This is a genomic window from Nocardiopsis deserti (assembly GCF_008638355.1).
Taxonomy (GTDB): Bacteria; Actinomycetota; Actinomycetes; order Streptosporangiales; family Streptosporangiaceae; genus Nocardiopsis; species Nocardiopsis alborubida.
In genome coordinates this window covers 115,344-230,686 of sequence record NZ_VWVS01000015.1, presented here as the reverse complement: position 1 = coordinate 230,686, position 115,343 = coordinate 115,344, and the positions used below count along the sequence as shown (strand labels likewise).

Sequence of the window (115,343 nt, the reverse complement as noted above, 5' to 3'; positions counted from 1 at the left end):
GCAGCCACAGGGGCGGACGGCCCTGGCCACGGACCGCGGGGCGACGCGCAGGGCCGTGGTGGCCGCGGCGGTCGGCAACGCGACCGAGTGGTACGACTTCGGCGTCTACAGCTACCTGGCCGTCACGATCGGCCTGGTGTTCTACCCGGAGCAGACCCAGGGCACCCAGCTCATCGCCACCTTCACCACCTTCGCCGCCGCCTTCCTGGTGCGGCCCCTGGGCGGCCTGTTCTTCGGTCCCCTCGGCGACCGGATCGGCCGCAAGCGCGTCCTGGCCTTCACGATGCTGCTCATGGCGGTGAGCACGTTCTCGATCGGGCTCATCCCCTCGGCCGCGAGCATCGGCTTCGCCGCACCCGTGCTCCTGCTCGTCGCGCGGATGCTCCAGGGCTTCTCCACCGGCGGCGAGTACGGCGGCGCCACGACCTTCATCGCCGAGTACGCGCCGGACCGGCGGCGCGGTTTCCTGGCCTCCTGGCTGGAGTTCGGCACGGTCAGCGGTTACGTCGGCGGCGCCAGCGTCGTCACGGTGATGACCCTCCTGCTCGGCCAGGACACCATGCAGGACTGGGGATGGCGCATCCCCTTCCTGATCGCCCTGCCGCTGGGCGCCGTCGGCCTGTACCTGCGGGTGAAGCTGGAGGACACCCCGGTCTTCGAGCAGAACACCGAGGGCTTCGCCAAGGACTCCCACGGCGGGCACCGCGAGGGCCAGCTGCGCGCGACGGTCGTGGACCAGTGGCGCCACATCCTGCTGTGCGTGGGCCTGGTGCTGGTCTTCAACGTCAACAACTACGTCCTGACCGCGTACATGCCCACCTACCTGGAGGCCGAACTGGGGTACGGCCCCACCACGGCCCTGGTGCTGACCCTGGCGGCGATGGTGCTGATGCTGTTCGCGGTGACCGGGTTCGGGCACCTGAGCGACCTCGTGGGGCGCAGGCCCGTACTGTTCTCGGGCAGCCTGCTCTCGATCGTGCTGGCCCTGCCCGCGTTCTGGCTGCTGCAACGGGGCGGTCTGTGGGCGGTGGCCCTGGGCATGGTGGTGCTGGCGGTGACCCTGGTGCACTTCTCCGGCGGCGCGCCCGCGGCGCTCCCGGCGTTCTTCCCCACCAGCGTGCGCTACGGCGCGCTGGCCATCAGCTTCAACGTGTCGGTGGCGCTGTTCGGCGGCACCACCCCGTTGATCGCCGAGGCGCTGGTGCAGTCCACCGGGAACCTGTACGCACCGGCGTGGCTGCTCATGGCCGCGGGCGTGGTGGGGCTGGTGGTGGTGTGGCGGATGAAGGAGAGCGCGAACCGCCCGCTGCCCGGCGCCCCCGCGATCCCGGTCCCCGGGAAGGAGACGGGCCGACCGCCCCGCGCCCGCAGGGGCGGACCAGCGGGAAGCCACCCGACGCAGGGCAACGTACGCCGCCTGCCCGGGGAGTCCTGACCCGGGCACGGGGAAGGCGTCGGCCGGATCGCCGCCGGGGCCGCGCCCACCGCTCAGGCCGCGCCCGCGGGCATGAGGCCGTTCCGGAGCAGGCTCAGGTAGGCGTCGGTGGCGGCGGAGCGCCGGTCGGCCGGGTGCTCGCTGACCGCGTGGATCAGGCCGCACAGCAGTTTCAGCAGGTTCTCACCGGTCAGCGGCGGCTGCGGGTGGACGCGTCCGAGCAGGCGCGAGGTCTCCCCGACCAGTTCGGCCTTGGCCTGCCGCAGGGACTCCCTCTCATCGTCGAGGGTGATCAGGACGGTGAACAGGCCGGGGCGGGCGAGCGCCTCGTCCAACGCGGCCCGGAGAAAGCCGTCGAGGGCGCCGCGCGGTTCCGGTTCGCGTTCGGCCTCGGCGGCCAGGCTGCGGAGTTCGACCACCGCGTCCTCCACCACGGCCTCCAGCATCGCCCGCTGGGTGGGGAAGAGGCGGTAGACCGTCCCCACGCCGACACCCGCGCGCCGGGCGAGCGCGTTGAGCGTGAGGTCGGTCTCCCCGGCGGCGACCGCCTGTCGCGCCTCCTCGAAGATCCTGCGGTTGTTGCGCGCGGCGTCCGCCCGCATGGGGCCTCCTCGGTCCATGAAGTGGATAACTTATCGACTTACCGTGCTACGTTGATGTGGATAGCTTATCAACTTCCTCCTCAGGAGTAGGCATGACCATCGTGTTCGTCCACGGAGTCCCCGAGACGCCCTCGGTCTGGAACCCCGTCCGCGCGCTCCTCCCCGAGGCCAGCGTGGCGCTGCGACTGCCCGGCTTCGGCAGCCCCCGGCCGGCCCACATGCGCGGCAAGGAGGACTACGCGACCTGGCTGGCCGAGGAGCTGCGCGCCGTCGACGGGCCGATCGACCTCGTCGGCCACGACTGGGGCGCCCACCTGGCCATGCGCGTGGTCTCCGCCCACGACGTCCCCGTCCGCAGCTGGGTCTCCGACGTCGCCCACGGCTGGCACCCCGACTACCGGTGGCACGACGCGGCCACGCTCTGGCAGAGCAGTCCCGAGGGCGAGGAGTCCCTGGCCAGGCTGCGCGAGGCCGCCCCCGGCAGCGGGGGCACCTTCGGAGACCTCCTCCAGCCCCGCGGCATGAGCCCCGAGCTGGCCCGGGAGGTCGACGACGTCCACGACGAGGAGATGAGCGCGGCCGTTCTGACGCTCTACCGTTCGGCGTGGCCCAACTTCCACGCCGACTGGGGCCAGGACTTCGACGGTCCCGCCAAGGCGCCCGGGCTCCTGCTCGTCCCGACCGGGGACCCGATGGCGCGCCCGGAGCAGGACAGGGAGGTGGCCCGCCGCCTGGGCGCCCGGTTCCAGGAGCTGGACGGGCTCACCCACTACTGGATGCTCCAGGACCCCGAGCGGGGCGCCCGCGTGCTGCGCGACTTCTGGGCCTCCCTGGACGCCTGAGCGCCGGACGCGACGGCTGACACGCGCGACGGCCACGGGTGCGGGAACGCCGACAGCCGGGCACGGAAGCCGCCGGGGCGGGCGACCCGCGCGCCGCCGGGCCCCGAACGCCCCGGGCGCACGGCGAAGGGGGCTCCCCCACCGGGGAGCCCCCTTCCTCATGCCGTGGCCGGAGCGGTACGGCTACCGGCGGCGGTGCTTGCGGTCCGGACGCACGCTGCCCTTGGAGGCGCGTCCCTGGAGCCCGCCCTTCTTCTCACGGATGCGCATGCTGATGTGCACCGGGGAGCCCTCGAAGCCGAAGTCCTCCCGCAGGCGCCGCTCGATGAAGCGGCGGTAGTTGTCCTCCAGGAACCCGGTGGTGAACAGGATGAAGTGCGGCGGGCGCGAGCCCGCCTGCGTCGCGAACAGGATCTTGGGCTGCTTGCCGCCGCGCACCGGAGGCGGGGTGGCGGCCACCAGCTCCTTGAGCCAGTTGTTGAGCTGCCCGGTCGGGATGCGCTGGTTCCACCCGCTCAGGCTGGTCTCGATCGCCGGGACCAGCTTCTCCATGTGGCGGCCGGTCTTCGCCGAGACGTTCACGCGCGGCGCCCAGGAGACCCGCGCCAGCTGGCGGTCGATCTCCTTCTCCAGGTAGGTCCGGCGGTCCTCGTCCAGGATGTCCCACTTGTTGAAGGCCAGGACCAGGCCGCGGCCCGCCTCCACGACCTGCTCGACGACCCGGATGTCCTGCTCGGCGAGGGGCTCGCTGACGTCCATGAGCACCACGGCGACCTCGGCCCGCTCCAGGGCGGTGCCGGTGCGCATGGTGGCGTAGTAGTCGGCGCCCTGGAGGGCACGGAACCGGCGGCGGATACCGGCGGTGTCGATGAACTTCCAGGTCCGCCCGCCCAGCTCGATCAGCTCGTCCACCGCGTCGCGGGTCGTGCCCGCCACCGCGTCGACGACCACCCGGTCCTCACCGGCGAGCCGGTTGAGCAGGCTGGACTTGCCCACGTTGGGACGGCCCAGCAGCGCGATGCGGGGCGGGCCGTCCTCGCCCTCGTCCTCCTCGCCCAGGGGCTGCTCGGGGAACTCGGCCACGAGCGCGTCCAGCAGGTCGCCGGTGCCGCGGCCGTGCAGGGCGCTGATGGGGAAGGGCTGGCCCACGCCCAGCTGCCACAGGTCGAGGGCGTCGGCCTCCTGCCTGCTGCCGTCGACCTTGTTCGCGGCCACCACCACGGGGCGCTTGGTCGAGCGCAGCACGCGGGTGACGGCGGCGTCGGCGTCGGTGACGCCCACCGTCGCGTCGACCACGAACAGGATGACGTCCGCGGTCTGCGCGGCGTACTCGGCCTGGCGGGCGACCATGGCGGCCAGGCCGCTGACGCTGGTCTCCCAGCCGCCGGTGTCGACCAGGGTGAACCTGGTGTTCTGCCACTCGGCGTCGTAGGCGACCCGGTCGCGGGTCACGCCCGGCACGTCCTCCACCACGGCCTCACGGCGGCCGATGATGCGGTTGACCAGGCTGGACTTGCCCACGTTGGGACGCCCGACCACCGCCACCACGGGGAGGGCGGCGGGCTCTTCGGCGTCCGCTCCCCCGTGGACGACGTCGGAGATGTCGAAGTCACTCATGTACTGCTCCCGGTTCTGGATCCTCGCGCGCCCAGGATGCGTGCCGCGAGGATGCGAAGGGCCGACCCGACCCGGTGTCCCGGATCGCGCGGGTCGACGCGGGCGCCGACGGCGCCCGTGTACTGGCCACGGGGAGGAACCCCCGCGGATGTCGTTGTGTTCCCCCGAAGGGGCTGTTGGGGACGGATGTGTCCGGTGTTACGGCCGAGGAGTGTCCCCGTCCACCGCAGAGCGGCGGTGCCCGACCGCGCGGGTCAGCGGTCGCGGGCCTCGTCGGCCAGCTTGACCACCAGGGCGACGACCTCGTCCAGGGTCAACCCGCTGGTGTCGAGTTCGGTGGCGTCCTCGGTCTGGCGCAGGGGCGAGTGCGCCCGGCTGGAGTCCAGTGCGTCGCGCCGGGCCAGGTCGGCCTGGGTGGCGGCGACGTCGACGCTGCGCACCTCCCGGCTGCGGCGCTGGGCGCGGGCCTCGGGACTGGCGGTCAGGAAGAGCTTGACCGGGGCGTCGGGGGCGACGACGGTCGTGATGTCGCGTCCCTCGACCACGATGCCCGCGCTCTCGGCCCTGGCGGCGGCGATGATCTCGCGCTGGGTGCGCACGAGGCGCTCGCGCGCCGCGGGCACGGCCGAGACCGCGCTGACGTTGGTGGTGACGTCCCTGCCGCGGATCTCGGCGGCCACGTCGCGGCCGTCCACCGCCACGGAGGGCGCGCCCGGGTCGGTGCCCATGGTGATGACGGGGGTGTCGACGAGGGCGGTCACGGCGTCGGCGTCGTTGACGTTCACACCCTGGGAGAGCATCCACCAGGTCAGCGCGCGGTACATGGCGCCGGTGTCGAGGTACCGCAGCTCCCGCGCCTTGGCCACACCCCGGGAGGTGCTCGACTTGCCCGACCCGGAGGGACCGTCGATCGCGATGACGATGCCCTCGGTGCTGCCCTGCGCGCTCACTGCCGTTGACTCCCGCGTGCGTTCACTGTTGCCGACGCCCAACCCTACCCGTGGCCCGTGCGTGCGCGGGACCGCGCGGACCCTGCCGGATGTGGACGGGCCGGAACCGGCGCTGGTGTGACACGAGTACCCTGACCTGCGGTGCTCTTGTACTTGTAGCGAGTTTGGGGCGCCGAACCTCGCTACAAGTACAAGATCACGGCGAAGGGGGCTCACAGGCCGGGGTGGACCGACCAGCCGTCGGCGGCCAGCGCCCGCGCGAGCGTGTCCACCGCGCCGGGCAGCACGTACAGCTGGGCCACACCCAGCGGCAGGCCCGGCGTGTGCTCGATGCGCACGTCCTCGATGTTGACCCCGGCCTCCGCCGCGGCGGCGAACAGGCGGCCCAGCGCGCCGGGCTCGTCGGGGATGACCACCGGCATGACCGTGTAGTCGGGCAGCCGTACCGTGCCGTGCTTGCCGGGGATGCGGCCGTGACCGGACCTGCCCCGCTCCAGCAGGTCGTGCACCGGCGCGAGGTCCGACGCCTCCCCCGCTCCCGGCCGGTCCGCCAGCGCGCGCAGGGCGTCGGCGGTCGCCGCGAGGTCGGCGGCCACCGCGTGCAGGACCTCCGCGACCGGGGCGGCGTTGTGCGTGAGGATCTCGGACCACATGGCGGGGTCGCCGCCCGCCACCCGGGTGACGTCGCGCACGCCCTGCCCCGCCAGGGCCAGGGCGGCGTCGTCGCCCGAGAGCAGCCGCGCCGCCACCGCCGACGACGCCACGTGGGGCGCGTGCGAGACCAGCGCCACCGCCCGGTCGTGCGCCGCCGCGTCCAGCACCATGGGGTCCGCGCCGCACATGCGGGCGACCTCGGCGACGACGGCGACGGCCTGCGCGTCGGCCTTGCCGGTGGGGCACAGCGCCCACGAGCGGCCCAGGAACAGGTCGGCGCGCGCGGCGCCGGGGCCCTGCTTCTCCCGGCCGCCCATGGGGTGCCCGGCCACGAACGTGGCCATGTCGCAGCCCAGCCGCTCGGCCTCGGCCAGCACGCTCGCCTTCACGCTGGCCACGTCGGTGTAGACGTGGGCCAGCCCCCGGTCCTGCGCCCGGCGCAGCACGGAGGGGATGACGGCGGGCGGCGCGGCGATGACCGCGAGGTCGGCCGGGGCCGAGGTCGGGTCGGCGGACTCCTCCAGGGGGTGTCCCGCGCCCAGGTCGCAGGCCAGGCGCAGGGAGGCGGCGTCGGGGTCGGAGAGGGCGACGTCGACGCCGCGCGAGCGCAGGGCGAGCGCCACCGACGTGCCGATGAGCCCCGTCCCCACCACCGTGACCCGGCGCACCGGGAGCCGCTGCTCCCCGTCCCCCCGCGCACCGCTGCTGTCGCCCACTGTTCTCCCGCCTCCGACGCGTACCCGTTCCCCCAAGCCTACGACCTGCCGGGAGGCCGATGGGGGAACTACTGGGCGATGTCCAGCCGAAGGGCCTGGGCCCCGCGCAGGTAGACGTGCTGGAGCTCCGAGCGCGACCGGTCCGTCTCCACGTGCGCCATGAGGCGCACCACACGCGGCAGGGCGTGGGGGACGGCGATCTCGGTCGCGCACATCAGCGGGACGTCGGAGAAGCCGAGCTTGCGCGCGGCCAGCGCGGGGAACTCGCTGTTCAGGTCGGGGGTGGCGGTGAACAGCACGCTGATCACGTCGTCGGTCTCCAGGGCGTTGCGCCGCATCACCTCCGAGACCAGCTCGGCCGTGGCCTCCAGCACCTGCTCGCGTTCGTCCGCGTCGACCTGCACCGCACCGCGGATGGCCCGTACCGCCACGTTCGATCCCGCCTCGTCCTCGTTCGCCGTGCCGTACCCCGGAGAAGGGGAACGGCGGCCGCCGCCCGGTGTCCGGGCAGGCGACCGCCGTCAACTGTATCTACAGGCCCGCCGCCTCGTAGAGTTCGCTCACCTCACGCGAGGTGAGCGCCCGCATCGTGCCCAGTTTGAGGGCGTTCAGGTCGATCGGGCCGACCTGGGTGCGGGCGAGGTCGGCGACCGGGTGGCCGACGGCCTCCATCAGGCGGCGCACGATGTGCTTGCGGCCCTCGTGCAGCCGGATCTCGACGAGCGACTTGGGCGGGTCGTTGTCGACCACACGGAAGGAGTCGACCTCGACCGGGCCGTCCTCCAACTCCACGCCCTTCTGGATCTCGCGGACGACGCGGTGCGGAACCGGGCCGGGCACCTTGGCGATGTAGGTCTTGACGACCTTGTAGCGCGGGTGGGTGAGCCGGTTGGCCAGCTCGCCGTCGTTGGTCAGCAGGATGAGGCCCTCGGTCTCGGTGTCGAGCCGGCCGACGTGGAAGATCCGCTCCTCGGTCTGACCGGTGTAGTCGGCCAGGGTGGGGCGGCCCTCCGGGTCCCACATGGTGCTGACGACGCCGCGCGGCTTGTTGAGCGCGAAGTACAGCTTGTCCGGGGCGGTGACCACGCGCATGTTGTCGACGCGGATCTCGGAGGACTCCGGGTCGACCCGGGCGCCGAACCGGCGCACGACCTGGCCGTCCACGCTGACGCGTCCGGCCGCGATCATCTCCTCGCTGGCCCGGCGGCTGGCGACCCCGGCCGCGGCGAGCGCCTTCTGGAGGCGGATGCCGTTCTCGACGTCGGTGTAGGTGTCGCGCGCCTCGTCGGCGCGGTCCTCGTCCTTGGGGTCGTAGTCGGCGCGCAGGGCGCTGAGCCGCTCACGGGCCGCCTTGGAGAGCTGGCTCTCACTCGTGACGCGCTTGGCGCCGGAGCGGTCGCCGCCGGGACGGCCGTCGCGGTCCTCGCGGGGCTCGCGGTCGCGGAAGTCGCGCCCGCCGCGCTCGTCACGGTCCTGGAAACGGCCGCCCGGACCGCGGTTGTCCCGGTCGCCGTGGGAACGGCGGTCGTCGCGGCCGCCGCCGAAGGAACGGCCCTCGGTGCGCTGGCCGTCACGGCCACCGCGGAAGTCACGTCCGCCGCGGTTGTCGCGGTCGCCCCGGAAACCACCACGGTCACGGTCGTCACGTCCGCCGCCGGGGCCGCGTCCGCCACGGTCGTCACGACCGTAGGAGCGAGCGCCCGGACCGCGGTTGTCCCGGTCGCCGAAGGAACGGCGGTTGTCACGGTCACCGCCGAAGGAACGGCCCTCACCGCGCTGACCGTCACGCCCGCCACGGTTGTCCCGGTTGTCGAAGGAGCGGCGGTTGTCGCGGTCGCCACGGAAGCCACCGCGGTCGTCACGACCACCGCCAGGACCACGGCCGCCACGGTTGTCGCGGTCGCCGAAGGAACGGCCCTCACCGCGCTGACCGTCACGGCCACCGCGGTTGTCCCGGTTGTCGAAGGAGCGGCGGTTGTCGCGGTCGCCACGGAAGCCACCGCGGTCGTCACGACCACCGCCAGGACCACGGCCGCCGCGCTCGTCCCGGCCACCCGAGAACGAACGGCGGTCCCCGCCGTCACGGAAATCACGTCCGCCACGGTTGTCCCGGTCACCGTAGGAACGGCGGTTGTCGCGGTCACCGCCGAAGGAACGGCGGTCGTCGCGCTGGCCGTCGCGGCCACCGCGGAAGTCACGTCCGCCACGGTTGTCGCGGTCGCCACGGAAACCACCACGGTCACGGTCGTCACGACCGCCCCGGAAGTCCCGTCCGCCACGGTCATCACGACCGCCCGAGAACGAACGGCGGTCCCCGCCGTCACGGAAATCACGTCCGCCACGGTTGTCCCGGTCACCGTAGGAACGGCGGTTGTCGCGGTCACCGCCGAAGGAACGGCGGTCGTCGCGCTGGCCGTCACGGCCACCGCGGAAGTCACGTCCGCCGCGGCTGTCCCGGTCACCGCGGACGCTACCGCGGTCACGGTCGTCGCGGCCCCGGGGGCCGCGGTCGTCCCGGTAACCGCCGCGGGGACGGTCGTCCCGGCGGTCCCGGCTGTCGCCGCGGCCCTGTCCGCCGCGCTTGTCGTAGTCGCCGCGCTCACCGCGCGGGGCGTCGTCCCGCGCACCGCGGGAACTGTTGTTAGGTGTGCTCACCGGTGTCGTCTAGACCTTCGATGTCGTCGGGGAGGAACGGCGCCAGATCAGGCAGCTCGTCGAGGCCTCGCAGGCCCAACCGTTCCAGGAAATAGGAGGTGGTCCGATACAGCAGCGCACCGGACTCGGAGTCGTGTCCGGCCTCTTCGATCAGGCCCCTCAGTACGAGGGTACGCATAACCCCGTCGCAGTTGACACCACGCACGGCGGAGACCCTGCCCCGGGAGACCGGCTGTCGGTAGGCCACCACCGCCATCGTCTCCAGTGCGGCCTGGGTGAGCCGCACCTCCTGCCCCTCCTGGAGGAAGTGCTCGACGACGTCGGCGCATTCGGGCCGCGTGTACACACGCCACCCGTCGGCCACCGCCCTCAGGTCGAAACCCCGGCCCTGCTCGGTGTATTCCCGCGACAGCGACTCCAGCACCCCGACCACCACCGTGACGGGCACGTCCATGGCCCGTGCCAGGTCGTACTCCGACACCGGCTGGTCCACCACCATCAGCACGGCCTCCAGGTCGCGGCGCAGGGTGGCCGGGGCGTCCCCGGCGGCCTCCCCTCCGACCGCTCCGGCCGCTCCGACCGCCTCCCGCTCCGCCGTGTCCCCCGCCGTCGTGTCCCGGACGCTCATGGGCGCTCCTCCGTCTCCCCCGGCCCGCTCCCGCCGCCGGTGTCCCCGGCGCCGTCGGCCTCGTCGTACTCGCTCTCCAGCTCGACCTCGCCCTCGCCGCCGGTCCAGGAGACGAGCAGCTCCCCCAGCGGTTCGGGCTGGTCGAAGCCCACGTTGGAGGCCCGGTACAGCTCCAGCAGGGCGAGGAAGCGGGCGATGACCTCGAAGGTACCGGTGCAGGCGGCCGTGAGCTGGGCGAAGGTCAGCCGCCCGTGCTCGCGCAGCTCCGCGACCATCAGTTCGCCCTGCTCCTTGACCGACGTCTTGGCCTGGTGGATGTGGGTGACCGGAACGCTGGGCGGCTCCTTGGGCGTGAAGACCATCCCCGCCAGGGCGGCGAACTCCTGGGGGCCCAGCTTGAACAGCACGTCCGGCCGCAGCCCCGCGAAGCGCTCCTCCAGCGGGACGGCGCGCGCGTAGCGGCGCCCCTGCGAGGCCAAGCGCACCCGCATGAAGGAGGCGACCTCCTTGTAGGCGCGGTACTGCAACAGCCGGGCGAACAGCAGGTCGCGGGCCTCCAGCAGGGCCAGGTCGGCCTCGTCCTCGACGTCGCCGCGCGGCAGCAGGCGCGCCGCCTTCAGATCCAGCAGGGTCGCCGCGACCAGCAGGAAGTTGCTGGCCTGGTCCAGGTCCCAGTCGTCGCCGTGCGCTCGGATGTGCGCGATGAACTCGTCGGTGACCTTGGACAGCGACACCTCGGTGATGTCGAGCTTGTGCTTGGAGATCAACCCGAGCAGCAGGTCGAAGGGCCCCTCGAAGTTGTCGAGGTGCACCTGGAAGGCGTTGTCGTCCACCTCCGCGCCGGTGTCCGCCGACGTCCCCTCAGCCCCCATGGCACCGGCCCCGCGTCGTCTTCCTCATGAGACAAGGGTGTCACCGGCCAGAACCCGCCGGTGACACCCGTGCCCCTCCGTCATCGAACCGGCACCCCCTCCGGCACCGGTGCGCGTGCTTCAGTCCTCGGTCAGCCTGCGTACCAGCATGCTGGCCGGTCCGTGCTCCTCGAAGTCCGCCAGCAGCACGGCGACGGCCTCGCGGACGAGGCGGCCCCTGTCGGCGGACAGCCCGTGCTCGGCGCGCAGCGAGAGCCGGGTCTGTTCCAGTGCCAGCAGTTCGGGCCCGGAGATGTAGACGGTGATCTTCTCGTCGTGGCGTTGGCGCCCGCTCGGTTTGGGCGCGCGTCCGGCCTTCGCGGCGGACGTGCCCCTGCGGCCCTGTTCCGGTGCCTTGTGCTGGCGGTCGGTCTCTTCCGGCACCTCCTCGGTGCCGCTGGGACGGAAGAACAGTTCGTCCGCCCCGGGTAGGGTCACACGCCGTGACCGCTGAGAGGCCACCTCGCCAGCACCTCCTTGGCCAGCTCCCGGTAGGCGTTGGCCCCGGCCGAGGACGAGTCGAACCTGGTGATGGGTTCGCCCGCCACGGTGGCGTCGGGGAAGCGCACGGTGCGGTTGATGACCGTGCCGTAGACCTTGTCCCCGAACCCGTCGATGATGGTGGACAGCACCTCGCGCGCGTGGAGCGTGCGCGGGTCGTACATGGTGCCCAGGAAGCCGTCGATGACCAGGTCCTCGTTGAGACGCTCCTGGACCTTCTGGATGGTGTCCATCAGCAGCGCCACACCGCGCAGCGCGAAGAACTCGCACTCCAGCGGCACGATGACGCCGTCCGCGGCGGTGAGCGCGTTGACGGTGAGCAGGCCCAGCGAGGGCTGGCAGTCGATCAGGACGACGTCGTAGTCGTTGATGACCGGTCTCAGCGCGCGGCCCAGCATCTGCTCGCGCGCCACCTCGCCGACCAGCTGCACCTCGGCGGCTGACAGGTCGATGTTGCTCGGGATCAGGTCCAGGCCGTCGATGTCGGTCTTGAGCAGGACGTCCTCGACCGCCACGTCCCGCTGCATGAGCAGGTTGTAGACGGTCAGGTCCAGTTCGCGCGGATCGAGGCGGCCCAGGCCGACGGAGAGCGCGCCCTGCGGGTCGAAGTCGACCAGCAGCACCCGTCTTCCGTACTCGGCGATGGCGGCCCCGAGGTTGATCGTCGTGGTGGTCTTGCCGACCCCACCCTTCTGGTTACAGAGTGCTACAATCCGTGCCGGGCCGTGTTCATCGACGGGCCCGGGCTCCGGATAGGCTCGCTCGGGTCTTGAGGTGTGCAGATCAGCCCCCGTGTTGCGTGTCGTCCCCCACGGGTTGGTCACCGGGTCGGCGAGCTCCCCCTCGCCGACAGGTGCGGTGTTCGCAGCCTCGTTGTCCCAGTTCACAACCCTTGACCTCCCCTACGGATCGGCCACGGCTAGGGATGCCGCGCGCCCCTGCTCCCTGGCCGCCGTCGGAAACTCAATATGTCGACAGCAACGTACCTCCGCGCGGCGACTCTAGAACGCCGACACGACGCACTTCAACAAAACGTACGGGTAGAATCCCACGCCTGCGCCCCTGGGGGAAATCGGAACCTCGAACCGGGTTGTTCCGCTTCGCCCCCCGCACGCGGGCCCCGCGCGGTCGCGTCCCCGCTCAGCGCCGTGCCCTGGGATGGCTCGACGCGTACACCTCGCGCAGGTGCTCGACCGTCACCAGCGTGTAGATCTGTGTGGTGGTGACCGAACTGTGTCCCAGCAGCTCCTGGACGACCCTGATATCGGCTCCGCCGTCGAGCAGGTGGGTGGCGAAGGAGTGGCGCAGGGTGTGCGGTGAGACGCCCTCGACCCCGGCGCGCTCGGCCACGGCCGCCAGGATCCCCCAGCCGCCCTGCCGGGTGAGCCTGCCCCCGCGCGCGTTGAGGAACAGCGCCGGGCCGCCCCGGCCGGAGGCCGCCAGACCCGGCCGGGCCCGCACCAGGTAGCCCGAGAGCGCACGGCGGGCGTGGGAACCCAGCGGCACCACGCGTTCCCTGCCGCCCTTGCCGCGGAAGCGCACCAGGCCCACGGCGTCGTCGCCCTCCACCGCGTCGGCGACGTCGTCCACGTCCAGCCCCACCGCCTCGGAGACGCGCGCGCCCGTGCCGTAGAGCACCTCCAGCAGCGCCCGGTCGCGCAGGGCCAGCAGTCCGGCGCGGTCGCCGGAGGCCGGGGACCCGACCGGTCCGGCGGCGTCCAGGAGGCGCTCCACCGACGCCAGCGGCACCGCCTTGGGCAGGCGCATCGGCGGCGCGGGCGGGGAGACGTCGGCCGCCGGGTCGACGTTCGTCCAGCCCTCCCGGGCCGCGAAGCGGTGCAGGCCGCGCACGGCGGCCAGGGCCCGCCCGGCCGAGGCGGCGCCGAGCGGCGGGTGGTCCGCGTCGCCCTCGCGCAGAGCCCGCAGGAAGTCGCCCACCTGGGCGGGACCCACCCGGTCGGGCGAGAGGACACCGTGCTCCGCCAGGTACCCGCGGTAGCGCTTCAGATCGCGCCGGTAGGCCGCGAGGGTGTTGTCGGCCAGGGCGCGCTCCGCGCTGAGGTGGTCCAGGAAGGCGGCGCACACCCGTGCCAGCGGATCCTCCCCCTCGCCTGCCCGGTCGGCCACGGGTCAGTCCTCCGCGGGCTCGCGCAGGGAGGCGAACCCGTCCGCGGCGGCGGCCTGGGCGGCCAGGACGCCGATGACGGTGGCGCCGTTGTGCAGCCTGCCCGCCATGACCAGGGCGACCGCCTCCTCCAGGGGGACCCACTCGGCGACCAGGTCGGCCTCCTCGTGCTCGCGTTCGAAGCCGATCTCCTCGGGCGGCACCACCGACAGGTCCCGGGCCAGGTACACGTGGATGCGCTCGTCGGAGAACCCGGGCGAGGGGAAGAAGTAGGCCAGCTCGTGCCAGCGCCCGGCGCGCAGCCCCGCCTCCTCGACCAGCTCGCGCTGGGCGGTGCGCAGCGGCCCCTCGCCCTCCTCGTCGATGAGCCCGGCGGGCAGCTCCCACAGGGTGTGCCGGGTGGCGTGGCGGTACTGGCGCTGGAGCAGCACCCGGCCGTCGGCGTCCAGGGCCAGGGCCGCGGCGGCGCCGGGGTGCTCCATGTAGTCGCGGGTGGCCACGGCCGTGCCCTCGCCGTCGCTGCCGACCATGCGCACCCAGTCCGTGCGCATGCCGCACTTGACGCCGCGGAAGCGTTCCTCGGACCGCTCCACCGGCCATGACTCGGGGGCGTCCGCGACCTTCGCGTCCGCCCCCGTGGGAAAGGCCGGGTGGGTGTCACCGGGCATGGGTTCCGCCTCTCAGGACTCGTGCCCCGCCCGCCCGGCCCCCGGTTCAGGAGTTGTGGTACTCCAGGGCCGCCGAGACCAGACCGCGGAAGAGCGGGTTGGCCTTGGTCGGGCGGGAGCGCAGCTCCGGGTGCGCCTGCGTCGCCACGAAGAAGGGGTGGGCGTCCCGGGGCAGTTCGACGTACTCCACCAGCTTGCCATCCGGGGAGAGCCCGGAGAACACCAGACCCGCCTCCTCCAGCTGGGCGCGGTAGGCGTTGTTGACCTCGAAGCGGTGGCGGTGCCGCTCGGAGGCCTCGGCGCCGTCGTAGAGCTCGCGCACCACGGTGCCCTCGCCCAGCGCGGCCGGATACATGCCCAGGCGCATGGTGCCGCCCATGTCGCGCTCCCCGGCCACGACGTCGGTCTGGTCGGCCATGGTGGCGATGACCGGGTCGACGGCCTTGTCGTCGAACTCGGTGCTGTTGGCGCCCTCCAGGCCGAGCACGTCGCGGGCGTACTCGATGACGACGGCCTGGAGTCCCAGGCAGATGCCCAGCAGCGGCACCCCGTTCTCACGGGCGTAGCGGATGGCGCCGATCTTGCCCTCGATACCGCGCACCCCGAAGCCGCCGGGGATGAGGATGCCGTCCGCGCCGTCCAGCTCGGAGGCGGCGCCGGAGGGGCTGGCGCAGTTGTCGCTGGCCACCCAGCGGATGTTGACGCGGGTGTCGGTGGCGAAGCCGCCCGCGCGCAGCGCCTCGCTGACCGACAGGTAGGCGTCGGGCAGGTCGATGTACTTGCCGACCAGGGCGATGGTGACCTCGTGGTCGGGCTGGTGCACGCGGCGCAGCAGCTCGTCCCACTCGGTCCAGTCCACGTCCCGGAAGGGCATGCCCAGGCGGCGCACGACGTAGGCGTCCAGGCCCTCGCGGTGCAGGACCTTGGGGATGTCGTAGATCGAGGGGGCGTCGGGGGTGGAGACCACCCCGGCCTCGTCCACGTCGCACATGAGGCTGATCTTGGACTTCAGGCTCTGCGTGATGGGGCGGTCCGAGCGGCACACGATGGCGTCGGGCTGGATGCCGATGCTGCGCAGGGCGGCCACGGAGTGCTGGGTGGGCTTGGTCTTCATCTCGCCGGACGGGCCGAGGAAGGGGATGAGGGACACGTGCAGGAAGAAGCAGTTGTCCCGGCCGATCTCGTGGCGGATCTGGCGGACCGCCTCCAGGAAGGGCTGCGACTCGATGTCGCCGACCGTGCCGCCGATCTCGGTGATGACGATGTCGACGTCGGGGGCGTCCATCGCGTAGATGCGCGCCTTGATCTCGTTGGTGATGTGCGGGATGACCTGCACGGTGTCGCCGAGGTAGGCGCCCTGGCGCTCCTTGGCGATGACGCTGGAGTAGATCTGGCCGGTGGTGACGTTGGCCGTCGCGGACAGCTCGGTGTCCAGGAAGCGCTCGTAGTGGCCGACGTCCAGGTCGGTCTCGGCCCCGTCGTCGGTGACGAAGACCTCGCCGTGCTGGAAGGGATTCATCGTCCCCGGGTCGACGTTGAGGTAGGGGTCGAGCTTTTGCATGGTGACCCGCAGGCCGCGCGACTTCAGGAGTCGTCCCAGGCTGGAAGCGGTCAGGCCTTTACCGAGACTGGAGGCGACGCCGCCGGTAACGAAAAGGTGCTTGGTACTCGCGGCGGATGCCAAAGTGGTGCTCCCGTGGGTTGAGTGGCTACGGCGGGCTCGGGTCGGGCTGAGCGGCCGTGCGGCGGTCCGGTTGCGGGCGGTTGAATCGTCGCTCCGGCCGCCGGACTCCACGGGGCACCAGGATAACAGGCACCCCGGATGTCCACACCCGGGGACACCGCCGTACACCCCCGTGTTCCCTCCCGCCACCAGCGCGATCGCCTTCTCCGCAGCGTTTCGGGCCGCGGCGCGGCGCGCGGAAACCGTTTGTGGCGCCCCGGGAGCCGGGGCCCGTGGAGCCGACAGGGGACGGGGGCCGGGCGACGAACGCCACAGGGGCGCCTCAGGCGGGGAACGCCCCGGCGCGGCCCAGGTAGGCGGGCGGCCGCTTGTCCAGGCGCTGGCCCATCCACTCACCCAGGGCGGCGGCCCCGGAGAGGCTGATCCCGGTGTGCAGGCCGCTGCGGTGCAGCGCGTACAGCAGGTCCTCGGTGGCGATGTTTCCGGTGGCGGCGGGCGCGAACGGGCAGCCGCCGAAGCCGCCCAGGCTGGAGTCGAGCACCCGCACGCCCGCGTCCACGGCCGCGAGCGCGTTCGCGTAACCGGTGTTGCGGGTGTTGTGGAAGTGGCAGCGCAGCGCACGTCCGCCAGCGACCTCGTCGACCGCGGCCACGAGTCCGGTCACCTGGCGGGGCACGCCCACGCCGATCGTGTCGGCCAGGGCGATCTCCACCGCGCCGGTGTCGGCGACGCGGCGGACCACCTCCACCACGCGCTCGGGCGCCACCTCGCCGTCGAAGGGGCAGCCGAACGCGGTGGAGACGGTGACGCTCAGCGGGATGCCCGTCCCCTCCAGCGCGGCGTCGATGTCGGCCAGGGCGGCGAGCATCTCCTCGACGGTGCACCCCTGGTTGCGGACGCAGAACCCGTCGGTGGCGGGCACCGCGACGTTGACCTCGGACACCCGCGCGGCCACCGCGCGGTCCAGGCCGCGCCGGTTGAGGACCAGTCCGATGTGGGAAACCCCCGGCGCGCGCGTGACGCCCGCCATGATCTCCTCGGCCCCGGCCATCTGGGGGACGCGTTTGGGGTGGACGAAACTGACCGCCTCGATCCGGCGCGCCCCTGCGGCCGCCGCGCGGTCGATCAGCTCGATCCGGTCCTCGACCGAGAGGGTCCTCGCCTCGTTCTGGAGGCCGTCGCGCGGCCCCACCTCGACGATCTCGACGTGCTCCGCGCCCTCGGGCCCGCTGTCGCTGGCGGCCATCGTCCGTCCCCTTCCACGCGCCGTTGCGTCAGCGCACAGGGTAGTGGAGCCCCGGGGAGCGGGCCCGCACCGGGCGCCGCCTCCCGTTGTCCACAGACACGGGAACGGGCTGGCGCGGGACGGGGGGAGCGCGGTGTACTGGATACTGGGGGGCCATCCCCAGCTCCCGGCTTCGTGCTGCCCGGATCCGGGCGCCGCCGCTTACCGCCGCGGCCCCGGCGCCCGGCCCACCGCGCGCGTCCCCCGGCGCCGTTGCGCCTCCGAGCCGGATCAGCGCAGAGCGAGCGCGGGGCGGACCTCCCAGGTCGTCCACACCGGGCGGTACCCCATCCGGTGCCAGAACGGCCCCGACAGCGGGTTCATCGCCGCGTAGTTGAGCACCGAGACCCCCACGCCATGGCTGTCCAGCGCCTGGTGCGCCTGGCCCACCAGCGCGGTACCGATCCCGCTGCCGCGCTCCGCCGCGGTCACCACGCCGTAGCCGATGTGCGCGATCGGGCGCGCGTTGACCAGCGACTTGGCCCAACGGGAGCGCTCCGGCGGGGACACCCACAGCAGGCCCACGGCGCGGCCGCGCCGCTCGGCCAGCCAGATCCAGGACCGCGAGCGGTTCAGCGCCCTGGCGGCCACCTCACGGGTCTGCTCGGCGGTGTCGGGTTGCAGGAACACCCCGCCGAAGTGCTGTTCGTAGCGGTGCTCCTCCATCAGCAGACCGACCACCTGGGTCAGGTCGCTGCGGTCGGCCAGCCGGATGGTCACGTCGCGCGGCGGCAGCGACGGGGGCACGCCGCGGCGGCGCTGGCGGGCGGCCAGCACGGTGTAGGGCTGCAGGCCGTGGCGCTGGAGCGGAATGATGCCGCACACGTCGCGGGCGGGCCAGCTCACCAGGGCCGCCGACTCCGAGCCGGTGCCGGTCGGCAGGTCCTCCAGCTGGTCGCGCCAGCTGGTCAGCAGCGAGTCCAGGGCGCGGCCGGGGTCGGGTCCGCCCACGATGGGGGTGAGCCAGTGCTGGTCGGGCACGCCCCATATCCGGCCGACCTCGCCCGGCTGGTACCAGGTGTAGTGCATGGTGCCAGCGGCGACGGCGCGGCCGTCCTCGTCGCTGACGGTCAGGAGGGGATAGGAGCCCGGAGCGAAGTTGATCGGCTCGGGCAACAGCGAATCCACGGCCGCCCAGCGCTGGGCGGCCGAGCTCACCAACGGGTCCAGGCCGACGTCGCCCCCGGGCGACTCATCATGCCGCACCCGTGCGACATAACCGCTCATCCACCCCTCCCCTAGCGGGTCCTCACGTCGAACGCGCGCCCTCGGAACGACTCCGGCAGGGCGCGTGCGCCGCACCTGGGCCGTCGTGTCACCCCGGCGGGATCGTGCCGCCCCGGCGGGAACAAGCCGCACCGCAGGCGGGATTAAACGACCGTACCGCCTCAGAGCCGGCCAGGAGGACGAAACAGCCAACTGCAACCAAGAATTCACTGCGCGTCGCCACGCCCGCTCGGCCTCGGCGTCCCCGCGTCGCCAGTTCCTGCGCGCGCACGGACGCGCACCACGGTAACGGATCGAAGGTCACTCTCGGGTGCCGGGGCGGTCAACGGCCCGACACGGATTCCCCGACGCGGCCTTCCCGGCACCCGGCACCAGCGGCGGCGGGATCACCGCAGTGCGGTTCTCCCGACCCGCACCTCCCGGCACGCGCGTCCGCGTCCGCGGGATCACCGCTGGGCGGTGCCGCCCTCGGCCACGGTGGTGTTGCGCCCGTGGTTGATCACCTCGGGCTCACCGGAGGCGAAGGAGATCCTGTTGTCCACTCCGACCAGCACGATCTTGTCCGCCGAGCCCACGTCGACGGTGGACCCGCGACCGGTGGCGCGCACCAGCCCGCAGTCGCCGTGCAGTACGACGACGGCGTCGTCCGCGGTCACGACGACCTCGCGTTCGCCGCAGTCCTCGCTCACCTCGGCACCGTCGTCGACGACGATGAGCACGTCCTCGGTGCTGACGTTGTCCTTGGGCATGTCGGGCCCGTCCTCGTCGGAGGCGTTCTCGGTGCCCGGGGCGCCGTTGGGCGGCTCGACGTCCTCGTGCCCGAAGGCCAGACCACAGCCGGGAAGGAGGCCGGTGATCACCAGGCCGCCGCCCGCGGCCACGAGAAGCCGAACTCTCATGTTCTCCCCCACAACCGGATAACCGGCAATTGCGACATACGGCTTGCGCGAAGCCAAGAGTATGTCACGCGGAGGTAACTGCGCGACCTCACCGTTCTCAAAAAGTTTCTGTTTCGAGATGTGAGTATCGACCTGGTCCCGGTGTCCCCAGAGCTGGAAACGCTACCCCATGGGCGCTGGCGTCACTTCACCCCGGCCGCGTCCATGCCGCGAAGCTCACGTTTGAGTTCGCCGATCTCGTCGCGCAACCGGGCCGCCAGCTCGAACTGGAGGTCGGTGGCCGCCTGGTGCATCTGCTCGCTCAGCTGCTCGATGAGCCCGGCCAGTTCCGCGCGCGGCATGTTCGACACGTCCGCCGAACGCTCGCCCAGGGCGGGCACCGGCGCCCGGCCGCCCCTGCTCCCCGGGCTGCGGTACCCGGTGGACATGAGCTCCTCGGTGTCCACGTCCTCGCGGTTGAGCGTGTCCAGGATGTCGGCGATCTGCTTGCGCAGCGGCGTGGGGTCGATCCCGTGCTCGGCGTTGTAGGCCAGCTGCTTGTCCCGGCGCCGGTTGGTCTCGTCGATGGCCGCCCGCATGGAGTCGGTGACGTTGTCGGCGTACATGTGCACCTGGCCCGCGACGTTGCGCGCCGCGCGCCCGATCGTCTGGATCAGCGAGGTCTCCGAGCGCAGGAAGCCCTCCTTGTCCGCGTCCAGGATCGCCACCAGCGACACCTCGGGCAGGTCCAGGCCCTCGCGCAGCAGGTTGATGCCCACCAGCACGTCGAACTCGCCCACGCGCAGCTCGCGCAGCAGCTCCACGCGGCGCAGCGTGTCCACCTCGCTGTGCAGGTAGCGGACCCGGATGCCGAGTTCGGTGAAGTAGTCGGTGAGGTCCTCGGACATCTTCTTGGTGAGCGTGGTGACCAGTACCCGCTCGTCGCGCTCGGCGCGCACCCGGATCTCGTGGACCAGGTCGTCGATCTGCCCGTCTGTCTGCTTGACCAGCACCTCGGGGTCGACCAGCCCGGTGGGGCGGATGACCTGCTCGACCACCTCGCCGCCGCCCTGGCGCAGCTCGTAGCGGCCCGGCGTCGCCGACAGGTAGATGCTCTGTCCGATGCGCTCGGTGAACTCCTCCCACCTCAGCGGCCGGTTGTCCATCGCCGAGGGCAGTCGGAACCCGTGCTCCACCAGGGTCCGCTTGCGCGCGGCGTCGCCCTCGTACATCGCGCCGATCTGCGGGACGGTCACGTGGGACTCGTCCAGCACCAGCAGGAAGTCCTCGGGGAAGTAGTCCAGGAGCGTGTTGGGCGGGCTGCCCGGCTCGCGGCCGTCGAAGTGCCGCGAGTAGTTCTCGATGCCCGAGCAGGTGCCCAGCTGGCGCATCATCTCCAGGTCGTGGGTGGTGCGCATGCGCAGCCGCTGGGCCTCCAGCAGCCTGCCCTGGCCCTCCAGTTCGGCCAGCCGCTCGCCCAGCTCCGCCTCGATGCTGGCGATCGCCCGCTCGGTGCGCTCCTCACCGGCCACGTAGTGCGAGGCGGGAAAGATGAACATCTCCTGGCTCTCGCCCAGCACCTCGCCGGTGAGCGGGTGCAGGGTCAGCAGGCGCTCGACCTCGTCACCGAACATCTCGATGCGGATCGCCAGCTCCTCGTAGACCGGGATGATCTCGATGGTGTCGCCCCGCACCCGGAACGTGCCGCGCGTGAACGCGGTGTCGTTGCGGGAGTACTGCATCTCCACCAGGCGGCGCAGCAGGTCGTCGCGGTCGACCTCCATGCCCACCGCCAGCTGCGCCATCCGGTCCACGTACTCCTGCGGGGTGCCCAGGCCGTAGATGCACGAGACCGAGGCGACCACGATCGTGTCCCGGCGCGTGAGCAGCGAGTTGGTGGCCGAGTGGCGCAGCCGCTCGACCTCGTCGTTGATCGAGGAGTCCTTCTCGATGAAGGTGTCGCTCTGCGGGACGTAGGCCTCGGGCTGGTAGTAGTCGTAGTACGACACGAAGTACTCGACCGCGTTGCCCGGCAGCATCTGGCGCAGCTCGTTGGCGAACTGCGCCGCCAGGGTCTTGTTGGGCTGCATCACCAGGGTGGGCCGCTGGAGCTGCTCCACCGTCCACGCCACGGTCGCCGTCTTGCCGGTACCGGTCGCGCCGAGCAGCACCGTGTGCGGCTCCCCGTCCCGCACCCTCCTGCTGATCTCGGCGATCGCGCCCGGCTGGTCTCCCGCCGGGGTCATCTCCGAGACCACCTCGAAGGGCGCCTCGCTGCGTTTGATGTCGCTGACCGGTCGCACGTCGCCTCTTCTCCCATCGAGCGGCGGGCCGCCCCCGCCGCCCGCGTGTCCCTCACCCCCAACGCTACCCACCGCCTACGACATCCCTTCCCGGTCGAGGGCGCGGAGTTACCATCGAGACCAGCGCTCTGCGTCCGAAGCGAGGTGACAGTCGTGTCACACCCCTCCAGACCGACCTTCGACCCGGACCTACCCCCACGCGCGGTCGCGCGTATGAGGGCCCATCCCGAGAAGCTGCTCCCGGCCGCGGCCCGCCCGCGGCGCGGGCCCACCTGGCGCCAGGGCGCCGCGATCACGGTCGCGGGGTGCACCTCACTGGCCGCCGTCGCCCTGCTCTCCCCGGCAGCGGGGGCCGTCCTGGTGGCCCTGCTCTGCCTGGGGACGACCGCGGCCGTCCTCGGCCTGGCCTCGCTCAGGGGCTCCTTCACCGACGACTGGGCCGACCTGGTCATGCACGCCTTCTGGGCGCTGCCCGCCTCCACCGTGGGCGTCCTGGGCGCCCGGATGCTGCTCGACCAGGCACTCGGGCCGGTCGGCGCCGCCGTTCCCGGGGACCCCGCGACCGCCGCCCTCTACCTGACCGCCGCCGCGGGCGGTGCCGGGGCCATCCTGCGGCCCGGCATGGTCCCCCGCCTGGCCTCGGAGTACGCCGACCGGTACGTGCTGCCCCAGGACTTCGGCCGCGCCCACGGCTACGCCTCCCGCAACGAGGAGCCCGAGGCCCACCTGTTCGCCGCGCTCCAGCAGGCCACCGACCGGGTGGAGGAGGGCGTCCGGGTGCTCGGCGACTCCTTCGACGCCGCCCAGACCCTGCCCCTGCTGCGCGAGGAGGAGTGGCGGCTGTCCCAGGAGCTGCTGCGGCTGCGCTCCCTGCGCAGGGAGCTGGTGGCGCGCCGGCGCGAGGCCGTGTCCGAGCAGGTCACCCGGGCGCTCCAGCCTCAGGAGGAGGCGGTGGCCCGCGCCCACGAGGCGCTCACCGAACGGGTCGGGGTGCTGACCGGTTACGGCGGGCGGGTGCACGCGGCGGTGACCGCGCACCGCGAGTGGGAGCAGTGCCAGGAGATCGCCGACCGCGCCGGGGACTACGCCGACCTGGCGCTGTCCTCGTCACAGGAGCCGGTACGCCCCCAGGAGATCGACGACAGCCTGCTCAGCGTGGAGGCCGCTCACTCGGTCCGCGAGGAGCTGGTGCGCGAGGCCGTGGCCGCCGGGTCGTCCCTGTCCGAGGTCCTGCACCGCGACCGCGGACGGGAGTGACCGGAAGCAGGGACGGTGGCGGAGACGGTGCACGCGGTAGGTGGCGGCCCGGGGGGAGGCGTCCATGCTCGCCCCCTCCGTCCCCGGACGGGTGCCCGCGGGTTAGCCTTCTCCTCCACCCGGCCGAACTCCGCTCCCCCACGAGGCCCCATGCACGCCCGCGCCACCCTGCGCCCCGACCTGCCCCTCGAACTCGCCGAGCACCTGCCCGCGCACACGGCCGCCCCCCGCGGCGGCCCCGCCAGCCGAACGGCGCAGGGGCCGCCCCTACACGATCCCCTGCACTCCTGGCTGGCCGCGGTCTGCGCGGGCGCCGCCGTGCTGCTCCTGTTCTCCGGCGAACCCCTCGTCGGAGCGGTGGCGACCCTGATCCTGGGCGTCGGCGGGTGGGTCTACCTGTTCACGGGCCTGGGGTACGGGTACCCGGGGTTCAGCACCCGGCAGTTCGCCCTCCTGGCCGCGGTGTCCAGCCCCGTCACCGTCGAACCGCCGCTGCTGAACTCCCTCCTGGCGCGGGCGCTCGCGTTCCTCATGCCCGGGGCGGTGCCGAACACCGCCGCGGCCCTGCTGTTCGCCGTCACCGCCCTCGTGCTGTTGGCCACCGCCCGCCCCGGCTCCGCCCGCCAGGGGGACGGCACGCTCGTCCACGGAGTGGACTACCTGCTGCCGCACGTGGGCGGCGGCCTGGGCCGGTCGGAAGAGCCCTGGCCCGAGCACCGCCTCCTGCTCGACCTCCAGGAGGCGACCGACCGCGTCGTCGAGGCCCACCACGTGCTGGGGCCCGACAGCAGGACCGCCGAGGCGGTCGCCCTCGCGCGGCGGGAGGAGTGGGCGGCGTTCGTACGCGTGAACCTGCGGCACCGGCGCGGTTTCCCGCGCCGGGGCGCTCCCGGGTGGCCGGAGCTGTCGGAGGGGGACATCCGCCGCCCGCTCCGGCTCGGTCTCGCGGCGCACAGGGCGGTCGCGGCGCACCGGCGCTGGAGGCGGCTGGCGGAGTCCGGGCCGGGAACGGTCCCCGCGGTCGAGCTGTGGAGGTCCCGCCGTACGTCGGAGCGGCTGGAGAGGGAGTTCCTGGGACGGGCGGCCGAACTCGGCGGTCCCGGCGCCGGGTTGTGGGCTCCGGACCCCTCCGCCACGGGCCTGCGGGAGGCGGTCCGCCGCCCCGGCAGGGCGCGTCCCCGGTCCCGGGTGGTGACGGCCCTGGCCGGCCTCGTGTTCGTGGGCGGCGCGGCCCTCGCACTGACCTGGTACGACGCGTTCCATCTGCTGCTGGTCCTGGGCTGGACCGCGGTCGGCGTCCTGGTCGTGTGGGCCAGGCTGCGGCGGGGGGAGTGGATTCCCTGGGGCGAGGCCGCGGCCTACGCCGTGGTGGCGGCCGTGGCCTGTGTCGGACTGCTGCCGTTCCTGCGCGACGTCGTGGTGTACCTGGTCTGGGAGCTGGCCCCGGACCTGTTCCTGCACCCGGGCGACGTCGCGACGGCGCTGCTGTACCTGGCGGCCGCGCTGACCTGCTGGGGCGTCGCGGCCCTCGGCGTAGGCGGGGTGGGCGGGGAGGGGACCGCTACCGCGCCCGCCTGAGGAGTTCGCGCCAGAGCTCGGCGACCCGTTCAGCCAGCTCCTCGCGGGTGCCGGAGTTGTCCACCACCAGGTCGGCGGCGGCCAGGCGGGTTTCCCGGTCGGCCTGCGCGCGGATGCGGGCCTCCACCTGCTCGCGCGGCATGCCGCGGTCGGTCGCGACCCGCTCCACCCGCACCGCGTCGGGGGCGTCCACCACGACCACCACGTCGTAGAGCGGCCCCAGGCCGTTCTCCACCAGCAGCGGGACGTCGTAGACCACCACCTCCACGCCGGAGGCGACGGCCTCCTCCATGAGCTGGGCGCTGCGCTCGCCCACCAGGGGGTGCACGATGGCGTTGAGCCTGTTCAGGCTGTCCTCGTCGGCGAAGACGATCTCCCCGAGCCGGGGCCGGTCCAGCCGCCCGTCCGGGGTGAGCACCCGCTCACCGAACTCGGCGACGACCGCCTCCAGCCCCGGTGTGCCGGGTTCGACGACCTCCCGGGCGATGGCGTCGGCGTCGACCACGGTGGCGCCGTTGGCAGCCAGTCCGGCCGCGACCGCGCTCTTGCCCGAGCCGATCCCACCGGTGAGTCCCACTTTGAGCATGTCCGAAACCCTAGACGGCCGCTTCGGTCCGGTTCACGGCGCCCCGCCTACCGCGCGGCCCGGGCGGCGCCGTCCGCGCGCTCTCCGGCCGGTGTGAGCTCCTTGCGCATGTGCACCATGACCAGGTGCTCGGCGACGCGCTCGCGGGAGGTCTCGGCGTACCCCAGACCGCGGTAGAGCCGCTGCTGCCCGGTGTCCTGGGCCCCCGCGGACAGGGTGAGCGAGGCCAGGTCGGGATAGCGTTCGCGCAGGCGGCCTTCGAGGTCGGCGAGCAGCGCCCGCGCGATCCCCCGGCGGCGCAGGTCGGGCACGACCGCCAGGCGGGAGAGCACCGCGCCGGCGCCCATCACCCTCGCCCGCACCGCGCCGACCAGGCGGGTTCCGGCGACCGCCTTGAGCACGAGGGTGTCCTCCTGCCCCAGAAGTCTCTCCACTCTCTCCAGGCTCTCGGTCAGCGCCAGCACGAACGGGTCGCCGAAGGCCTGGGCCTCGTCGACGAACGCCGCCCGCTGGAGGGTGAAGACCTCGCCCGCGTCGGCGGGGGCGGCCGGGTGGATGTCGAACACGTCTCCTCCTGAGGGGCCCCTCCGTCGGGGGACACACCAAGAGCCTAGCCCCCGGCCCCGGCGGCGCCGCGAGACCCGCCGGGGCCGGGCACGGCGAAGGGCCGCCCCCTCCGGAGAGGGAACGGCCCCAGGCTGCTTCTCAGTACTGCCTCAGAGGCTGTTTAGGCCTCGCCACCCGCGAGCTTCTCGCGCAGGGCGGCCAGGGCCTCGTCGGAGGCCAGGGCGCCGCTGGAGGACTCGGAGCCGGACGAGCTGGCGCTCTGTCCGCCGCCGGTGTACTCGTCCTCCTCCGCCGGGGCAGGAGCGTTGGCGGCGTCGGCCTCGGCCGCACGCGCCTCCTCGACCTGCTTGCGGTGCGCCTCGAACCGGGCCTGGGCCTCGGCGTAGCTGCGCTCCCACTCGTCGCGCTGGGCCTCGAAGCCCTCGAGCCACTCGCCGCTGTCCGCGTCGAAGCCCTCGGGGTACTTGTAGTTGCCCTGCTCGTCGTACTCCGCGGCCATGCCGTAGAGGGTGGGGTCGAAGTCCACCTGGTCCGGCGAGACGCTCTCGTTGGCCTGCTTCAGCGAGAGGCTGATGCGGCGGCGGTCGAGGTCGATGTCGATGATCTTGACGAAGATCTCGGTGCCGACCTGGACGACCTGCTCGGGCACCTCGACGTGGCGCTCGGCCAGCTCGGAGATGTGGACCAGGCCCTCGATGCCCTCCTCGACGCGCACGAACGCACCGAACGGAACCAGCTTGGTGACCTTGCCGGGAACGACCTGGCCGATCTGGTGGGTCCGGGCGAACTGCTGCCACGGGTCTTCCTGGGTCGCCTTGAGCGACAGGGAGACGCGCTCGCGCTCCATGTCCACGTCGAGAACCTCGACGGTGACCTCCTGGCCGACCTCGACGACCTCGCTCGGGTGGTCGATGTGCTTCCAGGACAGCTCGGAGACGTGCACCAGGCCGTCGACGCCGCCCAGGTCCACGAACGCACCGAAGTTGACGATCGAGGAGACCACACCCTTGCGGATCTGGCCCTTCTGGAGGGTGTTGAGGAAGGTCTGGCGGACCTCCGACTGGGTCTGCTCGAGCCAGGCGCGGCGGGACAGGACCACGTTGTTGCGGTTCTTGTCCAGCTCGATGATCTTCGCCTCGAGCTCGCGGCCGACGTAGGGCTGGAGGTCGCGCACACGGCGCATCTCGACCAGGGAGGCGGGCAGGAAGCCGCGCAGACCGATGTCGAGGATGAGGCCGCCCTTGACGACCTCGATGACGGTGCCGGTGACGACGCCGTCCTCCTCCTTGATCTTCTCGATCGTGCCCCAGGCGCGCTCGTACTGGGCGCGCTTCTTGGACAGGATCAGGCGGCCTTCCTTGTCCTCCTTCTGGAGGACGAGGGCCTCGACCTGGTCACCGACGGCAACAACCTCGCCGGGGTCGACGTCGTGCTTGATCGAGAGTTCCCGTGAGGGAATCACACCCTCGGTCTTGTAGCCGATGTCGAGCAAGACCTCGTCTCGATCGACCTTCACGATGGTGCCCTCGACAATGTCACCGTCGTTGAAGTACTTGATGGTCTCGTCGATCGCCGCGAGGAAGGCTTCCTCGGACCCGATGTCGTTGACCGCTACCTGGGGTGTCGAGGTGGCCTCGGTGCTGCTCGTCATGTGTGGGTGGACTCCGGATACGGACAGATTCAGAAAGATGGTCACATCGCGGGTTCGAACCCGTCGATCCGTCGTCCGAGGAGCGGAGCCGAGGCGGCGATGAACCGCCTGGACACCAATCGCCAGGTGCAGGGTGTCGACCGGAGCGGCGCGACCCCGCCGACCCTCATCGGAGACAGCGGACGCACGCAAGAACCCACAACGCTCCCGCCAGAATATGAGACAAGGGCGTCCTGGTCAATCGGAACCCAGGGCAGCCAACCTGACGTAGGTCGCAATGGCGGCAATTTACCCGAGCATGGCGGTCAAGATCAACTGGGGGGTAGACCCACGTCCGAACGGGGTTTTCGTCCCCGTGGGACGGCCGCGCGCCGGTGGCTGGGGCACCGGCGCGGGCCCGGAAGAAAAAGTACGAAGAGCCGGTTACGGTCAGTCCGCGGAGGGCTTGGAGCGTGACCGTTTGACCGCGCTCCGCTGTTTCTTGGCGTCCAGACGGCGCTGCTTGGCCCTGCGGCTCGGACGGGTCGCACGGCGCTCGCGGGCGGGCGGCGCGATCGCCTCCTCCAGCAGGGCGGCCATCCGCTCCCGGGCCTCGGCCCGGTTGCGCGACTGCGAGCGGTGGGTCTGCACCGTGACCGTGAGCACGTCCCCGACCAGGCGCCCCCGGAGCCGCTCCAGCGCGCGCTGGCGCCGCGTGCCGCCCAGGCCGGGGCAGGCCGCCACGTCCAACGACAGCGACACCCGGGTGTCGGAGGTGTTGACGTGCTGGCCGCCGGGCCCCGAGGAGCGTGAGAACCGCCACGTGAGGGCGTCGGCGGGAACGGTCACCGGACCCGCGCTCAGCCCCTCGTCAGCCGTGCCCCGTGTCGTCACCGTCCCCGCCCTCCCGTCGTACGCGGGCCGCGGACCCTGTCAGTGCGCGGCGTCGTGCCAGTTCTGGCCGCTGCCGACCGAGACGGCCAGCGGCACACGCAGATCATAGGCGGAGCTCATCTCGCGCGCCACGATGTTTTCGACCTCCCCGCGCTCGCCGGGGGCGACCTCCACCACGAGTTCGTCGTGCACCTGGAGCAGGACCCGCGAGGTGAACCCGCCCTCGGTGAGGGCCGCGTCCACCCGGAGCATGGCCACCTTGATGATGTCGGCGGCCGACCCCTGGATCGGCGCGTTGAGCGCCATCCGCTCGGCCATCTCCCGGCGCTGGCGGTTGTCGCTGGTCAGGTCGGGCAGGTAGCGGCGCCTGCCCAGGATGGTCTCGGTGTAGCCGACCCGGCGGGCCTCCTCCACCACGGCGTTGAGGTAGTCGCGCACCCCGCCGAACTCGGCGAAGTAGTCCTCCATCAGGCGCTTGGACTCCTCCGGCGTGATCCCCAGCTGCTGGGACAGGCCGTAGGCGCTCAGCCCGTAGGCCAGGCCGTAGCTCATGGCCTTGATCCTGGACCGCGCCTCGCCGTCCACCCGCTCGACCTCGACGTCGAAGATCTGCGCGGCCATCTGCGCGTGGAAGTCGTAGCCGCTGTTGAAGGCGTCGATCAGCGCCTGCTCGCCCGACAGGTGAGCCATGATGCGCAGCTCGATCTGGCTGTAGTCGGCGGTGAGCAGCTCCTCGTAGCCCTCCCCCACCACGAACGCGCGCCGGATGCGCCGCCCCACGTCGGTGCGCACCGGGATGTTCTGGAGGTTGGGATCGGTGGAGCTGAGGCGCCCGGTCGCCGCCACCGTCTGGTTGAAGGTGGTGTGGATGCGGCCGTCGTCGGCGACGGTCTTGATCAGCCCCTCGACCGTGGTGCGCAGCTTGGTCTGGTCGCGGTGGTGCAGCAGGACCGCGGGCAGCTCGTTGTCGGTCTGGGCGGCCAGCCACGCCAGCGCGTCGGCGTCGGTGGTGTAGCCCGTCTTGATCTTCTTGGTCCTGGGCAGGCCCAGGTCCTCGAACAGGACCTGCTGGAGCTGCTTGGGCGAGCCGAGGTTGAACTCGCGGCCCACGATCTCGTGCGCGCGCTCCACCGCGCCGCGGCCCGCCGCGGCGAACTCGCCCTGGAGCTCCTCCAGGTAGGCGCGGTCGGCGGCGATCCCCGCCCGCTCCAGGCGTGCCAGCACGTCCACCAGCGGCAGCTCGACCTCGTGCAGCAGATGGGTGCCGCCGCGCTTGTCGAGTTCGGCGGAGAGGACCCCGGCCAGGTCGCGGGTGGCGCTCGCGCGCACGGCCAGCAGGTGCTGGCGGCCGGAGCCCGCCCCGCCCTCGTCGCCCAGGTCCAGGGTCAGCTGGTCGCCGGAGGAGTCCTCCTCCAGCTCCCGGCCCAGGTACCTGCGGCACAGGTCGGCCAGGTCGAAACGGCGCTGGCCCGGCTGGACCAGGTAGGCGGCCAGGGCGGTGTCGCTGACCACCCCGCCCAGCTCCCACCCGTGCGCGCCCAGGGCCAGCAGGGCGCCCTTGTACTCGTGCACCGCCTTGGGGCGGCGGGGGTCGGCCAGGAAGTCCGCCAGCGCCTCGGTGTCGGCCGGGTCCAGGGCGGTGGGGTCGACGAACACGGCGTCGCCGGAGGGCACGCTGATCGCCAGCGCGTCCACCCGGCCGGTGCCCTGCCCCCAGGTTCCGTCCAGGGCGAGACCGGCGGGCGCGGTGGGTGTGAGGGTGTCGGAGACCGCGTCGTCGGGGGCCGCGTGCGCGGCCAGCCAGGCGGCCAGCTCGCCGGTCCCGGCCACGGTCAGCTCCACGCGGAAGCCCTCGACCGCCTCGGAGCCCGCCTCCCCGGAGCCGTCCTCGGGCAGCCGGATGACGGCGTAGAGGCGCTCGCGCAGGTTGGAGGCGAACTCCAGGTTGTCGAAGAGCGCGTCGATCCCGGTGCGGTCGGCCTCGCCCAGGGCCAGGGCGGTGACCTCCGCCTCCAGCTCCACGTCCGTGGCCAGCCGGTTGAGCCGCTGGTTGCGCAGGACGTCGTCCAGGTGGTCGCGGAAGCTCTGCCCCGCCTTGCCGCCGAGCTCGTCGGCGTGGGCGACCAGCTCGTCCAGGGACCCGTACTTGGTGATCCACTTGGCGGCGGTCTTGGGGCCCACTCCGGGCACGCCGGGCAGGTTGTCGGCCTTCTCCCCCACCAGGGCGGCCAGGTCGCGGTAGCGCTCGGGGGTGACCCCGTACTTGTCCTCGACCGCGGCGGGGTCCATCCGCCGCAGGTCCGACAGGCTCTTGCCCGGGTACAGGACCGTGCAGGAGTCGGTGACCAGCTGGAAGGCGTCGCGGTCGCCGGAGGCGATGAGCACCTCCATCCCGGCCTCGCCGCCCTGGTGGGCCAGGGTGGCGATGACGTCGTCGGCCTCGAACCCCGGTGCGGACAGGTTGGCGACGCCGATCAGCCGCATCAGGTCCTGGGTGAGCGGCACCTGGGAGGGGAACTCCGGCGGGGTGTCGGAGCGGCCGTCCTTGTACTCGGCGTACTCCTCGTGCCGGAAGGTGGGGCCGGACAGGTCCCAGGCCACCGCGACGTGGGTGGGCTCCTCGTCGCGCAGCAGCTTGACCAGCATCGACGCGAAGCCGTACACGGCGTTGGTCGACTGCCCGGTACTCGTGCCGAACTTGTCCACCGGGAGCGCGTAGAACGCGCGGAAGGCCATCGAGTGGCCGTCCAGGAGGAGGAGCCGGGGGCGCCTGCCGCCGTCGCCGGTCCGGGATGTCTGTTCGGGGGTCTCTCGCTTGGTCACCACAGACGAATCCTAGGATGCGGAGGAGACACTTCGCGGCCATACCCGCGGGGGCAGTGACACGACGGCGGGGACGCCGCCCCCGGTCCGGCGCGGCCCGGGCCCGGCCGCGGCGGGGTCCCGAGGAGGCGGAGGGCACATGACGACGGACTCCGAGGCGATGCGGCGGATGCTCGACACGGGCGCTTTGGCGGGCGGCCTGGGCGAGCGCATGGGCATCGAGGTGACGGAGGCGTCCGCCGAGCGGGTGGTGGGCCGGATGCCGGTGGAGGGCAACGTCCAGCCGTTCGGTCTGCTGCACGGCGGCGCTTCGTGCGTGTTGGCCGAGTCCCTGGGGTCGATCGGCGCCACGGCCCACGCGTCCCGGTTCGGCAAGGTCGCGGTCGGCATCGAGATCAACGCCACGCACCACCGCTCGGCCACCGAGGGGTACGTGACCGGTGTGGCCACCCCGGTGCACCTGGGCCGGACGCTGGCCACGTGGGACATCACCATCACCGACGACGGGGGCCGGAAGGTGTGCACCTCCCGGCTCACGTGCATGCTGCGCGAACTGCCGGAGGCGTAGCGGGCCCCGGAGGCGCCCGGCGGGCCCACCAGGCGCGGACCCGCTCTGCCGCCCCGTCCCGGACCCGCCGACGGCTGCTCCGGGACAGGTCGGGGGCTGCTCCGGGACAGGACTGGGGGGCGGGCCCTCCGATGTGGTCGCGCCTCCCGTGTCGCGTATAGCGGTCAAGGGTTTTCTCGTTTTCAGGAAGGACCGCTTCACACCCGTGTACAGCCCGCCTGTGGCTTTCCTCCAGCCCGGCCGCCGCCCTTGACGGTCGGGCTTGGTCATGCCTGCTCACCGCGACAGTTCGCTACCCCGTGAGCACGGAAAGCTGTGATCTGTACAGAGACGAAACGCCGGATGTCAATGATGACTACAGAGCCATAACAGCCTGACGGCGAGTCGGCACCAACGCCCGTTCCGTCCTTTCCGCGCCAGAACTTTCATGATTAAGCTCCGCTAACGCTCCTGATTAAGTCATGCCACACATCACGGACATTCAGGACGCGCATGCTCATGGCACGGCTGCTCCGCGCAGCGCGTGCTTCGCCGGTTGAACGGAGTGACCACGATCATGGCTAGCAAGAAGGTCCTAGGCCTCACTGCCGCAACCGCGGCCCTCGTCCTCGGCCTGACCGCGTGTGGCAGCGACGGGGGCGAAGGAGGCGGCGGCGGTGAGGGCGGTGAGGAGTTCACCTACGGCATCCTCTACCCGCAGACCGGCAACCTCGCCTTCCTCGGCCCGCCGCAGCTCCGCGCCGCCGAGTACGCGATCTCCGAGATCAACGGGGCCGGCGGCATTCTCGGCACCGACGTCCCCGACCTGGTCGAGGGCGACGAGGCCGGCGACAACGCCCAGGCCAACGAGGCCGCCAACAACCTCGTCTCCGACCAGGTGAACGCCGTCATCGGCGCCGCCGCCTCCGGTATGACGCAGGCGACCTACGACACCATCACCGGTGCCGAGATCGTCCAGTGCTCGGGCTCCAACACCGCCGCCGAGCTGAGCGAGATCGAGGACAACGGCTACTACTTCCGCACCGCGCCGAGCGACCTGCTCTCCGCCGTCGTGATGGCCCGCACGATGGTCGAGAACGGCAACCAGAACATCGCCATCGTCGCGCGCGCCGACGACTACGGCGGCGGCTACGCGGGCGCCCTCCAGGCCGAACTGGAGAGCCTGGGCGCCCAGGTCGTGGTCAACGAGACCTACGACCCGCTGGCCACCACCTTCGACTCGGTCGTCACCAGCGTCACCAGCGAGGAGCCGGACGCCGTCGCGCTCATCGCCTTCGAGGAGGGCGCGCAGGTCATCGCCCAGCTCCTGGAGAGCGACGTCGAGGGCGAGCAGCTCTACGTCACCGACGGCCTCAACGACCCGAACCTGGGCGAGACCGTCAGCGCCGACAACCCCGAGAGCGTCACCGGCATCACCGGTATCGCCCCCAGCGCCGACAACCCCGAGTTCACGGAGGGCCTGACCAGCTTCGCCGAGGACCTTGAGGTCTTCCAGTTCGCCCCGCAGGTCTACGACTGCGTCACCGTGATCGCCCTGGCCGCCGAGGCCGCGGGCAGCGTGAACCCGTCCGAGTACGTCGCCGAGCTGCCCAACGTCAGCCGCCCCGAGGGCACCGAGTGCGGCACCTTCGCCGAGTGCCGCGACCTGCTGGCCGACGGTGAGGAGATCAACTACCAGGGCGTCAGCGGCAACATCGACTTCAACGACAACGGCGACCCGACCGCCGCCACCTTCGAGATCTTCCACTACGGGGAGGACGGCCACGAGATCCTGGCCTACGAGGAGCACGCCCTGGAGGAGTAACGGCCCGCAGCGGCCCGCGCCGCACACGGCCTGATCCGTCACGGCACGGAGCGGCGCTCCGGGAGGACCTCCTCCCGGGGCGCCGCTTCCTCTTGTGCGCGCCCCGCGCCGGGCGGCTGCACGCCGCGGCACGGAAGGCGCCGGGGACGCGGGAAGACGAGAGGCGGGGGCGGGTCGGCCCGGAGCCGTCCCCGCCCCCGCCGTGTTCTACGGGGTCCAGCGCCAGCCGAGGCCCGGCGTCAGCCGAGACCCGGGTTGCCCGAGACCCAGCGTCAGCCGAGGCCCGGGGTCACCCGGAACCAGGCCTCACCCGGGGCTCAGCGGGCCCAGCGGCGGGCGATGTCGGCGGCCAGGGCGCGCAGCTCGTCCGCGGAGCGGGTCATGGCGGCCTCGACCGAGCCCGAGGACTCCACGAGGGAGTAGGTCTCGGTGATCCCGGCGGCGGCCGCCTCGGCGCGGCCGACCTTGACCGCGCCCGCGGTGACGACGCAGGGGACGCCGTGCTTGTTGGCGGCCTGGGCGACGCCGTGGGGCAGCTTGCCGCGCAGGGACTGGGAGTCGAAGGAGCCCTCGCCGGTGATGACCAGGTCGGCCCCCGAGAGGCGCTCGGCCAGGCGCACGGAGTCCAGGACGCGGCTGATGCCCGACTCGACGGTGCCGCCGAGCAGGAGCAGGGCGAAGCCCAGGCCGCCCGCGGCTCCGGCTCCGGGGGTGTCGCGGACGGTGCCCGCGGGGTCGACGCGGTCGGCGAAGGCGGTGAGAGCGGCGTCCAGGCGCTGCACCTGGTCGGGGTCGGCGCCCTTCTGGGGGCCGAAGACCGCGCTCGCTCCGTGGATGCCCAGCAGGGGGTTGTCGACGTCGGTGGCGGCGACGACGCGGACCCCGGCCAGGGCCCGGCGGGCCGCGTCGAGGTCGACGTCCCCGGGGTCGGCCAGGGTGCCGCCGCCGTGGCTGAGGCGGTCTGCGGGGGTGGCGCCCAGGGCGGCCAGGAGACCGGCTCCGGCGTCGTTGGTGGAGCTGCCGCCGAGGCCGACGACGACGGTGCGGGCGCCGGAGCGGACCGCGTGGGCGACCAGCTCGCCGACGCCGTGGGTGGTGGTGCGGCCGGGGTCGCGGTCAACGGCGGGCACCAGGTGGAGACCGCAGGCCTGGGCGCTCTCCACGTAGGCGGTGTCGCCGTCCAGGAGGTACTCCGCGGTCACGGGCGCGCCGAGGGGGCCGGTCACCTCGGTCCGGTGCACCTTGCCGCCGAGGGCCGTGTGCAGGACCTCGACGAAGCCGGGACCGCCGTCGGAGAGCGGCAGCAGGTCCGTCGTGGCGGAGGGATCGGTCCGGTGCCAGCCGTCGGCGACCGCCTGCGCGGCTTCGAGGGCGGAGAGGGTACCGGCGAACTTGTCAGGAGCGATGAGGATACGCACCGCACCAGTGTGCCAGGCCACATTCCTCCCGGTGCGGGGTACCCCCCGGCTGGTCAGAGGCCGGGCGCCCCGTAGACGGGGAACCAGCGGGAGCGGTCCTCCTCCAGGGGCAGGTCGCCGCCGATGGCGGCCTCGGCCTGGAGCTCCAGGGCGTTGTCCCGGCGGCCGTCGCCGAGGGGGGCGAAGGGGTAGAAGGTGCCGCGCTTGTAGAGGTAGACCAGCCCCAGCGAGCGCGTGCCGTCGGTGAAGCCGACCAGGGAGCACAGGAGCGAGGGCCCGTAGCCGTTGGTCTCCAGGGTGGAGTTGACGGCGTGCAGGTCGGTCACCAGGCCCGCGATGTCGGGGTCGGCGGCCCCGCCCGGCTCCCGGGCGGACCGGCCGGAGCGGACCACCAGCCAGGTGTAGCCGTAGTCGTCGGTGACCTGTCCGACTGGTGGCCCCCCGTCGGCGTTGAGCAGCTCGGTGACGTCGCGTTCCAGGTCGGCGAAGGCGGCTCCCTCCGTGGCGCGGAAGGCGACGGAGCCGGTGCCGGTGGGTGTGAAGCCCGCGGCGGCCCGCAGGGTGACGGACGCCGAGGGCAGGCCGAACAGGGCGTCGAGATCGGGCTGGGCCGGTTCGGAGCGCCCGAACAGCGCTCGCCAGAAGCTCATCGTGGCCGGTCCTCTCGTCGTGGTCGTGTCGGTTCCGCGCGGGCCGGGACGGCCCCGCTTCGGGACGGATCGGTACGTCCGCCGTCCGCTCCCGGAGGGAACGGCCCGACGCGGTCGTCCCCTCCGGCGGGCCTCCGCGGACGGGGTCAGCGCCCCTGCCCGAGCTGGCGCGAGATGTCGGACAGCTGCTCCAGCCGCTGCTGCACGGGCGGATGGGTGGCGACCAGCTGGCTGAAGCTGAACCCCTTGCGGGAGGAGGCCGGGGCGAAGAAGAAGGCGTTGAACGGCTCCGCCTGGCGCAGGTCTCGGGTGGGGATGCGGGACATGTCGCCGGTGATCTTGGTCAGGGCGCTGCCCAGCACGGACGGGCGCCCGGTGAGGTAGGCGGCGGCGCGGTCGGCCGACAGCTCCCGGTAGCGCGACAGCGCCCGGGTGAGCAGGAAGCTGAGCGCCCAGGCCGCGGCGCTGACGACCACGACGAGAAGGGCGACCACGGCCGGTGCGGGACCGTTGTTGTTGTTGCCGCGCGTCGCCCCGGCGAACATCGCGAAGCGCAGCCCGGCCTGGGTCAGGAACCCGGCCACGATGCCGAGGAACCCGGCGACGGTCATCACCATGACGTCGCGGTGGGCGATGTGGGACAGCTCGTGCGCCAGGACCGCCTCCAGCTCGGGGCCGTCGAGGCGGCGCATGAGGCCGGTGGTCACACACACGACCGCGGACTTCTCGTTGTGCCCGGTGGCGAAGGCGTTGGGCACGTCGGTGTCGGCGATCCCCACGCGGGGCTTGGACATGTCCGCCATGGCGCACAGCCGGTCGATGAGGGCGTGCAGCTCGGGCGCCTGCTCCGGGGAGACCTCCTTGGCTCCCATGGCGAACATGGCGATCCTGTCGGAGGCGAAGTAGCTGAACAGCGCGAACCCGACGACGATGACCAGCACCAGCCACACGTTGAGGCCCACCAGGACCAGCCCGACGACGAAGGCCGCGTAGACGAGGGCGAGCAGGCCCATGGTCGTCACCATGCGGGCGGTCAGTCCCCGGTCAGGTCTGAACTTGGATCCGGCCATGCCGTAGTCCTCTCCGCCGACGCGTCGACAGTCTCGGAGTGTAGTTCGACCAGGTGGGAAAGGGTATGAGGTGGTCCGCCCGCCGCGTGTTCGCCGGTCCTCCCCCGAGCGGCCCCGGCCTCCGGGACCGGGTGCGGCCCCCGTTCCCCCCTTGCCCCTCCACCACGTCCAACGGACGGGGGTCCCGCCGGGGTTCCTCAGCCTGGGGCGGCGCACGCCACACGGCCCGCGCGCGGCTCCCGTCACGGGCGCCCCGGCGCGACTGCGTCATGCGCGGTCCCGTTCACACGGCCTGTGTACCCCAGGCACGCGAAAGCCGCCGTGACACGTGGTCACGGCGGCCTGGAAACACGCGCGCGGGCACCGAGCGTCGCACCGGCCGACCGGAAACCGGCCCGCCGGGCGCACTCACCGGTCCGGGCACACCTGGACGGAGGCGGTGCGCCGGACGGAGAAGCCGGTCCTAACCGGGGATGAGTCCGTCGTCCTGGAGCATCTCCCGCACCTCTTCCATGGTGGCGTCGGCGTGCGGGAGGATGAACTGCGAGGGCTCCAGCGCGTCGGGCGGCAGCGGCCGACCGTCCTCGCGGACCCTCTCCAGGAGGTCGTGCAGGGCACGGCGGAACGTGTCCTCGTCACCCGACTCGATCGCCGACTCCAGCGCGGAGTCGAAGGAGTTGAGCAGTTCGAGGTCGGCGTCGGTGAGGTCGAGCTGCCCCTCACCCATGATGCGGACGATCACGCGCCCTCCCGGTTGCCGGTGCTGCCGGTGCTGCCCGCACCGTTGCCGCCCTCGATCTGGGGGGTGGAACCGCCGCTGCCCTGGCCGAGCTCCATCTTCATGCGCTCCAGCTCGGCGTCGACGCCGGTGGTGCTGGCCATGCGGTCCAGCTCGCTCTGGATGTCGTCCTTGGCGGTGCCGGTGACGTCGTCGAGCGCGCCCGAGGCGAGGAGCTCGTCCACGGCGCCCGCGCGGGCCTGCATCTCGGCGGTCTTGTCCTCGGCGCGCTGGACGGCCATGCCGACGTCGCCCATCTCCTCGGAGATGCCGGAGAAGGCCTCGCTGATCTGCGTCTGGGCCTGGGCGGCGGTGTAGTTGGCCTTGATGGTCTCCTTGCGCGTGCGGAAGGCGTCCACCTTGCTCTGGAGGCGCTGGGCCGCCATCGTGAGCTTCTGCTCCTCGCCCTGGAGGTTGGCGTGCTGCTCACGCAGGCTCTCGATCTGCTGGGCCAGACCGGAGCGGCGGGTCAGGGCCTCGCGGGCGAGGTCCTCGCGTCCCTGCGTCAGGGCGGCGCGGCTCTGGTTCTCCAGCTTGCCGGACTGCTGCTCCAGCTGCTGGATCTGGAGCTCGACGCGCTTGCGGGAGGTCGCGACGTCGGCCACGCCCCGACGCACCTTCTGTAGGAGCTCAAGCTGCTTCTGGTACGAGTAGTCGAGGGTTTCCCTTGGGTCCTCGGCTGCGTCCAAGGCCTTGTTGGCCTTGGACTTGAAGATCATCGAAAGTCGCTGAAACACGCTCATCGGCGTGGCCGTCCCCTTCTCGGTGCGTACATCGGCTGTTCCCAGCGGGCGCTTTGCCCAACCCTACGCGCTCTGGTCCGCGGTCGCCATAAAGCTATGACCGGCTACCCTGAAGGTGTGTTCCGACGTCGCTCCGCTTCCGCAGCCACGGATCCGGCCTCCGCCGAATCCGCCAGCCCTGAGGCCACTGAGTCCACCCAACCTAAGGGATACACACCCAAGAAGGGTGTGCCCACCCCAAAGCGCAGGGAGTCCGAGGTGGCCCCCCGCCGACCGCTCAAGGCGCCCGAGACGCGCAAGGAGGCCTACCAGGCCTACCGGGACCGTCTCGACCGCCAACGCGGGAGGGGCACCGCGAGTTCCGCGATCAAGGGCGTGCCCAAGGACGAGGCGCGCTACTACCGGCAGCAGGACCTCGGCGAGGCCCGGGCGTTCGCCCGCGACTTCGTCGACTCGCGCCGCAGCGCCAGTGAGTTCTTCCTGCCGTTCTCGATCGTGATCATCGCGCTGCTGTTCGTCAACAACCCGATGTTCCAGATCGGCGTGGCCTACGTCCTGTGGCCGCTGATGATGGTCACCATCATCGCCGAGGGCGTCATGGTGGGCCGCACGGTCAAGAAGCGCGCCACCGAGTACTTCCCCGAGGACCCCGCCATCAAGGGCATCGGGATGTACGCGGCCATGCGCCAGCTCCAGTTCCGCCGCCTGCGCCTGCCCAAGCCGCGGCTCAAGGTCCGCGAGGACCCCACGCCCCGCCGCACGCGCTGAGGCCTCCCGCCACCGCCTCCCCGACGACGTGAGCCCGGGCCGGTCACAGCACCGGCCCCTCACTCCCTCCCCCGAGTCCTCGCTCCGCCCCCTCTGGGAGCGCTTCCACTCGCCCTGCGCAGAACCTCGCGAACGAGCACAATCCCCCACTAGAGTGCTCGACATGGAATTTCGGCATCTGGGCAACAGCGGTCTCATGGTCAGCGAGATCGCCTACGGGAACTGGATCACGCACGGCTCCCAGGTGGAGGAGGACACGGCCAAGGCCTGTGTCCGCGCGGCGCTGGACGCCGGTATCACCACGTTCGACACCGCCGACGGCTACGCCGGGGGCAGGGCGGAGGAGGTGCTCGGCCGCGCGCTGAAGGGCGAGCGCCGCGACGGGCTGGAGATCTTCTCCAAGGTCTTCTGGCCCACGGGCGAGGGCAAGAACGACCGGGGCCTGTCCCGCAAGCACATCGTCCGCAGCGTGGAGAACTCCCTGCGCCGTCTGGGGACCGACTACCTGGACCTCTACCAGGCCCACCGGTTCGACTACTCCACCCCGCTGGAGGAGACCGTGCGGGCCTTCGAGGACCTGGTCCGCCAGGGCAAGGTCCTCTACGTCGGCGTCTCCGAGTGGCGCGCCGAGGAGATCGAGCAGGCGCTCAAGATCGCCGACGAGATGGGCTTCGACCGGATCGTCTCCAACCAGCCGAAGTACAACATGCTGTGGCGGGTCATCGAGCCCGAGGTCGTGCCGCTCTCCGAGCGCGAGGGCGTCGGCCAGATCGTGTGGTCGCCGATCGAGGGCGGCGTCCTGAGCGGCAAGTACAGGCCGGGCCAGGAGCTGCCCGCCGGTTCGCGCGCCGCCGACCCCGGCGGCGGCCGCTTCCTGAGCGAGCAGATGAAGGACCAGGTCCTGCTGGAGCGCGTGCAGAGGCTGGAGCCGCTGGCCGCCGAGGCGGGCCTGACGCTGGCGCAGCTGGCCGTGGCCTGGGTGCTGCAGAACCCGAACGTGTCGGCCGCGATCATCGGCGCCTCCCGCCCCGAGCAGGTGGAGGGCAACGTCAAGGCGGCCGGGGTCAGGCTGGACACCGAGCTGATGGCGAGGATCGACGAGGTCCTGGGCGACAGCGTCCAGCGCGACCCTGCGCTGACCAAGAGCCCCGAGAACATCCGCGGCTAGACCGCGCCTCTCCGGGCCTGCTCCCCGGTCCGTGTTCGGCACAGCGGGCCCGACCGTCCCCAGGGCGGCCGGGCCCGTTCTCGTTCCCCCGACCGCGGCGACCCGCCCCCTGGTGTCACGCCGCCAGCCCTGGGTAGCTGCTGGCCCGCACGCACGCGGCGAAGAGGGGGCTCCATGGACATCGCGCACGTCATCGAGGCGGTGGGCACCGCCGTCGACGTCGCCGGGGTCGGCGTCATCGTCGTCGGGGCGCTGGGCGCGACCGCGCTGTTCCTGTACCGGTGGGTCAGCGGACACGGGCTGGACGCGGCCTACCGGCCCTACCGGCAGGGACTGGGCCGGGCGATCCTGCTGGGTCTGGAGTTCCTCGTCGCCGGGGACATCATCCGCACGGTCGCGGTGTCGCCCACCTTCGCCACCGTGGGGGTGCTCGCCGGGATCGTCCTCATCCGGACCTTCCTCAGCTTCTCCCTGGAGGTGGAGCTGGAGAACCGCTGGCCGTGGCAGGGCCGCCGCCCCCTCTCCAGCACCGGCTGACCCGCGCCGGAGGCTCCGGCCGACCGTCCGCGCCGGGGCGGTCAGCGCGCCATGTCCCGGGACAGGTGGGAGCGGTGCAGGCGCCGGGTGCGCACCAGCCGCGCCAGGTCGGCGCGCGTCTGGTGGGACAACTGGACGTGGAAGTAGTTGACGTGCTCCAGGAGCGCGAAGAGCCACAGGCCCAGGCCCGGCCACACCCTCGTCCACGGGGCGTCGCCGACCAGGGCCGCGGCCACCACCGCGCCGCCCGCGAGGAACAGCGGGACGTTGGCCAGCCTCAGGGCGCGAAAGAGCGCCATGCCCGCCGGGCGGCGGGCCCGCGCGCGCAGCTGGCGCACCTTGACCCACCAGTAGGCGCTGCCCTCCACCAGCAGCAGGGCGAAGAGGGCGAAGCCGACCAGGTTGGCGGGTGAGGCGGGTACGCCCAGGAGGAGGAACAGCACCACCGCGAACAGGGGGATGTTGACCAGTTCCAGGACGGCCATGTCGCGCAGAGGAGGAATCACGCCCCCATTGTCCCGGAGGCGGCCCCGCCGCTCCGGAGGCCTTCGCGGCCCCCGGGCGGGCGGGTCCTACTCGACGGGCTCCAGGGACATCGCGTAGACCTCCTTGTCGCCGTCGAGCAGGGCGACGCGTCCCACGCCGCCCTCGGCGAGCTCCTGCCAGTTCTCCCCCAGCCAGCTCTCCGCGTCGCCACGCGAGGTGAACGACTCCGAGGGCAGGTCCGCCCCCAGCGGGTCGGCTCCGTCGGCCTCGAAGTACCGCCAGGTCCACGCCATGTTCGACCGCCCCTTCGTCACGGAGGTCACAGCGCCGGTCACCGTGATCCTGGCCCGAGCTTAGCCAAGGCTTGACGGACGATGCTGTTTACTTTTTTGGTGCGTATCCGATTTCTCGGGACAGCCGGGCACTCGGGGTGGCCCGCCCCCCAGTGCACCTGCGCCTCCTGCAACAAGGCCCTCGCCGAGCGCCGACTGCCCCTGCGCGTGACGGTGGACGACCGCTTCCGCGTCCGCGAGGCCGGGGCGGTCGGCCCGGTGCCCCCGGGGTACTCGGTGACCCCGACCTCCGACGGCGTCCTGGTCGAGGGCCCCGACGGGGGCAGGCTGATGTACGCGCGCACGGGCCCGGGCCCCCTGCCCGGAGTCCCCCCGGTGGAGGCGCGCGCCGAGGGCTCCTCCGGCTACTCCTCCGCCCGCCCCGACCAGCAGGTGGACATGGTCATCGTGGACGCCGCGCAGCGCCCGGAGGTCATCGGCGAACTGCGCCGCTCGGGCGTGGTCGGGGTGACCACGGCCGTCGTGGCGGTCGGCGGCGACCACCGCGTCCGCTCCCCCCAGGAGTTCGCCCGCCGGGCCCGGCTGTGGGGCGCCCTGGTACCGGGTGACGGACAGGTCCTGTCGTGCCCTCCGGTGGTGTGGCCGGAGTCGCGGCCGCGCGGGCCGCACCGGACCCTGGTGACCGGGGGCGCGCGCTCGGGCAAGTCCACCGAGGCGGAGCTGCGCCTGATGTCGGAGCCGAAGGTGCTGTACGCGGCGACCGGCCCGGTACCCGACCCGGTCGCGGACCCGGACTGGGCCGACCGGGTGGCCCGGCACGTGCGGCGCCGCCCCTGGTGGTGGCGCACCGAGCAGACCACCGACCTGGCCGCGCTGCTCAAGGGCGCCCGGGGCGCGGTCCTGGTGGACTGCCTGGGCACCTGGCTGACCTGGGTGATGGGTGAGGCCGGGCTGTGGGAGGAGAGCCCTCCCCCCGACGCGGAGGACGAGGTGGAGGTGGCGGTCCACGGACTGCTGGAGGCCTGGCGTTCCACCCAGGCCTACGTCGTGGCGGTCACCAACGAGGTGGGGTCGGGCGTGGTGCCCGCGACCCGCGCGGGGGGACTGTTCCGCGACCACCTGGGCCGGTTGAACCAGTGGATCGGCGCCGAGTCCGAGGACGTGGTGCTGGTGACCGCGGGCCGCGTCCTGGAGCTCTCGTGAGCGGTGCCGCCGGTCCCCCTCCGGAAGGTCCTTCCTCGGAGGAGCCTCCCCCGAACGGCTCGCCGTCGGGCGGTCCTTCCCCGGACGGCTCCCCGGCGGACGCTCCTCCCCCGGGCGGCTCCGCGCCGGGCTGTTCCTCCCCCGACCCCTCCCGCGCCGCCGACGCGGTCGCGGGGGCCCGGATGGCGCTGGGGACGTTCACCGTGTTCCCGGTGCGCGCGGGGCGGCTGGACCGCCGCGTGGCCGGGTGGGCGATGGTGTGGGCGCCGGTGCTGGGCGCGCTCCTGGGCGGCCTCACCGGCGCCGCGGCCGTGCTCGGGACGGCGGCCGGCCTGTCCGCCTCGCTGGCGGCGGTGCTCGCCGTCGGGCTGGGGGCGCTGCTGACGCGGGGGCTGCACCTGGACGGCCTGGCCGACCTGGCCGACGGGCTGGGCAGCGCGCGTCCGGCCGAGGGCGCCCTGGAGGTGATGCGGCGGTCCGACATCGGTCCGTTCGGCGTGGTCACCCTGGTGGTCGTGCTCGCCGCGCAGGCCCTGGCCCTGGGCCAGCTGGCGCAGATCTCGGCGGAGGCGGCGCTGGCGGGCGCGGCGGCGGCCGGGGCCGCGGGGCGGCTGGCGGTGACCCTGGCGTGCACCCCGCGCGTGCCCTCGGCACGGCCCGAGGGCCTGGGCGCGTTCGTGGCGGGGACCGTGCGCCTTCCGGGCGCGCTGCTGGCCACCGCTCCCGTTCTGCTGGTGTGCCTGGCGGGCTGGGCGTACGCGCCGGGGTTCGCGCTGGCCTGCGTGCTCGCCGCGGCGGCGGGCCTGCTCGCGGCGGGCCTCGTGCTGCGCCGGGCGGTGCGGCGGCTGGGCGGTGTCACGGGCGACGTACTGGGCGCGCTGGCGGAGACGGCGGTGACGACGGCGCTGGTGGTGGCCGCGGCGGCCGCGGCCCGGCTGTGAGGAGCGGCACGGGGATTCACGGCCCCGGTCCGCGGGCCGCGAGGCGCCCCACCAGGCGGTTTCCTACCGTCCGGTAACCCGACCGGGGGTTCCCGATGTCGCGATCATCACATTTTTTCACACAGGTTTCACGGTTCTCCCGCGCGGGAAGGCGGAGTCCGCCCCGGAGGCGGCCCACAACACCCTTCACCGGCGGCCAGAGGCACCCTCGCCGCGCGCGCGGACCGGAGTCGACCCCGCACACCCCCGGATCCCGCGTCCCCCCGCAGCGCCGCGTCAGGGCCCCTGCGGACCCGGGGCGCCGCGTCCCCGCCGGGCGCGCGAGGCGACTAGCATCGGGGACGTGAGCACGTCGTTGTCAGTAAATACGGAGTCCCCCAGTTCGCTCGACGCCGACGCGGTTGTCGTCGGTTACCACTCCGGAGGCGACGCTCCGGAGCCCGCGTCGGGCACTCATGACGTCGATGCCGCCTTCTCCGGCGGCCTCGCCCAGACCCTGTCGCTCCTGGGAGCGAGCGGCGCCCCCGAGGAGGTGCACACCCTTGCCTCCCTCGGAGCCGTCAAGGCCCCGGTCGTCGTCGCGGTCGGTCTCGGCCCGGCGCCCGCCGAGGGCCCCGTCGACCCCGACGTCCTGTCCCGTGCCGCCGGTGCCGCGCTGCGCTCGCTGGCCTCGCGTCCCGAGGGCGCGGGCCGCGTCGTCCTGGCCCTGCCCGCCGGGACCGCAGCCGAGGCCGGCGCCGTCGCCCTCGGAGCCCGTCTCGGTGTCTACGGCTTCGACCGGTACCGCACCGGCGCCAAGGACAAGCCCGCCGCCGAGCTGGTCCTGACCAGCTCCGCCGCGGACGCCGCGGACGCCGCCGAGCGCGCCGCCGTCCTGGCCGAGGCCGTCAACCTCACCCGCGACCTGGTCAACACCGCACCGGCCGACCTGGTCCCCGAGGACCTGGCCGCCGCCGCCCAGGAGATCGCCCAGCAGTCCGGCCTGCGCGTCGAGGTCCTGGACGAGGCCGCCCTGTCCGAGGGCGGCTACGGCGGCCTGACCGGCGTCGGCCAGGGGTCGGCCAACCCGCCCCGCCTGGTCCGCCTGGCCCACAGCCACCCCGAGGCCACCAGGACCGTCGCCTTCGTCGGCAAGGGCATCACGTTCGACTCCGGCGGCCTGTCCCTCAAGCCCGCGGGCTCGATGGACTGGATGAAGTCCGACATGGCGGGCGCCGCCTCCGTGCTCGCCGCCATGCGCGCCATCGCCGCCCTGAACCTGCGGGTCAACGTCGTCGGCTACCTGGCCGTGGCCGAGAACATGCCCAGCGGCACCGCCCAGCGCCCCTCCGACGTGCTGACCATCTACGGCGGCAAGACCGTCGAGGTGCTCAACACCGACGCCGAGGGCCGCCTGGTCATGGCCGACGCCCTCGTGCGGGCGCAGGAGGACGAGCCCGACCTGGTCGTGGACATCGCCACCCTGACCGGCGCCCAGCTGGTCGCGCTCGGCACCCGGGTGTTCGCGGTCATGTCCAACGACGACGAGGCGCGCGACCGGATCGTCGCCGCGGCCGCCGAGGCGGGCGAGGCCTCCTGGCCGATGCCCCTGCCCGAGGAGCTGCGCGCGGGCCTGGACTCCGCGGTCGCCGACATCGCCAACGTGGCGGGCGAGCGCTGGGGCGGCATGCTCTCCGCGGGCGTCTTCCTCAGGGAGTTCATCGAGGAGGGCGTCACGTGGGCGCACCTCGACATCGCCGGCCCGTCCTTCAACCAGGGCGGTCCGCACGGCTACACCCCGAAGGGCGGCACCGGCGCGGGCACGCGCACCCTGGTCCGCATCGCCGAGGAGTACGCCGGGTAGCACCCGCCCAGGGGGCGGCCCTCCCCGAGCCGGAGCGCCGCCCCTCCCGGCCACCGCGGCCGCGCACACCCTCCCTCCGCCCGCGCGGGGCCCGGCCGCGGCCCACCACCCATCACCAGCCACAACAAGGAGTTCGTTCCCGTGAGTGAGAGCGGCGGCACCTTCGACCTCGTCGTCCTTGGCGGCGGCAGCGGCGGCTACGCGGCGGCACTGCGCGCCGCGGAGCTGGACATGAGCGTCGTCCTGATCGAGAAAGACAAGCTCGGCGGCACCTGCCTGCACCGCGGCTGCATCCCCACCAAGGCCCTGCTGCACTCGGCCGAGGTCGCCGACTCCGCCAAGGAGAGCGAGAACTTCGGGGTCAAGGCCACGTTCGAGGGCATCGACATCGAGGCCGTGCACAGCTACAAGGACAAGGTGATCGGCGGCCTGTTCAAGGGCCTGACCGGCCTGGTCAAGTCGCGCAAGATCACCGTCGTCGCGGGTGAGGGCAAGCTCACCGGCAAGGACGAGGTCACCGTCGACGGCACGGTCTACAAGGGCCGCAACGTCCTCCTGGCCACCGGTTCCCAGCCCAAGACCCTGGGGCTGGACATCGACGGCGAGAAGGTCATGACCAGCGACCAGGCCCTCGACCTGGACCGCGTGCCGGAGTCGGTCATCGTCCTGGGCGGCGGCGTGATCGGCGTGGAGTTCGCCAGCGTGTGGCGCTCCTACGGTGCCGACGTCACCATCGTCGAGGCCCTGCCGCACCTGGTGCCGGTGGAGGAGGAGTCCAGCTCCAAGCTGCTGGAGCGCGCCTTCCGCAAGCGCAAGATCAAGTACGAGCTGGGCACCCCGTTCGAGTCGGTCAAGACCACCGACTCCGGCGTGACCGTCACCCTCAAGGGCGGCAAGACCCTGGAGGCGGAGGTCCTGCTGGTGGCCATCGGCCGCGGGCCGGTCTCGGAGGGCCTGGGCTACGAGGAGCAGGGCGTCACCCTGGACCGCGGTTTCGTCCAGGTGGACGAGAACCTGCACACCGGCGTGGGCAACGTCTACGCCGTGGGCGACCTCATCCCCACCCTCCAGCTCGCCCACGTCGGCTTCGCCGAGGGCATCTTCGTCGCCGAGCACATCGCCGGGCAGAACCCGCCCGCGATCGACTACGACGGCGTTCCCCGCGTCACCTACTGCGAGCCCGAGGTCGCGTCCGTGGGCCTGACCACCAAGGTCGCCAAGGAGCGCGGACACGACGTCGTGGAGATGAACTACAGCCTCGCGGGCAACGGCAAGAGCCAGATCCTGCAGACCCAGGGCGCGGTGAAGGTCATCGCCGAGAAGGACGGCCGGGTACTGGGCGTCCACATGGTCGGCAGCCGCGTCGGCGAGCTGATCGCCGAGGGACAGCTGATCTACAACTGGGAGGCGCTGCCCTCCGAGGTGGCCCAGCTGATCCACCCGCACCCGAGCCAGTCCGAGGCGCTGGGCGAGGCGCACCTCGCGCTGGCGGGCAAGCCGCTGCACGTCCACGACTGACCGCACCACCGGGGGCGGGCCGCAAGGGCCCGCCCCCGCACACATCCGCGCTGCCCATCAAGGGGTTGGGCAGAGACCGCGCCCAGATCCAACGAGGAAACCCATGCCGACTTCCGTTTCCATGCCCGCCCTGGGTGAGAGCGTCACCGAGGGCACCGTCACCCAGTGGCTGAAGAACGTGGGCGACACCGTCGAGGTGGACGAGCCGCTCCTTGAGGTCTCCACCGACAAGGTGGACACCGAGATTCCGTCACCCGTCGCGGGCGTACTCACCAAGATCCTCGTCGACGAGGACGAGACCGTGGAGATCGGCGCGGAGATCGCCGTCATCGGCGGTGAGGGCGAGAGCGCCGACGAGGACGGTGCCGAGCCCGCCGCCGAGGAGTCCGCGGAGGAGCCCGAGGAGACCAAGAAGCCCGAGGAGGAGGCCGCCGAGGAGCCCGAGCCGGAGCCGGAGCCCGCCCCGGAGCCGAAGGCCGGGTCCGACGCTCAGGCCTCGTCCTCCGACGAGGGCCCGACCACGTCGGTCACCATGCCCGCCCTGGGTGAGAGCGTCACCGAGGGCACCGTCACCCAGTGGCTGAAGAACGTCGGCGACACCGTCGAGGTGGACGAGCCGCTCCTCGAGGTCTCCACCGACAAGGTGGACACCGAGATTCCGTCACCCGTCGCGGGCGTACTCACCAAGATCCTCGTCGACGAGGACGAGACCGTGGAGATCGGCGCGGAGATCGCCGTCATCGGCGGCACCGGGGACGAGCCCCCGGCCGTCTCCGAGGGCGCCGCCCCGGCCGAGGCCGAGCCCAAGGCCGCGCCCAAGGCGGAGTCGAAGCCCGCCGAGCCCGAGTCCGAGCCGAAGGCCGAGCCCGCCCCGGAGCCGAAGGCCGGGCCCGCGCCCGCCGCGGACAGGGACCAGGACGGCGAGAGCCCGTCCGTGGACATCGGCACCCTCAGCGGCACCGGCCGCGCCTCGGGCACCGACGCCGGGACCGAGGCGTACGTGACCCCGCTGGTGCGCAAGCTCGCCTCCGAGCACGGCGTGAACCTCAGCCGCGTCAAGGGCACAGGTGTGGGCGGCCGCGTCCGCAAGCAGGACGTGCTCAAGGCCGCCGAGGAGCAGAAGGCCGACGCCGCGCGCGCCGCCGCCCCCGAGCCCTCCTCGGCCCCGCGCAAGGAGGCCACCGACACCTCCCTGCGCGGCCGCACCGAGAAGCTCACCCGCCTGCGCCTGTCCATCGCGGACCGCATGGTGGAGTCGCTGCACGTCTCGGCCACGACCACGCAGGTCATCGAGGTGGACGTCACCAAGATCGCCCGCCTGCGCGAGCACTCCGCCGAGCGCTTCGCCGAGCGCGAGGACGTGCGGCTGGACTTCTTCCCGTTCTTCGCGCTGGCCGCGGTGGAGGCCCTGCGCTCCCACCCCAAGCTCAACGCGGTGGTCGACAGCGACAAGCAGGAGGTGACCTACCACGACGTGGAGAACCTCGGCGTCTCGGTGGACACCGAGCGCGGTCTGCTGGCCCCCGTGGTCAAGGACGCGGGCAAGCTGGGCCTGGGTGAGCTGGCGCGCAAGCTCAAGGACCTGACCGAGCGCGCCCACACCGGCCAGCTGGGCCCGGACGAGCTGGGCGGCGGCACGTTCACCATCGCCGAGACCGGCTGCACCGGCGCGCTGTTCGGCACGCCGATCATCAACCAGCCTCAGGTGGCCATCCTGGGCACCGGCGCGGTCGTCAAGCGCCCCGTCGTGGTCGAGGACACCGCCATGGGAGACGAGGTGATCGCGGTCCGCTCGATGGTGTACCTGTCGCTGGCCCACGACCACCGTCTGATCGACAGCGCCGACGCCGGGCGCTTCCTCCAGAGCGTGAAGGCGCGCCTGGAGGAGGGTGCCTTCGAGGACGACCTGGGCCTGTAGGCCCGGGCCGCGAAGGCCCTCCCACACCACCCGCCGGGCCGGGTGCCGCGCGACGGCACCCGGCCCGGCTCGTCCTTTATTGGGGAATCTGCTGTCCGATTTGACCTCAAGACCTGTTGAGGTCCTAGCGTTGGCCTGTTCCCGAAGAACCGACGGTGCGCCGCGCGGCTCCGGCCACCAGGGCCGAGCCGGTCCGCGCGTGCCCGCCTGACGTGCCCGCCCACGTGTGGGCCGAGACGGCACAGAGAAGCAAGGACCCACATGGACAACCTTCGGATCGCGGTCATCCTCGGCGGAAACCGCCGGGGCCGCACCGGACCCGCCGTCTCCCGCTGGTTCGTGGACCGGGCCGGGAAGTACCCGGACCCCTCCGTGTCGTTCGACTTCCTCGACGTGGAGGACATCAGCCCCCAGGACGGCCACGGCGGCCCGATGGCCCTGGAGTCCGCCCGCACGGTGGAGGCGGCCGACGGGTACGTCGTGCTGACCCCGGAGTACAACCACGGCTACCCGGGCGAGCTGAAGAGCGCCATCGACGCCGCGCGCCGGGAGTGGTTCGGCAAGGCGGTCGGCTTCGTCTCCTACGGCGGGATGTCCGGCGGCCTGCGGGCGATCGAGCAGCTGCGGTCGGTCTTCTCGGAGCTGCACACCGCCACGATCCGCGACACGGTCAGCCTGCACAACGCGCAGACGATGTTCGGTCCGGACGGGGCCCCGGTGGTGGACATGTCGTCCGCGGAGGCCGCCGTGGAGCGGATGCTGCGCCAGCTGGCGTGGTGGGCGCTGGCCCTGCGCGAGGCCCGGGAGCGGCGCCCCTACCCCGGTTAGGGAGCTGACCGGCCGGGAACCCCCGGCCTGGCAGGGGCCACACACGTGGACGGGGCGGCGCCTCTCGGCGCCGCCCCGTTTTCTACCCCACCAATCACCATCCCCTGATGATCCCCATCATCAAAGGTCTGTGGTCGGGGACGCGGCAGTCAGCCCGACAGCGCGTCGCCCACAGTAGCTCCGCGCTGACGCGGAGTTCCTGTCCCACGTTCAAAGTAGAAGACCGAGGGCCCCTCGCGCAGCTCTTTCGAGGAAAAAGCCGAAGAAAAACCGGGCGGGTGTCCTCGGTCGTCCCTTTGGTGTGTCTTCCCGTGCGACTATCGCCCTCCTTCGGGTAGACCCAGGACCATGCGAGTGGCTATCACGGGGGCGACGGGACTCATCGGCAGGGCGCTGGAGGCGTCCCTGCTCGGCGACGGGCACACGGTGGTGCGCATGGTGCGCCACCTGCCGCGGGGACGGCACCACCCGGACGTGGAGGAGGCGGAGTGGCGCCCCGAACAGGGCCGGGTGGACACCGTGGCCCTGCACGAGGCCGACGCCGTGGTGCACCTGGCCGGGGCGCCGGTCGGCCCGGCCCTGTGGACGCGGCACCGGCGCACCCTCATCCGGCGCAGCCGCGTGCGCGGCACCCGCACCCTGTGCCAGGCCCTGGCGGGCATGTCCTCGCCTCCCCCGCGCCTGCTGAGCGCGTCGGGGATGCACTTCTACGGCGACACCGGCGGCGAGGCGGCCACCGAGGGCTCCCCGCCGGGCACCGGTTTCCTGGCCGGGGTCTGCCGGGACTGGGAGGAGGCCACCGCCCCGGCCGAGGAGGCGGGCCTGTCGGTGGCGCACATGCGCACCTCGGTGGTGCTCGACCGCTCGGGCGGCATGCTGGGCACGCTGCTGCCGCTGTACCGGGCGGGGCTGGGCGGGCGCCTGGGGTCGGGGCGCCAGTACATGAGCTGGATCGCCATGCGCGACCAGATCGGGGCCGTGCGCTTCCTGCTGGAGCACCCCGAGGTCACCGGCTCGGTGAACATGTGCGCGCCCGAGCCGGTGACCAACGCCGAGTTCACCAGGGCGCTGGGCCGCGCCCTGCGGCGCCCCACCGCCCTGGCGGTCCCGGCGGTGGCGATGCGCGCGGTGCTGGGGGACTTCGCCGAGGAGACCGCGCTGATCGACCTCAGGGCCGAGCCCGAACGCCTCACCGGGGCCGGTTATTCCTTCGCGCTGCCCACCGTGGACCGTGCGCTATCCGACATCCTGGGCAGACCCGCACAGTCCACCGGGGCGTAAGGTTGGATGTGTGAGTGATCTCGTTTACGCATGGCTGGGCGACACTCCCGTCCCGTACCACCAGGGCTGGGATCTCCAGAAGCGGCTCCACGAGCGCCGCGTCGCCGATGAGGTGCCCGACACCGTCCTGTTGCTGGAACACGAGCCCGTGTACACCGCGGGAAAGCGCACCGGGAGGTGGGATCGTCCCATCACCGACCCCGGGGCGCCCGTGGTGGACATCGACCGGGGCGGCAAGATCACCTGGCACGGCCCGGGCCAGCTGACGGTGTACCCCATCGTCCGGCTGCCGGACCCCATCGACGTGATCGCCTACGTCCGGATGCTGGAAGAGGCCATCATCCGCACCGTCGCGGAGTACGGCCTGACCGGCACTCGGGTGGAGGGACGCACCGGGGTGTGGCTGGAGGCCGACCCCGAGCGCGGCCTCATCGAACGCAAGGTGGCCGCCATCGGCTGCCGGATCGCCCGCGGGGTCGGGATGCACGGGCTCGCGTTGAACTGCAACAATGACATGTCGTGGTACGACCGGATCATCCCGTGCGGGATCACCGACGCCGGAGTCACCTCGCTCTCCGCCGAACTGGGGCGCGACGTGGCCGTGGCCGACGCGCGGCCCCGGATGGAACGCCACCTGGCGGATCTCCTCGGCACGCGGGAGTACCGCCACACCGACGGCGCGGACCTGCTCTCCGGCGCCACCGCGCGTGGATGACACACCACACCATGAGCCAGTCCCCGCGGGGACGCCGAGCCCCCACGAGGGGAAGGGTCCCCGGCACGGGGCACAGAAGGGAACGGGTTCACGTTGACCATCGCTCCTGAGGGCCGCAGGCTGCTGCGCGTGGAGGCGCGCAACAGCGAGACCCCCATCGAGAAGAAGCCGCCGTGGATCAAGATCAAGGCGCACATGGGGCCCGAGTACACCGAGCTCCTGTCCCTGGTCAAGAGCGAGGGCCTGCACACGGTCTGCCAGGAGGCCGGGTGCCCCAACATCTACGAGTGCTGGGAGGACCGCGAGGCCACCTTCCTCATCGGCGGCGACCAGTGCACGCGGCGCTGCGACTTCTGCAACATCGCCACCGGCAAGCCCAGCGCCCTGGACCGCATGGAGCCGACCAAGGTCGCCAACTCCGTGAAGACCATGGACCTGCGCTACGCCACCATCACCGGTGTGGCCCGTGACGACCTGGAGGACGGCGGCGCCTGGCTGTACGCCGAGACCGTCCGCAAGATCCACGAGCTCAACCCGGGCACGGGCGTGGAGCTGCTCATCCCCGACTTCAACGCCGACCCCGACCAGCTGGCCGAGGTGTTCGGCTCGCGTCCGGAGGTGCTGGCGCACAACGTCGAGACGGTGCCGCGGATCTTCAAGCGCATCCGTCCGGGCTTCCGCTACGAGCGCTCCCTCAGGGTCATCACCGAGGCGCGCGCGGACAACCTGGTCACCAAGTCGAACCTGATCCTGGGCATGGGCGAGACCCGTGAGGAGATCAGCGAGGCGATGCGCGACCTGCACAAGGCCGGGTGCGACCTGCTGACCATCACCCAGTACCTGCGCCCCTCCAAGCTGCACCACCCGATCGACCGGTGGGTCAAGCCGGAGGAGTTCGTGGAGCTGGGCCAGGAGGCCGAGGAGATCGGCTTCGCCGGTGTCATGTCCGGGCCGCTGGTGCGCTCCTCCTACCGGGCTGGCCGTCTGTACAAGCAGGCCCGGGAGAAGCGGGACGCCGAGAACGCCGCCCTGGCGAACAACGCGTAACGGATTTTCCGTACGAGTCGTGACCAAGCTGGAACGGTGGCCCGCTGGCCACCGTTCCTCACCTGAGGGCACCCGCACATATCCTGATGAGGGCAGGCGCCCGTCGGTGGCGCCGCGAGGCGCCGCACCCAGGACGACCGCGAAGAGGAGGCAAGGCAGCCCAGGGATCTCCTTCCCCGCCGATCCGGCGTCGGCGTGAGCTGCCTGAGAGCACGATGGCGAAAAAGCCCAAGGGTTCACAGAACACGGCCCAAGGCAAGGACGGCGCCGAGAAGCAGCCGGGCCGTCTCAAGCAGATCGGCATGGTCGCCAAGGTCGTCCACCAGCAGAGCCCGCGCAGTATCCCGCTCGCGGTCACGGCGGCGTTGGTCATCCTCGCGGTGTTCATCGGCATCGGCATCTGGACCGGGTCGTGGATCCTGTGGCCGCTGACAGGTCTGCCGGTCGCCTTCCTGGTGGGCTTCATCATCTTCACCCGCTCCGCGCAGCGCGTGCAGTACAAGATGCTGGACGGACGCCTGGGCGCGGGTATGGCGATCCTGGACAACATGCGCGGCAACTGGGTGGTCGAGCCGGGTGTGGCGGCCAACAAGCAGATGGACGTCGTGCACCGCGTGGTGGGGCGCCCCGGCGTGATCCTGGTCGGCGAGGGCGACCCCGGCCGCCTCAAGCCGCTGATCGCCGGTGAGAAGAAGCGCGTGGCCCGCGTCGCCTACGACACGCCCATCTACGACTTCAAGGTGGGCAACGGCGAGGACCAGGTGCCGGTCTCCAAGCTCCAGCGCACGCTGGTCAGGCTGCCCCGCAACCTGGACAAGGCCGGGACCGCCGAGCTGAACTACCGGCTCAAGGCGCTGCCCGCCAAGATGCAGATGCCCAAGGGGCCGATGCCCAAGAACGCCAAGATGCCCAGGGGCATGCGCGGCCAGATGGGCGGCTGACCCACCGGGTCCGCGGCCGGACCCAGCAGCCGAACGAGGGGCCGTCGCACCGAGTGGTGCGGCGGCCCCTCGCGTGTGCCCGGGTCCGTCCGGTGCCCCTCGTGCCGCGATCCCCGTGCGGGGGCCTCAGCGCCCCGGTGCGGGGCCCGGCGCTCCGGGATCGCGGTGAGGGGCGCCACGAGAACTCTGGTGTTCCGGAGCGGCGGTGAGGAGTCCTGCGGGGAGGAGCGCCGCGCGGCGCCAGATGGCGGGCGGGCCAGCGGCGTGCACGCGGTGTGGCAGGCCAGCGGCGTGCACGCGGTGGGACGGACGGGTGCTCCGCGGCGCTGAGGGCCTGCGGGTGGCGTGAGGTTGGCTCCCGGCTACGGGAGTTGCGGCTCCTGGGTTCACCGGCTCCTTCCTTCCGCCGGGAGTTGAGCCCCTCCGAACACACCGGTAGCGGTCCCGGCCAGCCCGCCAAAGACGTGTGGGTCCCGTGGGAGCCACGAAGACCGCCCGCAAGGCGAAGGGCCCCGCGGGCGTCTGCGCGACGCCCGCGGGACCCTGGAGCCCTCTGGGATGCCCTAAGCCCCCCGGGGGATCCCAGCACCCCCGGAGAGACCCTGCTACTCGCAGCTGACCTCGTCCTCGGCGGCCGTGCTGGCGTCCAGACCGGCCAGGGCGTCGCCCTCGCCGCCGGAGCCCCCTCCGCTCGTGGCCAGGCCGTCCCAGTCCTGGGCGATCATCACCAGCTCCAGCTCCTCGCCGAAGCCGGGGACCTCCTCCAGCTGGGCGACGCTGAGCGCCGAGGCCAGTTCCTCGGCCTGCGCGCGCTGTTCGGGGGCGTGGTAGATCGTGCTGGCCTCGGGGACCCGCTCGACCGGGTCGCCCTCCTCGGTGACGTTGAACCCCTGATCGGTGAGCAGCGTCCCGACCTGGCTCGCCAGACCGGTGATGCCCGTGCCGTTGAGCACCCGCACGGACACGTCCGCGGGTTCGACGGCGGGCTCCGCGGCCTCCTCCGCCCCCTCGCCGCCGCCGTCGCCGCCCTCTTCCTCCTCGGGCAGGGCCTCCCCCGCGGCGATCGCGGAGAACAGCTCCTGGGCGGGGCCCTCGTTGAGCACCAGCTTGTCCTTGTTGGTCGGGGCGTCGAGGACCGGTGCGGTGACCATCCGCATCCGGCCCAGGTCGACCTCGCGCATCGCGATGGCCAGCTCGGTCATCTTGTCCACGGTGAACCCGTCGTCGGTCACCAGGTTGTCGGTGACCGAGCCCATGAAGTCGTAGAGCGTGGTGGGGCTGGACATGATCTGGCCGCTGGTGACCTTGCGCAGGATGGCGCCCATCATCCGCTGCTGGTTCTCGATCCGGTTGAGGTCGCTGCCCAGCTCCGTGCTGGCCCGGGAGCGGGCCAGGCCCAGCGCCTGCTCGCCGTTGAGGGTCTGCATCCCGGCGTCCAGCGTCAGGTGCGCCTTGGGGTCGTCGATCGGCTCGGGGACGCACATCTCCACGCCGCCGATGGACTGCACGATGTCCTGGAAGCCCGCGAAGTCGACCATCACCATGTGGTCGAGGTGGATGTCGGTGATCGTCTCCACCGTGTTGCCCTGGCAGTCCAGCCCGCCGTAGGTCATGGCGTGGTTGAGCTGGTCCACCGTGCCCGCCGCCACACCGGGGTCCTCGCCGTTGGCCGGGCAGTCGGGCATCGACACCAGCAGGTCGCGGGGCATGTTGACCATGGTCACCCCGCCCTGGTCCACGTCGATGCTCACCACGACGAGCACGTCGGGGCGGATGCCGTTGGCCACGTTGTACTCGGCGTTCTCCCCCGCGCGCTCGTCGGTGGCGAGCAGCAGGATGTTGTGGATGCCCTCCGCCTGGGCGGGACGGTCGCCCCAGGCGTCGGTGTTGACTTCCTCTGTGTCGATGCTGAGGACGTCGCGGTAGCCCGCGTACACGGTGAGACTGGCCGCGATGAGCAGACCGGTCGCCCCGCACGCCACCCACTGACCGAGACTCATCTTCCCCGCCAGGGCTGAGGACGCGTTTCTGGGAGCCAAAGGGCACCTGCGATTCGGTATGGGACAAGGGCTGGTCCGGTCGGCGGAGGGACGGCGCACTGCGCGAGCGACGACACGGACGTAACGGCCGGATGGTACCGGACGGGCACGTACCGTGTCAGATCGGAACCGACGACCGGGTCCCGGCCACCGGCCCTCAGCAGGCGCTCTCCTGCGCCCCCGCCGCGGTGGTGCCGCCCAGGTCCTCGGTGATGGAGACCTCGGGCCCGGACGAGCCGCCTCCGTCGGCGAAGCCGTTCCAGTCCTGGCCGATGACCAGTTCCAGGGTCTGTGGGAGGTCGGCGACCTCCTCGGTGGTCGCGCTCTCCAGCGAACCCGCCAGCAGTTCGGCGGCGGCCGCCTCACCCGGAGCGTAGTAGACGGTGGTCAGTTCGGGGAAGCGCACCACTGGTTCGCCGACACCGGTGACGTCGTACCCCTCCCCCACCAGGACGCCCTGGACCTCGGCTGCCAGGCCGGTGACACCGGTGTTGTTGAGGACCTGCACGGAGATGTCGGCGGGGGCGGGGGCGCCGCCGGAGTCCTCCTCCGGCTCCTCTCCCTCCTCCTCCGGCTCCTCGTCCTCCAGGTAGGCGCCGGAGTTGATCGCCGCGAACAACTCGGAGGCGGCGGGCTGGCTCATGGCCAGCCGGTTGGGGTCGGCGGGGTGCTGGCCGTTGGGCACGGTGACGAACTGGATGCGCTCCAGGTCGACCTCGCGCATGGAGATGGCGATGTCGGTCATCGTCTCGACGGTCAGCTCCTCGTCGGTGGTCACCGAGTCGGTGACGGCGCTGAGGAAGTTGGTGATGGTCACCGGGCTGGTCATGACCTCGCTGCTGAGCACCTGGCGCAGCATGGCGCCCATGAACTCCTGCTGGCGGTCGATCCGGGACAGGTCGCTGCCGTCGCCCTGTCCGTAGCGGGAGCGCACGTAGCCCAGCGACTCCTCGCCGCTGAGGGTCTGCCTCCCGGCGTCCAGCGTCAGGTGCGCCTTGGGGTCCTCCACCGGCGCGGGGATGCACATCTCCACGCCGCCGATGGCGTCCACCATGTCCTTGAACCCGGTGAAGTCCATCATGACGAAGTGGTCCAGGTGCACGTCGGTGACCTCCTCCACGGTCTGCCACTGGCAACCGACTCCGCCGAAGGTCATCGCCGAGTTGATCATGCCGCTGTGCGGGTTCATCCCCTCGTAGCCCTCCACTGCGTCGCAGCCGGGCAGGTCCACGACCAGGTCGCGGGGCAGGTTGACCAGCGTGGCCGCGCCGTTGTCCACGTTGATGCTCGCGATGAGCATGGTGTCGGGGCGCTCGCCCTCGGCCTCGCCGTAGTTCGCGTTGTCCCCCGACCGGACGTCGGAGCCGATGATGAGCAGGTTCATCACGCCCTCGACGCTGGTGGGCCGGTCCCAGGCGTCGGTGTCCACCTGCGCGGTGGTGATGTTGCCGACGATGCCCTGGTACCAGCCGTAGCCGCCGAGGCTGGCGATGATGGCCAGGGCGGTGGCCACGCAGGCGACCCACTGCCCCGCGGACATGCGCATGGCGTGCGGAGCGGACGGCTTGGGGCGAGGGGCGGAGCGTTTTCCAGCCATGCGAACCTTCGGGTGCGGCGGCGTGCGTGGGAGGCGGGGCCGGGTTCCCGTGCGGGGACGGGACGCACCGGTGGGAACGGGGCTCCGCGGCGGAGACCGGGTCCCCGCGCGGGGCTCGGGTTCCGTTCCCGCGCGGGGGACAGCAGCCCCCGTGTGGCGGGGATGGGCGCGCAGGATTTCGGTCCGTTCCCGGGCCAAGTAATGAACGGATGTTAACAGCAGCTCGGAGGGACCGCGCCCACCCGCGCACCGGGTCCTCCCACTCCGGGGAACCCCCGGTGAGGCCTCAGTAGCGGGTGGCCACCGTCCCGGCGGCCCGGTCGTGCAGCCCGCGGGTGTCGCGGTCGTAGATGACGGCGGGGATCACCAGGCACAGCAGGAGGGTGCGCACCGTCATGGACACGAACCAGGGCCAGGAGCGCTCGCCGGTGGCGGTGATGCCGACGCCGACCAGGCGGCGGCCGACGGTGGTGCCGAAGAGCGTGAGCAGGAGGATGTTCATGACCGCGAAGACGACCAGAGCGGTGTTGCTGACCACCGGGGCCGCCTCCGCCTGGCTGGCGGCGTCCGCGCCGACCAGCCCGACGCCGTAGGCCCCCCAGGCGAGCGCGAGGGACAGCGCCCAGTCCAGGAGGAGCCCCACCAGGCGGCGCATCACGCCGGGCACCGAACCCGGGCCGCTCTCGGGCAGGCCGAGCCGGTTGCCCCGGTACTGGAAGTCGTCCCCGGCCGCCGCGGTGGCGGGGCCCCGGCTCTCGTCGCTCATGGCTTCCACGGTATCCACCGTGCGGAAGGGCCCGTACCCGGGGCGCCGGAGCGATGGCGAGCCCCTCCGCGGGTGAACATGGCGGAGGTCACACCAGGGAGCGTGGCGGGGACCACAACCGGTGCCGCCAGGTGTCCCTTTTCGACCCCTACAGGGCGGAATCACCGGGTCAGACCCGGTGGTCTGCGACAACAACCGGGTCCGTAACATACAGGAAACAATCGAGACATGGCGTGGAAACCACCCACTCCTAGCTTCGAGGACGAAGCCGGGAGACGGCACGCGATCCGACGTGTCCGCGATGGGGCGGGCCCCGGTCCACCGTCTCAGCCACCTGCACGGAGGTTCGTTTTGTTCAGCAGCGTCGACGAGGTGCTCGCCTTTATCCGGGACGAGGACGTCAAGTTCCTCGACGTCCGATTCACGGACCTTTTCGGAGGCGTGAACCACGTTACCCTCCCGACCGAGAACGTCGACGAGTCGACGTTCACCGATGGCCAGATGTTCGACGGCTCGTCGATCCGCGGCTTCCAGGCCATCCACGAGTCCGACATGCTGCTGCTGCCGGACCTGGGCACCGGCGTGCTGGACCCGTTCCGCAAGCACAAGACGCTGAACATGACGTTCTTCGTCCACGACCCGCTGACCCTGGAGTCCTACAGCCGCGACCCGCGCAACGTCGCCCGCAAGGCCGAGGCCTACCTGCGCGGCTCCGGCGTCGCCGACACCGCCTTCTTCGGCCCCGAGGCCGAGTTCTACATCTTCGACGACGTCAAGTTCGAGACCCGGTCCAACACCGGCTACTACGAGATCGACTCGATCGAGGGCGCCTGGAACACCGGCTCGGCCATCGAGGGCGGCAACCGCGGCTACCGTCCCCGTTACAAGGGCGGCTACTTCCCCGTCGAGCCGGTCGACCACTACAGCGACCTGCGCTCGGACATGGTGCGGCAGCTGATCGACTCGGGCATCGAGGTCGAGCTCCAGCACCACGAGGTCGGCACCGCCGGCCAGGCCGAGATCGGCATCAGGTTCGGCACCCTGCTCGAGCAGGCCGACAAGGTGCAGCTGTACAAGTACATCGTCAAGAACGTCGCCAACGCGGCGGGCAAGACGGCCACCTTCATGCCCAAGCCGCTCTTCGGCGACAACGGCTCGGGCATGCACTGCCACCAGAGCCTGTGGAAGGACGGCGAGCCGCTGTTCTTCGACGAGTCCGGCTACGGCCAGCTCTCGGACACGGCCCGCTACTACATCGGCGGCCTGCTCAAGCACGCCTCGGCGCTGCTGGCCTTCACCAACCCGACGGTGAACTCCTTCCACCGCCTGGTGCCCGGCTACGAGGCCCCGATCAACCTGGTCTACAGCCAGCGCAACCGCTCGGCCTGCATCCGCCTGCCGCTGACCGGTTCGAACCCCAAGGCCAAGCGCATCGAGTTCCGCGTGCCGGACCCGTCGGCCAACCCGTACCTGGCCTTCTCCGCCATGCTGATGGCCGGCATCGACGGCATCAAGAACAAGATCGAGCCGCCGGAGCCCGTGGACAAGGACCTCTACGAGCTGCCCCCGGCGGAGGCCCAGGCCATCAAGACCGTCCCGGCGTCGCTGGACGAGGCCCTGGAGGCCCTGGAGGCCGACCACGAGTTCCTGCTCGAGGGCGGCGTGTTCACCAAGGACCTCATCGAGACCTACGTGGACTTCAAGCGCACCGAGGAGATCGACTCCCTGCGCCTGCGCCCGCACCCGCGCGAGTTCGAGCTCTACTACGACATCTAGGCCGTAGACAGCAGCTCCGGGAGGGTGCGCACCGCGCACTCCCCCCATCGGGGCCGGTATCCGTTCGGGTACCGGCCCCGACCCGGTTCCGGGTGCGCGGGACGGTTCGTCGCGGGCGCCGGGGACCGGCCCGGTTCGGGGCACCGGGCCCGCTCACCGGCCGGACCGTTACCGTTGACACGTGGTGAGGGACGGAACGACGAACATGACGGCAGGCGCGCTCGCCAGGCGCGGTTTCAGCGACAGCACCCGGGCCCTGCGGCTGGTGGAGGAGGCCGGTCTGGACGCCCGGGCCGACACCGAGGTCATCGGCTCGCTCGCGGCGGCGCCCGACCCCGACCAGGCGCTCCTCGGGCTGATCCGGGTCCTGGAGACCGATCCCGACCCCGCCGAGTTCCTGGACGCGCTGCGCGAGGACCGGGAGCTGCGGTCCCGGCTGTGCCGGGTGCTGGGCACGAGCACCGCCCTGGCCGACCACCTCGTGCGCCATCCGGGCGACTGGCGGGAGCTGCGGGGCGCCGACGCCGCCCGCTCCCCCGAACCGGAGGAGGTGCGCCGAGGCCTGTTGTACACCGTGGGCGCCGACCCCCACAGCCCCGCGCCGACCGCCGATCCGGCCGTGGTCGGCGACGGTTCGGCGGAGGCCCTGCGGCACGTCCTGCGCGTGGCCTACCGCAGGCGGGTGCTGCGCCTGGCCGGGCGCGACCTGACCGGGCTGTGCACGGTGGACGAGGTCGCCGGGGAGCTCGCGGTCCTGGCCGCGTCGCTGCTGGACGCGTCGCTGGCGGTGGCCCGCGCCGAACACCCCGAGGACGCCGCGCTGTGCCGCCTGGCGGTCATCGGCATGGGAAAGTGCGGCGGTCGCGAGCTCAACTACGTCAGCGACGTGGACGTGGTGTTCGTGGCCGAGCCGGTCGTGAACGGGGGTCCGGACGCGGGCGGGGACGCGGGCGGGGGTTCCGGGAGGCCGGTGGACGACCAGGCCGCGATGCGTGCGGCGACCCGGCTGGCCACCGCGATGATGCGCGTCCCCTCCGAGACCGACGCCGAGGGCGCCCTGTGGGAGGTGGATCCGGCGCTGCGCCCCGAGGGCAGGAACGGGCCGCTGGTGCGCCCGCTGTCGGGGCACCGCGCCTACTACGAGCGCTGGGCCAAGACCTGGGAGTTCCAGGCGTTGCTCAAGGCCCGCCCGATCGCCGGGGACGCGGAGCTGGGCCGGGCCTACATGGACGTCATCTCCCCCATGGTGTGGGAGGCGGCGGGCCGCAAGGACTTCGTGGAGGACGTGCAGGCGATGCGCCGCCGGGTGGTGGCGCACATCCCGGCGGGCGAGGCGGAGCGCGAGCTCAAGCTGGGCCCGGGCGGGCTGCGCGACATCGAGTTCTCCGTCCAGCTGCTCCAGCTGGTGCACGGGCGCACCGACGACCGGCTGCGGTCGGGCAACACCCTGGAGGCGCTGGAGGCGCTGTCCGGGCACGGGTACGTGGGACGCGGCGACGCGGCGGGGCTGGCGGAGGCCTACCGGTTCCTGCGGCGGCTGGAGCACCTGTTGCAGCTGGACCGGCTGCGGCGCACGCACCTGATGCCCGATCCGGCCGCCGAGGAGACCCCCGACCAGCTGCGCCGCCTGGGGCGGGCGCTGGGGATGACCGCGAACCCGGTGCGGGAGCTGACCGACGCGCGCCGCCGGGTGTCGTCGGAGGTGCGGCGCCTGCACGAGAAGCTGTTCTACCGCCCGCTGCTCAACGCGGTGGCCAAGCTGCCGGGCGGGGAGGCGCGCCTGTCGCCGGAGCAGGCCAGGGACCGCCTGGAGGCGCTGGGGTTCGTCGACCCGGGCGGTGCGCTGCGCCACCTGGAGTCGCTGACCTCGGGGGTCTCGCGCAGGGCGGCGATCCAGCGGACGCTGCTGCCGGTGATGCTGGGCTGGTTCTCCGACTCTCCCGACCCCGACGCGGGCCTGCTCGGCTTCCGGCAGGTGAGCGAGGCCCTGGGCACCACGCCGTGGTACCTGCGCCTGCTGCGCGACGACGTGCGGGTGGCCGAGCGGATGGCGTGGCTGCTGGGGACGAGCCGGTACGTGACGGAGCTGCTGCTGCGCGCCCCGGAGGCGGTGGCGATGTTCGACGACGACGGCGACCTGGTGCGCCGCGACGCGAAGGTGCTGGCGGGGGAGGCGGAGGCGGCGCGGCGCCGGTACGACACGGCCGAGGAGTCGGTGTCGGCGGTGCGCGCGCTGCGCCGCCGCGAGCTGCTGCGCACGGCCTCGGCCGACCTGCTGGAGGTCGCCTCGGTCCAGGACGTGGGCGCGGCGCTGACCGACATCGCCGCGGTGACCATCGAGGCGGCGCTGCGGCTGGCGCAGAACCGGGTGGTGGCGGCGTCGGGGGACGAGCCGCTCACGCGGGTGTGCGTGGTGGCGATGGGCCGGTTCGGCGGCGGTGAGCTGACCTACGCCAGCGACGCGGACGTGATGTACGTGCACGACCCCCTTCCGGGCGTGGACACGGGCGCGGCGACCAAACAGGCGCTGGCCGTCGTACGGGAGCTGGCGCGGCTGCTGGAGATGCCCGCGGCGGAGCCGCCGCTGAAGGTGGACACCGATCTGCGCCCGGAGGGGCGCAGCGGGCCGGTGGTGCGCACGCTGGAGTCCTACGCGGCGTACTACGGGCGCTGGTCGCAGGTGTGGGAGAGCCAGGCGCTGCTGCGGGCCAAGCCGGTCGCGGGCGATCCGCAGCTGCGGGAGGCGTTCACGAGGCTGATCGACCCGATCCGGTACCCGGAGGGCGGGATCGACTCCTCGGCGGTGCTGGAGATCCGCAAGCTCAAGGCGCGGATGGAGGCGGAGCGGCTGCCGCGCGGCGCCGACCCGACGCTGCACACGAAGCTGGGCCGGGGCGGGCTGTCAGACGTGGAGTGGGTGGCCCAGCTGATCCAGCTACGCCACGCGCACGAGTACCCCGGCCTGCGGACCACCGGCACGCTGGAGGCGCTGGAGGCGGCCGTGGCGCACGGTTTCCTGGACGAGGAGGACGGCGAGGTGCTGGGCCAGGCCTGGCAGCTGGCCTCGCGGGTGCGGGGAATGGTGATGCTGGTGCGCGGCCGGGGCGGGGACTCGCTGCCCTCGGACCTGCGGGTGCGGGCGGCGCTGGCGGAGGCGATGGGCTGCCCCGGCGGCGGGGACGGCGAGGACGCGGATGACGAGGGCGCGGGAAACGCTGGCAGGGGGGACACGGGTGGGGAGAACGCGGAGCTCGTGCGGGAGGGCCCGGCCGAACAGCTGACGGAGACCTACCTGCGCGCCACGCGCCGGGCCCGAGCGGTGATGGAGCGCGTCTTCTACGACGACTAGTGGGCTGGCCGAAAGTGTTGCCGGTGTGGCGCCGGGGACTCTCCTCCCGGTGATCTTGCTACTGGTGCCACTGTGGACCGTCGACAGTGCCTCTGGGAGCAAGATCATCCTCGATGCGCACGCCCCGGCGAACCTCTCCGGTCACCGCACTAGCCCACCGTCGGCAGGGGTTCGCCGCTCCCACCCGGTCCAGCGTGGTCTTGTACCCACAGCGCGACTCGAACGCCCGGCCTCGCTGCAAGTACAGGATCGCCGCGGGGGGGAGTCCTCCGGTTCGCGTCGGCGGCGCCTGCGGCAGGGCCGCGGGCACGCTGGAGCTGGCGGGCCCTGGGGACCCCCCGATTCCAGGAGACCGCGAACGGCCCGCACCGCGCCAGAGGCGGTTCGCACCTGTGGACAACCCCGACCGGAGGCGGGCTCCTCGTGGGGCGGCGCCCCCGCGTCGGAGGAGTCGAACGCGGGGGCGCCGGGACCGGGAGTGGTCGGCCCGTGGGAGTGGTTCGCGGCTTCCGGGAGCGCGTCCCGGAAAGCCGTGCGCAGCGCCCCGGGCGGGCGCCGCGCACGGGTCAGTCGCGCCAGGTGACGCTGGTGGCGGGGCCGACGCGGTTGGCGCCGGACTCCCACTCGACGTTGCCCGCGCCGTCGACCTTGACCAGCTTCCACTCGGTGTCGGCACCGATGGGGGCGGTGCCCGACCACACGGGGTAGGTGGACGCGTCGGTGGACAGCCTCACCCCGCTCTGGGGGTTCCAGGACCCCAGCCCGGGGGTGGAGCCGACCACGTACACCTCCTGGCCATACCAGGTCTCCACGGTGGCGGAGACGTTGACGTCGCCCGGCTCGCCCGGCTCGCCGGGGCCGCCTCCCCCGCACTCGGCCGGGTCGTCGCAGGTGCCGCCCACGTGCAGGGCGACGGCCCCGTTCGCGGGGACCTGGGCGCTGACCCGGCCGTCGGCGACGGTGAGGGTCCCACTCCCGGCGGCGTTGTCGTAGCTGCCGTCGGGCAGGTCGGTGTCGGCGGTCAGGTTCCAGGTGCTGCCGCTGGCGTTGAAGGCCGCGAAACCGCGGTCGCCCCGGTCGAAGGCGAGCCGGGAGGAGCCGTCGGTGGCGCGCTGGACGACCGGGGCGTCGCCGGTGGCGTTGCGGAAGGCGGGCATCCCGGCGACGGTCGGGTGGCGGTGCTCGCAGACCCACTCGGCGCTGGCGCAGTCGGTGTCCGCGGTGATCCAGCCCGCCGGGTTGCCCTCCACCTCGCCGACGCTGGGCGGGCCCTGGGTGACGTTGGAGCCGAAGTCGTAGCTGGACATCACCACGGGGCGCCCGTAGGGGTGGGCCAGCATGTACGCCACGGCCAGGTGGTAGCGGTCGCCGTCCTTGAAGGTCAGGGTCGGGTGGTAGCGCTGGGTGTCGTGGTTGTCGACGAAGACGGTGGCCTGCTCGTCGGTGAGGCCGCCGTAGTCCGGCAGCTGTGCCAGGCCGGAGATGTTTCCGTCCGCGAACTTGTTGGAGATGTCGCGCTGGTAGTCGAAGGCGGTCACCCGGCCGTAGGGCGCGTAGGCGGTGTAGGGGATGGTCTGGTCCCCGTACACCTCGTGGAAGACGTCGGGCTGTCCGCCGAAGACCGGGACCTCGTTCAGGTCGGAGAAGATGGCGTCGACGTGGGCCTCGGGGACGTGCTTGGAGGCATCCACGCGGAAGCCCGCCACGCCCATGTCCACCAGGCCGTTGAGGTAGCGGCGGATCTGGGCGCGCACCTCGGGGTCACCGGTGTCGAGGTCGGACAGGCCGACGAGCTCGCAGTTCTGTACCTCCCACTTGTCGTTCCAGTTGCTGATCTCCTCCCGGCAGGAGCTGAAGTCCTCCCCGGTGCGGGAGGCGGTGCCGTCGCCGAACAGGTCGGGGTACTCGTACTTGGCCCAGTCCGTGCCCGCGCTGCCGGTGCCCGAGCCGTCCCCGGTCATGTGGTTGATGATCGCGTCGGCGTAGATCCTCACGCCGTTGTCGGCGCAGGTGGAGACCATGGCCTGGAACTCCTCGGCGGTGCCGCGCCGGGTGTTGTCGATGCGGTAGGAGGTCGGCTGGTAGTCCTGCCACCAGGGGTAGTCGCCGCCCTCGGCGAAGGGGATGACCACGTGCTCCTGGGGCGGGGAGACCTGCACGCCGCCGAAGCCGTGGGGGCCGAGGAACTCCTCGCACTCGGTGGCGACGGAGTCCCAGTTCCACTGGAAGAGCTGGACGATGGTCTCGCCGTTTCCGGTGGCCCGGACGTCCTCGGCGGGGGCGGGGGCTGCCGGGACCGGTGCCGTCGGGGCTGAGGCTGCCTGGAGTGGCGTCATCGGGGCTGGTGCTGCCGGGACGGGGGCGGCCTGCGCGGGAGCCGCCAGCAGGCCGACTCCCATCAGAATCGCCCCGGCGACGGCGCCGGGTCGGGTGGGCTTCATGTGCGCTCCTTGGGGGAGGTGCGCGGCGGGGCGGCACTGCCCCGTCCGCCGTCCTCTTGCAGTGATTGCAAGAGTTTGCGTGAGCGTGACGAAGCTAACAGACCGGACCGCTCTTGTGAACGGGTCCCGTTCTGGACGTCACACCGCTCACCCAGCGCGACGGTTTCCGCTTCCACCTGCCGCGACGTGTTTCAGGCCGGCTTCCCCCGCCGGGTCGGCCTCAGGAGATACTCCCCCGTGAGCTGGGGCGACGCCCGCGCAAGCCTCCGAGGCCCGTGGGAAAAATTTCGCAAGATTACTGAAACACACACAGAAAAAACCGGCGGCGGCACGGTTCGTGCCACCACCGGCGGAAACTCCGGCGCGGCCTGCGGGGACCGCTCCGGGAGAGGGTGCTACCAGAAGACGGCCACGCCGATGTTGACGATGGCGAGCACGCCCGCGATGATCGCGAGGTTCTTGGCGGGCTTGCGCAGGTTGAGCACGCCCACGACCACGACCGCCAGCGCGATCAGCAGCTTGACGGCGATCTTGACGTGGTTCATCTCGCCGAGGTCGGCCATCTCGGCCACCCCGACCAGCAGCAGACCGGTGACGAGCTGGAGCAGGGAGCTGTGCAGCAGGACCTTGGTCGACTTGGGGTTGTCGGTGATGACCTGCATGAGGAAGCCCGCGATGATGCCGGCCAGGCCGATCATGTGCAGGAAGACGAGCGCGGAGTAGAGAATGTCCATGCCGGAAACACTACTACGCCCTGTAGTTTTCCCTCCCCGGGTTCATGACACGCTGACGTAACGAAACCGGCGCCCTCGCCTGCGCGGCTTCGCGCCCGCGCGACTCCTCACCCGCGCGGCAGCGCCCTCCTGCGCCGCCACAGCATCCAGGCCAGCCCCGCCGCCAGGGCGACCCCCGCGGCCCGCAGCAGGTTCGCGGGGTCGGTGTACTCCGAGACCCGCGACATCGCGGTCCGCTCCGCGACCAGGACCGAGTCGCTGGCGCACGCGGCCGGGTCGGCGTCGCGCTCCAGCAGCAGGCAGGCGGTGCTGGTCAGGCGCTCCCCCGTCGCCTCCGGAGCCCGGACGCGCACCGTGTACACCGCCTCCTCCCCCGCGGGCACCGCCACCTGCCAGTTCACGATCCCGTCCCGGACCACGCCCTCCTCCCCGACCTCGACGATCTCCAGTTCCCCGGGAACGTGCTGGGCCAGCAGGGCGCCCTCCACGGGACCGTCGGTGACGGTGGTGCGCAGCGTGAACTCCTCTCCCGGCCGCGGGGCCTCGCCCGCCTCCAGGAACAGGCCCGCCTGCCCCTCCCCCTCCACCGGCTCCGCGTCGGCGAGCGCGGGTGCGCCGAGCGCGCCCGCCGCCGCCAGGCCCGCCGTGAGCGCGCCCGCTGTGAGCACGCCCGTCGTCTTTGCCCCGTACTTCCGCGTCATGTCGCGCCTCCCACGTGCGTCGTTGCCACCTAGACAACTACGGGTTACCGGGAGTGCGCATGCTGTGACACGCCGCCAGGGGCGGGGTCTTAGGGCACACGGGCGCTCAGAGCCCCCAGGACTGGGATTCCTCCCCATGTGCGCCCCGGGGTCTTAGGGAGATCGTGGACACCGGACGGCGGGACACGGGTTCCGCCGCGCGAGCGAAGAGGGAAGAGGGAAGCACCGTGTTCCACAGCGAACTGCTCAACGCCAACGCCCGGGAGATGACCGAACAGCGCGTCCGCGAGATGGAGCACCTGCGGACGGCCCTGCGGATACGCGCCGAGGAGCGCGCGCGGCGCGGGGAGGAGCGCCGCGAGCGCCAGCGCCAGCGGCGCTCCTACGGCCGCGCCGCGTGAGGGCGCGCACGGGAGGGGGAGACACGTGGTGGGCATAATAGGCGCTATGCCCGTTCTTGCCGAGAGTCGTACCCTTTTCGTGGGCCGTGAGCGCGAGCTCCGCCTCCTCCGGGACCACGCCAGGCGGTCCCATACCGAGGCGCCCGGAACGGTGCTGGTCAGCGGCGACGCGGGCGTGGGCAAGAGCCGCCTGGTCAGCGAGTTCGTCTCGGCCCTGCCCCAGGGGACCGTGTTCGTCGGCGGCTGTCTCCAGCTCGGCGTGGACGGCCTGTCCTACGCCCCCTTCACCGCGGTGCTGCGCCAGCTCCTGCGCGAGCGCGGACGCGCGGCGTTCGAGGCCGCGGCGCCCGGCGGCACCGGAGAGTTCGCGCGTCTCCTGCCCGAACTGGGCGAGGTGCCCGTCCTGCGCCCGGAGAACCGGGCCATCCTCTTCGAACAGGTCCTGCGCCTGTTCACCCAGGCTGCCGAGGGCGGCGGCGTCACCGTGGTGCTGGAGGACCTGCACTGGTCCGACGGCGCCACCCGCGACCTGCTCGTCTTCCTCGTCCGCAACCTCGACCTGCCGGGTGTGCAGATCGTGGCCACCTACCGCAGCGACGACCTGCACCGCGCCCACCCGCTGCGCCGCCTGCTGCCCGAACTGCGGCGCGCACCCGGGGTCGAGCCGCTGGAGCTGGCGCCGCTCAGCCGCGACGAGGCCGGTGCCCAGGCCGCGGCCATACGGGGCGCCGACCTCACCGGCCACGAGCTGGACCAGCTGTACCGGCGCACCGAGGGCGTCCCGCTGTTCGTGGAGTCGCTGGCCTCGGCGGTCGGAGACCCCTCCGTCAGCGGCCACGACGTGCCCGACCAGTTCCGCGACCTGCTGTTGGAGCCGCTGCACCGCTTCGACGACACCACCCTGTCGGTGCTGCGCGTGGCCTCGGTCGGCGCGGTCTCGGGCAGCATCGAGCACGAGATGCTCTACCACGCGGCCGGGCTGCCCGAACGCGAACTGGAGACCGCGCTGCACACCCTGGTCGACGCCAACACCCTGCGCGCCGACCGGACCGGGTACCGCTTCCGGCACGCCCTGCTGCGCGACGCCGTGCACGGCGACCTGCTGCCCGGCGCCCACGCGCGGCTGCACATGCGCTTCGCCCAGCTCATCGACGAGTACCCCGACTCGGTCCCCTTCGACCGCAGGGCCGCCGAACAGGCCCACCACTACAACGCCGCACAGGAGCTGCCCAGCGCCCTCCAGGCCGCCTGGTGGGCCGCGGTGCGCGCGGGCGACACCCTGGCCTACGACGAGGAACTGGGCATGCTGGAGCGGGTGCTGGCCCTGTGGGACCGCGTCCCCGACGCCCGGGAGCGGGTGCAGGGCCGGACCTGGGCCGAGGTGGCCAGCCTCGCGGCCGGAGCCGCCCTGGAGGCGGGCCGCGGCAGGCGCGCCCTCGAACTGGCCGACGAGGCCCTGGCCACCCTCCCCGAGGACGGATGCGACGACCACACGCTGACTGTGCGAGCGGAGCTGCTGCGCCGACGTGGGACGGCGCGCGCCGAGGAGAACTGCGGCAGCGGGATCGCGGACCTGGTCACGGCTCTGGAACTGCACCCCCCGCACATGCCGGGGTACGGCATGCTGCTGTCCATCCTGGCCCGCGAGAGCATGGTGCACCGCGCCGACCGGCGCGTCACCCCCGACCAGGAGCGGCTGCGGGAGCTGGAGCGGACCGGAAGGTCGGCGCGCGCGCTGGCCGAGGAGGCCATCGCGTTGGCGGATCCCGACCGGCCGGGCGACATGTGCGCGGCCGCCGACGCCCGCATCACCTTGGGCGGCCTGCACATGGACGCGGGCGACCTGGAGGCGGGGCGTCCGCTGATCGAAGCGGGCATCGCCCACGCCGCCGCGAGCTCCGACCCCGGTCTGGAGGCGCGCGGGGCGGGCAACCTGGGCCACTTCCTGCGCGAGCTGGGCCACCACGAGGAGGGCCTGGCGGTGCTGGAGGAGTCCCTGGCCAGACACGAGGCGATGGGGTGGGCGGCCGTCCACAAGACGTCCAACCACCAGAACCGCGCGGAGATCCTCTTCGAGTTGGGCGACCTGGCCAAGGCACGGCGGATCGTGGAGACGGTCCTGCGCGGCCGCTCGTCCGGCAAGCACCGCTTCTACGTCGAGGCGGTGCTGGCCCGCACCGCCGTGGCCCAGGGCGACCTGGACACGGCACGGCGGACCACACGGGAGCCGGGACGGACGGCCGTACTGTCCTCGCAGCGGATGAACATCGTGCAGTTGTCCCTGCTGGCGCTCATGGAGACGGACCTGGCACAGGGCGCGGTCGACGACGCGCTCGCCCTGTGCGAGCGGGCGCTGGAGCGGATGGCCCTGGAGTCCGCGCACGGGTACACGTGGCCGTTGACAGAGGTGATGGCCGAGGCGGTGCGGCAGGGCACGGCACCGGGCCGCTCGGAGGCGACGGCGAAGCGGGCGCGCCGGGTGCGGGAACTGGTGTCCGCCCTGGTGGCGCCGATGCCCGCCCACGGGACGGCCCAGCACGCCTACCGATTGTGCGTGCGGGCGCTCCTCGCCGGGGTGGACGGGGCCGAGGGTGCGGTCGGCACGGGGCCGGACGCGTTGCTGGAGCGGTGGCGGGAGTCGGTGGCGGCGTGGGAGGCCACGCCGATGCGGCTGCATCTGGCGCGGGCCCGCCTGCGGGCCGCCGAGGCGGCCGTGGCGGTCGGGCGGCGGGAGCAGGCCGTGGCGTGGGCGCGTCAGGCCCACGCGGCGGCCCGGGAGTGCGGGGCCGCGCCGTTGGCCGACGCCGTAGCGGACCTGGCCCGCAGGCTGGGCTCCGGCCTGGAGGCGGACGCGGCCCCGCCCGCCGTCCCCGCCGGGCTGACGGCGCGCGAGACGGAGGTCGCGCGGCTGCTGGTCGTGGGCAGCACCAACGCCCAGATCGCCGAACGGCTGTTCATCACGCCCAAGACCGCGAGCGTGCACGTGTCCAACATCCTGGCCAAGCTCGACGTGCCCAACCGGGCAGCGGCCGGAGCGCGGCTGCGGGAGCTGGGCCTGGCCTAGGTGCCGGTCCCGAACCCGGACCCGGGGGCGGGCAGGGGCCCCAGGACTCTACGGATGGAGGCTCCTCGTGCCGCAGGCCCCGGCACAACCCGTTCCGGAGCCCTGTTCCGAAGGCCCCGCCCGAGGCCCCCATTCCTGGGGATGCCCGGACGGCAAACAGGGGGAACCAGGTGGTTCCCCCTGTGGACGACCCCGGAGGGCGGGCGCGCGGACACGCGCCCGTCCTCGCGGGTCCCCGGCTGGCCCGCGTCCGGGCACGGACCGAGGCCGCCCCGGGGCCCGGACAGGACCCGGAGCAGAGCCGGTCAGAACAGCTCGGTCCCGCCCTCCACGATCACGGTCACCTCGCCGGGCGCGTACAGCGCCACGTCCTCGACCACCGCGTCGTCGGCGACCTCGTCCGCGCCGAGCTCCAGCATCTCGCCGCAGAGCCCCTCGGAGGGGTCCGCCTCCTCCGGGTCGCCCGGCACGGCGGACGGCTGGGCGGACGACTGGGCGGCGGACTCGTCCCCGGTGTCGGTCGAGGCGGGCTCCCCGTCGGCGTCGAGGTCTCCGGTGTCGTCGGACACCTCGTCGCAGGGCCGCTCGACCGGCTGCCGGAACCCGGCGATCTCCTGGTCGATCCCGGCGAGGGCGTCGCGCAGCTCGCCGACGGTCATCCCCCCGGGCTCCATGCCCTCCAGGGCCTCGCCCGGAGCGGTCGCGTCGTTCAGGGCCTCGTAGTGCTCCCCGGGCGCGGGTTCGCGCCCGAAGACCACCTCGACCTCGTTGCCGTAGTCCTCGGGGATGCGCACGCCCACAGGGCAGCCGCCGCCCTGGGGGGTGCAGTCCCCGGGCGAGGTCACGACCTCGACGTCGCGCTCGTCGGTGCCCTCGCCCGTCATGTTGCTGTCGAGGTAGACGAGGTTGCCCACGACGGTGGGCGAGGCCGGGGAGAAGCGCAGCGTGACGTCGAGACCGTGCTCGGCGAACTCGGCGGCGTAGGCCTCGGCGTCGGCGGTGGGGTCGAGCACCTCGGCCACCACCACGCCGTCCTCGACGCTGACGTCCAGGACGGCGGCGGCCGCGGTCCCGGGGCCCAGGGGAAGGGCGGAGCCGCCCTCGTCGGAGGGGGCGAGCAGCGCGGTGGCCGCGACGCCTCCCACCGCGAGGACGGCGACGATCGGCGCCGCGACGAGCAGGCGCTTCCTACGGGGGGACAGGGCCATGGGGGTCTCCTGGCTGTGGGTGGTGATCAGCGAACGCAGCTCGCGCGCGGCGGGGGCCGCGGGGTCGAGCCGGTGGGACGCGTCCACCTCGGGACGGAGCCCGGCCACCAGCCGGTCGATCGGGTCGTGGTTCATCGCGCCGCTCCCTTCAGGGGTGTGGAACTGCGTGGGCGTGGGGCGGTGGCTGAGGAGGGGGTCCGGGTACCGGTGTCCAGACCGGCCTTGCGCAGGGCTCTGGCGAACCGGGCGCGGGCGCGGTGGAGGCGCACGCGGGCGGTCCCCCGCGCGCATCCCAGGACGACCGCGATCTCCCCGGCGTCGAGCTGTTCCCAGCCCGCGAGGGAGAGGATCTCCCGGTCGTGTTCGGGCAGGGCCCGGAACACCCTGCCGACCTCGCCCAGGCCGGGACCACGCTCCCCGGGCGGGGTGACGCGGACCTCGCTCAGGTCGGCGCGCAGCCGTGCGGCCAGGGCGTTGCGGCGCCGGTCGCCGCGCCGGTGGTTGGCGAGCACGTTGCGCGCCACGCCGAACACCCACGGCCGGGCCTGGTCGCCCGGCGGGACGTCGTCGATCCGGGACCAGACCGCCGTGAACACGTCGGCGACGAGGTCGGCGGAGTGGTCCGGATCCTCCGTGCGGCGCAACAGGTAGCCGAGTACGTCGCCGAACGTGGACTCGTAGAGTTCCTCGAACCGGGCGACGGGCTCCTCCCGCGACCGCGCAGGGTGTTGTCTGGGCAACGCGCGCCCTCTCCCTCGGTGGTGGTGCGTCCTTACACCCCCACACATGTCCGGTCCGCGCGAAGCGTTACGGGCCCGGCGTCACGGGTTCGGACGGCCGGGTCGGCCGAGGGAGGGCCGGGAGCGGCGGGCGGCGGGTGGCGGGTGGCGGGCGGCGGGCGGCGGGCGGCGGGCGGCGGGCGGCGGGCGGCGGGCAGGAGCGAACGGGGCCGCGCGACACGGAGAGTGCGCGGACCGAAGGCAGCGCGGACCGAAGGCGGAGGGCGGAGCCCGGCTCAGACGGTCCAGCGGTTGGTGATGGGCACACGGCGGTCCCGGCTGAGGTTGCGCGAGCTGATCTTGGTGCCCGGCGCGGACTGGCGGCGCTTGTACTCGGCGCGGTCCACCATGCGGATGACCCGGCGCACCAGCTCGGGGTCGTATCCGGCGAAGACCAGTTCGGCCTCGCCCTTGTCCGTGCCGACGTAGGCGTCCAGGACGGCGTCGAGCTGCGCGTAGTCGGGCAGGGAGTCGGTGTCCAGCTGGTCGGGGCGCAGTTCGGCGCTGGGCGGCTTGGAGATGGAGTTCTCCGGGATGGGCGGAGTCTGCCCCAGCCGGGCGGCCTCGTCGTTGCGCCAGCGGGCCAGCTCCCAGACCAGGGTCTTCCAACAGTCCTTGATGGGCGCGAAGCCGCCCACGGAGTCGCCGTAGAGCGTGGAGTAGCCGGTGGCGGCCTCGCTCTTGTTGCCGGTGGCCAGGACCAGGTGGCCCTCCTCGTTGGACAGCGCCATCAGGAGCGTGCCGCGCACGCGGGCCTGGAGGTTCTCGGCGGCCAGGCCGGTGAGCGGGACGCCCGCCTCGCCCGTGGCCCTGGTGAAGGCCTCCACGGTCGGGGCGATGGCGATGGTGCGGGTCGCGAAGCCCTGGCGGCCCGCCAGCTCCTCGGCGTCGCCGACCGAGTGGTCGCTGGAGTGCGCGCTGGGCATGAGCACACCGTGCACCCGGTCCGCGCCCAGGGCGTCCACCGCGATGGTGGCCACAAGCGCGGAGTCGATGCCGCCCGAGACACCGACCAGGACCGATCCGAAACCGTTCTTGACGGTGTAGTCGCGCAGGCCGGTGACCAGGGCGCGGTAGACCTCGCCCGTGTCGGAGAGGGGGTCGGGCCGCGGGGTGACGGTGCTGGCCCGGGGCGGGTAGGGCGCGGCCGGGTCGGCCGAGACGGTGTGGCGCACGATGCGCAGGCCGTCCACCCGCGCGCCCGGGCCGTCCGGGGCCGGCCCGGCCTCGGGCAGGTCGAGGTCGGCGACCAGGAGGGTCTCGGTGAACTGGGGGGCGCGAGCCACCAGCTCCCCCTCGGAGTCCACGATCAGGGAGTCGCCCTCGAAGACCAGCTCGTCCTGGCCGCCGACCATGTTGACGTAGGCCAGGGCGGCGCCGACCTCGCGGGCGCGGCGCTGGCACAGCTCCAGGCGCACGTCGTCCTTGTGGCGCTCGTAGGGCGAGCCGTTGAGGGAGACCAGCAGGCCCGCTCCGGCGGCGCGGGCCGCGGTGACGGGGCCGCCCTCCTGCCACAGGTCCTCGCAGACGGCCAGGGCGACGTCCACTCCGCGGACCCGGACCACGGAGAGGGTGTCGCCGGGGACGAAGTTGCGGAACTCGTCGAACACGCCGTAGTTGGGCAGGTGGTGCTTGGCGGAGGAGAGGACGACGCCGCCGCGGTGCAGGACGGCGACGGAGTTCTGCGGGGCCCCGGCGGGCTGGCCGTAGCGGGCGCCCGGACCCTCGCGGCGGGAGAGGTATCCCACCACGACGGGGAGTTCGCCCAGGCCCTCCCGGGCGAGGTCGGCGGCCAGGGCGCGGGTGGCCTTGATCGAGGCCGACACGAAGGAGTTGCGCAGCGCCAGGTCCTCGACCGGGTAGCCGGTGACGACCATCTCCGGGAGGACGACCAGGTGGGCGCCCTCCTCGGCGGCCCTGCGCGCGGAGTCGACGACGAGGGACAGGTTGCCGTCCAGGTCGCCCGTGGTGGGGTTGACCTGGGCCAGTGCGATTCTGAGCTGTGCCACGGGCCCGAGCCTAGCCGCAGTGTGTTTCCGGAGCCTGGCGGGACCGGCGGGCACGTGGCATGCGGCACGGCACCGGGCACGGTCACCGGGGTAGGGGGCACGCACGCCGGGGACGGCCGCGGGTCCCGCGCAGGGCGCCGCCGCCGGTGACGGGCGGATGGACGGAAAAGCCCGGTCACGGGCCATAATGCGTGTGCGGGTGACGGACCGGGCAGGCTGGTTGGCGTGTACGGAAATACCCCGGAAATATCCGCACGGCACACTGGACCTGGGAGACCGTGTCCGAACCGGCCCCGCGTACGCCGGGTGGGCCCGGACACCGACCGCATCGAGGAAGGTTGATCGTGAATCGACAGCAGGAATTCGTGCTCCGCACGTTGGAGGAGCGCGACATCCGGTTCGTGAGGCTGTGGTTCACCGACGTGCTCGGGTACCTCAAGTCCGTGGCGGTCGCCCCCGCCGAACTGGAGGCGGCCTTCTCCGAGGGCATCGGTTTCGACGGCTCGGCCATCGAGGGGTTCGCGCGCGTCTACGAGGCCGACATGCTGGCCCAGCCCGACCCCTCCACCTTCCAGGTGCTGCCCTGGCGCAACGAGCCGCACGGCACGGCGCGCATGTACTGCGACATCCTCATGCCCGACGGCTCGCCGTCGTCGGCCGACCCTCGCCACGTGCTCAAGCGCACGCTGGGCAGGGCCTCCGACCTCGGGTTCACGTTCTACACGCACCCCGAGATCGAGTTCTACCTGCTCAAGAAGATGCCCGAACTGGGTGAGCTCCCCGAGCCCAACGACTCCGGCGGCTACTTCGACCACACGCCGCACAACAGCGCGCACGACTTCCGGCGCAACGCCATCAACATGCTGGAGGCCATGGGCATCTCCGTGGAGTTCAGCCACCACGAGGGCGGGCCCGGCCAGCAGGAGATCGACCTGCGCTACGCCGACGCGCTGACCACCGCCGACAACATCATGACCTTCCGGCTCGTGATGAAGGAGGTGGCGATGGAGCAGGGCGTGTACGCCACCTTCATGCCCAAGCCGTTCACGCAGTACCCGGGCTCGGGCATGCACACGCACCTGTCGCTGTTCGAGGGCGACCGCAACGCCTTCTACGAGCCGGGGGCGGACTTCCAGCTGTCCAAGGTCGGGCGCGGGTTCATAGCGGGCCTGCTGCGGCACGCCGACGAGATCACGGCCGTCACGAACCAGTGGGTGAACTCCTACAAGCGCCTGTGGGACGACCCGGCCGCCTCCGCGGGCATGGGCGGCGAGGCACCGGCCTACATCTGCTGGGGCCACAACAACCGCTCGGCTCTGGTGCGCGTGCCGATGTACAAGCCCGGCAAGTCCAACTCCAGCCGGATCGAGATCCGCTCGCTGGACACCGCCTCCAACCCGTACCTGGCCTACGCGGTGATCCTGGCCGCCGGGCTCAAGGGCATCGAGGAGGGCTACGAGCTTCCTCCCGGCGCGGAGGACGACGTCTGGGCGCTGACCGACTCCGAGCGCCGGGCGCTGGGCATCCGGCCGCTGCCGCAGAGCCTGGACGAGGCGCTGCGGATCATGGAGAACAGCGAGCTGGTCGCCGAGACGCTGGGCGAGCACGTCTTCGACTTCTTCCTGCGCAACAAGAAGGCCGAGTGGCGCGACTACCGCCGCCAGGTGACGCCGTACGAGCTGCACAGGTACCTGCCGACCCTGTGAGCCGGTAATTCCACGCGAGCCACGGCTCGCCCTGGAGCTGGACAAGCTGAACCTCAAGCCACTCCCCCGGCCGGGAATGGTGCTGGTGGTGAAGCGGTGTTCTCAGGAACAGTCGGTGCGCCTGATGCGGGCGGCCTCGGGCCAGTGGCACTGGTTCTGGATGTGGGAGCCCTTCCGCACGCAGGACGCCTGGGAATGCGAGCAGGGCCTTCCCACCGGCCGGGAACGGGACATGGCCCGCCGCCTCCCCAACGTTCTGGAGATCGCGGAGGCCGGGGAGAGGACCCCATGAGCACGCACGGGCTCCCCCGCTTCCTCGCCGGGGTCTCCCCCGAGGTGGCCGAATCCCTCTCCACCACGCCGGGGGTGGGGAGGGTGACGCCCCGGCAGATCCTCTGCTCGGCCGTCGGCCTGCTCAACCTGCGCAGGACCGGGGGAACCGTCTTCTTCGTGCGCGGCGGGGCCGTGCTCACCCGCCCCGGCATGCGGATGGTCACCCTCTCCGGACTCCAGGCGGGCGGCCTCCCCCGCAGGTACCTGTGAGACCCACGACGACCGTACGGAGAGCGCAGGCCCTCCTCCCTGAGAAAGAACGGGAGGAGGGCCTGCGCTTGAGAGGACTCTGGAACTCCGCCGGGCGCGGAGCGGTCGCACGAGCACGCCCGTACGACCACCCACGTCCTGCCCCGACCGCTGGTCAGGGCGTGTGGACCTCCGGCCAGGGAGCGGGCTCCATGCCGTCCCCGATGAAGAAGCTCGGGTGCGGCGGCTGGTTGTAGGCGGTGTTCTGCCAGGCCACGGCCACCCGGTACTGGGTGTCGTGCATCAGGGTCGGCATCCGCAGCTCGGTGGGAAGCGGCGTGGAGTAGATCCGCAGCGCCCGGTTGTCCTCGGTGCGCCAGACGACCTCCTCACGCCAGTCACCGAGGATGTCGCCACTCAGCGCCGGTGTGGACTTGGTGCCGTTGTTGGAGGCCACTCCTGAGCCGGTCAGCAGCCGGGTGTCGCCCCCGGTTCCGTACTCGTCGACGCGGGTGCCGTCCAGCAGTTCCCGCAACGGGTCGCCGTCCCACCAGGCCACGAAGTTCGCCGACGAGGGGGCGCGAACGCCCAGACGGTCGCCCTCGGCGTCGTACATGCCGCTGATGCCGCCACCCGCGACCCAGAACTCCGCGCCCGGGTTGTCCGGCCACACGTCCGCGGCCACACCCCTACCGGGGCCCTCCTCACCGCTGGCGGTGGGCCTGCGCCAGACCACGTCGCCGCTGCCGGCGTCTGCCACGTAGGCTCCCGCCGCGCCTCCCGTGCGCTCGGTGATGGTGAAGACCTCCAGGCCGGAGCGGCCGGGCAGCAGGTCGCCCACGTGCATGGCGTCCCCGTGGCCGTGACCGGTGGCCCACATCCCGCTGCCGTCGTCGTCGACGGCCATCGAGCCGTACATGACCTCGTCGCGGCCGTCACCGTCGGCGTCGGCGATGCTCAACTGGTGGTTGCCCTGTCCGGCCCACCGCGACCCGGCGTCGTCGCTGTCGAAGGTCCAGCGGCGGGTGAAGCGCCCGTCGCGCCAGTCCCAGGCCGCGATGACCGAGCGCGTGTAGTAGCCGCGCGCCATGACCAGGCTGGGCCGCTGGCCGTCCAGGTAGGCCACGCCCGCCAGGAACCGGTCCACCCGGTTGCCGTAGCAGTCGCCCCAGTCGCAGACGTCGCCGCGTCCGGGCACGTAGTCCACCGAGTCCAGTTCGGCCCCGCTGCGGCCGTCGAACATGGTGAGGAACTCCGGCCCGCGCAGGATGTAGCCGTCGCCGTTGCGGTGGTCGGCTCCGGCGTCACCGATGACCCCGCCGGTGCCGTCGACGGTGCCGTCGGCCGTCTTCACGGCGACCTCGGCCCGCCCGTCGCCGTCGAAGTCGTAGACCTGGAACTGGGTGTAGTGCGCACCGGCGCGGATGTTGCGCCCCAGGTCGATGCGCCAGAGCCGCTCGCCGCTGAGCTCGTAGGCGTCGAGCAGTACGGGGCCGGTACGACCCGCCTGGGAGTTGTCCCTGGCGTTGGTGGGCTCCCACTTCAGGACGATCTCGTACTCACCGTCGCCGTCGAGGTCGCCCACGCTGGCGTCGTTGGCGTCGTAGGTGTAACCGCTGCCGCCGGACGGGACGTCCAGGGGAACGTCCAGGTAGCCGTCGCGCAGCACCAGGGAGTTCTCCGAAGCCTCCGACTCCTGGCCGTCGACCACGGGGCGGACCGTGTAGCGGGCGTCGGCGGAGGCACCGCCGTCCAGGTAGGAGGTGGCTCCGGTGAGGGGCTGCGGATTGAGGCGCGTGGAGCCCCGGTAGACGTTGAAGGCGACGTCCTCGGGGTCGGTGGCCAGCAGCCGCCAGCTCACCAGGTTGCCCTGCGAGCCGTGCACGCTCACCAGGCCGCGGCCCAACTCCTCGACCTGGCGCCCCTCTCCGGTGGTCGGCGGGTCCTCGTCGTCGGGCGGCTCCTCACCAGGCGGTTCCCCGGTGTCGCCGGTACAGACGGTGCCGTTGAGCGTGAAGGACTCGGGGAGTTGCGGGGTGCCGCCGTGGGAGCCGTTGAAGCCGAAGCTGACCGAGGCCCCGGTGGCGATGGCGGCGTTCCATCCGGTGTCGCCCACGCTGACGTGGTCGCCGGAACCGGAGAACTCACCGTTCCAGCCGCTGGTGACGCGCTCGCCCGCGGTGAAGTCCCACTCCAGGGTCCAACCGTCGACGGGATCACCGAGGTTGGTGACGGACACGGCGGCGGTGAAGCCGTTGTTCCACTGGTTCTGGACGGTGTAGTCGACCTCGCAGCCAGCGGCGGCGGAAGCGGGGCCGGTCGCCACGGCGGCGAGCGCGGCACCCGTGGCGAGGGCGGTCGCGAGGGAGGCGACGCGCCGTGTTCGATGTCGGACGGCAGGGGGGACGGGGGGCATGGGAAGGACACTCCTCACCGCATCCGGTGCCGACGTGTCGCGGCGGCCCGGATGCGTCGATGTGATGGGAGCGCTCCCGAAAACAACGCGAATGTAACACGGGGAGTAGCGGCGCGACAACGGTTCTTTCTAAACCGATTTACATCCGCACGGAGGACCTGAGTCCCAGTTGACATGGGATATCCGATCGCCATGCGTACGGGGAAGAGGAGAGCGGAGTAGTTGAAAGCAAAACGATTCAAGACGGGCCCGCCGCTCTAGGGGAACAGGCACTTTCGCTGGCCTGCGGCCGGTCCATGGAGATGGAGACAGAGGGTTTCACGGGTTCAGAACAGGTTGGGGAGACGGACGGCTTCACGGAGCTGCGGTCGGTCCGTGGAGGCAGACGGTTTCACGGGTCCCACGCGGTCCATGGAGACAGACGGTCGCACGGGTCCGCGCGCGGTCGGACGCGTCCGCCGGGACCGGATCAGCGGAGGGAGCGGGCCAGGTCGCGCAGCCAGGGCTTCCGGAAGGCGGGCTCGCCGGTCAGCACCCGGTGGACCTGCTCGCGGACCTCGCGGGTGCGTCCCCGTTCGACCAGGGACACCGCCGTGGACAGGGCGCACAGCGCCTCCTTGTCGTGCCGGGGCTCGGTGACGAACGGATCCGCCCAGAGGGTACGGCGGAAGGACGCGGTGGTCTTGGGCTGGTCGTTGCCCAGGTGGCTCCACAGCCAGCCGGGAACGGAGACGTTGCGCACCGCGCTGGCGGGCAGCTCGTCGGTCCAGTCGGCGTGCTGTTGCCAGCGCCAGGTGTTGGGACTGGTCCTCCCCCGTGTGGTGACCCCCAGATAGCGGACCTTGTGTCGGATGACGTTCCAGGCGGCCCGCTCGTCCTCGATCCAGTCGCGCAGGTGTTCGTGCAGGTTGCCGAAGGTGGATCCGTGCAGGACCAGGTCCACGAACACCAGGGGCCGCCCGCGCGCGGCCAGGCTCCGCGGCGTGATGCCCGAGGCGGACAGGTTGGTGCGCAGCTGGGCGCGTTCGGCGGAGGTGAGCCCCTGGCCGTCGCAGCCGTAGAGCGACAGGGGCAGCTGTCTGAGCCGTTCCCGGTACGGGGTGTCGGAGAGCACACCGCTGAGCAGGTCGAAGAGGTTGTCCGGGGAACGGCCCACGAAGTACAGGTCTCCGTCGGTGCTACGGGCGAGCACCTTGGCCGCGCACTCGGTGAGCTCCTCCACGTAGAGGGGCTCGTGGTCGTGTCCTTCGGTCAGGGAACCGAGCCGCTCCCCGCCCGCGACGTCCCAGCGGAAGGGCAGGTTGGGTTCTTCGTGGGCCATGGAACCAGGGAAGCAGGGAGACGGCCGTCCGCGCCACGGGGTTTCGCGGCCTGTGGACAACCCGGGGTCACCCCTGCTTCACTCCGGCCTGTTAACCTCCCGCGGCCGGGGCCGCACCGGTCCGACCAACGGAACTCCGGTCTTTCGCACCCCGCTCCCCCGCTGAGAGGATTGCCCCCATGAAGCCGCGTTCACGCCCGCTGGTCAGACCGGTGGCCTCCACCGCCACCCTCGTCCTGGCCGCGTCCGCGCTGGTGGCGGCCCCCGCCACCGCCGAGGTGTCGTCCTCGGTCCCCGAACCGCCGGGATCGCACGAGGTGCGCTTCGCCACCTTCAACACCGCGCTGGAACGCCCCGGCCAGGGGGTCCTCGCCGAGGAGCTGGCCACGCCCGACAGCGAGCAGGCGCGCAACGTCGCCGAGATCATCCAGCACGTGCGCCCCGACGTCCTCCTGGTCAACGAGTTCGACTACGACGAGGAGGGGGATGGTCCCCGCCTGTTCCAGGACAACTACCTGTCCATGGGCCAGAACGGCGCCGAGGCCATCGAGTACCCCTACGTCTACTCCGCGCCCGTCAACACCGGCGTGGCCTCGGGCGCGGACCTCAACGGCGACGGCGAGGCGGTGACCGGGCCCGGCAGCCCCGCCTACGCCGAGGACGCCTTCGGGTACGGGCTCTTCCCCGGCCAGTACGGGATGGTCGTGTACTCGATGTACCCGATCGTCACCGAGGACGTGCGCACGTTCCAGACCTTCCGGTGGGCGGACATGCCCGGCGCGCTCCTGCCCACCGACCCCGAGACGGGCGAGTCGTACTACTCCCCCGAGGCCCTGGAGGTCCTGCGGCTGTCCTCCAAGAGCCACTGGGACCTGCCGATCGACACGGGGCGGGGCCGCCCGGTCCACCTGCTGGCCAGCCACCCGACCCCGCCGGCCTTCGACGGCCCGGAGAAGCGCAACGTGGCGCGCAACCACGACGAGATCCGCTTCTGGGCCGACTACGTGACCCCGCGCGCGGGTTCCTACATCTACGACGACCGGGGGCGGCGCGGCGGCCTGCCCGTGGGCGCACCGTTCGTCATCGCCGGGGACCTCAACGCCGACCCCAACGACGGCGACGGCCACCCGAACGCCATCACCCAGCTCCTGGAGCACCCGGGGATCACCGACGTGCGCCCGTCCAGCCAGGGCGGCAGGGGCGCGGCCCAGCGCCAGGGCGGGGCCAACGACGGGCACGGGGGCGACCCGGTCCTGGACAGCGCCGACTTCGCGGACGAGCCCGGTCCGGGCAACCTGCGCGTGGACTACGTGCTGCCCTCGCGGATCGTCCCGACCCGCTCGTCCGGGGTGTTCTGGCCGACCGTGGACGACCCCCTGTTCCGGCTGACCGGCGACTACCCCTTCCCCAGCTCCGACCACCGGATGGTGTGGGTGGACGTGGTCCGTCACTAGGGCGCCGGGCCCTGCCCCCTGCCGGGGCAGGGCCCGGCGGCCGGGCGCGGTCGCCTGCCGCACGGGCTCGCGCCGGGGCGGAGCCGACCACCCGGAGGTCACGGACACCTGGCCTCGGACGTCCGCAGCAGGGCACGGCTGACGCACCCGGCGATCGCGGTCACCCGGCGCACGGGCGTCCGAGCCGGAACACGGCTGACGCACCCCGTGGCCGGGACGCGGTCACCTGGTGCGGGCGGCCTCCTCCTGCGCGGCGGCCAGCCCGGCGCTGATGACGCTGTCCATGATGGCGGCGAGCCGGTCGGGCCCCAGGCGCGGGGCGTGCTCGGCCATGCGCTCGACCAGTTCGCGCTCGCGCCGCATGTCGCGCCCGGCGAAGTAGCCGACCGGCTTGAGCCGCTGCACCTGGGCGGCGACGAGGGCGCGGCGTTCGAGGAGGTCGGCCAGTTCGGCGTCCATCTGGTCGATGCGTCCGCGCAGCTGGCGGATCTGCTCCTGGGCTGCGGGCGGAGTGGTGCGGTGCTCGGACACGGTGGTTCTCCCTCGGGTGGGGCGGTCCGGTGTCGGGCCGGACGCGGTCGCGGTGCGGCCGTACCTCCCCGCGGGATACGCGCGGTGTGTGGAGAGCGTGTCGTGGGGCGTCGGCCGCCTGGAAAACGAAGAGGAGCACCGGGCTGCTGCCCTGGTGCTCCGTTGCCGACGACCCCTGCTTCCGCCTACGTGAGAGCGGCCGACGAGGTCGTCGGCTGGCTAAACACGTGATAGCGGCGGGTCATGGGGGAGATACTACCGAATCCGCCGGGGAGGGTGCGACGGTTTCGCGGCGGGGGGTGCGTCACCCCGCGCGTGTGGGACGCGCGGGCCGTGTTCCCGGCCCCGCACACGCGTGGGGCGGCCCCGCCTGTCGGCGCGGGCCGCCCCACGGTGCTTCGGCCGGGTGGACCGGCTGGCGGCTCAGCCCTGCTGGCCCTCGGCCCCGGGCATCCTGACCTGGATCATGAGGGCGGTGGCCTCGGCGGTGACCTCGCCGTGGGCGCGGATCCGCCCGGAGACGAAGACCTTGCGGCCCTCCACCCGGTCCACCTCCGCGGTGACCTCCAGCGGGGTGAACAGCGGCGTGGGCTGGCGGTAGTTCACCTCCAGCTTGGCGGTGAGCCCCGGGGTGGTCTCGACCGCGGAGACGCTGCCGACGGCCTGGTCGAGCAGGGCCGCGATCCAGCCGCCGTGCACGAGTCCGGGCGGGCCCTGGTAGACGGTGTTGAGGGTGACCTCGCCGCGCAGGCCCTCGGGGGTGCGCTCCAGCAGCAGCGGCGGGGCGGCGGGGTTGGTGTCGCCCGAGACGATGTTGGTGATGGTGCCGTACTCGACGTCTCCGCTCTGGAGGTCGCGCTGGACCATGGTGCCGATCTGGCGGCGGGCGACGTTGAGCCTGCCGGTGATGCCCTCGACGGTGGCCGCGGCCTCGGCCAGGGTGTCGGTGTCGACCTCGGTGTTGGCGACGGCGTCGACGAGGTCGTGGACGCGGGCCACGAGGGAGCGCAGCTCGGCGGGGATCTGGGCCTGCTCGACCACCGGGAGACCGAAGGCGCGGGGGTCGGGGCGCTCGGCTACCGGCTGCGTGTTGACCGTCATGTGTTCCTCGTCGAATCGGTGTGTGCACGGGTGGCTGGGGGCACCACCGTCAAACCGAATCCTACTCGGTGGTATTCCGGCGAGGCGGGGCTGGGCGGTGCGCTCCCTGTCACACGGCGCGGAGACGGGCGGCACGCGTGGCGGCGTCAGCCCAGCTCACGCACCATGTGCAGGTGCGGGATCCCCGCGTCCAGGAACTCCTCCCCGTGGGCGGCGTAGCCCAGCCGCGCGTAGAAGCCCAGCGCGTGGGTCTGGGCGTGCAGCTCCACCTTGGTCAGCCCGCGCTCGCTGGCCCGCTCCTCCACCGCGCGCACGAGCGCGGCGCCGGTCCCGGTGCCGCGCCCCTTGGGCAGGACGGCCAGACGGCCGAGGAGGCCCACCCCTCCGCCGAGGTCCACGAGGCGGACCGTGCCCACGGGGACGCCGCCGTCCAGGGCGAGGAAGTGGTCGGCGGTGGCGTCGCGCACGTCCCACTCCTCCTCCACGGGCACCTGCTGCTCGGCGACGAACACGGCTCCCCGGATGACGAACACTGCGGCGCGGTCGCGCTCGTCCCGCGCCAGGCGGATCTCGGTCGTAGTCATGCAGGCAGATTAGTCCCATCACGGGGCGAAACACGCACCGCGGGTACCGTTCCCCCGGTTGCCGCGGACCTCCGACCAGCGCGGCTGCTGTCCGCGCCGTCTCTGGTGTCCGCGCCGAAGCCCGTGGCGGCGCTCCCGGCGGCGCCTGCGGAAGTCCGTGGCGGCGTCCCTGGCACCTGGGCCGAGGACCGTGTCCGCGTCCGCGGCAGCGTTCCAGGAAGCACGTGGCGGCGTTCCCGGTGCCTCTGCCGAAGCTCGTGGCGGCACCCGCGCAGCGCGCTGCCTAACCTGGAGCAATGGGCATGCCCAGAGATGTTCACCCCCGGATCGAGGACCCGCGCGCGGAGCGGGCGCGCTACTGGCGCTTCTCCGGCCTGCCCGAGACCGAACTGCTCACCGCGCGCTTCGTCACCACCGCCTTCACCCGCCACACCCACCCCACCTACACGATCGGGGTGATCACCGGCGGCATCGAGGAGTACACGCACGAGCGGGGACGGGCCCGGGTGGGGCCGGGCGGACTGGCCGTGGTCGGACCCGGGGAGGTGCACACCGGCCACGCCGGGGTTCCCGAGGGCTGGAGTTACCGCGTGTTCTACCCGCTGCCCGAGGTGGTGGCCGACATCGCCCGCGAACTGGGCATACGCGGAACCCCGGCGTTCACCGAGTCCGGCATCCACGCGCCCGAGGCCGCCCGGGTGCTGGCCACCGCGCACGTGGCCGCCGAGAACGGCGACCGCCTGGCCGCCTCCTCCCTGGCCCGGCAGGGCCTGGGCATGCTGCTGCGCTCCCACGGCCGCGAACGGGCGGCCGGACCGACCGGGCACGCGGCCCGCCCCGAGGTGGAGCGGGCCCGGCGGATTCTGGCGGATCGCCTGGTGGGACCGCCGACCCTGGAGGAGTTGGCGGCCGGACTGGGCATCGGCCCGTTCGCGCTGTCTCGGGCCTTCCGCGCCGTTCACGGCCTGCCGCCGCACGCCTACCTCAACCAGCTGCGGGTGGACCGGGCCCGGGCGCTGCTGGCCTCGGGGCGGCGGGCGGGCGAGGTCGCGGTGGAGGTGGGGTTCGCCGACCAGCCGCACCTGACCCGCCACTTCAAGCGCCACCTGGGGGTGCCGCCCGCGGCCTACCAGCGCGCTCTGCTCTCCACCTGAGTCGTTGGCAGGGAGGCGGGCGCGGTGACCTGCGGGCCGCTGTCCGGCAAGAACGTTCAAGACACCGCGCGGTCGGCCTCCCTAGCGTGGGACGCGTGAAATCCTTCTCCGTCCTCCGTACACCCGCGGTGCGCGACAGCGTGGGGATCGGCGTCGCCGTGGGCGCCGCCGGTCTGGCGTTCGGCACCGCCGCCGTGGCAGCCGGGCTGTCCCCCGCGCAGTCCGTCTTCCTGAGCCTGTTCATGTTCACCGGAGCCTCCCAGTTCGCCCTGGTGGGAGTGATCGCCGGTGGCGGCAGCCTGGTCGCCGGGGCGGCTGGCGCGCTGCTCCTGGGCGCCCGCAACACTCTGTACGGGCTGCGTCTGGCGGACGTGCTGGGTTGGCGGGGTGCGCGTCGGGCGCTGGCCGCGCACGGGGTGATCGACGAGACCACCGCCGTGACGCTGGCCCAGCCGGACCGCGCGTCGGCGCGTACCGCGTTCGTGACGACCTACGCGGTACTGGGCGGCTCCTGGGTCGTGGCGACCCTGGCGGGGGCACTGGCCACGGAGCGCGTGGGCGACATCAGCGCGTTCGGGCTCGACGCGGTGGGTCCGGCGGTCTTCCTGGGACTGCTGTGGCCCCGCCTGCGGGAGGGCGGCGCCCGCACGTGGCTGGTCGCGGGCCTGGGCGCGGGTCTGGCCCTGGCCGCGGCTCCGTTCCTGCCCTCGGGCGTCCCGGTGCTGCTGGCCGCCTCGGCCGCGCTCATCGCGCTGTTCGGTCCCGCCAGGGAGAGCGGCCAGGCCGCGCCGACCGCGCGAGGTGACCGGAGCACATCCGTCAGGGACGGTGCTCCGAGCACAGGCACCGGGGAAGACGCCCCGAATGCCTCCTCCGGGGCGGGGACTCCGGCCGCGTCCGCGGTGGACGGTCCCGTGGCGAAGGGCGGCCGCCGGTCCGCGGCGGAGCACGGGGAGGCCCGGCCATGACCCTGTGGACCGTGCTCGTCGCCACCGCGGCGGGCTGCTACCTGCTCAAGTACGCGGGCCTGGCCGCGCCGCGGCGGCTCCTGGACAACCCGTGGCTGCGTCGGTTCGCGACCGCGGTGCCGATCGCCCTGCTCGCCGCGCTGATCGCGGTGGAGGCCCTGCGCGGCGAGGGCCAGGCACTGGCCTGGGACACCGCGCGGATGGGCGGCCTGGGCGCCGCCGTCCTGGCCCTGGTCCTGCGCGCGCCCTTCCTCGTCGTGATCGTCGCCGCCGCGGCCACCACTGCGGGCCTGCGGGCCCTCGGCGTCAGCTGAGCACGGGGGGACTTCCGAGGGGGGCGGGCACGGCCCTCCGTGCATCCTCGGCGTCGGCTGAGCACCAGGACGCGCCTTCAACGAGGTCGGTCCTTCGACGCCCTGGACGCCCTCGGCGTCGGCTGATCGTCCCGGGGGAAGTTGTCCACATCCCCTACCGAAGGCCGCCGCGCTGCGGTTTCCTGGAGGTGAGGAGGTGGTGGGACGTCGGACGGCGTACCAGCCGATGACGGGGCCCTCCCCGTTCGCTCGCGCGGTGCCGGGGCGGGCCCGCCCCCGGCGCGGGTCCCGACCGGCCGCCCCACCACGACCGTCCCCGTACGCGGCGGGTGGGGAGTGCAAGTCCCCCGCCCCCTGGGAAGGAAGCCGAAGACCGTACTCGGGCGCCGGACAGCGGCGACCCGGGACGACGGCCTCCGGGCGGCAGCGCCCGGAACGCCACGGAGCCCACGAGGCTCGAAGCGGCAGCGGCCGGTCACCACCGGCCGTATGCGCCCGGATGCGCCAGACCCGGTCTGGGCCGTCCGGACGCGCCGAGTGGACCTTGCGACGATGGAAGGACCCCGCCCCCATGGCCACAGGCGCAGCAGAACGCCCCCGCCCGCCCACCGACACCGCCGCGCACGCGGTGGTGGAGGTGCTGGCAGCGGCCGGGATCAGACGGTGCTACACCGTCCCCGGTGAGAGCTTCCTGGAGCTCGCCGACGCGATCGACCAGCACCCGCGCATGCGGTTGGTCTCCACCCGGCACGAGAACGGCGCCGGGTTCATGGCCGAGGCCGAGGCCAAGCTCACCGGTGTCCCCGCCGTGGCCGCGGCCACCCGGGGCCCGGGAGCGTCCAACCTGGCGGTGGGCGTGCACACCGCCATGCAGGACTCGACCCCGATGATCGTGTTCCTCGGGCAGGCCGAGACCGAGCACCTGGGCCGGGAGGCCTTCCAGGAGGTGGACCTCACCGCGTTCTACGCGCCCATCACCAAGTGGTCCACCACCGTGCACCGGGCCGACCGGCTCGCGGAGGTCACCGCGAAGGCGGTCCGCGTCGCCACCACCGGCAGACCCGGACCGGTCGCCATCGCGGTGCCCGGCGACCTGTTCGGCCAGCGCGTCGGCCCCCAGGACCCGCCCGGGCCGACCGTGGTCCCGCGCCCCGTCCTGGGTACGGAGGCCAGGGACCGGCTGGCGACCTGGCTGGCCAGGGCGGTGCGCCCGGTGATCGTCGCGGGCGGCGGCGCCCGAGCGGCCCGGGAGGACCTGGTCCGGGTCGCCGAACGCTTCAACACGGGAGTGTACGCCGCCTGGCGGCGCCAGGACGTGTTCCCCAACGACCACCCGCTCTACCTGGGCCACCTGGGGCTGGGCTGCTCTCCGCCGGTGCTCAACGCCCTGGCGGAGGCCGACGCGGTCCTGGTGGTCGGCTGCCGGATGAGCGAGACCACCACCCAGGGGTACCGGCTGCCCGAGCGCGGCGGGCACGTCCGTGTCGCGCAGATCGACGTCGACCCGGGACAGCTGGGCGCCAGCACCGACCTGTGGTTCGGCGCGGTCGCCGACGCCGGGGAGGCACTGCGCGAACTCGCCGGGGCGCCGGTCCAGGCGCCCTACCGCGATTGGAGTTCGGCCCGCCGGGTGTGGGTGGACACCGCGACCGTGCCGCCCGAGGCCGCCGGGCACACCGGTGCACGGCTGCACCCGTGGGCGGTGGTCGCGGGGATGCGCGCGGCGCTGCCCGAGGACGCGCTGATCACCAACGACGCGGGCAACTTCGCCTCCTTCCTGCACCGGGGCTGGTGGTTCCGGCATCCGCGCACCCAGCTGGCGCCGACCAGCGGGGCCATGGGTTACGCCGTGCCCGCCGCGGTGGCGGCCAAGATCGCCGCCCCGGACCGGACGGTGGTGGCGGTGGCCGGTGACGGCGGCGCCCTGATGACCGGGCAGGAGCTGGAGACCGCGGTGCGGATGGACGCGCCGGTCACCGTGGTGGTCTTCCAGAACGGGCTGTACGGCACGATCGCCATGCACCAGGCCCGTGAGCTGGGGCGGATCGCCGGAACCCGGATCAGCGGGCCGCTGGACCTGGCCGGATACGCCCGGGCCCTGGGGGCCAGGGGCGCGACCGTACACACGCGTGAGGAGCTGGAGAAGGCGCTGGCGGAGGCGGTGGGGGCGAACCTGCCCACCCTGGTCGACGTGCGGACGGACCCGGAGGTGATCAGCCCGGCCGCCACCCTGTCGGGCCTGCTGAACGGTTGAGCCGGTCCCGCTGAACGGCCACGGGGCAACGCCTCCCGGTGTTCGGGCCGACCCGCGCGGGTCGGCCCGAACACCGGGACACGCCCCTGCGCACGCCCCCGTGTTCGCTCTCCGGCTCCGGTTCTGGGCTCCTGCCGCTCAGGCGGTGTAGGCGGCGGCCGCCTCGCGCAGGGCGCGCACGGTGGCGCGGATGGCCGGGCGGCGGGAGGCGTCGGTGCGCCAGAACACGTACACCTGGCGCACCAGCGCTGGCTGCACGGGCACCACCCGCACCCCCTCCGGCAGGGGTCCGCACCCCAGGCGGGGCATGACGGCGGCGCCGATCCCGGCGGCGATGAGCGCCAGCTTGGTCTGGTGCTCCTCCACGTTGTGGATGACGTTGGGCTCGCCGCCGTGCGCCCGGATCAGGCCGTGCAGCCAGTCGTCACAGATCGACCCGCGCGACCAGCTGATCCAGGGCAGGTCGAGGATCTCCTCGGGCGCGAGGATCTCGCGGTGGGCCAGGGGGTGGTCGGCGGGCAGGGCGATGTCGCCGACGTCCTCCATGAGCGGAGCGCGGCTCATGCCGCTGGGCAGGCTCAACGGCGCCCCGAGCCAGTCGACGACCATGGCCAGGTCGGCGTCCCCCCGGGCCATGGCGGGCACGCTCTCGTGCGGCTCCTCCTCGTGCAGCTCCACCCTCAGGCCGGGATGGGTCTCGCGCAGGGAGGAGAGCGCGTGCGGCAGGAGGCCGCGGACCGCGGTGGGGGTGGCGGACAGGCGCAGGTGGCCGGTGACGTCGTCGCGGTGCGCCTCCAGGTCGGCCTCGGCGCGCTGGACCATGGACAGGATCCTGGCGGTGTGCTCGACCAGGAGTTCGGCGGCGTCGGTGAGGCGCACGCCCCGGCCGTTGCGTTCGACGAGGGGTTGTCCGACCTCGCGTTCGAGTTTGGTGAGCTGCTGGGAGACGGCCGAGTTGGTGACGTGGAGGGCTTCGGCGGCGGCGCTGAGGGAGCCGTGGGTCGCGATGGTGTGCAGGACCCGGAGTCGGTCGACACTGAGCATGTAAGCAAGCCTAAGGGTTAGCTTAAGCAATACGAAGTAGACCTAACACGTCGTTCGGGGATAGAAACGTCCCATGTCCGCTGTCTCCTCTGTCTCCCCCGTGTCCGCCCCGCCCGGCGGCCCCCGCCGCGCGCTCTCCGACTGGCGGGCCAAGTTCGTCCTGCTCTCCCTGATCTGGGGTATGAGCTTCCTGTTCATCAAGGTCGGGGCCGAGGCCCTCTCCCCCATGCAGCTCGCGCTCGGGCGCATGGCCACCGGGGCACTGCCCCTGCTGGCCGTCCTGCTGCTGCGGGGCGGTCGCCTGCCGCGCTCGCCCCGCCTGTGGGGGCACATGTTCGTGGCGGCGCTGCTGCTCAACACCGTCCCCTTCACCCTGTTCGGGTACGCCGCCCAGCTCATCCCGTCCGCGCTCATGGGCATCATGAACGCCTCGACGCCCCTGTTCGGCGTGGTGTTCTCGATGCTGCTGCTCTCCGACGAGCGGCCCGACCGCGACCGGGTCCTGGGCCTGGGCATCGGTTTCCTGGGCGTGCTCACCGTGTTCGGCGTGTGGAACTCGCTGGGCGAGGTGGCCGTCGGCGACCGCGACTCCGTGCTGGGCATGCTCTTCGTCGTGGGCGCCACCGCCTGCTACGGGATCGGCACGCCCTACCTGCGCCGGTTCGTGGCGGGCAGCTCCCACGGCGCCCTGGAGCTGAGCACCCTGCAGCTGCTGCTGGGTTCGGCACCGCTGGTGGTCCTGGTGCCGCTGTTCACCGAGGTGCCCACGGGCGTGACATGGCAGGTGGTGGCGGCGGTGAGCACCCTGGGCGTCTTCGGCACCGGCGTGGCCTACATCCTCCAGTACGCGGTGGTGCGCGAGGCCGGGGCGACGGTGGCGACCACGGTCACCTACGTGGCGCCGGTGGTGGCGATCACCGCCGGGGGCGTGCTGCTGGGCGAGACCCTGAGCTGGAACCAGCCGCTGGGCGCGGTGGTCATCATCCTGGGCGCCGCCCTGTGCCAGGGCGTGGTCCGTACCCGGTATGTGGCCCCGCCCGCACGGAGAAGGTAGCGGGACCGTCCACAGGCCCGGGAAGACCCTGGCCGGGGCCACCGCCCCGTGCCAGACTGGGAACCGGGGGCGCCGCGCACCCCCCTGGGGGCGGGGCTCCCCCCGATACCAGTGTCGTTCGCCGCGCGCACGCCCGGCAAGTCCCAGCCCGCGCCTGTGGACGGACCGGGCCGCGGGGCGCCGGGCCGCGGCGACCCGGCCCGGGAGCCGGTCGGTCAGTCCTCGCGCAGCGCGTCGACCGCGGCGGCGAGGTCGTCCGGGTAGGGGCTGGAGAACTCCACCGGGCGGTGCTCGGTGGGGTGGTCGAAGCCCAGCCGCACCGCGTGCAGCCACTGGCGGCGCACGCCCAGCCGCTCGGCCAGGGTCGGGTCGGCGCCGTAGAGCATGTCGCCCACGCACGGGTGGCGCAGGGCCGACATGTGCACCCGGATCTGGTGGGTGCGGCCCGTCTCCAGCTTGATCTCCAGCAGGCTCGCGGCCCGGAAGGCCTCCTGCGTGTCGTAGTGCGTCACCGACGGGCGTCCGCCCGCGACCACGGCCCAGCGGCCGTCGCCCGCCGGGTGGCGGTCGATCGGCGCGTCCACGGTGCCCCGGAGCGGGTCCGGATGCCCCTGGACCAGGGTGTGGTAGTGCTTGTCCACGGTGCGCTCCTTGAACGCCCGCTTGAGCACGCTGTAGGCGGTCTCGCTCTTGGCGACCACCATCAGGCCGGTGGTGTTGGCGTCCAGCCGGTGCACGATGCCCTGACGTTCGGCGGCGCCGCTGGTGGCCACCTGCACCCCGGAGGCCAGCAGGCCCTCCAGGACGCTGGGGCCGGTCCAGCCCACGGTCGGGTGGGCGACCACGCCGACCGGCTTGTCCACCACGATGATGTCGGTGTCCTCGTGCACGATCCGCATGCCCGGCACGGGCTCGGGACGCGGGACGGGGGCGGTGGGCGGCGGCGGGAGGGTGATCTCCAGCCAGGCCCCCGCGCTGACCCGGTCGGACTTGCCCGCCTCGGAGCCGTCGACCAGGACACCGCCCTCACCGATGATCTCGGCGGCGCGGGTACGGGACAGGCCGAACATCCGGGCGATGGCCGAGTCGAGCCGGTCGCCCTCCAGCCCGTCGGGCACGGGCAGGCTTCGGGTGTCGCTCACTGGTCCCTCCCTCCGGTCGTCTCGTCTCCGGCGGAACCGGTCTCCCCGGCACCTCCGGCGTTCTCGCCGTCCTCGGCCTTGGCCGAGCCCTTGTTGGCGTCGCGGTCGTCCTCGATGACGGTCCCGTCCAGGTTGAGTCCCTTGAAGGTCAGCGCCACCACCAGGCAGGCGCCCACCACCACGCAGGAGTCGGCGATGTTGAAGACCGGGAAGGTCCCCACGCTGATGAAGTCGACGACCGCGCCGTGGAAGGGAGCCGGATCGCGGAAGAAGCGGTCCACCAGGTTTCCGGCGGCGCCGCCCATCATCAGGCCGAGCGTCACGCCCCACCACACGCTGCGCACCCGCAGACCCATGTAGCCGATGGCGATGACCACGAGGCTGGCGATGCAGGTGAACACCCATGTGAAGTCGGTGCCCATGGAGAAGGCGGCGCCCGTGTTGAACACCAGGGTGAACTGGACGAAGTCGCCGATGACGTCGAGGTACTCGCCCTCGGCGAAGGTCGCCAGGACCCACTCCTTGGTGAGGAGGTCGACGCCGATCGCGGCGAGCGCGACCAGCAGCAGGAGAAGGTACCTGCGCGGACGGACGCCCGTCTTGTCGGTCGTGGTCATGTTCCTGTCCCCGGAGGGCTCTACCTCAGTCAGCGACGCTCCTCGCGCTGTTTGCAGGTGACGCACAGGGTGGCGCGCGCGAAGACCTGAAGGCGCGCCTTCCCGATGGCCTGCCCGCACGAGCCGCAGACCCCGTAGGTCCCCGCGTCCATCCGTTCGATCGCCCGCTCGCCCTCGGCGAGCAGGTCACGAGTATTGTAGGCCAACGCCAGATCCTGTTCGCGCTGGAAGGCCCTGGCCCCGGCGTCCGCGCTGTCGTCCCCGGCCCCCTCCACAGGGTCCTCCAGCAGCTCGGCGAACTCGGACTCGACCTCTCCGAGCTCCCGCCTCGCCGCGGCGACCTCCTCCTCCAGCCGCCTGCGGACCACGGCGGCCTCCTCCGCCGTCCAGGGGTCCTCCCCCGGCAGAACCGGTAGCCGGGCGGCGTCGGTGGCCTTCATCGCGTATCCCTCCAGACGGCTCGGCACCCCTCCCGGAGTCCGCCGGACTGCGGACTCTTCCCCCTGGGCGGTACCGCGAGTGGTGCGGGAAGCCTAGGCAATCCGTCCGGGTAAGGCAACGATCCGGGGCGCCGCGCGGCCCCGCTCCGACCGGCCGCGCTCAGAACCCGCGTCGGTAGCGCAGACGGGGCAGGACCGCACCGTTGAGGGGCCCCTCCTCGGTGACCGTCCCGTCGGCCTCCCAGCCGTGCACGGCATAGAAGCGCCGGGCGCGCGGGTTGTCCCGGAGCGCCCACAGGACGGCCTCGGTGTACCCCGCCTCCGCGACGGCCCGGTGCACGTCGGCGATCAGCCTCCGGTTGACCCCGCTCCCCCACACCTCGGGGACGGAGAAGAAGGCCTCCAGCTCGCACGGTCCGGCGATGCCGCCCGTCTCCTGCCCGTCCTCCTCGACGGGGGCGAAGCAGGCGAAGGCCACCGCCCCGCCGCCGTCCTCGGCGAGCAGCAGGTCCGCCTCCGGCCGGGCGGCTCCGGCGATCCAGTCCGACCACCGCTCACCCCGCTGCCCGACGTCCATGGCGTCCAGGTAGTCCTGCGGAACGATTCCCGGGTAGGCGGCCCGCCAGGAGCGGACCTCCACGTCGGCGACGGCCGGGCCGTCCTCGGGTACTGCTCCGCGTATCAGCATGGGGAGCATCCTCGCGCTTCCCGCGGCCCGCGACCAACCGGTTTTCCCGGCCGGACCACGAAGCCCCTCCGGCCCACGCGGACCGCCCCTCCCGTCACTCCGCGACCGCGAAACCGCCGTAGTCCTCGGCCAGGGCCGCCAGGTGGGGCTCGTCGAACACCGCCGGACCGCCGTGCGGCCCGGTGTGCACCTCGATCACCCAGTCCACGTCCTCGGCGTCGTCCTCGCCCGCGAGCATGTCGCGGTGCACCAGGCACGGCTCGTACCCCTGCTCCAGGAGCTGCTCGGCCAGCTCCTCGGCGTCCTCGCGGTCCGCCATCGTCACCAGCACGGCGCCCCGGACGTCCTCAGCCACGGCGGCCCTCCCCCCGAACGAGCGGCGGGGCCCTCCCCGCTGCGTTATCCTGACCTCAGGTGTCGATGGGGACGAGTAGCGCTGGCCCCGACCGGACGCGAGACAGCCTAGAACGGCCGACCCGTCCAAGCGACCCGGGGGCGGTGCGAGCCCGGGGGTACGACCAGCGCGAAAATCACCCCGGAGCCGCCGGAGGAACGGACGCCAGGCGTCCCAGTAGAACCGGCACAGCGCAACGAAGAGGGATCCGCCGCCCGCCGCACAGCGGCACGGCCACGGTCCAAGGAGGGTGGTACCGCGGGGCCGCACGCCTCGTCCCTCCGTCAGGAGCACACCTGATGGAAAGGTACGACGGTGGCCAACGACCCCCGGCCCGAACCCCGCGCGCTGCCCCAGCTGCCCGCGCAGATCGACCTGCCAGCCATGGAGCGCGAGATCCTCGGCCGCTGGTCGAAGGAGAACGTCTTCCAGCGCTCGCTCGACCAGACCCGCAGCGGCCCCAACTGGGTCTTCTACGAGGGCCCGCCCACGGCCAACGGCCAGCCCGGCGTGCACCACGTCGAGGCCCGCGCGTTCAAGGACGTCTTCCCGCGCTTTCGCACCATGCGCGGCTACCACGTGGACCGCAAGGCGGGATGGGACTGCCACGGCCTGCCCGTCGAGGTCGCCGTGGAGAAGGAGCTGGGCCTGTCCGGCAAGAAGGACATCGAGTCCTTCGGCATCGCCGAGTTCAACGACCGCTGCCGCGAGTCCGTCCTGCGCAACGTGGACGCCTTCACCGCCATGACCGAGCGCATGGGCTACTGGGTGAACATGGACGACGCCTACCGCACCATGGACCCCCAGTACGTGGAGTCGGTCTGGTGGGCGCTCAAGCAGATCTGGGACAAGGGCCTGCTGGTCCGCGACTACCGGATCAGCCCCTACTGCCCGCGCTGCGGCACCACGCTGTCCGACCACGAGCTCGCCCAGGGGTACGAGACCGTCACCGACCCGTCGGTGTACGTGCGCTTCCCGGTGACCTCGGGGCCGCTGGCCGCCGCCGAGCACCCCACCTCGCTGCTGGTGTGGACGACCACCCCGTGGACGCTGGTCTCCAACACCGCCGTGGCCGTGCACCCGGACGTGGAGTACGTGGTGGCCACCGACGGCCAGGAGCGCCTCGTCGTGGCGCGTCCGCTGTTCGAGAAGGTCCTCGGCGAGGGCTGGGAGCTCACCGGCGAGAGCTTCGAGGGCGACGAGATGGAGCGCTGGACCTACGAGCGCCCCTTCGACCTGGTGCCCTTCGACGAGCCCGCCCACTACGTCGTGCTCGCCGACTACGTCACGGTCGAGGACGGCACCGGCCTGGTGCACCAGTCGCCCGCCTTCGGCGCCGACGACATGGTGGTGTGCCGCGCCTACGGTCTGCCCGTGGTCAACCCGGTCCGCCCCGACGGCACCTTCGAGGCCGACCTGCCGCTGGTGGGCGGGGTGTTCTTCAAGGAGGCCGACAAGACGCTGGTGCGCGACCTGCGCGACCGCGGCCTGCTCTTCCGCCACGTCAGCTACGAGCACTCCTACCCGCACTGCTGGCGCTGCCACACGGCGCTGCTGTACTACGCGGTGCCGTCCTGGTACATCCGCACCACCGCGGTCAAGGACGAGCTCATCGCGCAGAACCAGGCCACCCACTGGGTGCCCGAGAACGTCAAGGAGGGCCGCTTCGGCGAGTGGCTGCGCGGCAACGTCGACTGGGCGCTCTCGCGCAACCGCTACTGGGGCACCCCGCTGCCGATCTGGGAGTTCCCCGACGGGCGCCAGATCTGCGTGGGCTCCCTGGAGGAGCTGGGCCGCCTCAGCGGACAGGACCTGTCGTCGCTGGACCCGCACCGCCCCTACGTCGACGACATCGTCATCCCCGACCCGGACGCCGACCCCTCCCTGCCCGAGGAGGAGCGGGTGGCCCGCCGCGTCCCCGAGGTCATCGACGCCTGGTTCGACTCCGGCTCCATGCCCTTCGCCCAGTGGGGCGCGCCGCACCAGAACGAGGAGACCTTCCGGGAGAACTTCCCGGCGCAGTACATCTCCGAGGCCATCGACCAGACCCGCGGCTGGTTCTACTCGCTGCTGGCGGTGAGCACCCTGGTGTTCGGCCGCAACTCGTTCGAGAACGTGGTCGTGCTCGGCCACATCCTCGCCGAGGACGGCCGCAAGATGAGCAAGCACCTGGGCAACGTCATGGAGCCCATCCCGGTGATGGACCGGCACGGCGCCGACGCCCTGCGCTGGTTCATGCTGGCCAGCGGCTCGCCGTGGACCGCCCGCCGGGTGGGCCACGCCGCCCTGGAGGAGATCGTCCGCAAGGTGCTGCTGACCTACCACAGCACCGTGTCGTTCTTCACCCTGTACGCGAACGCCGGTGAGGGCTGGAACCACGCGCTGCTGGACTCGGCGCCCGCGCCGCAGGACCGGCCGCTGCTGGACCGGTGGCTGCTCTCGGAGCTGAACGAGGTCGTCCGCGACGTCACCGAGGCGATGGACACCTTCGACACCACGACCGCGGGACGCCGTCTGACCGCGTTCGTGGACGACGTGTCCAACTGGTACGTGCGCCGCTCCCGCCGCCGGTTCTGGGGCGGGGCCGCCACCCCCGAGGGCGCCGCGGCGTTCGCGACGCTCTTCGAAGCCCTGGAGACCGTCACCCTGCTGATGGCGCCGATCGTGCCGTTCCTGACCGACCACGTGTGGTCTGCGCTGCGCCGTCCGGGCACCCCGGACTCGGTGCACCTGGCCTCCTGGCCCGAGGTGCGCGAGGACCTGATCGACCCTGAGCTGTCCCGGAACATGGCGCTGACCCGCCGCCTGGTGGAGCTGGGCCGATCGGCCCGGGTGGACTCGGCCGTGCGCACCCGCCAGCCGCTGGCCCGCGCCCTGGTGGGCGCCCCGGGCTTCGCTGACCTGCCCGAGCAGCTGCGCGGCCAGATCGCGGACGAGCTGAACGTGGCCTCGCTGGACTCGCTGTCCTCGGTGAGCGGCGACCTGGTGGACTTCAGTGTGAAGCCGAACTTCCGGGCGCTGGGCAAGCGGTTCGCCAAGCGGACCCCGCTGGTGGCCAAGGCCGTCCAGGCCGCCGACCCGGCCGAGCTGGTGCGGCAGGTGCGCGACACCGGCTGGGCGCGGGTGCACGTCGAGGAGGAGCCGGTGGAGGTGAGCGCCGACGAGCTGCTGGTGACCGAGCAGCCCCGCGAGGGCTGGGCGGTGGCCTCGGAGTCGGGCGAGACAGTCGCCCTGGACCTGGAGCTGACGGCGGAGCTGCGCCGCGCCGGTCTGGCCCGCGAGATGGTCCGGATGCTCCAGGAGGCCCGCAAGAGGAGCGGGTTGGAGGTGTCGGACCGCATCGAGGTGTGGTGGACGGCCACGGACGAGGCCACCGAGCTGGCCCTCGCCGAGCACGGCCGGGCGATCGCCGCCGAGGTGCTGGCCGACGCGTTCGTCGCCGGTGAGCCGGGCAGGGAGCTGCACACCGCCTCCTCGGAGGAGTTCGGTGTGACCTTCGGGTTCCGCAAGGCCTGACCGCAGGCCGTGGCCGAAGCGGTCCGGTCCGTCCGCCCCCGGCGGGTGGGCCGGGCCGCTTCCGCTTGGCGGCTGCGGGTTCGCGCACCGCGGTGGCCGCTGCGCCTCCGGGCGGCCCGAGCCGTGCGGGCGGCGCCGTCCGGCATCGCCGTCATGCGGTTCGCCGCGCAGACCCGTGGTCGCCCTCCCCCCGGCCCCGGGAGGGCGTCGACGCACGAGGGCGCCGCTCGGGTGAGCGGCGCCCTCGTCGCGGTTCAGCGCTTGGTGTCGGAGGCGTCGTCGTCGGAGGCGGTGCCGAAGGTGCGGTCGGCGCCCTCCTGGGCCCCGTCGTCCGGACCGTCTCCAGGGCCGTCGGCGGAGTGGCCCGTCCGGGCGGCGGAGGGGCCGTCCTCCCCGGGGCCCTCGGGGTCGGGCTCGGCGTCGGCCGGGGCCTCTCCGGCCCGCGCGCCGTCCTCGTCGTCGCCGCGGGGGATGCGGTAGGAGAAGGCGCTCCTGGCGCCCCGCCCGCCGTCGGCGTCGTCGTCCTCGGTCCGGTCACCGTTCGGGGTGCTGTCCGCCGCCTCGTCGGTCGGACCACCGGTCCCGCCGTCGCCGCGATCGCCGTCGGGGGTGTGTCCCTCCTCCGGCCCGAAGTCTTCGGAGACCACCGGAAGGACGGCCGTCTCCGGATCGGGGGCGTGCCCCTCCTCCGGCCCGAAGTCTTCGGAGACCACCGGGAGAACAGCCGTCTCCGGGTCGTCCCCGTCCGTGCCGGGTCCGCCCGGGGTCCGCTCCGGGGCGTGCGCCTGCGGGGTGTCCGGGTCGTCCTCGTGGTCAGCGGTGGGCACAGCCGCCTCGTCGGAATCATGTGCCCCGTCCGCCCCGGCGATGGCCGTGTCCTCGCTGGGCTCACCGGCCTCGCGCTCCTCGGAGGCGTCCGCGAAGGGCGCGTCGTCGACGTCCTCCTCGACCGCGTCCCGCGCGGCCCGCGAGTCGTCACCGCGCGAGGGGCCGTCCTCGAAGGCGTCCTCCTCGACGGTCTCCTCCGTGGACGACCGGCCGGGGAGGTCGTAGGCGAACGAGGCCCTGTCCGAAGCGCCGGTCCGCTGACCGTCGACCCCGTCCCTGTCGCCGTCCTGGTCCTGGTCCCCGGGAACGTCGTAGGCGAGGAAGGCCGCGTCCGAGACTCCGTTTCCGGACCCGTAGCCCCCGTCCTCGGGGAAGCGCTCCTCCACGGCCTCCGCCGGACGGGGGATGCTGTAGACGAAGGGCTCCTCGGAGGCGAACACGGAGCCGCCCCGTTCTTCGCCACGGTCCTCACTCGCGCGCTCCTCGGGAGCGTCCGCGAGGGACGCGTCGTCGGCGTCCTCCTCGACCGCGTCCTCCCCGAACGGGGGGCGGTCCTCGGCGGAGAAGCCGTCACCGGCCGGGGTACGGCCGGGAATGTCATAGGTGAAGGCGGCGCCGGAGGCGGTCGCGGTGCGCTCGCCGGTCTCGTCCCCGGTGTCGGGTCCGTCCTCGGCGGCGGCGGTGTCCCTCCACTCGTCCCACTCCGCCCTCGCGGCGCTGTCGGCCGCGTCGGCTCCGCTCTCCCAGGACGCCGGGGCGCGGAGCGGCTGCTCCTCCTCGGAGGGTGCCGCCCAGGAGGGGCTCGGCTCAGCGAAGGGAGCGGAGGGGGCGGCGTCGTGCGCCGCCGTGTCCGGTTCCGGCCAGTCGTGGGCCGTGGGGGTCTGCCAGCGGGGGACGTCGTACTCGGGTTCTCCGTGACCGGCGTCCTCCGCGGCCGGAGTCGGCCAGACGGGCCGCTCCGTGGCATGGGGCTCCCGCACCGGCTCGGAGGCCGGTGCGGGTACGCGCCCAGGGTTCTCCGACTCCACGTGCGCGGTGGGTACCGCCGCTGCCGCCGTGGCGGCCATGACGGGGACGGACGCCTTCCCCAAACCGTCCGTCCGGTCCGGTCTGCCCCCGCTGCCGGACCTTCCCTGGAGCAGCGCCCCCAGTAGGAGGAGAACGCTGACGCCCGCCAGTCCCAGTGCCACGTACACCAGGAGGGTCTCGGCGAACACCAGGGCGGCCACGATGACGGCGATAGCCGTCAGCACCGCCACGGTTGCGAGGATGCTAAGGATCACGGGTCGACCAGGGCCTTTACACGTGTTGTGCCGGAGTCTTCAGTTGTTCGAGCAGACGCCGCGGCGATCAGCGGCGCTCGTGCGGCTCGCCCGGGTGGAACCCGCCGTGCTGGGCCGGCTCGGGCTGCCCGAACGGGTTGCCCGAGGGGCCGTGCTGGAGCGAGGGGGTTCCGCCGGTCTGCGGAGCCATGGTCTGGAAGCCGCCCGTGGTGTTCGGGTTGTTCAGCTCCTGGGCCTTCTCCTCCTCGCTCTTGAGCTCGCGCAGCTGGCGCTCGAAGTAGTCCTTGAGGCGGCTGCGGTACTCACGCTCGAAGTCCTTGAGCACGTTGACCTTGTGCTCCAGCTCCTCGCGCTGCTGGACGAGGCTGCCCATGACCTGGCGGTGGCGCTCCTGCGCGTCGCGGTCGAGGTTCTCGGAGCGGGCGCGGGCCTCACCGATGATCTGGTCGGCCTGGCGGCGGGCCTTGCCGAGGATGTCCTCGGACTCGTGGCGGGCGCGGCCGAGAGTCTCGTCGGCCTCGCGGCGGGCGTCCGAGATCGCCTGGTCGGCGGTCTGCTGCGCGAGGGCCAGAACACGGGCGGCCGTGTCCATGTTCTCCTCGCCGCCCATGCCCATGCCGGGGCCGGCCATCTGCATCTGCTGCTGCTGGACCGGGGGCTGGGGCTCGACGGCCTGCGGCGGCTGGACGGGCTCGGGGCGCATCTGCTCGTGCTGCTGCGGCTCGGGCGCCTGGTCCTGCTGCTGGAAGTCCTGCATGCCGGCGTTGGGCACCTTGCCCCGCAGGCACTCGGCCAGCTTGCCGCGCAGTTCCTCGTTCTCCTGGATCAGGCGGTCGAGCTCGGACTCGACCTCGTCGAGGAAGGCGTCGACCTCTTCTTCGTCGTATCCCGGTCGGAGCCGGGTGGTACTGAACTGCTTGTTCCGCACATCGGCGGGTGTCAGCGGCATGTTCGTCTCCTTGGCGCGCTTGGAGTCTGTCCGTAGGGACGCTACATGATCGTGACCTTACGGCAATCCAGATCATGACCAAGACCACATAGCGGAATCCGGGGCGGTTCCTTCCGCCTACGTCTACTCTCCTGCTAGGCGAAGCTCCCGAGCAGTGCGATCAAGATGTAGACGCCGAAGAAGAGCACCAGGACGCTCAGGTCGAGCGCGATGCTCCCCAGACGTACGGGCTTGATGAACCGACGCAGGAACCTCAGTGGCGGGTCGGTGATCGTGTACACGATCTCAGCGATCACGAGCACGAACCCCGTGGGGCGCCACGATCTGGAGAAGGACTGCACCATCTCCAGGATCACCCTGGCCAACAGCACGAAGACAAACAGCTGCAGGACGGTGATCAGCACGAACAGGACGGTACTCACGGTCGTTCCTCGACCCAATCTCTGGACAAATGTGATGTTCTAGCTCTGATTGAAGAACCCTCGCTCGGCGATCCGCGCCTTGTCCTCGGCAGTCACCTCGACGTTGGCCGGGGACAGCAGGAACACCTTGTTGGTGACGCGTTCGATACTGCCATGCAGACCGAAGATCAGACCAGCCGCGAAGTCGACCAGACGCTTGGCGTCGCTGTCGACCATCTCGGTCAGGTTCATGATCACCGGCGTACCCTCTCGGAAGTGCTCTCCGATGGTACGCGCCTCGTTGTAGGTACGCGGATGGAGCGTGGTGATCCGCGCGAGGTCGGCGGTGGAAGCGGTCGCGGTCGTGCCACCGCGGCCTGAGCCCAGGTAACCGCCGGTGTCCATCACGTCGCCTCGCGCTTCCTCGCCGGGCGGGGCGTCAGCGTCGCGTTCACGCTGCTCTTCCACCCCCTCGTCGAAATCGTCGAACTCATCATATTCGTCCGCATAGCGGTGATCGTAGCGGTCGTCCTCCACGAGGCCGAGGTAGACCGCCATCTTGCGCATCGCGCCGGCCATCTCATGTCCTCCGTCGTCCCCGCGGCCTTCACCGCAGCCGACTCCTTCGCACTGTCCCGTCCGTTCTCGGGGAGAGCGCCCATTCGGGCGAACTCCACAGACGGGTTCCAAGGTCTATGTGGGGACATTACCCCACGATCGGTCCCCGGTTGCCGAGCAACGCCGTACCGAGTCGCAGGTGTGTCGCGCCTCGCTCGACCGCCGCCTCCAGGTCCCCGCTCATGCCCGCGGACACCATCGTCGCCCGAGGATAGCGATCGCGGATGCGGGCCGCGACCCCCTGGAGTCGGGCGAATGCGGCCGAGGGATCGCCCTCGCGGGGGGCGACCGCCATGACGCCGCCCAGCGCGAGCGCCTCGTGCTCCTCGATCCGCGCGGCGAGTTCGAGCGCGTCCTCCGGGTCGACTCCCCCGCGCGGACCGATCACCCCGGCCCGCGAGTCCGCGTCGAGGTTGACCTGGACCAGACAGGTCAGGCTCCGTCCGGCCGCGGCGGCGCGCTCCCCCAGCGCCCGGGCCAGCCTGGCCCGGTCCACCGAGTGGACGACGTCGGCGTAGGAGGCCACCGACCGCGCCTTGTTGGTCTGCAACTGGCCCACGAAGTGCCAGGTCAAGCCCAGGTCGGCGGTCTCCGCGGCTTTGGGTGCCGCCTCCTGGTCGCGGTTCTCGCCCACGTCGGTCACGCCGAGTGAGGCGAGAATCCGCACATCGGAGGCCGGGTGTGTCTTGGTGACGGCGACCAGCGACACCTCGTCGGGGCCGCGGTCGGCCCTGGCGCAGGCCGCCTCGATCCTGGCCCGCGCGGCGGCGAGGTTGGCGCGGACCTGCTCGACGCGAGCCGGGTCGGCGTGTGTCACTGTGCTCCTTCTTTCGCTGGGACGGATCCCACTCGCTCTACTTCCTACACCCCGTCACCCCGGGCGCCCCGGACCCCGGGAACGCCGGGCCCGTCGGGGCCCGCGTCCGACGCGGGGCCGGGGGCATCGTGGCTCCCGGCCCCGCTGGGCGCGGAACCGCCCGGGAGAAGCACGGCCCCCGAGACATGACGGGGGCGGGAGAGGAAAACGGGCTGTCCCGGTGGTCCCACGGCACCATCCTGGTGGCCGGGTGCGACGTTCAGACGCGCCAGAGGAAGGCGGCGAACCTGCCGGTCGGCGCCTGACCTCGGTGGGAGAACAGTTCGGGGCTCTCCAGGGTGCAGCGGCCGTCGGCCCGAATGTCGGTGACGCCCGCCCGGCGCAGCTGGGCGCTGACGGCGGCGCGCATGTCCACTCCGGCGGTGCCCCGGCTCGTGGTGCAGGCGGCCTCGGGAGCTCCGCGCGCGGTCTCGTCGCGCACGTGGGGCGGGACCTCGTAGCACCCGCCGCAGATGGCGGGGCCCAGGAAGACGGTGATCCGGTCGGCGCGGGCTCCCTGGTCGGTCATCGCCGCGACCAGGTTGGCGGCCACACCGTGCGCGGTACCCAGGCGGCCGGAGTGCGCGGCGCCCAGGACGCCCGCCTCGGCGTCGGCGGCCAGGACCGGCAGGCAGTCGGCGGCCATCGAGGCCAGGACCAGGTCGGAGCGGGTGGTGACCACCCCGTCGCAGGTGCCCGCGCCCCCGGGGCCGGTGGCCACGAGGACGTCGGCGCTGTGCACCTGGTTCATCCACACGACCCGGTCCGCGTCGAACCCCAGGTCGCGGGCGGCGATCTTGCGGTTGGCGAGCACCGCCTCGCGTTCGTCCCCCGAGCTCAGGCCCATGTTGAGCGAGGCGTAGGGCGGGGCGCTCACTCCCCCGTGCCGTTCGGTGACGGCGGCACGGACCCCGTGGCCCAGGTCGATGACGTTGCTCATCCGGTGGTGTTCCTCCCCGCTCCTGCCGGAGGGGGAACCCCGGGCCGCGTCGCCCGGAGGGCGTTCGGGGCCGGTGGCCGGTACCGGCCCTGTTCCGGCTCCGGCGCGGACTCCTCGCGGGAGCGGGCTCCCGCGGGGCCCGCCTCGCCGTCCCCCCGGTCCAGGACACTACCACCGCCCGAACCGCCCCAGACTGGGCGGACACCGCCCCGGAAGCGGCGACGACCCCGGCCCTGGGGCCGGGGTCGGAGCTACTTCAGGAACTCCGGCACGTCGAGGTCGTCGGGGTCGTCGAAGATGACCCGGCGCCGGGGCGTGGGCACGTCCCCGCGCCGCTCGGCGGTGGCGTCGGAGACCGCGTGGATGTGGCCCGCGTGGCCGCCCTCGCGCGCGGCGGGCTCCTCCTCGGCCGGAGCGGGCTCCTCGGCGTGGACCGGCTCGGCCTCCGCCTGGAAGGCGGACGTGCCGTGGGGCGGGGTCTGCTGCGCGGGGCCCGGCTCGGCCGGAGCGGCCTGGGTGTACTGCTCCTGCTGGACGGGCTCGGCCTCGACCGGCTGCTGGACCGGCGGAGCCTGGGTCGCCGGCGGCGTCCACTGCGGCTCCGGGGCGGGCTCGGCCGGACGGGACGGTGTGATCCACGGCATGTTGGCGGCCGACGCCCCGCTCGCGTCCGCGGAGGCGGGCGCCGCCGGAGCGGTCCTCTCCTCCCTGCCGGACGTGATGCCTGCCTTGGGGGCGGCGGCCTCAGGAGGGTCCACCGGCTGGCGCTCCCGCACCACCGGGAGCACGACCTCCGGCTCGTCGAAGCCGGCCGCGATGACGGTGACCCTCACCTCGTCGCCCAGGGCGTCGTCGATGACGGCGCCGAAGATGATGTTGGCCTCGGGCGCCGCCGAGTTCGCGACGAGCTGCGCCGCCTCGTTGATCTCGAAGAGCCCCAGGTCCGAGCCGCCCTGGATGGACAGCAGCACGCCGTGGGCCCCGTCGATACTCGCTTCCAGCAGTGGTGAGGAGATCGCCATCTCCGCCGCCGCGACCGCCCGGTCGTCCCCGCGCGCCGACCCGATGCCCATGAGCGCCGAGCCCGCCCCGGACATGACCGACTTGACGTCGGCGAAGTCCAGGTTGATCAGTCCCGGCGTGGTGATCAGGTCGGTGATGCCCTGCACACCGGACAGGAGTACCTGGTCGGCGGCCTTGAAGGCGTCCAACACGCTGACCTGGCGGTCGGAGATGGACAGCAGCCGGTCGTTGGGGATCACGATGAGGGTGTCGACCTCCTCGCGGAGCATCGCTATCCCCGACTCGGCCTGGGTGGCCCGCCGCTTGCCCTCGAACCCGAAGGGGCGGGTGACCACGCCGATGGTCAGGGCACCCAGGGACCGGGCGATGTTGGCCACCACCGGGGCGCCCCCGGTTCCGGTTCCGCCGCCCTCACCAGCGGTGACGAAGACCATGTCGGCCCCCTTGAGGACCTCCTCGATCTCCTCCCGGTGGTCCTCGGCCGCCTTGCGGCCGACATCGGGGTTGGCGCCGGCTCCGAGGCCGCGGGTGAGTTCGCGCCCGACGTCCAGCTTGACGTCTGCGTCACTCATCAGCAGCGCCTGGGCGTCAGTGTTGATGGCGATGAACTCGACGCCCTTGAGCCCCTCTTCGATCATTCGGTTGACGGCGTTGACACCGCCGCCGCCGATACCGACGACTTTGATGACCGCGAGGTAGTTCTGCGGTGCTGCCACGACGAGGGGCCTTTCCGCTCGCTTACGCCGTTCCGTCACCGCGTCCGGTGGCTGTGCGCCGCCGGAGGCGCCGTTGGTCCGGCATCCGGTTCTACAGTGTGCGTTTCGGGTTCCCCGACGGGTCGTCCACGACGCCGTGCCCGGGGGACCCCGGACCGCCGGAGCCTCCGTCCACCCGCCCGGGGAGGGCTGGTGCGGTCCGCCGTGGGGCGGAACGGTTCCCGCGTACCCGAAAAGCCTGTTCTGGTGCTTTGTTGACGTTCGGTTGTGTTTCCCGACAGTAAGCGGACCGCCGACCACGGGCAACCGATGACGAGTTCAGCCTAACGGCGCACAACACGGGGAAGCGATGTGCGCCCTCGGCGCGTCGCGTCTGGAATGTCCGCGCAGGCCGCCCGCGGGTCCCGCCGGGACCCCCTCCCACCCGCGCCCCTTCCCTCTCCTGTACCTGGGAACGCTTCACCTCACGACGGCGAGGTCGGGCGCGGACACGTCGTAGACGCGGTCCTCCTGCGGCGGGTGCTCGCCGATGAGCACCCGCAGGACGTCGCTCTTGCGCGCGGTCTCCTCGGGCGAGCCCCACTCGACGCGGGCGTCCTCGGCGAGCTCGACGGTGATCGCCTCGGGGTCGGTGGCGTCGATGAGCCGGATCCGGGAGAGGAGGGAGTCCGGTGCCTGTTCGACGATGTCGGCGGCCGCGGCGACGGCCTCGCTGCCCTCGACCTCCCCGGTGACGCGGACCAGCGGATAGGCGTCGGGAAGGCTCGGCGCGTCCTCGATGCGCACGCCGTCGGCGTCGACCAGCCGGTAGTCCTCCCCCACCCGGACGGCCAGCAGCGGCTGGCGTTCGACCACCTCGATCTCCAGGGTGGCGGGCCAGCCGCGGCTGACCGTGGCCGACTCCACCAGGGGCAGCGCCTCGGTGCGCTCCACGCTCCGGTCGAGGTCGACCCTGATCAGGGGTGTTCCGGTGGCCACGTCCACGGCCTCGACCACCTCCTCGGAGGGGATCCGGTCCAGGCCGGTGACCGCGACGTCGCGGACCACGAGCAGGCGGGAGCCGAGCAGCAGCCAGGCGACCACGCAGACCAGGGCGACCACCAGCAGCGCCACGAAGGCGAACTTCCAGGGGTCGGACCGCTTGCGCGGCGCCGCCTGTTCAGCAGCCTCCTCCTGCTCAGCGACCACCTACGCCCCTTCCGTGTGTCTGCTCGACCGCTTCCCCCGTCGTTCGCCGTTCCCGCGTCAGTTCCCGACGCCGTCGGCCCTCTCCGCGAGCGCCTCGACGATGCGCGGGCCCAGGTCGGTGACGTCGCCCGCGCCCATGGTGAGCACGATGTCACCGGGGCGGGCCAGCTCGGCCACCCGGCGCACGGCCTCGTCGCGGCCGGGCACGTACCGCACGCGGTCGTGCGCGACACGGGAGGTGATCAGCTCGCCGGTGACCCCGGGCTCGGGGTCCTCGCGGGCCGCGTAGACCTCGGTGACCACGACCTCGTCCGCCAGGCTCAGCGCGGCGGCGAACTCCTCGGCGAAGATGCGGGTGCGGCTGTACAGGTGCGGCTGGAACAGGGCGATGACCCTGCCTCCGGCGTGCTCCCGACCGGCCTCGCGCGCCTCCTCGGCCAGGGACTCCAGCGCCGCCCGGGTGGCGCGCAGGTCGGCCTCGATCTCGGTGGGGTGGTGGGCGTAGCTGTCGTAGACGGCCGCTCCCCCCGCCTCGCCCTTGGACTCGAAGCGGCGCGCGGCGCCGGCGAAGTCGGCGATGCCCTCCACCGCCACCTCCAGGTCGTGGCCCAACTCGTCGGCGACCGCGACGGCCGCGGCCGCGTTGAGCACGTTGTGGCGGCCCGGCACGGCGAGCTGGCCGTCCACGGGCTCCCCGCCCGCGGTGCGGATGGTGAACTCGGTGGTGAAGCCGCGGGCGCGCACCCGGGTGACGCGGTAGTCGGCGTCCTCGGCCTCGCCGTAGGTGAGCACCCGCTTGCCGCGCTCTCGGGCCAGCTCGGCCACCCGGCGGGCGCCGGGGTCGTCCACGCCCACGACGAGCGTGCGCTCGACCCGGTCGACGAACGAGGCGAAGTTGGCGTGGATCTCCTCGATGCCGCTGTAGTTGTCCAGGTGGTCGGCCTCGACGTTGGTGACCACGGCGATCTTGGGGGAGAGCATGAGGAAGGAGCCGTCGCTCTCGTCGGCCTCCACCGCGATGACCTCGCCGATGCCGGCGTCGGCTCCCAGGCCGGTGGTGACCAGCCTGCCGCCGATGACGTAGCCGGGGTCGGCGCCCACGTGCTGGAGCACCACCGCGACCATGGACGTGGTGGTGGTCTTGCCGTGGGTGCCCGAGACGGCGACGCCCTCGCGGCCCAGCAGCAGCGCGCCCAGGGCCGCGGCCCGGGGCAGCACCCGCAGGCCGCGGCGGCGCGCCTCGGCCAGTTCGGGGTTGTCCTCGCGGATGGCGGAGGAGACCACCAGGGTCTCCGCCGTGCCGAGGTTGTCGGCGGCGTGCCCCACGTGGACGTCGGCTCCCATCTGCTCCAGTTCGCGCAGGGTGTCGCTGTCGCGGGCGTCGCTGCCCGAGACCTCCACTCCCGACTGGAGCAGGACGCGGGCGATGCCGGACATGCCCGCTCCGCCCAGGCCGATGAAGTGGGTACGACCCAGCTTGTCCACGGGCACCGGCTCGGTCGGCCGCACCAGGCTCATCGGGTGTCCTTCCCGTCGTCGTAGAAGGCCTCGTCGCCGTCGTCCTCGGGCACGGGCATGTCGGGCGTGGGTTTGTCGCCGCGGGCGATGGCCGTGACCTCGCGGGCCAGTTCCATGTCGGCGTCGCGGCGGCCCATCCGGGCGGCCGCCTCGGACATGGCCACGACCCGGTCGGTGTCGGTGAGCAGCGGGATGAGCTGCCGGGTGATCCACTCGACCGAGACGTCGGCGTTGTTGACCACCATCCCACCGCCCGCCTGGACGATGGGCTCGGCGTTGAGGGCCTGCTCGCCGTTGCCGATGGCCAGCGGCACGAACGCGCCGGGCAGGCCGACGGCGGTCAGCTCCGCGCAGGTCATCGCACCGGAGCGGCACATGGCCACGTCGGCTGCGGCGTAGGCCATGTCCATGCGGTCCACGTAGGGGACGGCGACGTAGGGGACGCCCATCTGGGTGAGGTCCTGGGGCTCGTCGGCGTTCTTGGGGCCGACCACGTGCAGGACCTGGACTCCGCTGTCGCGGAAGGCGTCGCGGGCGGCGTAGGCGGTCTCGTTGATGCGCTGGGCGCCCTGGGAACCGCCGAAGATCAGCAGGGTGGGCAGGTCGTGGCGCAGGCCGAAGTAGGTACGGGCCTTGTCGCCCATGGCCAGCCGGTCGAGCGAGGTGATCTGCTCGCGCAGCGGGATGCCGACGAAGCGGCCGTTGCGGATCTGGGTGTGGGGGTGGCCGGTGAACACGTGCGGGGTCAGCCGTGCGCCCAGCCGGTTGGCCAGGCCCGGCAGGGGGTTGGCCTCGTGGACGACGATGGGGATGCGCCTGCGGCGGGCGGCCAGGTAGCCGGGCGTGGCCACGTAGCCGCCGAAGCCGACGATGATGTCGGCCTGGAGACGGTCCAGGTGCTCACCGGCCGCGCTGAGGGCGCCCGCGAGCTTGCCGGGCACGCTGAGCAGCTGCGGGGTGAGCCTGCGCGGCAGGGGGACGGCCGGAATGATGCCCAGCTCGTAGCCGCGCATGGGCACAAGACGGGTCTCCAGGCCCCGTTCGGTGCCCAGGCAGAGGATCTCCGTGCTGGGGTCCATGCGCCGCAGCGCGTCCGCAAGGGAGAGTGCGGGCTCGATATGCCCGGCCGTGCCGCCTCCGGCGAGGGCTACCCTCATCGTCGCCGATTCCTCCTTGGCCGGTCACCCGCCGGGACCGGTCCGCTCCTGTGCTTGGCCGTTGTCCTGCCACCGCGGGCGCCCGCCGTGCGCGGGCCGCGTGCCGTGGTGGGTCGCCCGGACGCCGCCGCGCCGCCGAGGCTGCTGACCGAGGCAGCGATGTTGTCCAGGCCCAGCCAGCTTAGAGCCCTTTGCGCCCGACTGGGACCCCGGGCCTCCAGCGCCTTGCGCGCCTCGGGCTCGGTCTTGGCCAGCGCCAGGAGCACGCCCAGGGCCGCCATGGTGGTCACCAGGGACGAGCCCCCGTAGGAGACCAGCGGCAGCGGGACTCCGGTGACGGGCAGCAGCCCGATGACGGCGCCCATGTTGATCATGGCCTGGCCCATGATCCAGGCGACGATGGCGAAGGAGGCCAGGCGGGGGAAGGGCTCCTTGACGCGGAAGGCCACGCGCAGCCCGGCGTAGCCGAGCATGCCGAACAGGACGAGCATGAGCACGGTGCCGATGAGGCCGAACTCCTCGCCGATGATGGCGAAGACGAAGTCGGACTCGGCGAAGGGCAGGAAGCCCCACTTCTCACGGCTCTCACCGATGCCGACGCCGAAGATCCCGCCGGTGCCCAGGGCGTAGAGGCTGTGCAGCGACTGCATGCCCGAGCCGAGGGGGTCGGCCTCGGGGTCCAGGAAGGAGGTGACGCGTGCCATGCGGTAGGGCTCGATGGCGATGGCGATGGCGGCCAGCCCCAGGACCAGGCCGAACATGGCCCCGAAGAGCCTGCCGGGCGCGCCGACCACCCACAGCAGGCCCAGGAAGGTGACCAGGAACACCAGGCCCGTGGACAGGTTGGAGCCCATCAGCACCAGCAGGACCAGCAGGCCGCATCCGGGCAGCAGCGGGATGAGCAGGTGCCGCCACTCGGTGAGCTCGCGCAGCTCCTCCTTGCGGGCCAGGATGTTGGCGCCCCACAGGGCGAAGGCGAGCTTGGCCGGTTCGGAGGGCTGGATGATCAGGCCGCCCAGGTCCAGCCAGCGGGTGGCGCCGTTGACCTCCACGCCCTGGAAGACGGTGAGCAGCAGCAGCGCCGCCGAGATGATCATCGCCGGGTAGCCGACCAGGCGGAAGATCCGCTGGGGCAGGTGGGAGGCGAGGAACATCAGCGGCAGGCCGAGGGCGGCCGAGACCAGCTGCTGCTGGAACATCGAGAAGGCCGAGCCGGTCTCGTCGATGGAGTTGACCATCGTGGAGGACAGCACCATCATCAGGCCCAGCGCGATGAGCAGGACCGAGGTACCCAGGATCAGGTAGTACGAGGTGAGCGGCCGGTCCAGCAGGCGGACCCACTCGCGCCACAGGGCGCGCTCACGCCCGCCCGCCGCCGCGCGCGCCTTGGACCGGGTCGCCCCGGGAACCGCCGTCGTCGCCGCCATCCACACCCTCCGCACGAAATTCGCGCCTCAATACTGGCGTACCGGCGGGTGGGAAGCCGTGGACATTTCGCGCGTGTTGGCCATCTTTGGCGGCCCGGGGCGTGGCGGAGGGCACAGCGGGAGCCGCCCGTGCGCATTCTGTCACGCACGGGCGGCGACCCGTCACTCAGGGCAATCGGCGCACGGCCTCGGCGAAGAGGCGGCCCCGTTCGTGGTAGTCGGTGAACATGTCCATGGAGGCGGCCGCGGGCGCCAGCAGCACGGTGTCCCCCTCCTCGGCCAGGGAGGCGGCGGCGGCGACCACCGCGTCCATGACGGTGCGGTCCCCCTCGGCGGGGCCCTCGACCTCCAGCACCGGCACCCCGGGGGCGCGCTCGGCCAGGGCCTCGCGCAGCCGGGCGCGGTCGGCGCCGATGAGCACGGCGCCGCGCAGGCGGTCGGCGGCCATCGCGGCCAGGTCGTCGACCTCGGCGCCCTTGAGCAGGCCGCCCGCGATCCAGACCACGGACGGGTAGGAGCCCAGGGACGCGGCGGCGGCGTGCGGGTTGGTGGCCTTGGAGTCGTCCACGTAGTCCACGCCCCCCGCCGCGGCCACGAAGGCGATGCGGTGCGGCTCGGGCTCGAAGGCGGACAGCCCGGCCCGGACCGAGGCGGGCGCCACGCCCACCGAGCGGGCCAGCGCGGCGGCGGCCAGGGCGTTGGCGACGTTGTGCGGCGCGGCCGGGCGCACGTCGGAGAGCGTGGCCAGTTCCTCGGCGCTGCTGTGCGGGTCCTCGACGAAGGCCCGGTCCACCAGCAGGTCCTCGACCACGCCGACCTCTCCCGCGCGGGGCGTGTCCAGGCGGAAGCCGACCAGCGGCGTGTGCGGGTCGCCGTCCTCCTCGGCCAGGCGCGTCGACCAGGCGTCGGCGGTGTTGACGACGCGCAGGGTGCCCTGCGCGAACACTCGTCCCTTGGCGCGGGCGTAGGGGTCCAGGCCGCCGTGCCAGTCCAGGTGGTCGGGGGCGACGTTGAGGACGGTCGCGGCGTGCGGGCGCAGGCTGGAGGACCAGTGCAGCTGGAAGCTGGACAGCTCCACGGCCAGGACCTCGCGGACACGACCCTCCGCGTCGGGCTGGACCGCCTCCACGACCGGTGTGCCGACGTTGCCGACGGCGAGCGCGTCGCGGCCGTCCGCGCGGAGCATCGCCTCCAGCATGCGCACGGTGGTGGTCTTGCCGTTGGTGCCGGTCACGGCCAGCCACACCTGGTCGGCGGGCTTGAGCCGCCAGGCGAGTTCGACGTCCCCGATGACCTCGATCCCGGCCTCGGCGGCCCGGACCAGCAGCGGGGAGTCGGGGCGCCAGCCGGGCGAGGTGACGACCAGGTCGCAGTCCCCGGGCAGCGGGGTGGCGCCCAGGACCACCTCGGCGCCCTCCGACCGGAGCCGGTCGGCCACGGGGTGGACGGTGTCGTCGTCGCGGCCGTCGACGACCGTCACGCGGGCCCCGCGGGCCAGGAGCGCCCTGGCCACGGGGGGCCCGGACACGCCCAGGCCGGCGACGCAGACCCGGCGCCCCTCCAGGGGTGCGTCCCCCGGTGCGGGGCCGGACGGTGTGTCGGAAGCGTGGTGCGCCATGCCTACCTCGGCATCCATTCCAGGTAGAAGAGCCCGATGGCGATCGCCACGAACAGGCCCTGGATGATCCAGAAGCGGATCACGATGGTGGGTTCGGCCCAGCCCTTGAGCTCGAAGTGGTGCTGGAGGGGCGCCATGCGCAACACGCGTTTGCCGGTGAGGCGGAACGAGGTGATCTGGACCATCACCGACAGCGTGATGATGACGAACAGGCCGCCGATGAGCAGCAGCAGGAGCTGGGTGCGGGTGGTGATGGCCAGGCCCACGATCAGGCCGCCCAGGGCCAGGGAGCCGGTGTCGCCCATGAAGATCTTGGCGGGCGGGGCGTTGAACCACAGGAAGGCGATGCAGGAGCCGAGCACGGAGGCGGCCACCACGGCCAGGTCCAGGGGGTCGCGGACCGTGTAGCAGCTGTCCGAGAGGTAGGACACGCAGGACTGGCGCAGCTGCCAGTTGCCGATGATGACGTAGGCGACCAGGGACAGGATCGTCGCGCCGGTGGCCAGGCCGTCGAGGCCGTCGGTCAGGTTCACCGCGTTGGAGAAGCCGACGATGAGGAAGAGGGCCCACAGGACGAACAGGCCGATCATCAGCGGGGGGCCGAAGTCGCGGAGGAAGGAGAGGCTGGGGGCGGCGGGGGTGTAGCCGTAGCCGTTGGGGAAGAGGGTGACGCCGTAGGCGAAGCCCACGCCGACGATGGCCTGGCCGACCATCTTCGCGCCGCTGCGCAGGCCCAGGCTGCGGCGCTTGTAGATCTTGATGAAGTCGTCGAGGAAGCCGACGCAGCCCATCCCGACGAACAGGAACATCACCAGCAGGCCCGAGGCGGTGGGCCCGCTGGCGCTGGGCTGCACGAGCAGGAGCACCACGTGGGAGCCGAAGTAGCCCACGACGGCGCCGAGGATGACGACGACACCGCCCATGGTGGGCGTGCCCTGCTTGGTCTTGTGGCCCTCGGGTCCGTCGTCGCGGACCTCCTGGCCGAACTTGAACCGGTACAGGAGCTTGATCAACGGGGGCATCAGCCCCATGGAGACGACGAGCGCGAGGGCCGCCGCCAGAGTGATGCCGATCACCGGGCGTCACCCTCCGTGATGAGGTCGATAACCCTTTCGAGCCCTGCCACGCGTGATCCCTTCACAATGACGACGTCTCCTGTGCGCATCCGCGCGCGCACCGCCGCGGCGGCCTCGTGAACGTCCGCCACGCGGACGCTCTCGCCCTGCCACAGTCCCTGCCGCGCGGCGCCCTCGGCACCGACGGCGATGCCCTCGGCCGCCTCACCGACCACGACCAGGTGGGCCACGCCCGTGCGTGCGGCGAGCTCACCGATCCTCTCGTGCTCGACCCCGCCGTCCTCGCCGAGCTCGGCCATGTGGGCCAGGACGGCGATGGAGCGGCGGTCCCGGGCGAGGGCGCCCAGGGTGGTCAGCGCCGCACGCATGGACTCGGGGTTGGCGTTGTAGGCGTCGTTGACGAGGGTGGCGCCGGCGTGCTCGGTGACCTCCATGCGCCACCGGCTGACCGGTGTGGCGGCGCCGAGCGCCTCGGCGATCTCGTCCACGCCCATGCCCAGTTCGTCGGCGACCGCGGCGGCGGCCAGCGCGTTGTGGACCTGGTGGGCTCCGACGAGGGCCAGTTCCACCCGGGCGGTGCGCCCGGCCAGGTGGAGGGTGAAGGAGGGGGCGCCCGTGTCGCTCAGGACCACGTCCGTGGCGCGCACGGCGGCGTCCTCCCCCAGTCCGTAGGTGACCACGCGCGCACGGGTGCGCGAGGCCATGGCGTTCACGCGCGGGTCGTCGGCGTTGAGGACGGCGACCCCTCCCCCGCCCCTGGCCTCGGCTCCCGGCGGGAGCGCCTCGACCAGCTCGCCCTTGGCCCTGGCGATGGCGTCGCGGTCGCCGAACTCCCCCATGTGGGCGCTGCCGACGTTGAGCACCACGCCGATCCGGGGCGGGGCCACGCCGCACAGGTGGGCGATGTGCCCGATACCGCGGGCGGCTGCCTCCAGGACCAGGTACCGGGTGCCGGTGTCGGCGCGCAGCACGGTGAGGGGGTGGCCGATCTCGTTGTTGAACGAGCCCGCCGGGGCGACGGTCGGTCCCATACGGGCCACGACCTGCGCGATGAGGTCCTTGGTCGTGGTCTTGCCGGAGGATCCGGTGACCGCGACGACCTCGGCGCGCTCCGCTCCGCGGCGGGGATCGCTGAGTTCTCCCGCGACGTGCCGGGCCAGCCGCGTCAGGGCCGCGACCACTCCCTCGTCCCCGCCCTCCGCCAGGAGGTGGGGGGCGTCGACGGGCCGGGAGACCAGGGCCGCCGCCGCTCCGTCCGCGACCGCGGACACGGCGAAGTCGTGTCCGTCGACGCGTTCGCCGCCAAGGGCGACGAAGAGCGCGCCGGGCACTGCCTGCCGCGAATCGATGACGACGGGGCCGTCGACGACGGCTTCGGGGCGCGCTGATCCGCCGATGGCGGTTTGGGTGATCTCAGCGATCCGATCGAGCGTGAGCGCGATCAAATCCACTCCTCATGTCAGGCCCGGTCCACGACGCCACAGGGGCGGCTGGCCACCCGGCCGGAGTCTCAGGTCAGGGGATGACACCGCGGATGCCGCGCGTTGCCGCGCCGGGCCTCACCACGGTGTCGGCATGGGCCGCGTCGTGGTCGCCACCGGGGGCGTCACGTCTCGGGCTGCGATTGCCGGACCTACCTTAGAACATCTTGGGGCGTCCGGAATCCCGCCGGGCCCCACAGGCGGCAATATGCGCCACTTCGTGACCGTCGGCCCGTACCTGCCCCGAAGCGCTCAGGCACCGTCCGGCGCGGACGCGGAGGGGGCGCGGGCCGTGCCCGCGCCCCCTCGTCCAGACGGTTCGCGCTCCGGGAGTGTCGGGAGTGTCAGCCCTGGTCAGGCACCCGGTGAATGTCCTGGAGGGCGACGCCCAGCCGCTCGCGGGCACTCATGCCGAGGTGGTCCTCGATGGCCGCGCGCAGCACCTCGCGGTCGTCGAAGGGCAGCACCTCTCCCTTGACGTACTGGCCGGTCTCGTGGCCCTTCCCAGCGACGACCACCACATCGCCCGGACGGGCGCGCTCGACGGCCAGGCGGATGGCCTCGGCCCGGTCGAACTCCACCGTGACCCGGGCGCGGTGCTCCTCGGGGACCTTGGCGACCCCTTCGAGCATCGACGCGGCGATGC

At 72.6% G+C, this 115,343-nt stretch carries 97 protein-coding genes (2 of these 97 cut by a window edge); 33 read left to right on the top strand and 64 right to left on the bottom strand.

What is annotated here, in order from left to right:
- Nucleotides 1-1,435, top strand: the 3' portion of a protein-coding gene (locus FYW99_RS21015; RefSeq protein WP_150253744.1) for an MFS transporter. It extends 11 nt beyond the left edge of the window; only the last 1,435 of its 1,446 coding nucleotides appear in the window; the start codon falls outside the window, past its left edge; it ends in the stop codon at nucleotides 1,433-1,435.
- 53 nt (nucleotides 1,436-1,488) lie between these two features.
- Here FYW99_RS21015 and FYW99_RS21010 read toward each other — a convergent pair whose 3' ends face one another.
- Complete coding sequence (locus tag FYW99_RS21010) at nucleotides 1,489-2,037, bottom strand: TetR/AcrR family transcriptional regulator (protein WP_223839313.1); 549 nt, start codon at nucleotides 2,035-2,037, stop codon at nucleotides 1,489-1,491.
- A gap of 92 nt (nucleotides 2,038-2,129) precedes the next feature.
- On the opposite strand from FYW99_RS21010, the gene FYW99_RS21005 reads away from it, so the two are divergent.
- The gene (locus FYW99_RS21005) at nucleotides 2,130-2,879 is read left to right on the top strand and encodes an alpha/beta fold hydrolase (RefSeq protein ID WP_150253742.1); all 750 of its coding nucleotides are present in this window, start codon (nucleotides 2,130-2,132) and stop codon (nucleotides 2,877-2,879) included.
- 183 nt (nucleotides 2,880-3,062) lie between these two features.
- On the opposite strand, the gene der is transcribed toward FYW99_RS21005, so the two are convergent.
- The 16 genes from der to uvrB form a co-directional block, all read right to left on the bottom strand.
- Complete coding sequence (gene der / locus FYW99_RS21000) at nucleotides 3,063-4,496, bottom strand: ribosome biogenesis GTPase Der (RefSeq protein ID WP_150253741.1); 1,434 nt, start codon at nucleotides 4,494-4,496, stop codon at nucleotides 3,063-3,065.
- A gap of 254 nt (nucleotides 4,497-4,750) precedes the next feature.
- Nucleotides 4,751-5,446: a (d)CMP kinase gene (gene cmk / locus FYW99_RS20995; RefSeq protein WP_150253740.1), complete on the bottom strand. Its 696-nt coding sequence runs from the start codon at nucleotides 5,444-5,446 to the stop codon at nucleotides 4,751-4,753.
- A 212-nt stretch (nucleotides 5,447-5,658) separates the two neighbouring features.
- Entirely contained in the window at nucleotides 5,659-6,816 is a 1,158-nt protein-coding gene (locus FYW99_RS20990) for a prephenate dehydrogenase (RefSeq protein WP_150253739.1), read from the bottom strand.
- 68 nt (nucleotides 6,817-6,884) lie between these two features.
- Nucleotides 6,885-7,247 (bottom strand): chorismate mutase, encoded by a 363-nt coding sequence (gene aroH / locus FYW99_RS20985; RefSeq protein ID WP_150253738.1) that lies wholly within the window; start codon nucleotides 7,245-7,247, stop codon nucleotides 6,885-6,887.
- Between the two features lie 100 nt (nucleotides 7,248-7,347).
- Nucleotides 7,348-9,471, bottom strand: coding sequence for a pseudouridine synthase (locus FYW99_RS20980; RefSeq protein WP_150253737.1), 2,124 nt, complete (start codon nucleotides 9,469-9,471; stop codon nucleotides 7,348-7,350).
- The gene (scpB, locus tag FYW99_RS20975; protein WP_190394744.1) at nucleotides 9,458-10,099 is read right to left on the bottom strand and encodes an SMC-Scp complex subunit ScpB; all 642 of its coding nucleotides are present in this window, start codon (nucleotides 10,097-10,099) and stop codon (nucleotides 9,458-9,460) included. The genes FYW99_RS20980 and scpB overlap by 14 nt, the downstream gene beginning before the upstream one ends.
- A complete protein-coding gene (locus FYW99_RS20970) occupies nucleotides 10,096-10,971 on the bottom strand; it encodes a segregation and condensation protein A (RefSeq protein WP_061078561.1) in 876 nt (291 codons plus the stop codon). Before FYW99_RS20970 ends, scpB begins: the two co-directional genes overlap by 4 nt.
- Before the next feature lie 120 nt (nucleotides 10,972-11,091).
- A complete protein-coding gene (locus FYW99_RS20965) occupies nucleotides 11,092-11,448 on the bottom strand; it encodes a hypothetical protein (protein ID WP_150253736.1) in 357 nt (118 codons plus the stop codon).
- On the bottom strand, nucleotides 11,445-12,398 hold the full coding sequence (locus tag FYW99_RS20960) for a ParA family protein (RefSeq protein ID WP_150253735.1): 954 nt from the start codon (nucleotides 12,396-12,398) through the stop codon (nucleotides 11,445-11,447). Before FYW99_RS20960 ends, FYW99_RS20965 begins: the two co-directional genes overlap by 4 nt.
- 253 nt (nucleotides 12,399-12,651) lie before the next feature.
- Nucleotides 12,652-13,638 carry a site-specific tyrosine recombinase XerD gene (locus FYW99_RS20955; protein WP_150253734.1) on the bottom strand — a complete coding sequence of 329 codons (987 nt, stop codon included), beginning with the start codon at nucleotides 13,636-13,638 and terminating at the stop codon, nucleotides 12,652-12,654.
- A 3-nt stretch (nucleotides 13,639-13,641) separates the two neighbouring features.
- Entirely contained in the window at nucleotides 13,642-14,304 is a 663-nt protein-coding gene (locus tag FYW99_RS20950; RefSeq protein ID WP_150253733.1) for an NUDIX domain-containing protein, read from the bottom strand.
- Between the two features lie 46 nt (nucleotides 14,305-14,350).
- Nucleotides 14,351-15,988 carry a CTP synthase gene (locus FYW99_RS20945; RefSeq protein WP_150253732.1) on the bottom strand — a complete coding sequence of 546 codons (1,638 nt, stop codon included), beginning with the start codon at nucleotides 15,986-15,988 and terminating at the stop codon, nucleotides 14,351-14,353.
- A gap of 322 nt (nucleotides 15,989-16,310) precedes the next feature.
- Nucleotides 16,311-17,234 (bottom strand): hydroxymethylglutaryl-CoA lyase, encoded by a 924-nt coding sequence (locus FYW99_RS20940; protein ID WP_150253731.1) that lies wholly within the window; start codon nucleotides 17,232-17,234, stop codon nucleotides 16,311-16,313.
- Between the two features lie 270 nt (nucleotides 17,235-17,504).
- Nucleotides 17,505-18,500 (bottom strand): GNAT family N-acetyltransferase, encoded by a 996-nt coding sequence (locus FYW99_RS20935; protein WP_061078554.1) that lies wholly within the window; start codon nucleotides 18,498-18,500, stop codon nucleotides 17,505-17,507.
- 446 nt (nucleotides 18,501-18,946) lie between these two features.
- Nucleotides 18,947-19,399 carry a DUF3060 domain-containing protein gene (locus FYW99_RS20930; RefSeq protein ID WP_150253730.1) on the bottom strand — a complete coding sequence of 151 codons (453 nt, stop codon included), beginning with the start codon at nucleotides 19,397-19,399 and terminating at the stop codon, nucleotides 18,947-18,949.
- 182 nt (nucleotides 19,400-19,581) lie between these two features.
- Nucleotides 19,582-21,681, bottom strand: a complete 2,100-nt coding sequence (uvrB, locus tag FYW99_RS20925) for an excinuclease ABC subunit UvrB (RefSeq protein ID WP_150253729.1) — start codon at nucleotides 21,679-21,681, stop codon at nucleotides 19,582-19,584.
- A gap of 213 nt (nucleotides 21,682-21,894) precedes the next feature.
- Between uvrB and FYW99_RS20920 the strand changes: the two genes are divergently transcribed.
- Nucleotides 21,895-22,938, top strand: coding sequence for a hypothetical protein (locus FYW99_RS20920; protein WP_150253728.1), 1,044 nt, complete (start codon nucleotides 21,895-21,897; stop codon nucleotides 22,936-22,938).
- Between the two features lie 150 nt (nucleotides 22,939-23,088).
- Entirely contained in the window at nucleotides 23,089-24,516 is a 1,428-nt protein-coding gene (locus tag FYW99_RS20915; RefSeq protein ID WP_150253727.1) for a threonine/serine exporter family protein, read from the top strand.
- Here the strand turns inward: FYW99_RS20915 and coaE are convergent.
- The 5 genes from coaE to polA form a co-directional block, all read right to left on the bottom strand.
- Nucleotides 24,500-25,102, bottom strand: coding sequence for a dephospho-CoA kinase (gene coaE, locus FYW99_RS20910; protein WP_150253726.1), 603 nt, complete (start codon nucleotides 25,100-25,102; stop codon nucleotides 24,500-24,502). The two genes, FYW99_RS20915 and coaE, sit on opposite strands and share 17 nt — an antisense overlap.
- Nucleotides 25,103-25,149: 47 nt before the next feature.
- Entirely contained in the window at nucleotides 25,150-25,668 is a 519-nt protein-coding gene (locus FYW99_RS20905) for a GNAT family N-acetyltransferase (protein ID WP_150253725.1), read from the bottom strand.
- Nucleotides 25,669-25,829: 161 nt separating this feature from the next.
- Nucleotides 25,830-27,320 carry a 30S ribosomal protein S1 gene (gene rpsA / locus FYW99_RS20900; RefSeq protein WP_150253724.1) on the bottom strand — a complete coding sequence of 497 codons (1,491 nt, stop codon included), beginning with the start codon at nucleotides 27,318-27,320 and terminating at the stop codon, nucleotides 25,830-25,832.
- Nucleotides 27,321-27,749: 429 nt separating this feature from the next.
- Nucleotides 27,750-28,193, bottom strand: coding sequence for an alternative ribosome rescue aminoacyl-tRNA hydrolase ArfB (gene arfB, locus FYW99_RS20895; RefSeq protein ID WP_150253723.1), 444 nt, complete (start codon nucleotides 28,191-28,193; stop codon nucleotides 27,750-27,752).
- A gap of 39 nt (nucleotides 28,194-28,232) precedes the next feature.
- Nucleotides 28,233-31,019, bottom strand: coding sequence for a DNA polymerase I (polA, locus tag FYW99_RS20890; RefSeq protein ID WP_150253722.1), 2,787 nt, complete (start codon nucleotides 31,017-31,019; stop codon nucleotides 28,233-28,235).
- Nucleotides 31,020-31,155: 136 nt separating this feature from the next.
- Between polA and FYW99_RS20885 the strand changes: the two genes are divergently transcribed.
- Nucleotides 31,156-31,584, top strand: a complete 429-nt coding sequence (locus FYW99_RS20885; protein WP_150253721.1) for a PaaI family thioesterase — start codon at nucleotides 31,156-31,158, stop codon at nucleotides 31,582-31,584.
- Nucleotides 31,585-32,140: 556 nt separating this feature from the next.
- Nucleotides 32,141-33,388 (top strand): ABC transporter substrate-binding protein, encoded by a 1,248-nt coding sequence (locus tag FYW99_RS20880; RefSeq protein WP_150253720.1) that lies wholly within the window; start codon nucleotides 32,141-32,143, stop codon nucleotides 33,386-33,388.
- A gap of 317 nt (nucleotides 33,389-33,705) precedes the next feature.
- On the opposite strand, the gene FYW99_RS20875 is transcribed toward FYW99_RS20880, so the two are convergent.
- The 5 genes from FYW99_RS20875 to FYW99_RS20855 all read right to left on the bottom strand — a co-directional run bounded on the left by FYW99_RS20875 (nucleotide 33,706) and on the right by FYW99_RS20855 (nucleotide 38,047).
- A complete protein-coding gene (locus FYW99_RS20875) occupies nucleotides 33,706-34,806 on the bottom strand; it encodes a glycerate kinase family protein (protein ID WP_150253719.1) in 1,101 nt (366 codons plus the stop codon).
- Nucleotides 34,807-34,859: 53 nt separating this feature from the next.
- Nucleotides 34,860-35,456, bottom strand: coding sequence for a PspA-associated protein PspAB (gene pspAB, locus FYW99_RS20870; protein WP_150253718.1), 597 nt, complete (start codon nucleotides 35,454-35,456; stop codon nucleotides 34,860-34,862).
- Nucleotides 35,457-35,602: 146 nt separating this feature from the next.
- Nucleotides 35,603-36,526: a zinc metalloprotease HtpX gene (htpX, locus tag FYW99_RS20865; RefSeq protein ID WP_150253717.1), complete on the bottom strand. Its 924-nt coding sequence runs from the start codon at nucleotides 36,524-36,526 to the stop codon at nucleotides 35,603-35,605.
- 463 nt (nucleotides 36,527-36,989) lie between these two features.
- A complete protein-coding gene (gene pspAA, locus FYW99_RS20860; protein ID WP_150253716.1) occupies nucleotides 36,990-37,268 on the bottom strand; it encodes a PspA-associated protein PspAA in 279 nt (92 codons plus the stop codon).
- Nucleotides 37,265-38,047, bottom strand: a complete 783-nt coding sequence (locus FYW99_RS20855; protein ID WP_150253715.1) for a PspA/IM30 family protein — start codon at nucleotides 38,045-38,047, stop codon at nucleotides 37,265-37,267. Before FYW99_RS20855 ends, pspAA begins: the two co-directional genes overlap by 4 nt.
- A gap of 96 nt (nucleotides 38,048-38,143) precedes the next feature.
- Here FYW99_RS20855 and FYW99_RS20850 point away from each other — a divergent pair, with 96 nt between their 5' ends.
- From FYW99_RS20850 to FYW99_RS20840, 3 genes are all read left to right on the top strand, one after another.
- Nucleotides 38,144-38,815 carry a DUF3043 domain-containing protein gene (locus tag FYW99_RS20850; protein ID WP_150253714.1) on the top strand — a complete coding sequence of 224 codons (672 nt, stop codon included), beginning with the start codon at nucleotides 38,144-38,146 and terminating at the stop codon, nucleotides 38,813-38,815.
- A gap of 163 nt (nucleotides 38,816-38,978) precedes the next feature.
- Nucleotides 38,979-39,983: an aldo/keto reductase family protein gene (locus tag FYW99_RS20845; protein WP_190394743.1), complete on the top strand. Its 1,005-nt coding sequence runs from the start codon at nucleotides 38,979-38,981 to the stop codon at nucleotides 39,981-39,983.
- Between the two features lie 174 nt (nucleotides 39,984-40,157).
- The gene (locus FYW99_RS20840; RefSeq protein ID WP_150253713.1) at nucleotides 40,158-40,520 is read left to right on the top strand and encodes a DUF1622 domain-containing protein; all 363 of its coding nucleotides are present in this window, start codon (nucleotides 40,158-40,160) and stop codon (nucleotides 40,518-40,520) included.
- Between the two features lie 41 nt (nucleotides 40,521-40,561).
- Here FYW99_RS20840 and FYW99_RS20835 read toward each other — a convergent pair whose 3' ends face one another.
- Nucleotides 40,562-41,026, bottom strand: coding sequence for a hypothetical protein (locus FYW99_RS20835; RefSeq protein WP_223839310.1), 465 nt, complete (start codon nucleotides 41,024-41,026; stop codon nucleotides 40,562-40,564).
- 66 nt (nucleotides 41,027-41,092) lie between these two features.
- On the bottom strand, nucleotides 41,093-41,299 hold the full coding sequence (locus FYW99_RS20830) for a hypothetical protein (RefSeq protein ID WP_150253712.1): 207 nt from the start codon (nucleotides 41,297-41,299) through the stop codon (nucleotides 41,093-41,095).
- A 207-nt stretch (nucleotides 41,300-41,506) separates the two neighbouring features.
- Between FYW99_RS20830 and FYW99_RS20825 the strand changes: the two genes are divergently transcribed.
- From FYW99_RS20825 to FYW99_RS20780, 10 genes are all read left to right on the top strand, one after another.
- Nucleotides 41,507-42,502, top strand: coding sequence for a bifunctional adenosylcobinamide kinase/adenosylcobinamide-phosphate guanylyltransferase (locus tag FYW99_RS20825; protein ID WP_150253832.1), 996 nt, complete (start codon nucleotides 41,507-41,509; stop codon nucleotides 42,500-42,502).
- Nucleotides 42,503-42,684: 182 nt separating this feature from the next.
- Nucleotides 42,685-43,443, top strand: a complete 759-nt coding sequence (locus FYW99_RS20820) for an adenosylcobinamide-GDP ribazoletransferase (RefSeq protein ID WP_150253711.1) — start codon at nucleotides 42,685-42,687, stop codon at nucleotides 43,441-43,443.
- Nucleotides 43,444-43,786: 343 nt separating this feature from the next.
- Nucleotides 43,787-45,286, top strand: coding sequence for a leucyl aminopeptidase (locus tag FYW99_RS20815; RefSeq protein ID WP_150253710.1), 1,500 nt, complete (start codon nucleotides 43,787-43,789; stop codon nucleotides 45,284-45,286).
- Nucleotides 45,287-45,427: 141 nt separating this feature from the next.
- Complete coding sequence (lpdA, locus tag FYW99_RS20810) at nucleotides 45,428-46,804, top strand: dihydrolipoyl dehydrogenase (RefSeq protein ID WP_150253709.1); 1,377 nt, start codon at nucleotides 45,428-45,430, stop codon at nucleotides 46,802-46,804.
- Nucleotides 46,805-46,907: 103 nt separating this feature from the next.
- On the top strand, nucleotides 46,908-48,722 hold the full coding sequence (gene sucB, locus FYW99_RS20805) for a 2-oxoglutarate dehydrogenase, E2 component, dihydrolipoamide succinyltransferase (protein WP_150253708.1): 1,815 nt from the start codon (nucleotides 46,908-46,910) through the stop codon (nucleotides 48,720-48,722).
- A gap of 261 nt (nucleotides 48,723-48,983) precedes the next feature.
- Nucleotides 48,984-49,550, top strand: coding sequence for an NADPH-dependent FMN reductase (locus FYW99_RS20800; protein WP_150253707.1), 567 nt, complete (start codon nucleotides 48,984-48,986; stop codon nucleotides 49,548-49,550).
- A 354-nt stretch (nucleotides 49,551-49,904) separates the two neighbouring features.
- Nucleotides 49,905-50,831: a TIGR01777 family oxidoreductase gene (locus tag FYW99_RS20795; RefSeq protein WP_150253831.1), complete on the top strand. Its 927-nt coding sequence runs from the start codon at nucleotides 49,905-49,907 to the stop codon at nucleotides 50,829-50,831.
- Between the two features lie 10 nt (nucleotides 50,832-50,841).
- Entirely contained in the window at nucleotides 50,842-51,546 is a 705-nt protein-coding gene (gene lipB / locus FYW99_RS20790; protein ID WP_150253706.1) for a lipoyl(octanoyl) transferase LipB, read from the top strand.
- 93 nt (nucleotides 51,547-51,639) lie between these two features.
- Nucleotides 51,640-52,593 (top strand): lipoyl synthase, encoded by a 954-nt coding sequence (gene lipA, locus FYW99_RS20785; protein ID WP_150253705.1) that lies wholly within the window; start codon nucleotides 51,640-51,642, stop codon nucleotides 52,591-52,593.
- 215 nt (nucleotides 52,594-52,808) lie between these two features.
- Nucleotides 52,809-53,534: a DUF4191 domain-containing protein gene (locus FYW99_RS20780; RefSeq protein ID WP_061078526.1), complete on the top strand. Its 726-nt coding sequence runs from the start codon at nucleotides 52,809-52,811 to the stop codon at nucleotides 53,532-53,534.
- A gap of 605 nt (nucleotides 53,535-54,139) precedes the next feature.
- Here FYW99_RS20780 and FYW99_RS20775 read toward each other — a convergent pair.
- From FYW99_RS20775 to FYW99_RS20765, 3 genes are all read right to left on the bottom strand, one after another.
- Complete coding sequence (locus FYW99_RS20775) at nucleotides 54,140-55,534, bottom strand: LCP family protein (protein ID WP_150253704.1); 1,395 nt, start codon at nucleotides 55,532-55,534, stop codon at nucleotides 54,140-54,142.
- Nucleotides 55,535-55,730: 196 nt separating this feature from the next.
- Entirely contained in the window at nucleotides 55,731-57,170 is a 1,440-nt protein-coding gene (locus tag FYW99_RS20770; RefSeq protein ID WP_150253703.1) for an LCP family protein, read from the bottom strand.
- Between the two features lie 286 nt (nucleotides 57,171-57,456).
- Nucleotides 57,457-57,936, bottom strand: coding sequence for an RDD family protein (locus FYW99_RS20765; protein WP_150253702.1), 480 nt, complete (start codon nucleotides 57,934-57,936; stop codon nucleotides 57,457-57,459).
- A 351-nt stretch (nucleotides 57,937-58,287) separates the two neighbouring features.
- Here FYW99_RS20765 and glnA point away from each other — a divergent pair, with 351 nt between their 5' ends.
- Entirely contained in the window at nucleotides 58,288-59,712 is a 1,425-nt protein-coding gene (glnA, locus tag FYW99_RS20760; RefSeq protein ID WP_150253701.1) for a type I glutamate--ammonia ligase, read from the top strand.
- Between the two features lie 205 nt (nucleotides 59,713-59,917).
- Nucleotides 59,918-63,061, top strand: a complete 3,144-nt coding sequence (locus FYW99_RS20755; RefSeq protein ID WP_150253700.1) for a bifunctional [glutamine synthetase] adenylyltransferase/[glutamine synthetase]-adenylyl-L-tyrosine phosphorylase — start codon at nucleotides 59,918-59,920, stop codon at nucleotides 63,059-63,061.
- Between the two features lie 566 nt (nucleotides 63,062-63,627).
- On the opposite strand, the gene FYW99_RS20750 is transcribed toward FYW99_RS20755, so the two are convergent.
- The 3 genes from FYW99_RS20750 to FYW99_RS20740 form a co-directional block, all read right to left on the bottom strand.
- The gene (locus tag FYW99_RS20750) at nucleotides 63,628-65,502 is read right to left on the bottom strand and encodes a carbohydrate-binding module family 20 domain-containing protein (protein ID WP_150253699.1); all 1,875 of its coding nucleotides are present in this window, start codon (nucleotides 65,500-65,502) and stop codon (nucleotides 63,628-63,630) included.
- 395 nt (nucleotides 65,503-65,897) lie between these two features.
- Complete coding sequence (locus FYW99_RS20745) at nucleotides 65,898-66,236, bottom strand: hypothetical protein (protein ID WP_150253698.1); 339 nt, start codon at nucleotides 66,234-66,236, stop codon at nucleotides 65,898-65,900.
- 107 nt (nucleotides 66,237-66,343) lie between these two features.
- Nucleotides 66,344-66,937: a hypothetical protein gene (locus FYW99_RS20740; RefSeq protein ID WP_150253697.1), complete on the bottom strand. Its 594-nt coding sequence runs from the start codon at nucleotides 66,935-66,937 to the stop codon at nucleotides 66,344-66,346.
- 227 nt (nucleotides 66,938-67,164) lie between these two features.
- Between FYW99_RS20740 and FYW99_RS31885 the strand changes: the two genes are divergently transcribed.
- Together FYW99_RS31885 and FYW99_RS20735 are read left to right on the top strand one after the other, a co-directional pair.
- Entirely contained in the window at nucleotides 67,165-67,338 is a 174-nt protein-coding gene (locus tag FYW99_RS31885) for a hypothetical protein (RefSeq protein ID WP_190394742.1), read from the top strand.
- A gap of 46 nt (nucleotides 67,339-67,384) precedes the next feature.
- Nucleotides 67,385-70,402, top strand: coding sequence for a helix-turn-helix transcriptional regulator (locus FYW99_RS20735; protein WP_150253696.1), 3,018 nt, complete (start codon nucleotides 67,385-67,387; stop codon nucleotides 70,400-70,402).
- A 305-nt stretch (nucleotides 70,403-70,707) separates the two neighbouring features.
- Here the strand turns inward: FYW99_RS20735 and FYW99_RS20730 are convergent, their stop codons facing one another.
- From FYW99_RS20730 to FYW99_RS20720, 3 genes are all read right to left on the bottom strand, one after another.
- The gene (locus FYW99_RS20730; RefSeq protein WP_150253695.1) at nucleotides 70,708-71,745 is read right to left on the bottom strand and encodes a hypothetical protein; all 1,038 of its coding nucleotides are present in this window, start codon (nucleotides 71,743-71,745) and stop codon (nucleotides 70,708-70,710) included.
- Nucleotides 71,742-72,350: an RNA polymerase sigma factor gene (locus tag FYW99_RS20725; RefSeq protein ID WP_150253694.1), complete on the bottom strand. Its 609-nt coding sequence runs from the start codon at nucleotides 72,348-72,350 to the stop codon at nucleotides 71,742-71,744. The genes FYW99_RS20730 and FYW99_RS20725 overlap by 4 nt, the downstream gene beginning before the upstream one ends.
- Before the next feature lie 275 nt (nucleotides 72,351-72,625).
- Nucleotides 72,626-74,398: an NAD+ synthase gene (locus FYW99_RS20720; RefSeq protein WP_150253693.1), complete on the bottom strand. Its 1,773-nt coding sequence runs from the start codon at nucleotides 74,396-74,398 to the stop codon at nucleotides 72,626-72,628.
- Between the two features lie 344 nt (nucleotides 74,399-74,742).
- Between FYW99_RS20720 and FYW99_RS20715 the strand changes: the two genes are divergently transcribed.
- From FYW99_RS20715 to FYW99_RS20705, 3 genes are all read left to right on the top strand, one after another.
- Nucleotides 74,743-76,104, top strand: coding sequence for a glutamine synthetase family protein (locus tag FYW99_RS20715; protein ID WP_190394741.1), 1,362 nt, complete (start codon nucleotides 74,743-74,745; stop codon nucleotides 76,102-76,104).
- A 115-nt stretch (nucleotides 76,105-76,219) separates the two neighbouring features.
- A complete protein-coding gene (locus tag FYW99_RS32475; protein ID WP_223839308.1) occupies nucleotides 76,220-76,396 on the top strand; it encodes a hypothetical protein in 177 nt (58 codons plus the stop codon).
- Nucleotides 76,393-76,647, top strand: coding sequence for a hypothetical protein (locus FYW99_RS20705; RefSeq protein WP_150253691.1), 255 nt, complete (start codon nucleotides 76,393-76,395; stop codon nucleotides 76,645-76,647). The genes FYW99_RS32475 and FYW99_RS20705 overlap by 4 nt, the downstream gene beginning before the upstream one ends.
- Nucleotides 76,648-76,801: 154 nt before the next feature.
- Here the strand turns inward: FYW99_RS20705 and FYW99_RS20700 are convergent, their stop codons facing one another.
- Both FYW99_RS20700 and FYW99_RS20695 read right to left on the bottom strand, forming a co-directional pair.
- On the bottom strand, nucleotides 76,802-79,042 hold the full coding sequence (locus FYW99_RS20700) for a rhamnogalacturonan lyase family protein (RefSeq protein WP_150253690.1): 2,241 nt from the start codon (nucleotides 79,040-79,042) through the stop codon (nucleotides 76,802-76,804).
- 469 nt (nucleotides 79,043-79,511) lie between these two features.
- Nucleotides 79,512-80,363, bottom strand: a complete 852-nt coding sequence (locus FYW99_RS20695) for a hypothetical protein (RefSeq protein ID WP_150253689.1) — start codon at nucleotides 80,361-80,363, stop codon at nucleotides 79,512-79,514.
- A 179-nt stretch (nucleotides 80,364-80,542) separates the two neighbouring features.
- On the opposite strand from FYW99_RS20695, the gene FYW99_RS20690 reads away from it, so the two are divergent.
- Nucleotides 80,543-81,817: an endonuclease/exonuclease/phosphatase family protein gene (locus FYW99_RS20690; protein WP_150253688.1), complete on the top strand. Its 1,275-nt coding sequence runs from the start codon at nucleotides 80,543-80,545 to the stop codon at nucleotides 81,815-81,817.
- Nucleotides 81,818-82,039: 222 nt separating this feature from the next.
- Here FYW99_RS20690 and FYW99_RS20685 read toward each other — a convergent pair whose 3' ends face one another.
- The 3 genes from FYW99_RS20685 to FYW99_RS20675 all read right to left on the bottom strand — a co-directional run bounded on the left by FYW99_RS20685 (nucleotide 82,040) and on the right by FYW99_RS20675 (nucleotide 84,033).
- Nucleotides 82,040-82,348, bottom strand: a complete 309-nt coding sequence (locus FYW99_RS20685; RefSeq protein ID WP_150253687.1) for a chorismate mutase — start codon at nucleotides 82,346-82,348, stop codon at nucleotides 82,040-82,042.
- 423 nt (nucleotides 82,349-82,771) lie between these two features.
- A complete protein-coding gene (locus FYW99_RS20680; protein ID WP_150253686.1) occupies nucleotides 82,772-83,449 on the bottom strand; it encodes a PaaI family thioesterase in 678 nt (225 codons plus the stop codon).
- A gap of 146 nt (nucleotides 83,450-83,595) precedes the next feature.
- Nucleotides 83,596-84,033 carry a GNAT family N-acetyltransferase gene (locus tag FYW99_RS20675; protein ID WP_150253685.1) on the bottom strand — a complete coding sequence of 146 codons (438 nt, stop codon included), beginning with the start codon at nucleotides 84,031-84,033 and terminating at the stop codon, nucleotides 83,596-83,598.
- A gap of 302 nt (nucleotides 84,034-84,335) precedes the next feature.
- On the opposite strand from FYW99_RS20675, the gene FYW99_RS20670 reads away from it, so the two are divergent.
- From FYW99_RS20670 to FYW99_RS20655, 4 genes are all read left to right on the top strand, one after another.
- A complete protein-coding gene (locus tag FYW99_RS20670; protein ID WP_150253684.1) occupies nucleotides 84,336-85,187 on the top strand; it encodes a helix-turn-helix transcriptional regulator in 852 nt (283 codons plus the stop codon).
- Nucleotides 85,188-85,315: 128 nt separating this feature from the next.
- On the top strand, nucleotides 85,316-86,155 hold the full coding sequence (locus FYW99_RS20665; protein ID WP_150253829.1) for an AzlC family ABC transporter permease: 840 nt from the start codon (nucleotides 85,316-85,318) through the stop codon (nucleotides 86,153-86,155).
- The gene (locus FYW99_RS20660; protein WP_150253683.1) at nucleotides 86,152-86,469 is read left to right on the top strand and encodes an AzlD domain-containing protein; all 318 of its coding nucleotides are present in this window, start codon (nucleotides 86,152-86,154) and stop codon (nucleotides 86,467-86,469) included. The genes FYW99_RS20665 and FYW99_RS20660 overlap by 4 nt, the downstream gene beginning before the upstream one ends.
- 571 nt (nucleotides 86,470-87,040) lie before the next feature.
- Nucleotides 87,041-88,723, top strand: coding sequence for a thiamine pyrophosphate-dependent enzyme (locus tag FYW99_RS20655; protein WP_150253682.1), 1,683 nt, complete (start codon nucleotides 87,041-87,043; stop codon nucleotides 88,721-88,723).
- A gap of 138 nt (nucleotides 88,724-88,861) precedes the next feature.
- Here the strand turns inward: FYW99_RS20655 and FYW99_RS20650 are convergent, their stop codons facing one another.
- Nucleotides 88,862-89,767 carry a LysR family transcriptional regulator gene (locus FYW99_RS20650; protein WP_150253681.1) on the bottom strand — a complete coding sequence of 302 codons (906 nt, stop codon included), beginning with the start codon at nucleotides 89,765-89,767 and terminating at the stop codon, nucleotides 88,862-88,864.
- A 73-nt stretch (nucleotides 89,768-89,840) separates the two neighbouring features.
- Here FYW99_RS20650 and FYW99_RS20645 point away from each other — a divergent pair, with 73 nt between their 5' ends.
- Nucleotides 89,841-90,821, top strand: coding sequence for a DMT family transporter (locus FYW99_RS20645; protein ID WP_150253680.1), 981 nt, complete (start codon nucleotides 89,841-89,843; stop codon nucleotides 90,819-90,821).
- 215 nt (nucleotides 90,822-91,036) lie between these two features.
- Here FYW99_RS20645 and FYW99_RS20640 read toward each other — a convergent pair whose 3' ends face one another.
- From FYW99_RS20640 to FYW99_RS20620, 5 genes are all read right to left on the bottom strand, one after another.
- Entirely contained in the window at nucleotides 91,037-91,963 is a 927-nt protein-coding gene (locus tag FYW99_RS20640) for an RluA family pseudouridine synthase (RefSeq protein ID WP_150253679.1), read from the bottom strand.
- Complete coding sequence (gene lspA, locus FYW99_RS20635; RefSeq protein ID WP_150253678.1) at nucleotides 91,960-92,580, bottom strand: signal peptidase II; 621 nt, start codon at nucleotides 92,578-92,580, stop codon at nucleotides 91,960-91,962. The genes FYW99_RS20640 and lspA overlap by 4 nt, the downstream gene beginning before the upstream one ends.
- 29 nt (nucleotides 92,581-92,609) lie before the next feature.
- Entirely contained in the window at nucleotides 92,610-93,020 is a 411-nt protein-coding gene (locus tag FYW99_RS20630; protein WP_150253677.1) for a TraR/DksA family transcriptional regulator, read from the bottom strand.
- 160 nt (nucleotides 93,021-93,180) lie between these two features.
- Nucleotides 93,181-93,708: a GNAT family N-acetyltransferase gene (locus tag FYW99_RS20625; RefSeq protein WP_150253676.1), complete on the bottom strand. Its 528-nt coding sequence runs from the start codon at nucleotides 93,706-93,708 to the stop codon at nucleotides 93,181-93,183.
- Between the two features lie 94 nt (nucleotides 93,709-93,802).
- On the bottom strand, nucleotides 93,803-94,063 hold the full coding sequence (locus FYW99_RS20620) for a TIR domain-containing protein (RefSeq protein WP_061078495.1): 261 nt from the start codon (nucleotides 94,061-94,063) through the stop codon (nucleotides 93,803-93,805).
- 354 nt (nucleotides 94,064-94,417) lie between these two features.
- Between FYW99_RS20620 and ileS the strand changes: the two genes are divergently transcribed.
- Nucleotides 94,418-97,618 carry an isoleucine--tRNA ligase gene (gene ileS, locus FYW99_RS20615; protein ID WP_150253675.1) on the top strand — a complete coding sequence of 1,067 codons (3,201 nt, stop codon included), beginning with the start codon at nucleotides 94,418-94,420 and terminating at the stop codon, nucleotides 97,616-97,618.
- Nucleotides 97,619-97,872: 254 nt separating this feature from the next.
- Here ileS and FYW99_RS20610 read toward each other — a convergent pair whose 3' ends face one another.
- From FYW99_RS20610 to FYW99_RS20540, 15 genes are all read right to left on the bottom strand, one after another.
- A complete protein-coding gene (locus FYW99_RS20610; RefSeq protein WP_223839306.1) occupies nucleotides 97,873-99,705 on the bottom strand; it encodes an AAA family ATPase in 1,833 nt (610 codons plus the stop codon).
- Between the two features lie 91 nt (nucleotides 99,706-99,796).
- Entirely contained in the window at nucleotides 99,797-100,678 is an 882-nt protein-coding gene (locus FYW99_RS20605) for a DivIVA domain-containing protein (protein WP_150253673.1), read from the bottom strand.
- Between the two features lie 134 nt (nucleotides 100,679-100,812).
- A complete protein-coding gene (locus FYW99_RS20600; RefSeq protein WP_150253672.1) occupies nucleotides 100,813-101,100 on the bottom strand; it encodes a YggT family protein in 288 nt (95 codons plus the stop codon).
- 39 nt (nucleotides 101,101-101,139) lie between these two features.
- Nucleotides 101,140-101,658 (bottom strand): cell division protein SepF, encoded by a 519-nt coding sequence (locus FYW99_RS20595; RefSeq protein WP_013151954.1) that lies wholly within the window; start codon nucleotides 101,656-101,658, stop codon nucleotides 101,140-101,142.
- A gap of 127 nt (nucleotides 101,659-101,785) precedes the next feature.
- The gene (locus FYW99_RS20590; RefSeq protein ID WP_150253671.1) at nucleotides 101,786-102,514 is read right to left on the bottom strand and encodes a YggS family pyridoxal phosphate-dependent enzyme; all 729 of its coding nucleotides are present in this window, start codon (nucleotides 102,512-102,514) and stop codon (nucleotides 101,786-101,788) included.
- Nucleotides 102,515-102,773: 259 nt separating this feature from the next.
- Nucleotides 102,774-103,493, bottom strand: a complete 720-nt coding sequence (gene pgeF, locus FYW99_RS20585; protein ID WP_150253670.1) for a peptidoglycan editing factor PgeF — start codon at nucleotides 103,491-103,493, stop codon at nucleotides 102,774-102,776.
- 251 nt (nucleotides 103,494-103,744) lie between these two features.
- Nucleotides 103,745-105,232 (bottom strand): cell division protein FtsZ, encoded by a 1,488-nt coding sequence (gene ftsZ, locus FYW99_RS20580; protein ID WP_150253669.1) that lies wholly within the window; start codon nucleotides 105,230-105,232, stop codon nucleotides 103,745-103,747.
- Nucleotides 105,233-105,691: 459 nt separating this feature from the next.
- Nucleotides 105,692-106,420 carry a cell division protein FtsQ/DivIB gene (locus FYW99_RS20575; RefSeq protein ID WP_150253668.1) on the bottom strand — a complete coding sequence of 243 codons (729 nt, stop codon included), beginning with the start codon at nucleotides 106,418-106,420 and terminating at the stop codon, nucleotides 105,692-105,694.
- Nucleotides 106,421-106,477: 57 nt separating this feature from the next.
- Nucleotides 106,478-107,938 carry a UDP-N-acetylmuramate--L-alanine ligase gene (murC, locus tag FYW99_RS20570; protein WP_150253667.1) on the bottom strand — a complete coding sequence of 487 codons (1,461 nt, stop codon included), beginning with the start codon at nucleotides 107,936-107,938 and terminating at the stop codon, nucleotides 106,478-106,480.
- Nucleotides 107,935-109,095, bottom strand: coding sequence for an undecaprenyldiphospho-muramoylpentapeptide beta-N-acetylglucosaminyltransferase (murG, locus tag FYW99_RS20565; protein ID WP_150253666.1), 1,161 nt, complete (start codon nucleotides 109,093-109,095; stop codon nucleotides 107,935-107,937). Before murG ends, murC begins: the two co-directional genes overlap by 4 nt.
- Nucleotides 109,092-110,522 (bottom strand): putative lipid II flippase FtsW, encoded by a 1,431-nt coding sequence (gene ftsW, locus FYW99_RS20560; RefSeq protein ID WP_150253665.1) that lies wholly within the window; start codon nucleotides 110,520-110,522, stop codon nucleotides 109,092-109,094. Before ftsW ends, murG begins: the two co-directional genes overlap by 4 nt.
- Nucleotides 110,523-110,688: 166 nt before the next feature.
- Nucleotides 110,689-112,140, bottom strand: coding sequence for a UDP-N-acetylmuramoyl-L-alanine--D-glutamate ligase (gene murD / locus FYW99_RS20555; RefSeq protein WP_150253664.1), 1,452 nt, complete (start codon nucleotides 112,138-112,140; stop codon nucleotides 110,689-110,691).
- A 2-nt stretch (nucleotides 112,141-112,142) separates the two neighbouring features.
- Nucleotides 112,143-113,216, bottom strand: a complete 1,074-nt coding sequence (mraY, locus tag FYW99_RS20550) for a phospho-N-acetylmuramoyl-pentapeptide-transferase (RefSeq protein ID WP_150253663.1) — start codon at nucleotides 113,214-113,216, stop codon at nucleotides 112,143-112,145.
- Entirely contained in the window at nucleotides 113,213-114,661 is a 1,449-nt protein-coding gene (locus FYW99_RS20545; protein WP_150253662.1) for a UDP-N-acetylmuramoyl-tripeptide--D-alanyl-D-alanine ligase, read from the bottom strand. Before FYW99_RS20545 ends, mraY begins: the two co-directional genes overlap by 4 nt.
- A 380-nt stretch (nucleotides 114,662-115,041) precedes the next feature.
- Nucleotides 115,042-115,343, bottom strand: partial view of a UDP-N-acetylmuramoyl-L-alanyl-D-glutamate--2,6-diaminopimelate ligase gene (locus FYW99_RS20540; RefSeq protein WP_150253661.1) — the 3' portion only. Its footprint extends 1,366 nt past the window's final position; the window shows 302 of its 1,668 coding nt (coding positions 1,367-1,668); the start codon falls outside the window, past its right edge; it ends in the stop codon at nucleotides 115,042-115,044.

Coding starts and splice junctions, on each gene's coding strand:
- FYW99_RS20855 (WP_150253715.1), bottom strand. CDS start 38,047: ATGAGCGTGTTTCAGCGACTTTCGATGATCTTCAAGTCCAAGGCCAAC.
- FYW99_RS20885 (WP_150253721.1), top strand. CDS start 31,156: ATGACGACGGACTCCGAGGCGATGCGGCGGATGCTCGACACGGGCGCT.
- FYW99_RS21005 (WP_150253742.1), top strand. CDS start 2,130: ATGACCATCGTGTTCGTCCACGGAGTCCCCGAGACGCCCTCGGTCTGG.
- FYW99_RS20935 (WP_061078554.1), bottom strand. CDS start 18,500: ATGAGCGGTTATGTCGCACGGGTGCGGCATGATGAGTCGCCCGGGGGC.
- FYW99_RS20745 (WP_150253698.1), bottom strand. CDS start 66,236: ATGGACATTCTCTACTCCGCGCTCGTCTTCCTGCACATGATCGGCCTG.
- sucB (WP_150253708.1), top strand. CDS start 46,908: ATGCCGACTTCCGTTTCCATGCCCGCCCTGGGTGAGAGCGTCACCGAG.
- FYW99_RS20930 (WP_150253730.1), bottom strand. CDS start 19,399: ATGAGAGTTCGGCTTCTCGTGGCCGCGGGCGGCGGCCTGGTGATCACC.
- ftsW (WP_150253665.1), bottom strand. CDS start 110,522: ATGGCGGCGACGACGGCGGTTCCCGGGGCGACCCGGTCCAAGGCGCGC.
- FYW99_RS20700 (WP_150253690.1), bottom strand. CDS start 79,042: ATGCCCCCCGTCCCCCCTGCCGTCCGACATCGAACACGGCGCGTCGCC.
- FYW99_RS20735 (WP_150253696.1), top strand. CDS start 67,385: ATGCCCGTTCTTGCCGAGAGTCGTACCCTTTTCGTGGGCCGTGAGCGC.
- FYW99_RS20940 (WP_150253731.1), bottom strand. CDS start 17,234: ATGGCCGCCAGCGACAGCGGGCCCGAGGGCGCGGAGCACGTCGAGATC.
- FYW99_RS20915 (WP_150253727.1), top strand. CDS start 23,089: ATGCACGCCCGCGCCACCCTGCGCCCCGACCTGCCCCTCGAACTCGCC.
- FYW99_RS20595 (WP_013151954.1), bottom strand. CDS start 101,658: ATGGCCGGCGCGATGCGCAAGATGGCGGTCTACCTCGGCCTCGTGGAG.
- murG (WP_150253666.1), bottom strand. CDS start 109,095: ATGAGGGTAGCCCTCGCCGGAGGCGGCACGGCCGGGCATATCGAGCCC.
- FYW99_RS20670 (WP_150253684.1), top strand. CDS start 84,336: ATGCCCAGAGATGTTCACCCCCGGATCGAGGACCCGCGCGCGGAGCGG.
- FYW99_RS20740 (WP_150253697.1), bottom strand. CDS start 66,937: ATGACGCGGAAGTACGGGGCAAAGACGACGGGCGTGCTCACAGCGGGC.
- FYW99_RS20830 (WP_150253712.1), bottom strand. CDS start 41,299: ATGGCGTGGACCTGGCGGTACTTCGAGGCCGACGGAGCCGACCCGCTG.
- htpX (WP_150253717.1), bottom strand. CDS start 36,526: ATGGCCGGATCCAAGTTCAGACCTGACCGGGGACTGACCGCCCGCATG.
- FYW99_RS20655 (WP_150253682.1), top strand. CDS start 87,041: ATGGCCACAGGCGCAGCAGAACGCCCCCGCCCGCCCACCGACACCGCC.
- scpB (WP_190394744.1), bottom strand. CDS start 10,099: ATGAGCGTCCGGGACACGACGGCGGGGGACACGGCGGAGCGGGAGGCG.
- FYW99_RS20630 (WP_150253677.1), bottom strand. CDS start 93,020: ATGAAGGCCACCGACGCCGCCCGGCTACCGGTTCTGCCGGGGGAGGAC.
- der (WP_150253741.1), bottom strand. CDS start 4,496: ATGAGTGACTTCGACATCTCCGACGTCGTCCACGGGGGAGCGGACGCC.
- FYW99_RS20675 (WP_150253685.1), bottom strand. CDS start 84,033: ATGACTACGACCGAGATCCGCCTGGCGCGGGACGAGCGCGACCGCGCC.
- rpsA (WP_150253724.1), bottom strand. CDS start 27,320: ATGACGAGCAGCACCGAGGCCACCTCGACACCCCAGGTAGCGGTCAAC.
- FYW99_RS20800 (WP_150253707.1), top strand. CDS start 48,984: ATGGACAACCTTCGGATCGCGGTCATCCTCGGCGGAAACCGCCGGGGC.
- pgeF (WP_150253670.1), bottom strand. CDS start 103,493: ATGAGCAACGTCATCGACCTGGGCCACGGGGTCCGTGCCGCCGTCACC.
- FYW99_RS20845 (WP_190394743.1), top strand. CDS start 38,979: ATGGAATTTCGGCATCTGGGCAACAGCGGTCTCATGGTCAGCGAGATC.
- FYW99_RS21010 (WP_223839313.1), bottom strand. CDS start 2,037: ATGCGGGCGGACGCCGCGCGCAACAACCGCAGGATCTTCGAGGAGGCG.
- FYW99_RS20775 (WP_150253704.1), bottom strand. CDS start 55,534: ATGAGTCTCGGTCAGTGGGTGGCGTGCGGGGCGACCGGTCTGCTCATC.
- murC (WP_150253667.1), bottom strand. CDS start 107,938: ATGAGCCTGGTGCGGCCGACCGAGCCGGTGCCCGTGGACAAGCTGGGT.
- murD (WP_150253664.1), bottom strand. CDS start 112,140: ATGGCGCACCACGCTTCCGACACACCGTCCGGCCCCGCACCGGGGGAC.
- FYW99_RS20705 (WP_150253691.1), top strand. CDS start 76,393: ATGAGCACGCACGGGCTCCCCCGCTTCCTCGCCGGGGTCTCCCCCGAG.
- FYW99_RS20880 (WP_150253720.1), top strand. CDS start 32,141: ATGGCTAGCAAGAAGGTCCTAGGCCTCACTGCCGCAACCGCGGCCCTC.
- FYW99_RS20605 (WP_150253673.1), bottom strand. CDS start 100,678: ATGCCGCTGACACCCGCCGATGTGCGGAACAAGCAGTTCAGTACCACC.
- FYW99_RS20680 (WP_150253686.1), bottom strand. CDS start 83,449: ATGACGGTCAACACGCAGCCGGTAGCCGAGCGCCCCGACCCCCGCGCC.
- FYW99_RS20780 (WP_061078526.1), top strand. CDS start 52,809: ATGGCGAAAAAGCCCAAGGGTTCACAGAACACGGCCCAAGGCAAGGAC.
- FYW99_RS20920 (WP_150253728.1), top strand. CDS start 21,895: ATGAGGGCCCATCCCGAGAAGCTGCTCCCGGCCGCGGCCCGCCCGCGG.
- lspA (WP_150253678.1), bottom strand. CDS start 92,580: ATGACCACGACCGACAAGACGGGCGTCCGTCCGCGCAGGTACCTTCTC.
- FYW99_RS20950 (WP_150253733.1), bottom strand. CDS start 14,304: ATGCCCGGTGACACCCACCCGGCCTTTCCCACGGGGGCGGACGCGAAG.
- FYW99_RS20755 (WP_150253700.1), top strand. CDS start 59,918: ATGACGGCAGGCGCGCTCGCCAGGCGCGGTTTCAGCGACAGCACCCGG.
- FYW99_RS20850 (WP_150253714.1), top strand. CDS start 38,144: ATGACCGGCTACCCTGAAGGTGTGTTCCGACGTCGCTCCGCTTCCGCA.
- FYW99_RS20625 (WP_150253676.1), bottom strand. CDS start 93,708: ATGCTGATACGCGGAGCAGTACCCGAGGACGGCCCGGCCGTCGCCGAC.
- FYW99_RS20660 (WP_150253683.1), top strand. CDS start 86,152: ATGACCCTGTGGACCGTGCTCGTCGCCACCGCGGCGGGCTGCTACCTG.
- FYW99_RS20970 (WP_061078561.1), bottom strand. CDS start 10,971: ATGGGGGCTGAGGGGACGTCGGCGGACACCGGCGCGGAGGTGGACGAC.
- FYW99_RS20765 (WP_150253702.1), bottom strand. CDS start 57,936: ATGAGCGACGAGAGCCGGGGCCCCGCCACCGCGGCGGCCGGGGACGAC.
- FYW99_RS20820 (WP_150253711.1), top strand. CDS start 42,685: ATGGCGCTGGGGACGTTCACCGTGTTCCCGGTGCGCGCGGGGCGGCTG.
- FYW99_RS20730 (WP_150253695.1), bottom strand. CDS start 71,745: ATGAACCACGACCCGATCGACCGGCTGGTGGCCGGGCTCCGTCCCGAG.
- FYW99_RS20840 (WP_150253713.1), top strand. CDS start 40,158: ATGGACATCGCGCACGTCATCGAGGCGGTGGGCACCGCCGTCGACGTC.
- pspAB (WP_150253718.1), bottom strand. CDS start 35,456: ATGAGCTTCTGGCGAGCGCTGTTCGGGCGCTCCGAACCGGCCCAGCCC.
- FYW99_RS20690 (WP_150253688.1), top strand. CDS start 80,543: ATGAAGCCGCGTTCACGCCCGCTGGTCAGACCGGTGGCCTCCACCGCC.
- coaE (WP_150253726.1), bottom strand. CDS start 25,102: ATGCTCAAAGTGGGACTCACCGGTGGGATCGGCTCGGGCAAGAGCGCG.
- FYW99_RS20645 (WP_150253680.1), top strand. CDS start 89,841: ATGTCCGCTGTCTCCTCTGTCTCCCCCGTGTCCGCCCCGCCCGGCGGC.
- FYW99_RS20750 (WP_150253699.1), bottom strand. CDS start 65,502: ATGAAGCCCACCCGACCCGGCGCCGTCGCCGGGGCGATTCTGATGGGA.
- FYW99_RS20770 (WP_150253703.1), bottom strand. CDS start 57,170: ATGGCTGGAAAACGCTCCGCCCCTCGCCCCAAGCCGTCCGCTCCGCAC.
- FYW99_RS20695 (WP_150253689.1), bottom strand. CDS start 80,363: ATGGCCCACGAAGAACCCAACCTGCCCTTCCGCTGGGACGTCGCGGGC.
- FYW99_RS20650 (WP_150253681.1), bottom strand. CDS start 89,767: ATGCTCAGTGTCGACCGACTCCGGGTCCTGCACACCATCGCGACCCAC.